Raw genomic sequence first — 113,848 nt, forward strand, 5'->3', positions numbered from 1 at the left:
GATACCTTCAGTCCCGCCGAATGCCGCAATTATCTCACCAACTCGGGGTACGGATCAATCTAATGTCATCCGACTCTAGCCGGACGATATGGTCCAGGATGGCGGGATGCAGCGGCCGCTCGAAGGCGCAGCCCGCTTCATGCGCCTGCGCCCATGTGACCCGGGCGCGTCGCCCCTCGAACCCTGGCAGCATGATCCAGATGTCGCTGCCCACCATGAGTTTCATGAAGCTTTGCAGGCGAAAGCCGCTGACCGACACATCGGTGATGCGGCTGGTGAACCAGCTTTCGCCGGGCCGCCGCACCTTGACCGCGATCTGCACGTGGCGACGTTCCGCGGCCCGCGCTTTCCGGTCATATTCGAGAAGTCGTTCCGCACCCATGGCCCGTCGATCACGTCGCTTGCGGCGGCATAATCGGCCATGGAGGTAAGCAAAAGGTTAAGCGCCGCGCGCGCCGCGCACAAACGGAAAGGGCCGCCTGATGAGGCGGCCCTTGTCTCTTGGCATGATCGTAACAGGTCCGGTCCACAATCCCGGCGAAGCGGGAAGTCTTGGCACCGGTGCGGCGCGGAACCGTCAGCGATCAGAAATTGCCATATTGTTCGTTGCCGACGAAACCCAGCTTGGTCACGCCCGCACGCTTGATTTCCGCCAGCACCTCGTCAACGACGACATAGCGGGTCTGCGCGTCCGGCTGGAACTGGAGTTCCGGCTCGACCGGCAGCCGCAACGACTGCTGGAGATACTGACGCAGGGTCAGCAGGTCGATCGGCGATCCGTTCCACGTGATGACGCCACCTGCGTCGATCGCCACCTTGTTCTTGACCGGGTCGACGACGCTGTCGGTCGGCGGCGCGTTCTGCGGCAGGTCGATCTTCACCGCATGGGTCTGGATCGGGATGGTGATGATGAACATGATGAGGAGAACGAGCATGACGTCGATCAGCGGCGTCGTGTTCATTTCCACCATCGGTTCGCCGTCATCGCGGCCGGCACTCATTGCCATGGGAGACTACTCCTAGATTAAAGCCGCTGGACGCCCTGGCCCGGCTCCGGCTCGGAGATGAACCCGACCTTGGGGAAACCGGCCCGCTGCATCGTGTAGATGGTACCGCCGATGCAACGATAGGGGACGTTGATGTCGCCGCGGATATGCACTTCGGGCAGATCCTCAGGCGTCATATTCTCGACCCCGCCCGCCTTCTTGACGTCCGCTTCCAGCTTGGCGACGGCGCGATCGAGCAGTTCGCTCGAACTGACCGGCGTCATGCCCCAGAAGACAGCACAGCTGCCGTCGCTGGCCGCTGTCACCGAAAGCGACACATTTTCAGGCTTCGTCGTGGTCGGCTCGAACGCCACCTTGGGAAGCTGAAGATCGACCGACTGAACGACGACCGGGACCGCGATGAGAAAGATGATGAGCAACACCAGCATGACGTCGACGAGCGGCGTCGTGTTGATGTCGGACATCGGCTTGTCGTCACCGCCGTCTGAGCCAACACTCATTGCCATTGATATTATCCTAACCTTGGTGTCGATGGCGCCCCGTCATGGGAAGCGCGGGGGCCATGGTCGGCGGGGAACCGGGCGGTCGCAGCCGCCGCCCGGTCCCCTTCGCCGGCGTCAAGAGACCGATCAGGCCTTGGTCGGCGCGGCGGCCGGCTTGGCGGCGGGCGCAGCCGGGGCCGGAGCCAGGGTCGGCTTCACGGCGCCGTCCGAGACCAGATAGGCCAGCAGGTCGACGGTGAAGCCGTTGAGCTGCTCGGCGATCGCCTTGTTCCGGCGCTGCAGGAAGTTGTAGGCGAGCACCGCGGGAACCGCGACGGCCAGACCCAGCGCGGTCATGATGAGCGCTTCACCGACCGGGCCGGCGACCGCGTCGATCGACGCCTGACCGGCGGCGCCGATCTTGATGAGCGCGCGGTAGATACCGATAACGGTACCGAACAGACCGATGAACGGCGAGGTCGAACCGACCGTCGCGAGGAACGCCAGACCGCCGCCGAGCGACGAGTTGATCGCGCCTTCCGAACGCGCGAGCGAGCCGTGCAGCCAGTCATGCGCTTCGACCGGATCCTTGAGCTTGCTATGCTCTTCCTGCGCCTTGATCCCGTCATCGACGATCTGCTTGTACGCCGAGTTCTTTTCGAGCTTGGCAGCGCCTTCCTTGAGCGAACCGGCGCGCCAGAAGGTCGCGCGGACCTTCTTGCCCTGATTGATCACCTTCTGCTGTTCGATCAGCTTGGTGAACAGGATGTAGAAAGTGCCGATCGACATGCCGACCAGGATGATGAAGACGGTCCAGGCAATGGTGCCGCCCTGCTCAAGGGCTTCCCAAAGGCCATAGGGGTTTTCCGGCTTGGGGGCCGCGGCTGCGAGATGAATCAACATGTTCAAGACTTCCCTCTCAATAAGATCGTGCGGGGGGAAGGCGGCGGGGAGCGCCTGCCTTCCCGTTAAGGACTATTCCGGAATCTGCCACCGGATGCGCGTCGAATAGCTCGATGCGATCTTGTTACCGCCTGCATCCTCGGCCGGATTGAACCGTGCGCGCCGGGTGACCAGCTTGCAGGCTGTCTCGTCGAGTTCCGACGATCCGCTTGAGGATGTCACCGAGCAGTTGGTGACACGGCCGTCAGCGCCGACTTCCAGGCGGAGGCCAGTCGTACCCTGTTTTTCCTCACGCAAGGCGCGCGGCGGATAATCCTCCGGCGTTGCCCAGGAGCCAGGATTGCCGCGCGGCGACAGAGGCTTCGCGACCGAAGGCGGCGGCGGGGGCGCGGGCGGCGGCGGGGGCGGCGCGGCGACCGGAACCGGGTTGAACACCGGGGGCGGTGTCCGCACGGTCTGGATCGGCGGAGCCGGGGCCGGCGTCTGGACGATCGGCGGCGGGGCGACAACCGGCGGCGGCTCGACCGGCTGGTCTGGCGGCGGCGGCGGCGGCTCCTCGTCCGGTGGTGGCGGTTCCTCCTTCACGTCGATCACGTTCAGCTGTTCCGCCGCCTTTTTGACATATTTCATGCCAAGACCGGTGACGAAGGCATAGCCGAGAACAGCGTGAATCAGGGCGACGATGACGATCGATATCGTGCGACTCGATCCTTGCGAGTGGTCAGCATAGGCCATTCGGCAACGACACTCCTTAACTCAACTTACCAATGGTTTATACAAATCAGCCAAAAACGACCCTAGCTGGCCGGACTAATCCCGGTCACCTGTGGCCCCTATCCGTCCATTTGCTACCGCGCAAACTCCTATCGCGGCGCATCGTGGCACGCAAACGCTTTATCGATATGCACACTTGCGTTTACCAATTGGCATCGGAAAGACTTGCCTGTGACATCATTGCCACGGGCTGAAACAATAGGACGAAGCAGAAAATGAAACCCTCCATATGCCGTTCGACCTTTGGCCCGCTATGCCTCATTTCAGCCGCATATTCCGCAGTTTTCCCGGCCTCGGCGCAGGTCGAAAAAATGGTAGCGTCATCATCCGCGGTGCCCCAGTCCTTGTCCTATGCGGACATGGTGGACCTTGCCGAGCCCGCGCCTCTGGTTGCCAATGTGCGGATTCGCAACATCATAATGCTCAAGCCCGAGCAGGCGCCCGACGTCGCGCCGGGGCATCGGCGGCTGTTTGTCGAGGCCGATGTGACGGGCCTGATTCGCGGCGAAGGGGGCATCAGCCCGTCCGTCACCTATCTTTATGACGCGCCGGTGGACCGGCGCGGCAAGCCGCCCAAGCTCAAGAAGGCGCAGATGATCCTGTTCGCGCGCGGCGGCGGGCGGCCGGGCGAAATCCAGCTTATCGCCCCCGACGCCCAAATCCCTGCCACGGCCGATAGCGTGGCGCGCGTGAAGGCGGTGATCTCCAGCCTCGTCGCGCGGGACGCCCCGCCTCGGATATTGGGCCTGGGCGATGCATTCCATGTTGCGGGCACGATCGCGGGCGAGGGCGAAACGCAGATCTTCCTGCGGACCGAAAATGGCGATCCGGTCTCGCTCTCCATCCTCCGCCGGCCAGGACAGCCGCCGCGCTGGGCGGTTGCGCTCGGCGAGATCGTGGACGAGGCCGCGCGCCCGCCCGAACCCGGCAGCCTGCTCTGGTATCGCCTCGCCTGCGCCCTGCCGCCGACCCTGCCGGCGGCGTCGGTGCGATCGCTCCCGGTGCTGGACGCCGAGGCGGCGCGGGCGGACTATGCGGTCGTCATCCAGGCGCTGGGCCCTTGCGGCCGTACCCGCAACGCCGGCTGACTCTGTTTTCCTTGGACAGGCCGGCGCCGCCCGCTATCAGCGCGTCGACGCAAACGAGCCGCCAGGGAAGTAAAGCCGCCATGTCAAATCTACACCGCCATGCCCCGCTGCGCGTCGCGCTCGTCGGTCTCGGGACGGTGGGCGGCGGCGTCATCCGGCTGCTGGAGACCAATGGCGACCTGATCGCCCGCCGTGCCGGCTGCCCGATCCAGGTGGTCGCCATCTCCGCGCGCGATCGCAACAAGGATCGCGGCGTCGACCTCACCCCTTATGAATGGGTGGACGACATGACGACGCTGGCGACGCGCGACGATGTCGATGTGGTGGTCGAATTGATCGGTGGCGCGGATGGCCCTGCCCTGACGCTAGCGCGCCAATGCCTCACCCTTGGCAAGCCCTTCGTCACGGCGAACAAGGCGATGCTGGCGCATCATGGCCTCGACCTCGCCCGCCTCGCCGAACAGGGCGGCATCGCGCTCAAATATGAAGCGGCTGTCGCGGGCGGCATCCCGGTCATCAAGGGGATGCGCGAGGGCGCGGCGGCGAACGAGATCGCCCGGGTCTACGGCATCCTCAACGGCACCTGCAATTACATCCTGACCACGATGGAGAAGGAAGGGCGCGACTTTGCCGAGGTGCTGAAGGAGGCGCAGGAACTGGGCTATGCCGAGGCCGATCCAAGCTTCGATATCGACGGGGTGGACGCCGCGCACAAGCTCAGCATTCTCGCCAGTCTCGCCTTCGGCACCGAACTGGATTTCGGCGCGGTCGCCACCACCGGCATCCGCCACGTCATCGCCGCCGACATTGCCGAAGCGGCCACATTGGGCTTTCGCATCCGCCTGGTCGGCATGGCGCAAAATGGGCCGGAAGGCTTGTTCCAGCGCGTCCATCCGATGCTGGTGCCATTCGACCACCCGCTCGCCCATGTCGACGGATCGCTGAACGCGGTCGTGGCCGAGGGGAACTTCGTCGGTCGCCTCTTCTTCCAGGGGCGGGGCGCGGGCGACGGTCCGACCGCGTCCGCCGTGGTCGCTGATCTGATCGACGTGGCGCGCGACGAATATGGCGACGCCTTCGCCATGCCGGTCGCCGCGCTGCTGCCCCAGCACAAGGCGGACGCCGGCGCGCGGATCGGCCGCGCCTATCTGCGTTTCAAGGTGCAGGACCGGCCCGGCGTGCTCGCCGAGATCGCGGCGGCGACCCGCGATGCCGGGGTCTCGATCGAATCGATGATCCAGCGCGGCGCGAGCCAGAGCGAGGGGGTGCTGGTGGCGATCGTGACCCATGCGGGGCAGGAGCGCTGTGTGCGCGACACGCTCGACCGGCTGGCCGGATCGGACAGCCTGCTCGATACGCCGATGGTGATGCACATATTGGACTGAGGCCAGGGCGGCCGGCTGGCCGCCAAAGCGGCCGAAAGTCGGGTCAGCGCCCCGCGCGATGATTGAGATCGTGACCCAGCGCCAATATGCCGACGCCGATCAGCGTATAGACGCTTTCCTGCCAGCCATGGTCCATGGTGAGCGCCCCCGCCATAACGCCCAGCCCCAGCGATCCGATCGCCGCCGGCATCATATAGCCATGGACGATCGCGCCATGGCCAAGCGCGATTGCGCCGAGCAGGATCGCGAGCACCAACCCGGCCTCATGAAAGATCGGGCTTTCGAAGACGCCGCCAGCCGAGGCCAGCAACCCCAGGATGACGGCGGTCGCAAAGCAGTGCGCGACGCACAGCCCCGAAAGCGCGATCGCGATCCGATCGATCCGGCCGGTCATCAGCGCATGGCGGAGCGTTAGCTTCATCGTGGGCGGTACATAGGCCAGGCCATCTAAAGTTACAACATATCATTGTGAATAAAAGCGGGTGGCCGGCGTCTCGGTTCAGGCAGCAAGGCGCAGGCAGTTTCGGCCGCTATGCTTGGCGCGGTACAGCGCCTTGTCCGCCGCTTCCAGCATCGCCGAGCGCGGCGACGCGCCATCGAGCGCGACCAGCCCGGCGCTGAAGGTCACGAGCACCGCTTCATCCTCCGCGACCGGCACGGGATCGGCCAAGCGGGCCCGCAACCGCTCGCACAATGCGCTCGACCGGTCGATGTCGATGTCGACCAGCAGGATGGCGAATTCCTCGCCGCCCAGCCGACCGATGCTATCGCCCGCGCGCAGGCCCGGCCGCAGCCGCTCGACAAAGGCGCTCAGCACCCGGTCGCCCGCGCCATGGCCGTAGCGGTCATTGACCGACTTGAAATGATCGAGGTCGATGAGCAGCAGGCAGGATCGCGCGCCAGCCCTCGCCCGATCAATCTCGCGGTCCAGTTTCTCCAGGAAAGCGCGGCGGCTGTCCGCGCCGGTCAGCGAATCGCGTGCGGCCGCCTGCTGGAGGATATCCTGCCGCGCCTTGTGCTTGGATATGTCGCGGACCGTGCTCACGACGCCGGACGGCCGGCCGCGCTCGTCCACGACGGCGCGGGTCACCATCTCGCACCAGATGGTGACGCTGGACGATAGATGCGGGCGGAACTCGACCCTGTGCGCGCTGCCCGGCCCCGCAAGTGCGCTGCGATGCGCCAGGATGACGGCGGCGCGGTCCTGCGGGTCGACCAGGTTGCTGGCCGCCTGGCCCACCAGCAGGTCGGGCGCGCAGCCGATCTGTTCATGCGCGGAAGGGGAGGCATAGAGGATCGTGCCGTCGATGCTGAGGTTGAGGACGACGTCGCCGCTATGCTCGGCGATCGCGCGAAAGCGGGTCTCGCTGTCGGCCAGCATCTCGAACAGCCGCCGCCGCATGGTGAGTTCGGCGGCGACCGGCATGCAAAGCAGGAAGCTCAGCGCCAGATAGAATTGAAAGAACTGCACCCGCTGACCCATATTCTCGCCGACCAGCATCAGCGGTCCTTGTCCCGACATCGTGGCGGTGCCGCCCACCATGGCAAGGATGATGACCGAGGCGGCGGTCCCTATCTGACCGACCCGGAATGCGATCAGCACCAGCGGCAGGAGCGGCGCGAACAGCAGCGGGTAGCGCGCCCAGTAAAAGACGTGGACAACGGCCAGCGTGAAGGCCAGCAGCAGCGCCGCCGCCTCGATCTTGGACGCGGTGGGATTTTCGCGCCACCAGCGACCCGCCTCGCCCTGGAGCATCATGATGAGAATCGGGGCGAAGACCAGCCCCCCCAGCACATGGCCGCTATACCATTGCAGGAAGGAGTGGCCAAAGGAGACCGGCGTCAGCAGGGCGGCCACGCTCGCGGCGAGCAGCCCGGCCACGACATTGGCGACGCCGCACAGCGCGACGATGAAGACCAGCAGCGGCCGGGTCGACCCGATTACCCGATGATCCGGCACGAAACGGCGGCACAGGATCGCGACGATCAGTGCCTCCAATATGTTGATCGCCGCCATCGGCACCGCTGCGAGCGGCCCCATGCCGAGCAGCGCCGTCGCGGCCGCGCTGGCCGGCGCGCAGGCGAGCAACGCGCGAGGCCAATGGCGCCGCCGCGAGGTCAGCAGTTCGGCCATCAGAAAGGCGTTCGCGCCCCAGATGAAGGCCAGGCCGCCTTCGAAGCGCGACACCATGAGCGCCGCGCAGGCGGCCACGAAATAGATGATGCCGGTCGCGATCGGCGACAGGGGAGAAGGATGGCGAAGAACGGGCCGCGGCATAGGCGGCGAGTATTAGACCGCCATCCTTAACAAACACTCACGACCGGTGGCGGCAGGGGCCGCGTAACCTGAAGCCCGGTCTGTCTGATGTCAGGCCTTTTCCAGTGTGCATTGCAGCGGGTGCTGGTTTTGCCGCGCGAAGTCCATGACCTGATTGACCTTCGTCTCGGCGACTTCATAGCTGAAGATGCCGCACACGCCCACGCCGCGCTGATGGACATGCAGCATCACCCGGGTCGCCTCCTCCATATCCATGCGGAAGAAGCTCTGGAGCACATGGACGACGAACTCCATCGGCGTGTAGTCGTCGTTCAGCATCAACACCTTGTAGAGCGAGGGCTTCTTGGTGCGGGCGCGGGTCCGCGTGGCGATGCCGACGCCCGGACCGCCGGGCCTGTCGCCCTGATCGTCCTGGTCCCGGCCCGCCATCAGTACGGGGCCTGCATAAAGTTGCGCTTCATCTGTCATGATGGTCGAGAATATGGCGATTCGGGCCGCCATGGCAAGGGGCCTGCCGCCGCCCGTTGCCGCCGATGCACCAAAGACAAAGGGCGCCCCTCCTGCCGGAGAGACGCCCTTCATGCCCTGTTACTGGCGTCAGGCGATCAAGCCGCCAGCGACTTCACCTTGTCGGTGACCAAGGTGACGCGCGCGGTGAGCGGCTGGGCCACGTCGCCCGCCAGCTTGACCATCGCTTCGCTATGCTTGGCCGCTTCCTTGGTGAAGTCGTCGAAGCTGGACGAGAGCATCTGGCTCTGGAGCTGGAAGAACTCGGTCGGGGTCTTGACGGTCGAGAAGCTCTTGAACGAGGCGGTCGCCTTCTCGAAGCTCTTGCGGGTGTAGTCGACCGCTTCCTGGCCGAGCACTTCGATGCCCTTGGCCGCGATCTTGCCGGCTTCGACCATCGCTTCGACATTGCCCTTGGCGATGTCGCTCATTTCCTCGATCGCCTTGGTCGACTTCTCGACATGCGCCTTGGTCTTCTCGTTGAAGTCGGCATAGGCGGTTTCGAACTTGGCCTTGGTGTCCTCGGCGAATTTCTTTCCGGTTTCGATCACGTCGTTCATCATCGTGGTTCCTTCTAATGCGGGCAGCGGCACTGCGTCTTCGATTGCCGTTTCCGGCAGGCTTTTACTGGCGCCGGGAAGCGGTGCTTCCAGTTCGGCTTCGGGTTCTGGGGCCGCATCGACCGCCGTGGTCGCTGCGATCACCGCCACCTGATCCGTCGGCGCAGGCGGCGGAGGCGGCGTTTCCTTGGGTTCTTCCGGCGCGGGCGGGGGTGCCTTGCGCGACGGATTGGTATCGATCGGCTTCACCGCCGCCTGGACCGCCTTGCGCGCGGGCTTGGCGGCGACTGGCGGAGCGATAGCGGTTTCCGCAGCCTTCAAAACTTCACTCGCCGACAGGGTCGCGGACGCCGCCTTGGGACGTCCGGGCCTTCTGCCGGGCTTCGGGGTATCGGCCATGACCATCCTCCGTTTGTTGCAGTGCACAATATAGAAAGGCGTAGGCTATTGCAAGGGATATTGTGCACTGCAACAAAAGTGCCATGGGCGGTTTGCCGCAGCCCGGGCGCAGCCTGTCGCAGCCTCGGAAAATCGAGGCTTTACCGGCTCTTGACGTAGCGACCCGGCGCGTCCTCGATCGCCTTGAGCCTGCCGCCGCCGGGCACCCGCGCGCCCTTAACCGGCACGGCGCGCGAATCGACGCTCTCGATCCAGGCGCGCCAGTCGGGCCACCAGCTGCCCTTGGTCTCCTTCGCCGCCGAGAGGAACGCCTCCAGCGTCGGTTGGGGCACATCGCAGGCCCAATATTGATATTTCATCGCCGCCGGCGGATTGACCACGCCGGCGATATGGCCCGATCCTGCGAGCAGAAATCGCGTCGGCCCGGCGAAATGCTCGGTCAGCTTCCACACGCTTTCCAGCGGCGCGATATGGTCCTCCCGGCCTGCCTGGACATAGGCCGGGGTCGTGATGCGGGTGAGATCGATGGGCGTGCCCGCGATAGTGATCGCGCCGGGCACCACCAGCAGATTGTCGCGATAGAGCTGGGTCAGATAATCGCGGTGCCAGCGCGCCGGCAGGTTGGTCGTGTCGCCATTCCAGTAGAGCAGGTCGAAGGGCGGATAATCCTGCCCGAGCAGGTAATTGTTGACCACATAGTTCCATATGAGGTCGCGCCCGCGCAGGAGGTTGAAGGTCGCGGCCATGTAGCGCCCGTCGAGGAAACCGCCCGCCGACAGCTGCTCCACCAGCTTCATCTGTTCATCGTCGACGAACAGCGTCAGGTCGCCCGCCTTGCTGAAATCGACCTGCGCGGTGAAGAAGGTGGCGCTCGCCACCTTGCCCGCCTCCCCGCGCGCGGCGAGCAACGCCAGCGTCGCGGCGAGCGTGGTGCCCGCCACGCAGTAGCCAATGGTATGGACGCTCTCCACCCCCAGCAGATCGCGCACCGTGTCGATCGCGTCGATCTGCCCGTCGATGATATAATCATCCCAGACCAAATCCTTCATCGACGCATCGGCCGACTTCCAGGACACGAGGAAGACGCTCAGGCCCTGATCCACCGCCCATTTGACGAAGCTCTTCTCGGGCGAGAGATCGAGGATGTAGAAGCGGTTGATCCACGGCGGGAAGATGAGGAGCGGCGTTTCCAGCACCGTATCGGTCGAGGGCGCATAATGGATCAGCTGGTAGAGCGGCGTTTCATGGATCACCTTGCCAGGCGTCGAGGCGATGTTACGGCCCAGCTCGAACGCGGTGCCGTCGGTATGGGTGAGCTGGCCCTTCTCCATGTCGGCCAGCATATGGTTGAGCCCCTTGACCAGATTCTCGCCACCGCTCTCGATCGTCTTCTGCACGACCTGGGGGTTGGTGAAGGCGAAATTGCTGGGCGCGATCGCGTCGAGCAGGCCGGTCGTCGCGAAGCGCAGCTTGGCCTTCTGCTTGGCATCCACCCCGTCGACCGCGTCAGCCATCTTCAGAAGATAGTCGGAGAGCAGGAGGTAGCTTTGGCGGATCAGGTCGTAGAAGGGATGTTCGGTCCAGGCGGGATCGGCGAAGCGCCGGTCCTTGCGCGCGGCGGGACTGTCCGCCGGGGCGGGCTCAGGCCGGTCGCGCAGCAGCCCGCCCGAATCGAGGAAGCGCTGCCACAGCGCCAGCCCTTCGTCGGCGAAGCTGCTCTGGATGCGGGCGACGATCTCGGGGTCGAATGGCGGCGCCTGGCCGGTGAGACCGGCGGCCTGCTCCAGCATCAACTGCTGAGCGCGGCCGATGACTTGCGTCCATTGCTGCATGTCGGTGAGGGTCGGCAGCCGCGGTTCCAGAATGTCGTTCTGTTCCATGGCCACTGTCCTCCTCCTGGCATCGGTGCGCGGACCGCTTTCTCTGGCGCGCCGTTCGACGGCCGGTTATAGCGCGAATGTGACGCCCAAACGGCGCGTGACGCACTATTCCCTACCGAGAGCTTTCAGGAAAGCCCCATAATGTCCGAAGAATTCTACCGCATGAAGCGCCTGCCGCCCTATGTCATCGCCGAAGTCAACGCGATGCGGGCCGCCGCGCGGGCCGCGGGCGAGGACATTATCGACCTTGGCATGGGCAATCCCGACCTGCCGCCCCCCGATCATGTCATCGCGAAGCTGATCGAGGTGGCGCAGAAGCCGAGCGCGCATGGCTATTCGCAGTCGCGCGGGATTCCGGGGCTGCGCAAGGCGCAGGCCAACTATTATGGCCGCCGCTTCGGCGTCGATATCGACCCGGAAACCGAAGTCGTCGTCACCATGGGATCGAAGGAAGGGCTGGCCAGCCTGGCGACCGCGATCACCGAGCCGGGCGACGTGGTGCTGGCCCCCAATCCCAGCTACCCCATCCACACCTTCGGCTTCATCATCGCCGGCGCGACGATCCGGTCGGTGCCCACGACGCCGGACGAGAATTATTTCCGCTCATTGGATCGCGCCATGGCCTTCACCGTGCCGCGCCCCTCGATCCTGGTGGTGAACTATCCCTCCAACCCGACGGCGGAGACAGTGGACCTCGCCTTCTACGAGCGGCTGGTCGCCTGGGCGAAGGAAAACAAGGTCTGGGTGCTCTCCGATCTGGCTTATTCCGAACTCTATTATGACGGCAACCCGACTCCCTCGATCCTCCAGGTGCCCGGCGCGAAGGACGTCGCGATCGAATTCACCTCGCTCAGCAAGACCTATTCCATGGCCGGCTGGCGCATGGGCTTCGCGGTAGGCAACCGCAAGCTGATCGCGGCGATGACGCGGGTGAAATCCTATCTCGACTATGGCGCGTTCACGCCGATCCAGGCGGCGGCCTGCGCCGCGCTCAACGGGCCGCAGGACATTGTCGAGAAGAACCGCCAGCTGTATCACAAGCGCCGGGACGTGCTGGTGGAGAGTTTCGGCCGCGCGGGGTGGGACATTCCCCCGGCGCGTGCATCGATGTTCTGCTGGGCACCCCTGCCGCCGGCATTGAAGGACATGGGGTCGCTGGAGTTTTCCAAGCAACTGCTCACCCACGCCAAGGTCGCGGTCGCGCCGGGCGTCGGCTATGGCGAGGATGGCGAGGGTTTCGTGCGCATCGCCATGGTCGAGAATGAGCAGCGGCTGCGGCAGGCGGCACGCAACATCAAGGCCTATCTCAAGTCGATGGGCGTCAACACGCCGTCCTCGAAGGGCGCGGCTTGATTTCTTCGTCTGCCCTTCTGTTGCCCGGCGAAGGCCGGGTAACAAGCACAAGACGCGGCGCGCCTGAGCCATGACCATGATCCCCGCCCTGCCCCAGGTCAGCCAGGTCGCGCAGACGATCCAGCTGGCGCTGGCCCCGGTGTTCCTGCTGGCGGGCATCGGCGCGTTCCTTAACGTCTGCGTCGGCCGACTGGCGCGGATCATCGATCGCGCGCGCACGGTCGAAGGGCTGGTGCTGTCCACGCGCGGCAAGGAGCATGACCGGATGGTCGCCGAAATACAGGTGCTCGACCGAAGGATGAGCGTGGTCAACGGGTCCATCTTCCTGTCGGTCGCGTCCGCTTGCGCGGTCTGCCTCGTCGTCATCCTGCTGTTCGCCGGCAATCTGTTCGGCGCGCATCTGGGCACGCCGATCGCGGTGCTGTTCAGCCTGTCGATGCTGTTGCAGGCGGGCGGCTTTGCGACCTTCATCCTCGAAATCCGCTTGGGGTCGAAGATCATCCATGTCCGCAACGAAGTCCTCTACCACAAGGTGGAGGAGGACGAGAGGGCCGGATGACGAAGTTCACCGTCAACGACCGCCCCGTCCAGTATCGCATGGACCCGGACACGCCCCTGCTTTGGGCGCTGCGCGACGCGTCGAACCTCACCGGCACCAAATATGGCTGCGGCACGGGCGATTGCGGCGCGTGCACCGTGGACATAGACGGCGAGGCGGTACGCTCCTGCCAGGTGACGATCGGCAAGACCGAAGGCCGGTTCGTCACCACGATCGAGGCGCTGTCGCCCGATCGCGGCCATCCGCTGCAACAGGCGTTCGCGGCGGACAATGTCTCGCAATGCGGATATTGCATCCCCGGCATCATCATGGCGGCGTCGGTATTGCTGCGCCGGACCAACGATCCGTCCGACGAGGATATCGACGGCGCGATCACCAACATCTGCCGCTGCGGCGTCTATCCGCGGCTGCGCGGCGCGATCAGGCGCGCGGGACGGATCATGCGCGGCGAGGAGCAAATCGCCGCCGCCCCGCCGCCAGGGATCACGCCGCAGGACGCCGCGCGCACCGTGCCGGCGCTCGGCCAGCCTAAGCCCTAGTCAGCCCGCGATCAACGGCGCGAGCGCCTGCGCCAGGGTCGCGCCCGAATAGGGCTTCTTGACCAGCGTGACATGCGCGAAGCGCGCCGGCAGCCCCAGCCCGTCGCCATAGCCGGTCGCGAAAATGAAAGGCACGCCGCGCTCGGCCAGCAGGTCGGCGACCGGCAGGCTGGTTTCGCTGCCAAGGTTGAAGTCCAGCACCGCCAGGTCGACCGGCCCCAGCGCGATCGCCTCGCGCGCGCGGCCGATGCTGGCGGCGGTCTGCACCTCCGCCCCCAGATCGCGCAGCGCATCCTCGCCGTCCATGGCGATGATCATATTATCCTCGACCAGCAGCACCTGCCGGTCCTTCAGCAGCCCCGGCGACGCCGCCGCGACGGGCTTGACGCGCTCGCCCTCGACCGGGTCGGGCAGCACCGCGACGACATGACGCGACGGGATGCAGAAATGCGCCTCGATCCCCGCGAGCCGATAGTTGATCTGGGCATCGCCCCCCAGGTCATAGGGGATGGACCGCTCGATCACCGTCGATCCGAACCCGCGCCGCGTCGGCGCGACGACCGCCGGGCCGCCACTTTCGGTCCAGTCGAGGAGCAGGCTGCCATCCTCATCCACCCGCCATGCGATCGTCACCGTCCCGCTATCCGACAGCGCGCCATATTTCGCGGCGTTGGTCAGCATCTCGTGGATCACCAGCGCCATGACCGTGAAGCAGCCGGGGGTCAGCAGCACATTGGGGCCGGACGCCCGCACCCGGTCGCGCTTCTCACCCAGATAGGCGCCTGCCTCGACCTCTATGAGGTCGTAGAGCCGCGCCGGCGCCCACCGGTCGGCGGTGATCTGGTCATGCGCGCGGGCCAGCGCCTGGACGCGGCTTTCGAGCGTGCCGACAAACTCCTCCACCGTTCGCGCGCTGTCGCGCGTTTGCGACAGCAGCCCGCGGATCAGCGACAAGATGTTGCGGACCCGGTGGTTGAGTTCGGCGATCAGCAATTCCTGCTTCTCGTGCGCCCGCTGCCGCTCCGCATCGACCGAGTCGGACAGGCGCAGCACCACTTCAAGCAAGGCGGTGCGCAGCGCTTCGGCAACGCGCAGCTCGGCGGCGGAGAAAGGCAAGGCTGTGCCCTGCACCATCTGCGACCAGGCGGCAAAGCTCTTGCGGGGGCTGAGGCGAGGGCCGTCCGGCCCCTCCTCCACATGCTTGTCCTGCTGCCCCGCCCAGCGGACCGCGCGCAGCTGCTCGGCCCGGAACAGCAGCACATAGTCGCGCGGCCGGCGCGACAGCGGGATCGCCAGCACGCCCGCCGCCCGATCGGCGTAGGCGGCGGCTTCGGGGAGGATGCCGCTCAGGCAATCGGTGGTATAGACCTGGCTCGCCGCAACCCGGTTCATCATGTTGACGATGGCGGCGAAGGCGGTCTCATCCGGCGTCAGACCAGACAGCGTCATCTGCCCGTCGATATAGACGCCCACGCCATCGGCCGGGATGGTGTCGAAGATGATGTCGCCCAGCCAGCCGGCGTTATGCAGCAACTCGCTGTCCTGCGCCACGGCGGCGAGCAGTCGGTCGGCGACCTGCCGCGCCTTCCCCTCATATTCGGCGGTCTCGGCCCGCTCGCGGCTTTCGAGCATCATCGAGAAGATCTGGCCGAACAGTTCGGCCGCGCTGCGCTGCGCGAAGGTCGGCAGGCGCGGGGCATAATGGTGGCAGGCGAACAGCCCCCAGAGCTTGCCCTGCACGATGATCGAGATGGAGAGCGATGCGCCCACGCCCATGTTGCGCAGATATTCGATATGGATCGGCGACACCGCGCGCGTCAAGCACAGCGACATGTCAAGCGCCACCCCGGCGGGATCGAGCTGCGGCACCACCGGCACCGGCGGCGCATCGACATCGGCGATCACCCGGAAGATGTTGCGAACGTAGAGCGCACGCGCCTGCTGCGGAATGTCGGAGGCAGGATAGTGCAGGCCGAAGAAGCTCTCCACGCCCGGTCGCAGCGCTTCGGCCACCACCTCGCCGTCGCCGCCCTGGGCGAAGCGATAGACCATCACCCGGTCGAACCCGGTGAGCGCGCGCACCTGCCGCGCGCCATCGCGCAGAAACGCCGCCATGCTGCCGGTTTGCGCCAGCCGCGAAACCATCGAGCGTACCGTGCTGCTCGCCTCCATCTCGTCATGGCTGGCGCGTTCGGCCTCGATCACCACCAGCGCGCCGGAAAAATGCACCGCCACGTCGAACAGCGGCCCGCCCGCGACCAATTGGAGCGAGAAGAGCCGCTCAACGGCATCGGGACCGCGCAGCAGGGTGATTCGGTTCCGCAGCGAATGCAGCGCGTCGCTGGTCATGATCGTGGCGATCGGCTTGCCGAGCAGCTCTTCGGGCGGCAGGCCGATGAAGTCGGCGCAGTTGGCCGACGCGCGCGACACCAGCCAGTCAGCGGTCAGCGCGATCAGGAAACCGAAGGGCTGGACCGTCCCCAGGACATGGATCGGCTCGCGATCGCAATTGGTGAGGTCCACGGCAAAGCCGGCGCCGTCATCCACTGCCTCAGCCATGGGCGGTTTCCAGCCCGGCCTCACCGGCCTCCGCAAACAGGGCGAAGGCCGCCCGCGCGCCGATCACGGCGTCGTCAAGCCAATGTTCGCCCCCTTCGGCCGCAGCTTCGTCCATGACCTGCTGGAACCGCGCCCATTCGCCCTTGCCATGGGCGGCGGACAGATAGGCTTTGGGCAGCCCCTCGGCCACCTGACGGGCGAGCATCGCGCCGCCCAGGCGCGATCCTTCCAGCGCATAGCGCAGCCCCCAGACGAACCCGGAAGCGCCGGACGCGGCAACCGGCAAGGCGGGAGGACAGGCGGAGCCGAGCGCCGCGAGATCCTGCTTCAGCAGCGGCAGGCGCGGCACAGCGGGCGTGGTCAGCGCCTCCAGCGCGCCGACGGCTCGGGCGTGCGCGGTCAGGAAGGCTTGATAGTCCGACAACGATTCGAGGCTATAGCGTCCAAAAACGGCATCCACCCGCTCATGGTCGTCCACTGTTGCCGCGCGCAAGGCCTGGCGAATCCGGCCAGCATCGGAATTTATTCTCACGCGACGGTCCTAGGGGCAGCGCAACGCCAGCGCTCTAATCTACATCAAGCTTATGAAGGTTGAAACTGGCCTGATCCGCTATTTGATCCTAATTTGGCGGAGACCATCGGGGAAAAAGCTTTCGGAAGGCTGACGGTCAGGTTCAGCCGAACGACATCGCCTGCATCGTAGAAAGCAGGCATAAGGGAGCGATCGGCTCCCGGCCGAAGGACGACGACGATGATCTTGAGGAAGATGATGCTTGCGGGGTTGATGGCCGCGACCGTGCTGGGCGGGGTCGCCCCGGCCTATGCCCAGAGCGATCCGGGTCAGAATGGCTGGCGCGGCGAGCGCATGCGGGGCGGAGAGCGCGCGCCGGGCGGTGAGCGAGGGGACCGCGGCGCACGCTGGCGCAATGACGCCGCCGCTCAGCCGGGCGCGCAGGCGCCGGCGCAGCGCTGGCAGCGAAGCCCCGACCGGCCAGCCGGTGGCATGGCCCCGCCCCGCCCCGATCCCAACTGGCGCGGCGATCCGGTGCTGCCGCAGAATCGCGCGGTAGAGGAACAGGTGCGCCAGCGCCAGGAACAGCGGCGCGACTGGCGTCAGGAACAGGGGCGCGGCTGGCGTCAGGACCGGCGCGATGATAGGCGTGATGAAAGGCGTGACTGGCGCGCCGATCGTCAGGACGACCGCCGCGAATGGCGCAACGAGCGCGCCGACGGACGCCGGGACTGGCGCGAGGATCACCGGGACGACCGGCAGGACTGGCGCAACAACGACCGCCGCTGGGACGACCGACGCGACTGGAACAACAATCGCCGCTGGGACGGGCGCGGCGCGGACGGGCGTAACTGGAATGACGGCCGGCGCTTCGACGATCGCACCCGCTGGAGCACGCAACGCCGCTGGGACAATCGCTGGCGGCAGGACCGGCGCTATGACTGGAACAGCTACCGCAGTTCCTATGGCGACCGCTACCGCATCGGCCGCTACTATGCTCCGCGCGGCTGGGACTATGGCTATCGGCGCTTTTCGACCGGGATTTTCCTGAACAGCCTGCTCTTCTCAAACAGCTACTGGATCAACGATCCCTATCAATATCGCCTGCCGCCCTCTTACGGCACGCTGCGCTGGGTCCGCTATTATGACGATGCGCTGCTGGTCGATATTCGCGACGGTTATGTGGTCGACGTGATCCACGATTTCTTCTGGTGAGCGGTGCGCGATAGCGCGTCGACCGCCATCCCCCTCCCTGAACTGGCCTTCAGGAGTGACTGGCCCCGAAGCGGCGACGCTTCGGGGTCTTTTCATGGATGGCGGCTTCGTGGCAGGACGGCGGCATGACCGATCTTCCCGATGATGGCGGCATCGCCTCTCCCGCTCGCGCCGCGATCGGCGATGCGGTGCGCGCGCGGCTGGACCGCAACCCGATGGTGAGCCGTATCGATGCGCCCCATCTCGACATTTACGGCCGTCAGAATTTCCTGGGCGCCGAGGAATGCGCCGGACTGCGCGCCCTGATCGACGCCAGCGCGAAACCCTCCTCGCTATTCTCGGGCAGCGCCAATGCCGACTATCGCACCAGCCATAGCGGCAATCTCAGCCCCTCCAACCCGCTCGTCGAGGCGGTGACGGCGCGCATATGCGCGCTCGCCGGCCTGCCGCCGGCCCATGGCGAAACCTTGCAGGGACAACGTTACACGGTGGGGCAGGAATATAAGGTCCATTGCGACTATTTCCCCGTCACCGCCGATTATTGGCAGGCGATGCGGCCCACCGGCGGGCAGCGCACCTGGACCGCGATGATCTATCTGTCCCCGGTCGAGGCGGGCGGCGAGACCCATTTCCCCCACTGCGAATTCATGGTGCCCCCGGTCGAGGGCATGATCCTCATCTGGAACAATCTGGACCGCGCCGGTGCGCCCAACCGCTTCAGCCTTCACGCCGCCCGCCCGGTCGAGCGCGGCGTCAAATATGTCGTCACCAAATGGTTTCGCGAACGGCCCTGGACTGCCTGACCGTGGCCCCGAGGCCGATACATTTTGCGACATAAATGACTGGAATCTGACTAGTGCATTCCCGATCGGTTCAGCGGGCCGGGCGCATAGAAGCTCTCGTGGCGATGCTCCGTACGGGGCATCGCCGCCCAAATCGGGAGATGAGACATGCGTAAATTCATCATTCTGGGCCTGTTGACCGCCACCCTCGCCCCCAGCGTCGCGTCGGCGCAATCCTATGGCGAAGTGCGCCGCAGCCAGCAGCATCTGCGCGAAGAGCAGCGCGAACTGCGCCAGGCGCAGCGCTATGGCGACCGCCGCGACATTCGCGAGGAGCGCCGCGACGTCGCCGACGCGCGCCGCGAAGTGCGCGAGGATTGGCGCGACTATCGCCGCACTCACCGCGACGTCTATCGCGGTGGCCGCTGGAACGCGCCCTTCCGCTACAGCCAGTGGAACACCGGCGCGCGGCTTCGCCCGGTCTATTATCAGCCGCGCTACTATGTCGCCGACCCTTACCGCTACCGCCTGCCCCGCCCGGGCTGGAACCAGCGCTGGGTGCGCCATTATAATGACGTGCTGCTGGTCGATACGCGCACCGGCCGCGTGATCACCGCCCATCGCGGCTTCTTCTGGTAAATGAAAAGCGGCTCTGGCGCTGCACCGCCGGAGCCGCTCATATGGGAAGTCGCCCCGCTTGGCCGCGCCGCCTGTTTCCAGGCGCACGCGGCCGATAGCGCGCGCGACGCACGCCACCAGTCCGAAAGGGGGGTGGACCGCTGCCATAACGCGGCCTCAGCCTTTTTGTTCCGCGCCGCCCCCCTCAGGCGGCGAGCGCCTGCGCGATCAACCGGCGGCTATTTTCGATCCCGTAAAGCGCGATGAAGCTGCCCATGCGCGGGCCTTGATCGGCGCCCAGCAACGTCTGGTAGAGCGCCTTGAACCAGTCGCGCAGTTCCGCGAAGCCGAACGCCTCGTCCTTGCCGATCGCATAGACGATATTCTGGATGTCCTCGGCCGACGCATCGGCCGGCAACCCCGCCAACTCATCGTCCAGCCGCCGGAGCGCCGCCGCCTCGTTCGCGTCCGGCGCGCGGCGCTGGAGCGTCGGCGCGACGAAATCGCGATGATAGGCGAGGGCATGGCCGATCAGCGCATCGAGTTCGGGATAGGTCGCCGCGCTCGCGCCCGGCACATAATTCTGGAGATAGCCCCAGACCTGGTCGCGGGTCGCATCACCCATCACGCCGACAAGGTTCAGCAGCAGGCCGAACGTCACGGGCAGTTCGCCCTGCGGCAGCTTTCCGTCATGGATATGGTGGACGGGATTGCCAAGCTGCTGTTCGACTGCCTGCCTGGGGTAATTGCCGCGAAACTGCCAATATTCGTCCACCGCGCGCGGGATGACGCCCATGTGGAGCTGCTTGGCCTTCTTGGGCTCGCGATAGGCGTAGAAGGCCAGGCTCTCCTGCGGGCCGTATGTCAGCCATTGTTCGAGGCTAAGGCCATTGCCCTTGGACTTGGAGATTTTCTCGCCCTTCTCGTCCAGGAACATCTCGTAATTGAAGCCTTCGGGCGGACGCCCCCCCAGCGCGCGGCATATCTTTGACGATTGCGTCACCGAATCGATCAGATCCTTGCCCGCCATTTCGTAATCGACCCCCAGCGCATACCAGCGCATCGCCCAGTCGACCTTCCATTGCAGCTTCGCGCCGCCCGACAGGATCGACTGCTCGATCGTCTCGCCCTCATCCTCGAAGCGGACGAAGCCGGCTTCGGCGTCGATCACCTCGACCGGCACCTGAAGCACGATGCCGCTCTTCGGGGAAATCGGCAGCACCGGCGAATAGGTCGCCTGCCGCTCCTTCCGCAGCGTCGGCAGCATGATGTCCATGATTGCCGAGTAGCGCCGCAACACCTGCTTGAGCGCCTCGTCGAACGCGCCGGACCGATATTGCTCGGTCGCCGACACGAACTCGTAATCGAACCCGAAACGGTCGAGAAACGCACGGAGCATCGCATTATTATGGTGCGCGAAACTCTCATGCGTGCCGAACGGATCGGGCACCTGCGTCAGCGGCTTGCCCAGATGCTCCGCCAGCATCGCCTGGTTGGGCACATTGTCGGGCACCTTGCGGAGGCCGTCCATATCGTCGCTGAACGCCACCAGCCGCGTCGGCACGTCCGACAGCGCGTGAAAGGCGTTGCGAACCATCGTCGTGCGCAGCACTTCGTTGAAGGTGCCGATATGCGGCAGGCCCGAGGGACCATAGCCGGTCTCGAACAATATATGCCCTTTTTCCGGCGCACCGTTCGGATAGCGCTTGAGCAGCTTGCGCGCCTCTTCATAGGGCCAGGCCTTGGACGCGAGAGCGGCGGTGCGGAGCGTGTCGGAAGCGGTCATGATGCCAAGCCCCCTAGCCCCGGAAGGACCGAAAGAAAACGGATTTCCGGCCATTCATAATGATGACAATCATTCGCAAGGTAAGAATAGATTAACCCTGTCCGCCGATAATGGCCGGACGAAGGGACTGACGATGCAGATCAAACGCAGCCGGGAGCGCATTACCGTCGACATCCCGATCGTGGTGACGACAGTGCTGGACAGCCTGGAGGGCGCGATCGTCGACCTTAGCGAAGGCGGCGCGCAGGTCGTCGGCTGCTCGTTGCCGCCCAAGTCGCAGTGCCAGATCGACCTCGACGGTCATGTCACCTTCGGCACGGTGCAATGGTCCGAGGAGGATCGCATGGGCATTCGTTTCCCCTATGAGCTCGTCGACGGCCCGCTGTTCGAAAAGCTGGAACTGGCCCGTGCCGCCAGGCGCGCGCCCGCCGCCTTCCATCCGCGCTTCGGGGTTGCGGCAGGCGCCGGAGGCTTTGGCCGCCGCATCGCCTGAAACTGGTTTCCCTTTTGTTCCCATTGCTCTAACCGGAGGGGGTGATCGACCCCGCCGACCTGCCCGCGCTTCACGCCAGCCATGGCGGTATCTGGCTGCGCGAGGGCGACCGCACCCATGGCCTTGCCAAGGGGCAGGCGATCGGACGCGCGGCGGAAACGCCGGTGCTGTTGCTGAACGCGCCGCTCACCGGCCAGCGCTTGGGCTATCCTGAACTCAACGGCCTCGACCTGCTCGAACTCTGGGCCTTCATCCACCCCGCGCGATTCTTGGTGCCGACGCCCAAGGGGCTGGCCGAAGCGCTCGGCCTTCCCGCGCCGACGCAGGAAGGCGATATTCCAGCGCTCCTGCAACAGGCGACGGCGGCTTTGCTCGCGCGGCTGGAGGCGGCAGACTGGACCGAGCGCGAGGGCGCATGGACCGCCGCGCAATCGCTCCACCGGCTGCGCTGGGCTTGGTCGCCCCTGGTCGCGCCGCGCATCTCCCGGCCCCGCGAGGCGGAACGCTGGCTCTTCACCAAATTGCCCGAATGGGAGGAGGCGCAGCCACGCCCCGCCCCGCGCACCATTTCCCTGACCGAACCACAAGTGCTCGCGCGCCTCGACGGCCTGACCGGCGCGGACGCAGAGCCGCGCCCCGGCCAGCGCGCCTATGCCGCCGCGGCATCCACCGCCTTCCACCCCCGCGCCTATCGCGACCAGCCCAACATGCTGCTCGCCGAGGCTGGCACCGGCATCGGCAAGACGCTGGGCTATCTCGCGCCTGCCTCGCTCTGGGCGGGGGAGGCGCAGGGCACCGTCTGGGTCTCCACCTATACGAAGGCGCTGCAACGCCAGCTCGACCGAGAGTCGCTCCGGCTGTTCCCCGATCCCACGCTGGCCGCGAAGCGCGTTGTGGTCCGCAAGGGACGGGAAAATTATCTCTGCCTGCTCAATCTGGAGGACGCGCTGCAAGGCGGCTTCACGGGCCGCGCCGCCATATTGGCGCAGCTGGTGGCGCGTTGGGCCGCCTTCACCAAGGATGGCGACATGGTGGGAGGCGACCTGCCCGGCTGGCTGCCGACTTTGTTCCGCCGCAACGGCTCGACGGCCCTGACCGACAGACGCGGCGAGTGCATCTATGCGGGGTGCCCGCATTATCGCAAATGCTTCATCGAACGGTCGGCGCGGGCGAGCGCGGACGCCGACATCGTGATCGCCAACCATGCCCTCGTCATGATCAACGCCGCGCGCGGGCGGGAGACCGGCCAGCGGCCGCAACGCATCATTTTCGACGAAGGCCATCACCTGTTCGACGCGGCCGATTCGACCTTCTCGGTCGCGCTGTCGGGGCAGGAAGCGATCGAGCTGCGGCGCTGGATCATGGGGCCGGAGGGCGGATCGCGCGGACGGCGGCGGGGGCTGGCCGCGCGCCTGTCCGACCTCGCCAGCTATGACGAGGAGGGCGGGCAGGCGATCCGCGCGGCCATCGACGCCGCGCAGGCGCTCCCCGCCGACGAATGGCTGAAGCGTGTGGTCGCGGGCGAACCCTTCGGCCCGCTCGAAGCCCTGCTCGCCGCCGTGCGCGGCACCGTCTATGCCCGCGCCGCCGACGCCGGCGAAGCCGATGCGGGCTACGGGCTGGAGACGGAACTCGCCGAACCCGATGGCGCGCTGGTCGAGGCGGCGCAGGAAGCGGCGCTGGCGCTGGACGCGCTGATCAAGCCCCTGGTCCGCCTCGCCCGCCGGCTCGAAGCGGTGATCGAGGATGCGCCAGACTGGCTCGACGGCGCGGCACGCGCGCGGATCGAGGGCGCGGTCGCCTCGCTCGGCTGGCGGCGCGACCTGATCGCGGCCTGGCTGGCGCTACTGGCGCGAATCGGCGGGCCGGCCGACGCCGATTTCGTCGACTGGATGACGGTCGATAGGGTCGAGGGCCGTGAATATGACATCGGCATCCACCGCCATTGGCTCGACCCCACGCGCCCGCTCGCCGAAACCGTGCTGAAACCCGCGCAGGGCGTGATCGTCACCTCCGCGACGCTCAAGGGCGGCGGCGAGTGGGACAATGCGGAGGCGCGCAGCGGCGCGGTTCACCTCCCCCACGGCGCGGAACGGTTCGAGGCGGCGAGTCCCTTCGACTATCCCGGCCGCGCCGAAGTGCTGATCGTCACCGACATCAAGCGGGGCGACATCGCCGCGCTGTCGGGCGCCTATGCGCGACTGATCGAGGCGGCGGGCGGCGGGACGCTCGGCCTCTTCACCGCGATCCGGCGGCTGCGCGCGGTCCATGCGCGCATCGCCGACCGGCTGGCGCGCGCCGGCCTGCCGCTCTACGCCCAGCATGTCGATCCGATGGATACGGGCACGCTGGTCGATATTTTCCGCGACGATCCGCGCGCTTCGCTGCTCGGCACCGATGCCTTGAGGGATGGCGTGGACGTGCCCGGCCATTCGCTGCGGCTGGTGGTCATGGAGGGCGTGCCCTGGTCCAAGCCGACCGTGCTGCATGCAGCCCGCCGACTGGCCGGTGGCGGCAACGCCTACGACGACCGCCTCATTCGCGCGCGCCTTGCCCAGGCATTCGGCCGCCTGATTCGCCGGGCGGAAGACAGGGGCCAATTCGTGATCCTCTCCGCCGCGATGCCGAGCCGCTTGCTGAGCGCCTTTCCGCCCGGCACGCCGGTTCGCCGCCTGACCCTGGACGAAGCGATCATCGCCGTCAGCGGCCAGGCGCAGCATCTCGCTCTTGGCGCGGCCCCCGCTTTGGGGCATCAGGGTCACGAATCCGGCCTGCCGTAACGGGAGAGACGAGTGAAGCGCCTGACCCTGTTGCGCCACGCCAAATCGGATTGGGACGATCCGGTGCCGCGCGACTTCGACCGACCGTTGAACCGGCGCGGCGAGAAGGCGGCCAGGCTGATGGGCGAATTCGCCGCCAAGCGGGGCATGCGCTTCGACCTGCTCGTCGCCTCGCCCGCCGTGCGGGTGGTGCAGACGCTGGAGACGTTTTTCGACGGCTATGGCAAGACGCTGGAGGCGCGGTGGGACCGGCGCATCTATCTCGCCTCCGCGCCGACCCTGTGCGACGTCGTGCGCGACCTGCCCGACAGCGCGGACAGCGTTCTGATGGCGGGACATAATCCGGGGTTCGAGGAGCTGATCCTGGAACTGGTGCCCGAGGATGCCGACAACAAGCTGCGCGAGGATGTGGAGGTCAAATTCCCGACCGCCAGCATCGCCGTGCTCGACCTTCCCATCGACCGCTGGGCCGACGCCCGCGCCAGCATTGCCACGCTGGCGAGCTTCACCCGCCCCCGCGACCTCGACCCCGCACTGGGGCCGGCCGCGCGTTAGGCTAAGGCGTCACTCCGGCTGCTGCGGACGCGGCGCAAGACGACTGCTTTCGAGCAGAGGCAATCCGCCCTCGGTGGGGACGTAGATGATGCTGGCGTCCTTGCCGTCGATCGCCTGTATTTGCAGATAGCGAAGATAGCCGTCGGGGCCGCCCAAACTGTCCTGGAGAATCCGGTTGGCCCGCGCCGCACCCTCGGCCCGAACCACTTCCGCGTCGGCGAGCATCTTGGCGCTCTCCAGCCGGGCCTTGGCCTCCAACACGGCGATCTGTCGCGAGGACTGCGCCTCGGCCAGCGCGGCGCGCCCGGCCTGCTCTTGGCTGTACACGCGGTAGCTGGGGCACCCCCATAGCGCGCCCGAAAGGGTCATCAGCGCCAGAACAAATATGCCGATGATCCCGCTGCCTGACATTCGCATGATTTGCCCCCCTTCTGCATGGTACTGAACTACCGAAACCCATCGGTCGCGCGGATCAGCGCGTCCAATATGCCCGGCTCATTATAGGCATGGCCCGCGCCCTCGATCATCTCGAACCGCGCCTGCGGCCAGGCGCGGTGCAGCGCCCAGGCGGTTTCCGCCGGGCAGGCCATGTCGTAGCGCCCCTGCACGATCACACCGGGAATGTCCGCCAGCCGCCCGGCGTCGCGCAACAACTGCCCTTCCTCCAGCCAGCCGCCATGGGTGAAATAGTGATTCTCGATCCGCGCGAAGGCGATCGCGAAATCGTCCGCGTCATGGGTGGCGGACAGCGCCGGGTCGGGTAGCAGCCGGATCGTCTCGCCCTCCCACACGCTCCACGCCCGCGCCGCCGCCAGCTGCGCCGCCCGGTCGTCGCCCGTCAGGATGCGGCGATAGGCGGCGACCAGGTCATGGCGATCTTCCGCCGGGATGGGCGCAATGAAACGCTCCCATTTGTCGGGATAGATGCGGCTCGCGCCCTCCTGATAATACCAGTCGATCTCGCGTCTGCGCACCGTGAAGATGCCGCGCAGCACCAGTTCGCTCACATGGCTTGCATGCGCCTGGGCGTAGGCCAGCGCCAGCGTCGAACCCCAGCTGCCGCCGAACACCAGCCATTTGTCCACCCCCGCCATATCGCGCAGCCGCTCGATATCGGCGACGAGGTGCCAGGTCGTGTTCGCCTCCAGCGATGCGTGGGGCGTCGACCGCCCGCACCCGCGCTGGTCGAACAGCAGCAGGTCGTAGCGCGTCGGATCGAACAGCCGGCGATGATCGGGCGAAATCCCTCCGCCAGGCCCGCCGTGCAGAAATACCGCCGGCTTCGCGCCGGGCGTTCCGACCCGCTCCCAATAGACATGGTGGCCGCCCCCGACATCCAGATGGCCGGTGGCATAGGGCAGGATCGGGGGATAGAGGGTCCGCATCGCAAGCCTTCCTATCCCGACTGGCGGCTTTCGACCAGTGGCCCGGCGCGCCGTGCGGCGTCCTGCTTGCGCCCGCGCGATCCATCCCCGGTTCAGCCGCCCCCGTTACAGTTTGCGACAAATTTGGCCGGTTCCTGCCGGATGTTTGCGACACATTCGCGCTACACGTCCAGGGACAAGTTTCCAATCCGTCCCATGGGGGTATTCGTGCGTCGATCCGCAGCCGTCCGTCTGTTGCCTTTTGTCCTGAGCGCTGCGCCCGGCGCGTTGATGGCGCAGGAGCCGCCGCGCGGCGCGGCCGCGCCGCAGGCGAGCGAGGAGGAGGGCGAGGAGATCATCGTCACCGGCCAGCCGCAGCGCGGCGCGGTGATGGGCGCGGTCGAGCCGGAGCAGCAACTCTCCGCCGCCGATGTCCGCGCGCTCGGCGTCACGTCGATCGCCGAACTGGTGACCGAATTGTCGCCGCAGACCAACGGCACGCCGATCATCCTGCTCAACGGCAAGCGCATATCGAGCTTCGCCGAAATCCGGGACATCCCCTCCGAAGCGGTGGCGCGGATCGACATCCTGCCCGAACAGGTCGCGCTCTCCTACGGCTACGCGCCGACGCAGAAGGTGATGAACGTCGTCCTGCGCCAGCGTTTTCGCGCGGAAACGGGCGAGGTAGAGCTGGGCACCACGACCCAAGGCGGGCGCGAGACCGGCGAGGTCGAAGCGGGGCTGCTGCGCATCCGGGGCGACAATCGCTTCACCCTGAACCTCCAATATGAGCGCGCCGCGAACCTGCTGGAAAGCGAGCGCGGCATCGTCAATGACGGCAGCGGGCGCGTCACGGCGGCGGCGCGCGGGCAGGAGATCGACCCGGCGCTCTCGGCACTCGCGGGCGGCCCGCTCACGCAGGTCGGCGTGCCTGTCATCGCCGCGACCCGCGCGCCGACCCTCGCCGACTTCGTGCCCGGCGCGGGCGGGACCGACAGAGTGGACCTCACCCCCTATCGCACGATCAGCCCCGCAACCCAGAATTTCTCGGCCAATGCGACCCTCGCCCGCGCGCTCGGCGGCGTATCGGCCAGCCTCAACGGCCGGCTGGAACTGAGCGACAGCGACAGCCTCCAGGGGCTGACCCGCGCGCAATATGATCTGCCGGCGGGCAATCCCTTCTCCCCGTTTGCCAATGATGTGTCGCTCAGCCGCTATCTGGCGCAGGGCGGCGCGCTGGCGCAGCAGGTGCGTGGCACGACCGCGCATGTCGGGCTGACCCTGAACGGCGGGATCGGTCGCAAGTGGCAATGGTCCTTCACCGGCAATGGCGACCTGTCGGTCACCCGCACCCGCACCGACCGGGGCGTCGCGAGCGATGCCGTCCAGGCGGCGATCGACGCGGGCGACCCCACGGTCAATCCGTTCGGCGCACTGCCCGACACGCTGCTGGCGACGCGGACGACCGACCGGGCGCGGGCGAAGAGTCAGGCGCTTCAGGGCGACCTGCTGCTCAGCGGCCCGCTCTTCACCCTGCCTGCGGGCGCTGTCATGACATCGGTTCGGGTCGGCGCGTCGGCCAACGGGTTCGACAGTTGGTCGATCCGTTCCGGGGTCGAGCGCGAAACCGATTACAGCCGCGAAATCGCGAGCGGTCAGGTCAGCCTCGACCTGCCGATCACCAGCCGGTCGAAGGGCGTGCTCGGCGGGCTCGGCGACATCGGCGTCAATCTGAACGCCGCCGCGCAGCATTATTCCGACTTCGGCACGCTCTCGACCCTCGGCTACGGCCTGCGGTGGCAGCCGGTGAAGGCGGTGCAAATCCTCGCCTCCGCCAATCAGGATCGCGCAGTGCCCACCGGCACCCAGATCACCGACCCGCTGATCGCCACGCCCAACATATCGGTGTTCGACTATGCGACCGGACAGACCGTGCTGGCGACGCAGCTGTCCGGCGGCAACACGGCGCTGCGCGAAAGCGTGCGCGACCAGTTTCGCCTGAGCGCCCGGGTCAAGCCCTTCGACAAGCCCGACCTGACGCTCACCGCCACCTATCTCAACAGCCGCACGCGCAAACCCATCGCCGCCTTCCCGACGCCCACGCCCGCACTGGAGGCGGCCTTCCCCCAGCGCTTCCTGCGCGACGCGGACGGCAACCTGCTTCAGATCGACGCGCGCCCGCTCAACTTCCTGCGCGCGCAGAGCGAGCAATTGCGCTGGGGCTTCGACCTGTCGATCCCGCTGAAATCGCACATCCAGAAGGTGATCGAAGCCTGGCGTGCGGGCGGCTCAAAGCCCGAAGAGCGCCCAAAGGAACTGGACGACATCCGCGCCGCTTTCGCCCGCAACCGCCCCGAAGGCCGCGAAGGCGGACCGCCGCCCGGCGACGGGCCGCCGCGCGATGGCGCGGGCGTGGGGCGGCGCGGCGGCGGCTATCGCGGACCGGGTGGCGGCTTTGGTGGCGGCGGGGGCGGACGCGGCGGCGGACGGCTGGTCGTCAGCCTCTATCACACCTGGCATTTCACCGAGAATATCCTGATCGCGCCGGGCCTCGCCCCGCTCGACCTGCTGGATGGCGACGCGACCGGATCTTCGGGTGGGCAGCCCCGGCATGAGGTTCAGGCCCGGCTCGGCTACACCAACAACGGCATCGGCGCGCGGCTTGGCGTCAATTGGGAAAGCGCCACGCATGTCGACGGCGCGCTCGGCGGCGCGTCGCGGCTGAATTTCGACAGCCTCGCCACCGCCAATCTGCGCCTGTTCGCCAATTTCGGTCAGATGCCCGTGCTGGTGAAGGACATGCCCTTCCTGCGCGGCGCGCGGCTGTCGATCGGCATCGACAATCTCTTCAACCAGCGGCGCGACGTGACGGATGCGACCGGCGCGACCCCGATCCGCTATCAGCCCGGCTATCTCGACCCGCAGGGACGCACCATCTCGATCAGCTTCCGCAAGCTCTTCTCCCCCAATTTCGGCGCACGCGGCCCGCGTGGTTAAATTCGTATTATCTACGTCTAAAGCTTCTCGTTCCCCTGCCGTTATGATGCTTCGGTATGGCCTGGGGAGTGAAAGCCATGAAGCCTGTCAGAATAGTGGTGGTCGATGATTCGCTGACCATCCGTGCGATGATCGAAACGCTGCTGGAGCGCGACCGCCGGGTCGAGGTGGTGGGCATCGCCCGCGACGGTGCGGAAGCGCTGGAGATGATCCGGCTGGAAAAGCCCGATGTGGTGACGCTGGACATCGCCATGCCCGGCAAGGACGGCATGGCGATCCTGGACGAGATCATGGAGATCGAGCCGTGCCCGGTCATCATGCTGTCGAGCCTGATGCGCGACGGCGCGCCGATCGTCGCCGAGGCGATGGACCGGGGCGCGGCCGCCTGTTTCAACAAGGCGATGATCGCGCGCGAAGCCGCCCGCTTCATCACATTGGTGCGCGAGGTCGGACGCGGGCTGATGCCGGCGCAGGACGGGGTGGCGATCGCCGCCTGACCGAGATTTCCGTGGGGGCGGGGGAAAGGGGAGGCAGGGGACGCCTCCCCCTTTTTTTGTCTGCCGGCACGCCCTTCCCTTTCGCCGCGCTTGCATTAGGCTGCCCGCGCCGGGGGACATGGCAAGGAGCGTGCAGCATATGAGCGAAGAGAGCGATGCCGGTGCCGGGCGGTTGCCCGATGACAGCAATTGGGTCCGCACCACCGGCCTTGAGCGCCGGCATGTGCTGGCGGGCGGCGCCTTCGCCGCCGGTTTCGCCGCCGCCTGCCGCCCGGTCGCAAGCAGCGCGGTGCAGACATCGGGCGATGGTCTGAAGGAAGAAACGGTCTCCTTCCCCGCGAGCGACGGCTTCGCTCTGCCCGCCTTCGTGGCGCGCCCGGCCAGCGGCAAGCCGGCGCCGGTGATCGTTGTCGTGCATGAGATTTTCGGCGTGCATGAATGGATTCGCGACATCTGCCGCCGCTTCGCCAAGGCGGGCTATTACGCCATCGCGCCCGATCTGTTCGCGCGGCACGGCGACGCCACCAAGATTGCCGACTTCAAACAGCTGATCGGCACCATCGTGTCGAAGGCGCCCGACGCGCAGGTCATGACCGACATCGATACGACCTACGCCTTTGCCGGCAGTCATGGCGGCGACGGCAAGCGGCGCGGCATCACCGGCTTCTGCTGGGGCGGACGGGTGGTCTGGCTCTATGCAGCCCACAGTGCGCAGCTCGATGCCGGCGTCGCTTATTATGGCCGGCTGGTGAGCGAAAAGACCGCGCTTCAGCCGCTGAGCGCGATCGAGGAGGTCGGCAAGCTCAAGGCCCCGGTGCTCGGCCAATATGGCGCGCTGGACAAGGGCATCCCGCTCGCCGACGTGGAGGCGATGCGCGCCGCGCTGGTCAAGGCGGGCAAGTCGCCGCCCGACAGCATTACCGTCCATGCCGGCGCGGACCATGGCTTCATGGCCGACTACCGCCCCAGCTATAACGAAGCCGCCGCCAAGGCCGCATGGGACGCGACGCTCGGCTGGTTCGGCACATATGTGAAGGGATGAAGGCTATTTGGCCTTCATCGCCTCCACCGCCGCGAGCGTGCTCTTCACATGCCCCGCATAGTTCATCTCGCTATGGACGAAGGCGATCCGCCCCGACGGCGCGATGACATAGGAAGTGCGGTCGGTCATCCCCGGCCGCATCTTGAGCGCCACGTCATAGCCGTTGACGATGCCCGGTCCGGCCGAGGCGACCGCGAACTTGCCCGCGCATTCCTTGGTCGAAAAGGCGACGAGATCGTCGACCGGATCGGCAGACATGCCGATGACGGTCGCGCCCGCCGCCTTGAACTTGTCGATATTCTCCGCGAACTCGCGCGCTTCGGCGGAGCAGCCCGGCGTGAACGCCTTGGGGAAGAAATACAGCACCACCGGCCCGCGCTTCAGCTGGTGAGACAGGGTGAGGGTAAAGGTCTTGCCCGCCTGCGCCCCGCGCGTCGTGAAGTCGGGCGCCTTCGCGCCGACCGCGAGCGCGGCCATGGCGCTGGCGGGCGTCATCAGCAGGGCGGCGGCGGACAGTTGGGAAAGGCGCTTCATCGAAAGGCTCCTCAGCTTGGACGGGCGGGCGGTTCCCATAATTCGATCGCATTGCCCTCCGGGTCATGGATGCGGGCGAAGCGACCGATGGCAGGGTCGTCCCATTCGGGCTTGGTGATGATCGCAACGCCCGCCGCGCGCAAGTCGGTCAGAAGGGAATCGAGATCGGACACCCGAAAATTGATCATGAACGCCTTGTCGGCATCGAAATAGTCGCTGTCCGCCTTGAACGGGGAAAAGACCATCGGTCCGCCCAGCGTCTGCCACACCCATTCATTGGCTGGCGCCGCAGGGTCCGCGACGCAGCCGCCACCGACCTGCAAATGCGTGCGATACCAGGCGGCAAGCGCCTCGGGATCGCGCGCGCGGAAAAACAGCCCACCCATTCCTAGCACCGGCATGGCATCGACTCCCTTAAGCATGGCGCAAAGCTTATCATGGCCGCGTTATCGAAGGAACCGCAGCGCAGTGGCCGGGTTGCCTGCTTCATGAGACGCCAGTCGATACTCCCGCCCCTGCTGCTGGTGGCAGCTTGTGATAACGGCAACCAGAGCGCCGGTGAGCCCGGCGTCGTCGCGAACATCGTGGACCAGGCGCTGCCCAACGCGCAGCAACCTGCGCCGCCTGCAAACGCCATCACCCCGGTGGAAACCCCGCCCGCGATTGACCCGCCGGCTGCCGCACCGTCCGGGCCGATCCCTGCGACCATGCAGGGCCGCTGGACCGGAACGGCGGACCGTTGCGGCGACCGCAGCGCCGATCTCGAGCTCACCATCGCGCCCGACCAACTGACGTTCCACGAGAGCGTCGGCGAGGTGCGGTCGGTCAAGGCAACCGAGGGCGGCCTGTCGGTCGAGGCCGCGTTCACCGGCGAGGGGCAGAGCTGGACCCGCACCCTCCTTCTCAAACCCTCGCCCGACGGGAGGATGCTGACCATCGTCAACGATGGCGCGGCGGTGACGCGCAAGCGCTGCTGAGCGCTCTGCGCTTCCCTGACACGCGCCGTCCCGCTACAGCCGCGCGATGATCGGCCGCCTGACCCTGAGCGATTTCCGCAACCATGCGGATGCGCTGATCGTGCCCGATCATGCCTTCATCCTGCTGACCGGCGACAATGGCGCGGGCAAAACCAATATATTGGAGGCGGTGTCGATGCTCGCGCCGGGGCGCGGCCTACGCGGCGCGCCGCTCTCCGCTATGGCGCGGCAGGAGGGGCCGGGCGGGTTCGGCATCGCCGCCGAAGTGGACGGGGTGATGCTGGGTACCGGCGTCGCGCCTGCGGCGCCCGAACGGCGGCAGGTGCGGATCGGCGGCGTCGCGTCCTCCGCCAATGCGCTCGCCGACCATCTCTCGATCGTCTGGCTCACCCCGGCGATGGACCGGCTGTTCCTCGACAGCCCCGGCGGGCGGCGGCGCTTTCTCGACCGGCTGACGCTGGCGCTGCATCCAGCCCATGCGGCGCACAGCGCCCGCTATGATGCCGCGATGCGCGCGCGCAACCGGCTGCTGACCGATCCGCGCCGCGCCGATCCCGCCTGGCTGACCGCGCTTGAAGCGCAGATGGCCGAACATGGCGGGGCGCTAATGGAAGCGCGCGCTGATCTGGTGGCTCGCCTCAACGCCGCGCTCAGCGGTCAGCCCGACGAACCCTTCGCCCGACCACTCGTCGCAATTGCGGGACAGGAGGATGGCTCGCTCCGATCCCTGCTGGCGCAGGACCGGCGGCGCGACGCGGCGGCGGGCCGGACGCTCAGCGGCCCGCACCGCCATGACCTGTCCGTCACGCACATCGCCAAGAACCAGCCCGCCGCGCTATGCTCGACAGGCGAGCAGAAGGCACTGCTGCTCTCGATGCTGCTCGCCCACGCCGCGCTGGTCGCGGCCGATCGCGGCCAACCCCCGGTGCTGCTGCTGGACGAAGTCGCCGCCCATCTCGACCCATCGCGACGGGCCGCTCTCTTCGGTCGATTGCGGCAAACCGGGGGTCAGGTGTGGATGACCGGCACGGAAAACAGTCTTTTCAACGATTTGGCTGACGCAACCCGGCTGACCGTAACAGCGGGCCATGTTTTTCGTTCCGCAGCATAACGCATCGGCAAAACGATTCGTCGCCCGGCGCTTTTCACGGGCGCCGGCGTCTGGCCTAAGACCGCCATCGGGGTTCCAGCCTACAAATAAGTCGGGGTCGCACGTCACATGGTTGCTGCTTTTCGCGCGTTTTTCGCGACGGTCCTTGTTGCGCTCTCGACATTGGCAATTTCTCCCGCATCGGCCGGCACGCTCCAGTGCGCGCCCTACGCCCGGCAGGTTTCCGGCATCGACATTCACGGCAACGCCAACACCTGGTGGGGCCAGGCCGAAGGCCGCTATGATCGCGGTCATGAACCCCGCGTCGGCGCCGTTCTCGCCTTCTCGTCCAGCCGTTCGATGCCGGTCGGCCATGTCGCGATGGTGAGCAAGGTCGTCAGCCAGCGCGAAGTGCTGCTGACCCACGCCAACTGGTCCTATCGTGGCGGCATCGAGCGCGACGTGCGCGCGGTCGACGTGTCGGCGAACAACGACTGGAGCGATGTGCGCGTCTGGTATGGCCCGATCAAGGATTTGGGCCTGCGCTCCAACCCCGCAAAGGGCTTCATTTACGCGACCGCGCCCAAGCCCGTCGCAGCCGCTCCGGTGCTGATCGCATCGGCCGACACGACCGGCGCTTCCGCCCTGCGCGCCGCTTTCTGAGCATTTAACCTTTCCCAAAGAATCCGGCGTCTAGGGTCGCTCTTGGTGGGGCGATTCTTGATGGTTCGGGATCGCATAGATGATTCGGAAGGCGATCTGGGCGGCGGCCATGCTGCTGTCCGGGATGGTGGCCGCGCCCGCGTTCGGCGCGGGCGTGCTGCAATGCGTGCCCTATGCCCGCATCGTGTCGGGCGTGGCGATACGCGGCGACGCGCTGACCTGGTGGGATCAGGCCGGCGACCAGTATAAGCGCGGGCACAAGCCGAAGAAGGGCGCGGTGCTGGCGTTCAAGCCCTATGGCCCGATGACGCTCGGCCATGTCGCGGTGGTGAGCCGCATCCTCGATGACCGCCGCGTGCTCATCCGCCACGCCAACTGGTCGGTTCCCGGCGCGATCGAGGAGGATGTGCTGGCAATCGACGTTTCTGAGGAGGGAGACTGGAGCCAGGTGCGCGTCTGGCATAGCCCCACGGGGCAAATGGGCGCGCGGACCAACCCGACCTGGGGCTTCATCTACCCCGCCAAGGCGAAACTCCACGATTTCACCCCGGACCCGGCCCTTGGCGCGAGCACCCGCTTCGCGAAGATCGACCGCGATGTCTGGGACGAAAAGGCGATGCCAGCGATGATGCGGACCACGCTCTCCACGCCGCGCGCGCCCGTCATGGCCTCGGCCCGCACGACCAGTGAACCCCGCGCCTCGCGCAAGCCACCCCGGCTGGAGGCCGATCCCTTCATCGTCGAATATGCCGACGCCGCGCCTGCGACCCGCAGCCTGAGCGCCATCATCGCCGACGTGAAGCGGGACGCGGTTCTGAATTAAGGCAGCGCGCCGGGCGGATTATTCGGCCTCTTCCGCCTTGTCCGCCTCGCCCTCGGCCGGAGTTTCATACCAAGCCTCGACCTCGCCGCTCAGCTTGATCGTCAGCGGGTTGCCGTGGCGGTCGCGGGTCTTGCCGGCGGCGACGCGGATCCAGCCTTCGGAAATGCAATATTCCTCGACATCCTTGCGCTCGCGACCCTTGAAGCGGATGCCGATGCCGCGCTGGAGCACATCCATGTCGAAATGCGGGCTCTTGGGATTGGTCGAAAGATGGTCGGGGGGCGTGTCGCTCATGATGATGTCCCTGAAAAAGCTGCGCCGCGCCTAGCCCCTGCCAGCCATCCGCGTCAACCGCCGCCCGCCGCGTCCACGTCGCAGAAAATGCGGCGGATGACGCCCTGATCCAGCCAGGCGGAAAAGCGCGCCTGCGCGTCGGCGAGCCCGGCGATCGGATAAGCGACGGGTCGTTCGTCCACCGCGCGCGACGCGGCGGTCAGGCGCAGCATGGCGTCGGGCGCGGTGGTCAGGATGCGGCCGCGCCGGTCGGTCGCCGCGCTGTTGACGCCGACGACATGGCCGTCCTCGGCAAAGGTCGGCCCGCCGCTGATGCCGGACAGCGTCCCCTCCCCCGCCGGCACCCGGTCGCGCTCGGCCCAGGCAAGGATCGGCTGGGTCAGCTCGGTGCGGCCGCGCCGGGCGCTCGCCTCGCCGATCAGCTCGGATCGCACCAGCGTCGGTTCGCCTGCCGGAAAGCCCATATGATAGCCCGGCGTGCCCGGCTGCGGCACGCGGCGGGACAGCGGCAGCGCGCTGGGACTGCGCAGGCTGTCGGTCACGATCGCGGCGTCCGCCTCACGGCTTTCGATCACTCGCGACACCGGCCGGGCGAAGCGCCCATCTTCCAGCCCGACGCGCGTGCAGCCATGGGTGACATGCTCGGCGGTCAGCCACGCGCCGTCGCTGTCGACGGCGAAGGCGGTGCCCATCGAATCGGCGCGCTCGCCCGGCTCGTCCTCGATCACGAACTGCTCGCCCCAATCGGGCATCGGCCGCCGGGGCGATCGGGGATCATATTGCTCGACCTGCAAGGGCGGCACGCTGTCCTGCCCGAACCAGGCAAGAAGCAATAAGCCGCCCAGCACGAACGGCAGGCAGCCGCAGCCGCGATTCGCCACGCCCTTTATCCCGCCACCGCCGCGGCGGTCAGGCAGGCGATGGCGGCTTTCACCATGGCGAGGAAGATGGCGGCGGATCGCTCGTTCGCTTCGATTCGGGCGGATAGCGATCCCAGCACCCAATCGACCAGGCGAAAGGCGATGAGTTGCAGGACCAGCGTGACGCTGCCCCAGATCACCACATCCCAGACATTGACCGATCCGGCGAGGCAGAAGCCGAGCGGCACCGCGAGCCCGATCGCTGCGCCGCCCAGCGATATCGCGGCGGCTTCGTTGCCGGCGCGGATCAGCGTGAACTCGTCGTGCGGCGTGATCCACAGATAGAGCGACAACGCCGCCAGCCAGACGATGGTGGCGGTGGCCAGATGCAGCAGCAGGATGGGGAGGCCCGAAAACAGGCTGTGGAGCACGGGCATGGGATCGGTCATGCCGCCACAATGCCGCAAGCCGCTCGACGGTTCAATCGAGCGGCCTCAATCGGCCGCCTCCGCCCGGCGGGTCGGGCGGAAGCGGGCCGCAGGTCAGCGGCAGACGCGGATACGAACGTTGCCGCGATAGGGATCGTAGGCGCGTTCGGTCCAGCAGCGCTGGCGGTAGCCATAATAGCCACGGTCATAGCCACGGTAGCCTCGATAATGGGCGCGATGGCCCCGCCAGTGGCGGCGCTCCCAGCGACGGCGGTCTTCCCAGCGTCGGCGGTTGTCCCATCCACGGTTGTCCCAGCGGTCGCCACGCCAGCCATATCCACTGCCGCCATAATATTGCGCCTGCGCCGGCACGCTCGCCGCGCCCAGGCCGGCAACGGCCAGCGCCAGGGCCGCCGCGCCTTTCCAGATCAGCTTCATCTCTTCTCTCCTCAGACCCTCGCGCCGGTGCGCGAGACAAGGGGGAGAATGTCGCAAGCCAACTGAACGATCCGGGAATGGCGCTGTCAGGCGCGGTTCAGCCGCTCACCGCCCACGCAGCGCCGCTTCGCCCTCCACCATATAATCGCGGGTGATGGGCAGCGCGCGGCGGTCGCGGGCATATTGCACCTGGTAATTCACCATGCCGCCATGCTCGAACACCGTCGCCGCGCCGGCGAGGTAGAAGGTCCAGAGGCGGAAGAAACGCTCGTCATACAGGGCGACGATGTCCGCCTTGTGCGCCAGCGTCCGCTTATACCATTCGCGGATGGTGAGGCCATAATGGATGCGCAGCACCTCGACATCGGTCACCATGAGCCGCGTCCCCTCGCTGCCCTGGATCATTTCCGAAAGCGCGGGGATATAGCCGCCGGGGAAGATATATTTCTGGGTGAAGGCGTCGGTGATGCCCGGCCCTTCCACCCGCCCGATCGTGTGAACCAGCATCACCCCGTCGGGCGTCAGCAGCTCGCGGCACTTGTTGAAAAAGGTGCGGAAATGGGCGGTGCCGACATGCTCGAACATGCCGACCGACACGATCCGGTCGAACGGCCCCGTCATGTCGCGATAGTCGATCAGCTCGAAGCGAACATGGTCGGCGACCCCTGCGTCGGCAGCGCGCTGGCGTGCCACCTTGAGCTGCTCTTCCGACAAGGTAATGCCCGTCACATCAACGCCGCAGGTGCGATGGAGATAGAGCGCCATCCCGCCCCAGCCGCAGCCGATGTCAAGCACCTTCATGCCTGGTTTCAGATGCAGCTTGGCGGCGATATGCGCCTTCTTGTCCTCCTGCGCCTGTTCCAGGCTGATCCCCGCGTCATTCGCCGCATCGGGGAAATAGGCGCAGCTATATTGGCGGTCGCGGTCGAGGAAGAGCGCGTAGAGCGCGCCCGACAGATCGTAATGATGCGCGACGTTCGCCTTCGATCGCGCCTTGTGGTTCAGCCGCCAGAATTTCTGCCGCGCGACCTTGATGCCCCGGCTGAGGCGACTCTTGGCGTCGATCGAGCGGCCGCTTTCCCATGGATTATTGGCGCGGATCATGGAAACGAACTCCATGATCCCCCCGCCCTCGATCGTCACACGACCGTCGATCCAGGCTTCGGCCATGCCCAGGCGCGGGTCGCGGATGATGTCGAAGGGCACCCGCCCGTCCAGCAGGCGCAGCGCCAGATCGGGGAAGCCCGGATCGGGCCGACCGACCGTGAATCGGCCGCCATTGGCATAATGCACGGTCAGCTGCCCGCGCGTGACCAAGCGCCGCAAAACACGTTCGAAAATCTTCATGGGCGGCTTCCTGTCACGTCGTTACGCGGGCGTCAAATACCCGCATACCAATCATAGCCCGCATGGTCTTCCCAATAGCCGCCCTTGCCCCGACCGATCGCGGCGAGGCTGTCCACCGCCTCGACCCGCATCAGATATTTGGCCTGCTTGTAGCCCAGCTGCCGCTCGACCCGCAGGCGCAGCGGCGCGCCATTGGCGACCGACAGCGGCGCGTCATTCAGCGCGAAGGCGAGGATGGTCTGCGGGTGGAAAGCGTCGATCAGATCGATACTCTCATAATAGGGCTCGCCGCCGCCCATATGGTCGGCGCAGTGAAAGACGATGTAGCGCGCGCCCGCCCGTAATCCCGCCGCATCCAGCAGCAACTTCAGGGGCACGCCGCGCCACTTGCCGATCGCGCTCCACCCCTCGACGCAATCATGCCGGGTTATCTGCTCGCGGTGGGGCAGGCTGCGGAGCTGCGCCAGCGACAGCGCCAGGGGCCGCGCGACCAGCCCGTCGATCCGCAGCCGCCAGTCGGCAAAGCCGGTCCGCCAGATCGCCTTATAGTCCGGCGTGTTGGGATTGGACGTGCCGTTGGCGCGGAAGATCGGCGAAATCTGGTCGGGGCGAAACTCATGCGCCAGCGCGTCGCGCGCCATCAGGCTGCGCTGCGCCCATTTGTGGAAATTCTCCGCCGAAAACAGTGCTTTCCGAACGCTCTCCTGCTGCGCCACACGATCGCAGCCCGCCAGCGTCGCGGCCGCCCCCAGCAGCAGCGCGCGGCGGCCGACAATCATGGCCGCGGCCCCGGCACGCGGTAGCGGCCTGTGATCATCGAGCGCACTTCATTGATCGGGCCCGCCAGCACCACCATCAGCAGGTGAACCGCCACGAAAGCGACCAGCGCGAACGCCGCGATGAAATGGATCGACCGCGCCGACTGCCGCCCGCCCAGCAGGTCGACCAGCCAGGGCCAGGCAGCGTTCATCCCCGGCGACATGGTGAGGCCGGTCAGGATCACCAGCGGCAGCGCGACGAAGATCACGCCGATATAGCTCGCCTTTTGCAGCACATTATAGCGCAGCGCCGCGTCGCCGGTGGGAAAGCGCAGCCGCGCATGATCCTTGATGTCCTGCCACACATGCCCCGGCGCAAGCTCGCCCCGGCGGAAGGCGAGGTCGCGGCCGACATGCCGGTTGGCAAGGCTCCAGACCATATAGGCGAGCAGCGCGAAGGCGAAGACGGGCGCCGCAGCCAGATGCCAGTGACGCGACATCGCCAGGCTGTAATGCGCCGGCAATGTGATCCAGCTGCCGAACCGCTCCAGCTCCAGCCAGGGCCGGTCGAAATTCGCGCCATATTGCCCCCAATAGAGGCGCGGATGCGCGTTGAAGATGCCAAGGCCGCTGGTGAACAGGATGTAGAGCAGCAGCGCGTTCAGCCAATGCCACAGCCGTGTCGAAAGGCGATGCCGCTCGACGATCCGGTCCCCGCTCTGCAACTGGCTGCCCATGGCGGCGATCCTACGCCTTTTTTCCAGGCGGTCCAGACGGAACAATGTCGTTGGCGGCGTCGTGGGTGTCGTTGATCGAACGGTCATGGAAATGTCATAACCGTCCGATCAATGGCGAACCCGCAAGGGAACAACCAGTCGAACACACTAACGAAGCCAACAGAATATAACATAAGTTTTGCACGTCGCTCAGACGTCAACAATAACAGGTCGCCTGTCATTCGGAACATGCTTCGACGCATCAGGATGGATAGGTTTTATCATGAATAATCTGACGATCTTAATGGCCTCTTCAGTCATATGCTTTCTGTCTTCTCCCGCATTCGCGCATCGCATCGCGCCTGCGATCGATGGAAACGGCAGCGACCGCGAGCCCAAGGCCGCGCTTCCATCGGAGCCGACGCCGGCCGAACCGACGCGCATTGGCTGAGCAAACCGCTTCGCCCGCTTGTTGCGCTGCTGTATCAGAATTGCAACACGGTCGGGCAAATGTGCTGCTTCAATAACTCTTGGCTCTTTGCAGGACGATAATCGAAACCTACATGCCCCCTCGCACGGCAGCGATGCAGGCCGTGACGATCTACCTCAATAGAGGAAGGTCGTAGCAGGAGCATATAGCCAGAGTCGTCTTTGCTATAGGGCATCATATCTTTGTGGCTTCCGGCTTCGCCGGATATGGGTCACAAACAATAAAATTGAGGACTTTATGAAGACTGTGATTTTCGCAGCGATTGCTGCTGCCGCCATTGCCACCCCCGCCTTCGCGCAGGATGACGCGACCTTCACTGGTCCGCGCGCCGAAGTGCTGGTCGGCTATGACAAGCTCGACACCAACGGCAGCGGCCTCGGCAACCCGGACGGCCTGCTCTACGGCATTGGCCTTGGCTATGACTTCCAGTCGGGCGGCGCGGTGTTCGGTATCGAGGGCGAAGTGTCGGATTCGACCGCCAACGTCGATGTCGGCGGCGTCGATGTCGATGCGGCCCGCGACCTCTATGTCGGCGCGCGCGCCGGCTTCCTGATCAGCCCGGTGGCGCTGGCCTATGTCAAGGCCGGCTACACCAACGCCCGCATCAAGACCGAAGGCTTCGGCGGCGACAATGGCGATGGCGTGCGCGTGGGCGCGGGCCTGGAATATAAGCTCGGCGGCCAGCTCTTCGTGAAGGGCGAATATCGCTATTCCAACTATGAAGCCGACGTCGAGCGTCACCAGATTGTCGGCGGCCTCGGCATCCGCTTCTGATCCCTCTCGATCAGGATCAAGGGAAAGGGCGGTCCGCGAACGGGCCGCCCTTTTTCATGCCGGCAGGGGTTTGATGTCCGGCTCCGTCCAATCTCGCCGCGCCGCCGGGCTCATCAGCCGCTCGCGTGACCAGTAGATAAACGGCCAGTCCTTGTCCCCCAGCGGCGAGGCAAGCAGAGCGGCGAAGGCGGCCGAGGGCGTCACCCCTTCGGGCTGCGCCGCCAGCACATGCCGCGCCATCCGCAGCGACGCCTGCGTGATCGTTTCATGATAGCCGCTCACGTCGCTGTTCACCCCGCCGACGCTTTCATTATAGCGGCGGATGAGCCCCGGCATGTCGCGCTCCGGCGCAATGTCCGGCCGGCGCAGGATCAGCCAGAGCGCCGTCGCGAAATGCGCGCCATGCGTCCACTGCTCCTTGGGCAAAGTGCAGGCGATGAACGCGTCCGCAAGGTCGCCCATCTCGGCATCGGTCATCGAATTCCCCCTCGTTCATCCTCCCCTGGAAGGGGAGGTGTCGCGCGCGAAGCGCGTGACGGAGGGGTGTCAGCCTATCGATAGGGCAACACCCCTCCGTCAATCCTTCGGATTGCCACCTCCCCTCCCAGGGGAGGATGAACCCGATCCGACACTCAGCCGAGCGCCGCCTGCTTCTCCTCGGCCAGCCGCCGCATCTCCGCCTTGCTCTTCTTCTCGCTGGCGGACTTCAATTGCCCGCACGCCGCCATGATGTCGCGCCCGCGCGGGGTGCGGACTGGCGCGCTGATCCCGCCCTCGAACACGATGTCGGAAAAGCGCCTGATCCGATCGGGGCTGGAACATTCATAATCGGTGCCCGGCCAGGGATTGAAGGGGATGAGGTTCACTTTCGCGGGCAGCTTATAGTGGCGCAGCAGTCGCACCAGTTCGCGCGCATCGGCGTCGCTGTCATTCTTGTCCTTGATCATCACATATTCAAAAGTGATGCGCCGTGCATTGTTCGCGCCCGGATAGGCGGCGCAGGCGGCGAGCAGTTCCTCAATCCCGAACTTCTTGTTCAACGGCACCAGCTCGTCGCGCACATCCTTGGTCACGCCATGGAGCGAGACGGCAAGATTGACGCCGATCTCCTCGCCCGCGCGCGCCATCATCGGGATGACGCCCGAGGTCGAAAGCGTGATCCGCCGCTTCGACAGGGCAAGGCCATCGCCGTCCATCACGACCTTCAGCGCATCGCGCACATGGTCGAAATTATAAAGCGGCTCGCCCATGCCCATCATCACGATGTTGGTCAGCATCCGCCCGTCGGAGGTGTAATGGGACGCATCGTCGCTCTCGTCGTCATTGGCGCTCGCCATATTGCCACGCGGCCATTCGCCCAGCGCGTCGCGCGCCAGCATCACCTGCCCCACGATCTCGCCCGGCGTCAGGTTGCGGACGAGGCGCATCGTGCCGGTGTGGCAGAAGCTGCAATTGAGCGTGCAACCGACCTGGCTGGAAACGCACAGCGTGCCCCGGTCCGCGTCGGGGATGAACACCATCTCATAATCCTGCCCGTCGTCGGATCGGAGCAGCCATTTGCGCGTGCCGTCGCTCGACACCTGCGCTTCGACCACCTGCGGGCGGCCGACGACGAACCGCTCCGCCATCCATCCGCGCATCGGCTTGGCAAGGTCGGTCATCGCCTCGAAATCGGTGACGCCGCGATGATAGAGCCAGTGGAACAGCTGCTTGGATCGCAGCTTCGCCGCCTTCGCGTCCAGCCCCGCCTCTTCCAGCACGGATTTGATCTGGGTCCGCGATAGGCCCATCATATCGACGCGCCCATCCTCGCGCGGCGTCACGGCGCGCGGCACGGGCACAGGGTCGATGGGGCCGGGAATCGGCATGAGCGGGCTGGCGGCTGTCTGCATGGCCGCGCACATAGTCGATTTTCCGGCATTTTTAAAGCCGTCTTGCTCTACCGCAGCCGCGCGCACCCCAGCGCCGCCGCGTCGATCGCAGTCGCCGCGCCGCGCAGCGCGTAGCTGTCGGCGAAGCCCCGGCCGTTCGCGCCAACGCTCGCCACGCTCATGCCGTTCGCTGCGCGCATCGCCGCGACGATCTGCGCATCCATGCGCGCGTCGGCGGCCCAGGCGTCCACCTGGCCCGCGACCAAGGTAAAGCGCCGCTCGCCCACCTTGAGCAGTACCGGCGCATCGGCCACCCGCGCGCGGCTCAGGCGGATGTGGAGCTGCCCCCGCACCCGCACGCGGGGCCAGGTGCCGACGGATGCGAAGCCGCGCGGGCTCTGCCCCCGTCGCACCATCGGCTGGGCGATGGCGTAGCAGCGCGGCCCCTTGGCCCCGCCCGGATCGCGAAACGCCCCCCAACTGTCGAACATGCCGAGGGAATCGCGCGCGGCGGCGGGCGCCGCACCCGACAGGATGACCAGCAAAACGGCGTGGAAACAGCGCATCGCCAAGGCAAAGCGGAAGCGAAACGCTTTTGCAACCCTCCCCGTCCAAAAGCCGAAGCCCCGCTTGCAGGGACCGCAACAGCGGTTATGAAGAAGCATCCATATTTGTCGGCGGGATTCGACCGAGCCCCGCAGCACATGCAGAAAAGAAACGGACAGACCAGGGATATGAAGGCCACCATCGAACGCGCAACGCTCCTCAAGAGCCTGAGCCACGTCCAGTCGGTGGTCGAGCGGCGGAACACCATTCCCATCCTGTCCAACGTACTGATCGAGGCGTCGGCCGACGGCGCGATCAAGCTGATGGCGACCGATCTCGACCTTCAGGTCGTCGAAAGCGTATCGGCGCAGGTGGAGCAGGCCGGCGCGACCACCATCTCCGCCCACACCCTCTTCGACATCGCCCGCAAGCTGCCCGAGGGGAGCCAGGTCTCGATCCACGCGGCCGAGGGCAAGATGCTGATCCAGGCGGGCCGCGCGCGCTTCAACCTTTCCACCCTGCCGCGCGACGACTTCCCGGTGATCGCGGAGGGCGACCTGCCCACCCGCTTCGAGTTGCCCGCCGAAACGCTGAAGCAGATCATCGACAAGACGCGCTTCGCCATTTCGACCGAGGAAACGCGCTATTATCTCAATGGCATCTATTTCCATGTGTCGGAGGAAGCCGAGCCGGTGCTCAAGGCCGCCGCGACCGACGGCCACCGCCTCGCCCGCGTCACCGTCCCCCGCCCCGATGGTGCGGAGGGGATGCCCGGCATCATCGTGCCGCGCAAATGCATCGGCGAACTGCGCAAGCTGCTGGACGAGGTCGACGGATCGGTCGAAATCAGCCTGTCGGCCAGCAAGATCCGCTTTGGCCTCGGCAGCGCGATCCTCACCAGCAAGCTGATCGATGGCACCTTCCCCGATTACAGCCGCGTCATCCCGACCGCGAACGACAAGCTGCTCAAGATCGACCCGCGCAGCTTCGAGGATGGCGTCGACCGCGTCGCCACCATCGCCACCGAGAAGACCCGCGCGGTCAAGATGAGCCTCGACAAGGACCGCATCACTTTGTCGGTCACCAGCCCCGAAAACGGCACGGCGGCGGAGGAAGTGCCCGGCGCGTTCCAGGGCGAAGGTTTCGACATCGGCTTCAACGCCCGCTATCTGCTCGATATATTGGGGCAGATCGACAGCGACACGGTCGAACTCCATCTCGCCGATGCCGCCGCGCCGACGCTGATCCGCGAGAAGGACGACAGTCCCGCCCTCTACGTGCTCATGCCGATGCGCGTCTGATATTTGGGCTCTTCTTCGCGGCCGTTTCGGAGCGGCAGTAAGATGTTGGCAAGGACTGTGCGCTAGTTATCACGCATGTCATTGCGCGCCAGTCTTTCCGATGTTCAGCCCCGCTCCATGACCCTGATGGTCGCGCTCGGCCTGGCGGAAAGCGGGACCGAAGTGTCGGCTTCCTGGATTTCGGGCGCATTTCTCCATATCGCCCGGCTCTGGCCTCTGATCCTGATCGCCAAGCTCAGCATGATCCTGCTGCTCGGCCTGTCGTTGACGGGCGGTGGCAGGGACGCTGGCGGGATGCTGGCCGCGATGGTCGTGCTCGACCTGGCGCTCACCTTCCTGCCGCGCCAGCCGCTGTTTCAGCGGCGCATGCCCCATATCCAGAACTGGCTGATGCTGCCGATGGTGTTCCTCTCGGCGCTGTTCTTCAGCCTTTGGCTCGGCACCCAGCCGCGCGCGGCCACCGACTCGCTGTTCCTCGCCGCCGTACCCGAACTCGCGGTGGCCCTGCTGGCGGTCAGCATCTTCGGCGACCGCCGCCTGCTCGGCGTCAGCTATTTCCTTGGCGCGCTCATGGTGTCGGTGGCGGAAAAGACGGGGCTGGCGCAGGTCGGGATGATGACCAGTTGCGTGCTCGTGATGCTGCTTGCGACGCTGCGGCAGGCGACCGCCGACCGCGACCAGGCGATCGCCCGCCACCAGCAGGATCTGCGCGCGCAGCGGTCCGACCGGCTGCTCCAGGAACATGAGCGCACCGGGCGCGGCTGGTTCTGGGAGACCGACCGGCAAGGCTGCCTCACCTATATTTCCGATACGCTGGCCCAGTCGCTGAACCTGAAGGCCGACGCGCTGATCGGCCGGCTCATCACCGACATCGTCAAGCCCGGCGACAGGAAACAGGGCGATGGCGAGCGCACGCTCGGCTTCCATCTGTCCGCCCGCACCGGCTTTTCGGACATCGCCGTCTGCGCCGCCATGGCGAAGGAAGAACGCTGGTGGTCGATCTCGGGCCAACCGGTATTCAACGAATATGGGCAGTTCCACGGTTTCCGCGGATCGGGCACTGACCTTACCGAAATGCGGCGCAGCCAGGCGGAGGTGACCCGCCTCGCCCAGTTCGATTCGCTGACCGGCCTCGCCAATCGCATCCAGATGCTGCGGTCGCTGGAGCAGGCGGTGGCCGATCGTCACGGCAAGCCCGGCGAATGCACGCTGATGATGCTCGACCTCGACCGGTTCAAGAGCGTCAACGACACGCTCGGCCATCCCGCCGGCGACGCGCTGCTCCGTCAGGTCAGCCAGCGCTTGCAGCGCGTGGTCGGCGAACGCGGCCTCGTCGGGCGGCAGGGCGGCGACGAATTCAAGATTTTGCTGCCCGGCCGGCAGGATCAGACGATGCTCGCCCATCTGGCGCAGGCGATCATCAGCGCCGTGTCGCAGCCCTACACGATCGAGGGGACGGCGGTTGTCATCGGCGTGTCGATCGGCATTTCCGCCTGTCCGCAGGATGGCGTCACGGCCGACGCGCTGATCCGCAACGCCGACCTGGCGCTCTACGCCGCCAAGGGTGACGGGCGCGGCGTCCATCGCTTTTACTCGTCGGAAATGCACGCCGATGCGGAGGATCGCCGCCAGTTGGAGGAGGATCTGCGCCGCGCGCTCGCGGCCGACGGGCTGCACCTCGTCTATCAGCCGGTGGTGTCGTCCAAGACCGAGACGGTGACGGGCTACGAGGCGCTGCTGCGCTGGAAGCATCCGACGCGCGGGCCGATCTCTCCTGCGCTGTTCATCCCGATCGCCGAGGATACCGGGCTGATCGCCCAGATCGGTGACTGGGTAATGCGGACCGCCTGCATGGACGCGGCGAAATGGCCTGCGGAAGTGCGCGTGGCCGTCAACGTGTCGCCGACGCAGTTCGCCAATCCAGGCTTCCCCTCCACCGTCATGAGCGCGCTGGCCACCGCACAGCTCGCGCCCGAACGGCTGGAGCTGGAGATTACCGAAAGCGTCTTCCTGAACGACGATGACGGCACCGATTCGATGTTCGCGCGGCTGAAGGCGATCGGGGTGCGGCTGGCTCTCGACGATTTCGGCACCGGCTATTCCTCGCTCGGCTATCTCAAGAAAGCGCCGTTCGACAAGATCAAGATCGACCAGAGCTTCGTGCGCGGCGCCTCGATCAAGGGCAGTCGCAACAGCGCCATCATCAAGGCGATCGTCAGCCTGGCCGAGGCGCTGGGCATGGACACGACCGCCGAGGGCGCGGAAACGCAGGACGAGCTGGCCCTGATCCGGCAATTGGGGTGCAGCCATATCCAGGGCTATATTTACGGCCGGCCGATGCCGTTCGAGGATGTGATGGTCCGCCACCGCACGATCGGCACCACCGCGTCGGCCAATGGCTTCAAGTCGAGCCGGCCGGAGCGCAAGACGATGCTGCGGACCGTCGCCATTCATCATGACGGCCATGTCTATGCCGGGCGCATCCGCAACATCTCCCCCACCGGCGCGCTGGTCGAAGGGCTTTGGAATGTGCCGCCCGGCACCTTGTTCGCGATCGAGATCGCGGAAAACCAGCTGGTCAACGCAACCTCGCGCTGGTCGAAGGACGACCGGATGGGCGTGGAATTCGCCAGCGCGGTGGACATGGTCGCCCTCCGCAACCCGCCCAAATCCATGGCGTCCTGACGCTCAGCCGTCCAAAAGGAAATCGCCCCCGGCAACCGATGGCAGGCCGGCGGGATCGCGCGCATAGACATAGATCCATGCCGGCACCGGACCACCGGCGGCCTCTACCACTAGCATCTCGCGCCGATATTCGTGCGGGGCAGGGAAATCGGGCGTGACCTCCTCATAGGCGTCGAGCCAGGCAAGCGTGGCTTCTGCATCGACCAGCCGGAGGAGGTCGCCCACGACCCGCCCTGCTCGGCCCGGCACGAATCCCGGATAATCGGCAATCCGGTAAAGGCTGCCGCTGACCCTCGCCGGCCCTAGATATGCCGCCCTCGCCGCCAGCTGTATCGCCATCGGATTCATGCAACCGCGCCTCAACGTGCCATAGACGAACAGCAGATCACAAGGCATGGCCGATTCCCCAATCCGCGGCAAAAATCACCAATATGCGGAAATATTGCGGAACGACATCAAAGCCCTTCATGCCCAAACCCCTGCATTTCCGCGACTTCCGAAACTTGGCACGCTCTCTGCAAATTGATGGTCAACCAGGCTGGGTCATCCGGCCGACATCATCAGGGAGTAGCCGCCATGTCCATCGTGAAGATCCATTATGCCGCTTTCGCCTTTCTGGGCGCGATCATTTCCGCCGGTCTGTTCGTCACCGCCGCCGTCCCGGCCGGCACGATCGCCTGAGCCAAAACCCTTTCCACCCGATAGAAAGTCCATCGTCATGAACAACAGCTTCACCCTCGACCGTCGCGCCGGCAAGATCATGGGCGTATGCGCCGGCCTGTCCAACCGCACCGGCATGGATGTCACACTGATCCGCGTCGCTCTGGTGCTGCTGACGCTCTGCGCGCTGGGGCCGATCGGCGTCGTCGCTTATCTGCTCGCCGGCTGGCTGGCCGAGGGCTGATCGCGCTTCAAGTCAGCGCGTGGTAATCATCAAATCGACTATAAATGAAAAGGCCGCTCCGGTTCATACCGGGAGCGGCCTTTCCTTATCCCCGGTTGTCGGGGTCAAGATCGCGGGCAATCCCCGATCAGGCATAGATCACCGAATAGAAGGTCAGCATCTGCACGCCGACCGCAACGGCCAGCACAGCGCCCTGAAAAGCCTGACGCATAGTCAACTCCATCATTAGTGCAACTGCCCCGCATCTGCGGGGTGACGCGCCCTTACGCCCGTCATGCCTACGCAACAATCGCAAAGCGCGGCATGTCGATTGCAGCAAATGCAACAGAGCTGTTACTGCAAAGCCACAATCATCGCCCGCGCGGCCGCCGGATTGCGGTCCTTGGCGCCGCTGATGAAGAAGGTGAAGACGTCGCCCTTTTCTGCCTGCGCCTTTGCCCGGTCGGCCCATTGCGCGATCGCCTCGACGGGGTAGCCGGCAGGCTCCTCCGCCTGCGCGCGCATCAGCCGGCTGTAGGAAAAGCCGACATCATGGCCGTGGATGGCCGGATATTCCTCATGATCGGCCAGCACCACCGCCGCCCCCGCCGCCTGCGCCTGCGCCAGGAAGGCGGGATCGTCGAAGCTCTCGTGCCGCACCTCGATCGCGTGACGCAGAGGCACGCCGTCGACGCTGGCAGGCAGCAGCTTCAGGAATGCGCCGAAATCGTCGGGATCGAACCGCTTGGTCGGCATGAACTGCCACAGGATCGGTCCCAATCGGTCGCCCAGTTCGGCGATCCCCTGATTCACGAACTTTGCGACGGACTCGCCCGCTTCGGCCAGCACTTTCCGGTTGGTGCAAAAGCGCGACGCCTTGACCGCGAACTGGAATCCGTCGGGCACTTGCGCCGCCCAACCCGCGAAGGTCGCCGGCTTCTGGCTGCTATAATAGGTGGCGTTGATCTCGGTCGCGGTCAGATGCTGGCCGACATAGGCCAGCTCGTCCTTCTGTCGCAGCCCCGCTGGATAGAAGACGCCGCGCCAGGGCTCATAGACCCAACCGCCGATGCCCACCCTGATCCGTCCCGCCATGCGTCTCTCCTTCCGGTCTATCCTGATCGGCGCGGGCGATCAGAGCCAGCGGAAAAAGCGGTTGGTCTATGTTGCGAATGATTATTAATTGCATGCGAAAGGAGTTACCCATGTCGCTCGACCTGATCAAGACCGCCACCTATCTCGTCATCCACCTGACCGTCGGCTTCACTGTCGCCTATGTGCTGACCGGATCGGTCGCCCTGGCCGGTGGCATCGCCCTCATCGACCCGGTGATCAACGCTATCGCCTTTTATTTCCACGAAAAAGCCTGGAAGAAGGTGCAGGCGCGGCCACCGCGCGAAGGCGGGCGCGCCTGGCTGAACGGGCAGGCGAACTTCGCCTGACAGCTGTCCAACTCGCTGTACAAATCATCGCTCATTTCCGAACGCGGATCAGCCACGGCTTGACTCCGCGAGAGGGGGTCGGCGTCCCGTCCAACCGCCGCGCCCGCAGGATCAGGACGGGCTTGACGATCATCTGCCCCCGCATCGGTCCCGACCCGCAGCAGGTCTGCGCCGCCAATATCCGGCGCACCACATCCATCCCAGAGACGACATGACCGAAGGCGGCATAGCCGATATAGTCGCCCCGCGCGTCCATATTGGGGGTCGCGCCGATGGTGATGAAGAAATTGCCCATCGCCGAATTGGGCCGGTTCGGCCGCGCCATCGACAGGGTCGCGTCGAGGTGCATTATGCCCGTCCGGCTCGTCGGCTCATGCGGGATCGGCGGCAACGACCGGCGCGCATCGGTATCGATCCCGCCCTGAATCAGGCCAAAGCGTGGATCGCTCTTGCGCCGCGCTGCACGGTAGAAGGTGACGCCGTCGAACCGCCCGTCATCGACATAGGTCAGGAAATTGGCCGACGTCCGCGGCGCGCGCTTGCGATCGACCGCGACGGTGATCGTGCCGAGCGAGGTCTCGATCGCGACTCTCGTATAGCCCGGCGTCGGCCGGTTGGCGGGAACAGCGGCGACCGGCGCGGCCAAAAGCGCAAGGAACAGCAGAAGCAGAAACCGCATCACGCCTGCTCCTAAAGCCCTCGCAGCCTCCCGGCAACCGCCGCGATATCCAGGAATATGGCGGCCCCTACGGGAATCGAACCCGTACTTCAGCCGTGAAAGAGCTGACATCCAAGATCGTGAAGTTACATCCTAGTTCGCGATAATGCCCGCCTTACTGCGGTTTCTTGCTACATCCGATCGAATTTGCTTTCGGATGTCCACTGGCACGGCAGCGATCCAGAAGTCGATCCGGACTATGCGCTGCATGAAATATGGCGCCGCCGCCCTGAATTTGACCGCAACTCCACCTATCGTCATTGCCTATTGGCTGGTTGTGGAAGGATTTCCGGCCAGCAGCATGGGATAAAGTCATAATACGCCCCGGGCCCCTTGGGATGAAATAAAAACCTATGTTAATAATCCATATCGATTTTCGGAATGGAGCACTCTCGGACGTTGGTGAGGATTTTTTAGGGATTTATCCGCCCTGTGGGCGACAGAACCAATATGTTTTTTTGTTCTAAAATAATACTTGTCATATTTATCTGATCCCGCCGACAAGCTGTGCATCCGCCATCGATAGGTTCAAATACTAATCCCCTAGATCCAGGTCACTGATCCAAGGATCATTTGTAGTTTCCAAAGCCCCATTTATAAGTCGCGTTCGAATCACGCGGTAAGGGTGGTACGGGCAGGAAGATTTCTGCCGCGTCGCCACTTGTTGGGGGCAGAAATGACATTCAGCTTGGCGACGTTCGGGTTCCAGTTCGACGAAGACGGCAACGTATTTCTTGAGAACGTTACCCCACCTCCCCTCCCTGGTGCCGCGCTCTACGATCCCAATTTCGTCGGCCCCAAACCGACCGTTTATCAGGCGACCTTCCAGTCGCAGCCCGAATTCGACCCCAATAATTTCATCCTGATCGCTGGCGATTTCCTGAGCTGGCGCGCCGTCAATGGCGTCGAGACGATGACCATCAACGGCAACGGACTTTATTACGCCAACTATATATTGGCGCACGGGAATAATCCGCTGACGTTGACGATCACCATGGCCAACGCCAATGGCGCGGTGAACAGCGGCGGCTTCCTGCTGGGTGGGGGCAACGACACGGTCTACGCCTATGGCTTCCAGGGGGTCATCGATGCGGGGGCGGGTAACGACCGATTCTACGGCGGCATTTATGATGACAGCTTCCTGGGCCGGGACGGCAATGATTATGCCGATGGTGGAGCGGGAACCAACAATCTGGATGGCGGCGCGGGTGACGACACGCTGATCGGCGGAAGCGGCAGCGACGTCCTGACAGGCGGCGACGGCAACGACACGCTGACCGGAAACGGCGGCGTCAACGGGCTCGACGGCGGCGGCGGCGACGATATCATCACTGGCGGTGACGATGACAATTTCGCTTCGGGCGGCGATGGCGCCGACAGGATCACGACCGGCGCGGGCAACGACATCCTTTTTGGCGGCGATGGCGACGATCACATCTATTCCGGGAACGGTAACGACACGATCGTCGGCGGCGATGGCGACGATTACGTCGACTCCGGGATCGGCAACGACACGATTGTCGGCGGCTTTGGCGCGGATACGATCCTGGCAGGCGCCGGCGACGACAATGTCCGCGCTGGTCGCCACGACGACAATGTGCAGGGCGGAGACGGCAACGACGTCCTCTATGGTGATCTCGATCCGGATTATTACGACTATTTCCCCTCGGGTGACGACACCCTTGATGGTGGCGCGGGCGATGATCAGCTTTTCGGTGAAGGCGGCAACGATACGCTGACAGGCGGGGCGGGCGACGACTACATCGACGGCAGCGACGGCGATGACAAGATTACGGCAGGTCTAGGCACGGACATCGTCTTTGGTGGGTACGGCCACGACATCATTGATGCTGGCGACGGCGACGATACGGTTCGCGCGGGCGGCGACGGTGACTGGGTCCAGGGGGGCGAGGGCAACGATCTCCTGATCGGCGACACCGAGGACGGCGGATATCGCACCCCTGGCGACGACACACTGGATGGCGGGGCGGGCGACGACCGACTTTTTGGTGACGGCGGTGACGACACGCTGACGGGCGGGACTGGCGCCGACATGGCGCGCGGCGGAGAGGGCGCGGACGAGATCGACGGCGGCGATGGCGACGACATTATCCACGGCGATGTGAGCGGTGATTTCTATACCGACAATTTCGTCCTTGTCGGAGGCAGCGACACGCTGACGGGCGGTGCCGGAAACGACCAGCTCTTCGGCGACCGCGGCGACGACATCATCGATGCCGGCGACGACGACGATCTGGTGCGGGGCGGGGACGGCAGCGACGATGTCAAGGGCGGCGACGGCAACGACATTCTGATCGGGGATACCAGCGGCGATTGGTATCATGATTATTTCGACATCAAGCCGGGCAACGACATACTCGATGGCGGCGCGGGTAACGACCAGATCAGCGGAGAGGGCGGCGACGACACGCTGATCGGCGGAGCCGGCGACGATGTCCTGGACGGCGGCATTGGCGACGATGTCATGAATGGCGGGTCCGGCGACGACCTTTATTACGTCGATTCGTCTGGCGACGTCGTGAGCGAGGCTGACCTGCCGGGCTCGGACGATCATGGCGGCGGATATGACAGGGTCGCGGCCAGCGCCAGCTTCATCCTTGGCGTCGGCATTGAGGAACTCACGCTGACCGGCGGCGATCTGAACGGCACCGGCAACGAGCTGGACAATGTCATTACGGGAACGGCGGGCAATAACGTCCTGGACGGCAAGGGTGGCAACGACCGGCTGGTCGGCGGCGCGGGGAACGACCAATATTATGTCGATAGCAGCGGCGATGTCCTTGTCGAGGATCAAGGGGGCGGGATCGACACCGTTCACGCCGCCGTGGCGAACTATGCCCTGAGCGCGAATTTTGAGAATTTGACCCTCCTTGCCGGTGGCTTGAACGCAACCGGCAATGATGCCGCCAATGTCATCACGGGCAATGAAGCCGACAATGTGATTTATGGAATGGGCGGGAACGACCTGATCGTCAGCGGCGGCGGGCAGGACATGATCGACGGCGGAGACGGCTTCGACATCGTGACGTTCGTTTCCGACGTCACGAATTATACGATCACCCAGGATGCGGGCAAGACGTTCGTTTCGGACGCCGACGGGGTGACGACACTGATGAACGTCGAGCGGCTGGTGTTCAACGGCGTGGCATTGGGCAACGCGGCGCCCGTCGCCAGCGGCAGGACGTACCAGCTCCCCATCAAGCCGGTCGGGTCGAGCTTCACCCTGACCCAGAACCAATTGCTGAAGGGCTATACCGACGCCGAAGGCGATCGGATGACCGCGCGCAATGTCACCATCGATCATGGCCAGGTCACCTCAAATTCCGACGGCACGTTCACGGTCACCTATGACCCCGACTATTCCGGGGCCGTCTCCATCTCCTACGACATCGTCGACGAATTCGCCGGCCAGACGCGGGCGGGTTTCGTCAGTGCGATCGCGCCGATCGATGCGGCGCAAATAACCGGCCCAACCTACCGGCTCCTGGCTGCGGCGGCGGGCAGCACGCAGCATCTGACCCAGGCCGAACTGCTGGAAGGATATTCCGACCCGAACGGCGGTCGCCTGACCGCGCGCAACCTGACCATCGACCATGGCAGCGTGGTCGCGAACGCGGATGGTTCGTTCACCGTCACCTATGAAAATGGCTATGTCGGCGCGCTCGTCCTGCGGTATGACATCGCGTCATCCGCCGGCGTGGTGACGCCGAGCCTCATTTCGGCCAAGGCTTATTCGCCAGCGGGTGCCTCGACATACTACACAGCGGCCGAGGCAAGCGCAGGGGCCGAAAGCGCCAACGGCGGCGTCGATACCATCTATGCGATGGATTTCGTCGTCCTCCCCGATTTCATCGAAAATTTGATCCTCCTTCCAAACAGCCGAAGTACCTATGCCCAAGGCAACGCGTTGGATAATTTTATCCAAGGGAACAAGGCCGACAACTTTCTTATAAGCTCGATGGGAAGCGATGTCTTCGTGGGGGGCGCTGGTAATGATTTTGTGGATGCCTCGTTCGTAACGCTGACTACCCCCATGCAAATCGCCTATGACGGCAATGATATTTTCTACGGCGGTGATGGAAATGATTATTTCATTTTCCCGACGCCCTCGGACAATATCTTCTATGGCGGACGCGGATACGACACGGTCCAATATGCCCAGTATCTCGGCGTTCGGGCGTTTCGACCGGATGAAATTGAGATAACGACCGAGGGCCGGATCACCACCGTCGTTACGCCGGAGGGGATCGACACCTATTATGACATCGAACAGATCACCTACTACCGAGCCACGCCGGATGGTGTCGTCCGCTATAATCACATCATAGCGCCTCCGACCTACCTCAACCCCTATCTGCCGTCGGACGCGCAGCTTGCGCCGGTACGCGGCGTGCGGGGCGGCCCGTCGGTCGTCGTGACGCAGGATGCGCTGATCACGGGCTTCGTCGATCCCAATGGCGCGCATATGTACGTGCTTGGGGTCAAGGATCAGTTCGGCAATTCCTATGGCACCGATCAGAACGACAATTTCATAATCCCCGGCCAGGATTTCCGCAACAATGACGGGAGTTGGGCGGACACAGTCCTGCACCTCACCTACACCATCTACGACGATGTCGGCGGCAGTGTGGAGGCGACGCGCGATATCATCTTCGGGTCGGGTCATGAGGGCGACGACCGCTGGATGGTGAACGCCGCCAACAACGCGGTCGTTGAACTGGCCGGCGAAGGCTATGACACCGTCGTCTCGTCGATCGACTACATCCTTGGCCCCAACGTCGAGAAGCTGGCGCTGATCGGCCCGGCGCGCTCGGGAACCGGCAACGATCTCGACAATGCCATCATCGGCAATCTGCGGGACAATCTGTTGTTCGGGCTGGGAGGCGACGATCGGCTGGACGGGCGCGACGGCGCGGACGTGATGACCGGCGGCGGCGGCGACGACAGCTATTTCGTGGACAATGCAGACGATCAGGTCGTCGAAACGGGCAACGGCGGGTCCGATCGCGTCTATGCCAGCGTCGATTACACCGCGCCCGACCATGTCGAGATGCTGATTCTCACAGGCGGAGCGATCACGGCCATCGGCAATGCGGCGGACGACAAGCTGATCGGCAATGGCCTCGCCAATTTCCTTTACGGCAACGGTGGCGACGACCGGCTCGACGGCCGAGCGGGCGCGGACACCATGACGGGCGGGGCGGGCGACGATGTCTATATCGTCGAAGATACCTACGATATTGTCATCGAACTGTCCGGTGAAGGCGACGATCTGGTTTCCGCCCGCGTCGATTTCGCGCTGCCCGATAATGTCGAACGCCTCACCCTCTCCGGCGACGCCGTCAGCGGCACCGGGAATGGGATGAACAACGTCCTGACCGGCAATGCACAGGACAATCTGCTGTTCGGCATGGCGGGCAACGACGTGCTGCGCGGAGGCGCCGGCCGCGACGTGCTGGAGGGCGGGCTTGGCCGCGACACCCTGACCGGCGGCGAGGGCGCCGACCAGTTCGTGCTAAGTGCGCCGGCCGGCACAACGAACGCCGACCGCATCAGGGATTTCGTCACTGGCGAGGATCAGATCATCCTCAGGAAATCGGCCTTCGCCGCGTTCGCGGACCATGCCACATCCGCGATCGACGCGCCGGAACTGGTCTTTGGCAATGTGGCCCTGACGCCAGACCAGCACCTCATCTACGCCGTGACCTCAGGCAATCTCTACTATGACGCCGATGGGTCGGGCAAGATCGCGGTGGCATTGATCGCAAATCTTGGTGCCGGAACGATCCTGGCGCCGACCGACATATTTGTGGGCTGAGGTTTTGGGCCGGTTGGATTCGGGCGACCGGCCCCCGATATTTGCGGCGAGGATTTTGCCCACCGCGCCATCGTACCCGTGCCGGGCTGCGTGGTGGCGGTTTCCGCCGACAGTTCGACTGGCATTCGGCCGCGTCGGTCATATTCCCTAGCGGCGTAGCTGCGGGTTGCACGGGGCAGTTCGCGACACCGGCGCCGAGGGTCTGAAAAGAATGGCAATGGTCCCGTCGTCGATACGGCTCCTCCGTGCGCCTGCGGGTCCATGTTCATTGTCGATGTTCCGCCCGCTGCAAGGGCAACGCTTCCGCGTGCGCAAATAATTTTTGAGGCAACTGTGGTGCTTGCCATGCGGCGCCGTCGCTTGGATGAAACAAAGTGAGCGTGGCGATGAGTGAAGCTGTCCTGGCCTTCGTGGCGGATCGATATGCGGCGCAGCATGGGGCCAGGCCCTGCATGGATTATGGGCATTGGCACGTCGTCCATGCCCCAGCGGCGCAGCCACTGGCGGCGCTGGCGATCCGTCGCGCGGCGGACGAAACGCTATTTCTGGAAACCTATCTCGACGTTCCGATAGAGGCGGCGGTCTCCCAAGCCTTTGGCAACCCTGTGGCGCGCAGCGCGATCGTGGAAATCGGATGCCTGGCTGCGACGCCGACCCCGGCGATGCTCAAACTGTGGGGCAAGGCGGCCCTCAGCCTGTCGGAAGGGCACAGCGTCGCCGTTGCCACGCTCACCTTGCCGTTGCGAAAGATGTTCAGGCGCGTCGGATTGCCATTTGTCGAACTGGCCAAGGCCGACCCCGCTCTTCTGCGCGGGGCGGCGTGTGACGACTGGGGCCGCTATTACGACGCCGAGCCGCTGGTCTGCGCCGGCAACATCGCAGCGGGTTCGGCCGCCCTGCAAGCCTTTGCACCTGGATATCGCGGATGAGCGGGCTTCTCCAGGCGATCTATGCCAGAGCCGATCGAGCGGGTGACCGCGTGGCGCTGGATGACGGATCACGCCAGCTCGCCTATCGGGAACTGCAAAGTGCCGTCGAGACGCTGGCAGGGTATATTCGCGACCGAATTGCCGGATCTGGGCCGGTCGCCATAGAGCTCGACAATGGCATCGACTGGGTGCTCGCCGATCTGGCGCTGCTGTCGCTTGGCCGGCCGAGCATCCCGATGCCCGCCTTCTTCACGCCGGAACAGCGGTCAAGGGTGCTCGCTGACGCGGGGGCGGCCGGGTCGATTACGGGCAGGGGCATAGTGCTGTTCAACCACCCGGCCGCGGCCATTCCGGCAGGGACCGTCAAGATCAGCTACACGTCAGGTTCGACCGGCGACCCGAAGGGCATCTGCCTGGATGACCGCCTGATGCTGGACACTGCGCGGGCGATCATCGCACGCCTCGGCGAGGGACTGGCCGATGTGCATTTTCCCATCCTGCCGCTGGCCGTGTTGCTGGAGAATGTCGCCGGACTGTATGCGACCCTCCTCGCCGGCGGGCGCTATCTCGTTAGACCGGCGGCTGCGATCGGACTCGCCAATCCCTTCGCGGTCGATGACGCGCGGCTGGTGGCGGCGATCGACGCCAGCCGTGCGACCAGCCTGATCCTCGTGCCCGAATATCTGGCGCGCATCGTCGATAGGCTCGAGCGTACCGGAGCCCGGCTCGACAAGATTCGTCTTGTCGCCGTTGGCGGATCGCGGGTGCCCCTGTCGCTGATCGAGCGCGCCGATCGTGTCGGACTCCCCGTGGTGCAAGGCTATGGGCTGACCGAGTGCGGCTCGGTGGTTTCGCTGGAGTCGCTGGGTGAACGTGACCGTGGCAGCGTCGGCCATCCGCTGGATCATGCCACCGTCACGCTGGCGCCCGACGGCGAGATCGTCATTGACGGGCATTTCCATCTAGGGACGATCGGCAATCCTCGCGTGGACGGTCCAATCCTGACCGGAGACATCGGCATGGTAGACGCACAGGGCCGCCTCTCGATCATCGGGCGCAAATCGAGCCTCATCATCACCAGCTTCGGGCGCAACGTGGCGCCCGAATGGGTCGAGGAGCAACTGGTGGCCCAGCCGGAGATCGCGCAGGCGATGGTCCATGGCGATGGCGAGAGCGCATTACGCGCGCTGATCGTGCCGTCGTCGCGCGATGCCGACATCGCGGCGGGCGTGGCGGCCGCCAATGCCCGTCTCCCGGCCTATGCCCGGATAGGTCGGTGGCAGCCCAGCCATCCCTTCACCCCGGCCGATGCCACGCTGACCCCCAACGGCCGGTTGCGCCGGGCGGCGATCCTCGACCGGCTGGCGGCTCGTCCCTTCTTCGATCGGCTGTGTGCCGAAACCGCGCCGGCTCGCGCACGGCTGCTGTCGGTGCCTCAGCTTCAGGCGGGCCTTGCCGGCCGTATCAGCCGGACCACCTATCTCGCCTATCTCGCACAGGCCTATCACCATGTCCGCCATACCGTGCCGCTGATGCGGCTGGCGCGATCGGGCCTTCTGGCAAAGCCCATGCTGGTCGACGCGCTCGACGAATATATCGCGGAGGAGGAAGGCCATGAACAATGGATCCTCAATGACATCCGCGCGGCGGGAGGCGATCCCGACGCGGTCGTGCGGGACGGCCCGTCGGCCGCGACCGCGCGGATGGTCGACCATGCCTATGCCACGCTGCGGGACGGCAATCCGGCAGCCTTCTTCGGCATGGTGTTCGTATTGGAAGGAACCAGCATCGCGCTGGCGAGCGACGGCGCTGACGCGGTGCGTGAGAGCCTTGGCCTGCCGCGCACGGCATTCACCTATCTGACCTCGCACGGCGCGCTCGACCAGGATCATATGCGTTTCTTCGAGGCGCTCATGAACCGCCTGACCGATGCAGGAGACCAGGACGCCATCGTCGCGATGGCGAACGATATGTTCGAACTGTTCGGCGGCCTGTTCGCCGGCATCCCGATGGAGGATGATCGTGCAGCGGCTTGACGGCAAACGGATCGCCGTGACCGGCGCGGCAGGCGGGTTGGGAATCCCCCTGACATTGTTGCTCCGGGAACGAGGCGCTCATGTCCTGGGGATCGACCGGGTCTGCTGTGCGGGGTGTGACGAGAGTATCGTCACGGACTTATCCGAAGACGCGGCGCTTGCTTCGCTCGCTGGAAGGCTGGGGAGCGATACCCCTGACATTCTCGTGAACCTCGCCGGGGTCATGCGCTTTGGCCTGCATGAGGATCAGCCGAGCGACGCGCTCGCGCTCTGCTATCGTGTGAACCTCTATGTCCCGGCGGTCCTGGCCCAGGCGGTCGCCGCGCCGATGCGGGCGCGTGGCCATGGGCAGATCGTCAATATCGGTTCGGTGCTGGGCGCGATTCCCTATCCCTGGTTCGCGGCGTATTCGAGCAGCAAGGCCGGGCTGGCGGCATTGAGCCAGAGCCTCCGGCGCGAGCTGGCGGGCAGCGGCGTCGCCGTCACCCATGTCAGCCCGCGCGCCGCCAAGACCCCGCTCAACAACAGCCAGGTCAATCGCTTCCTCGACATCGCCAACATGAAGGCCGACGAGCCGGAAAAGGTCGCCGCGCGGATCGTGGAGGCGATCGCGCAGCGGCGCGAGACCGTCACCATAGGCCGGATGGAGCGGCTTTACGCGATGATCAACGCGATCGCGCCGCGCCTCATCGACGCTGGTATCGCGCCGCAAATCCGCCGCGCGCGGGCCGAATTCTGCTGACCATGCACAGGAGAGAGAAGATCATGAAACCATATGTCGTGCTGGCCGCCATGGTCGCCATGGCACTTCCCGCCGCCGCACAGGCCGGGATGTCCGATGACGTGAAGTCGATCAATGACAACTGGGCTCGCATTTCCTACCAGATGAACGGATCGAGCCATCAAACGGTCGCGCTGGACAAGCTCGCGCGCCTCGCCGACATCACCGTCGCCCGCTATCCCGGGCAGGCCGATCCGCTCATGTGGCAGGGGATCGTGGTCAGCGAGCAGGCCAATCGCGCCAACATTTTCCACAAGCTGAGCCTCGCCACGCGCGCGCGCGATATCCTCGCCCGCGCTTATGCCATCGATCCGCAGGCCGGCAATGGCGGGGCGGCGATGAGCCTTGGCGTCCTCTATTACAAGGTGCCGGGTTCGCCGATCGGTTTCGGCGACAACGACCGTGCGCGGAAACTGCTCCAGCAGGCCCTGGCGCTCGATCCCAACGGCCTCGACGCCAATTATTTCTGGGGCGACTATCTTTATAATCAGGGCGACAAGGCCGGCGCAAAGGTCGCCCTCGCGAAGGCCCTGCGCGCGCCACATGATCCGGCAAGACCGGTTTGGGATGCCGGTCGGCGTGGCGAAGTGCAGGCCTTGCTGCGCAAAATCGGATGATGGGTTTCGCCGCCACGCTCGCGCGCCAGCTTGCCGCGCCTAGCGGGATCGCGGGCGCGCTGTGCGGCGCGGCGATGGATCTGGCCAACCGCGCGCCGCTGCGGATGGCCGTCGATCTTCTGGCTCCCCTTGATGGCGAGATGTTGCTCGACGCCGGATGCGGCACCGGCGCCGCGAGCGAAGCGATACGGCGGCGGGCGGATTGCCGGATCATGGCCGTCGACCGGTCGGCGACGATGGTCCGACGCGCGCGCTCGCGACTGGCAAGTGGGTGCAAGAGCGGGACGGTGTCGGTGCATCGGGCCACGCTGGAGGCGCTGCCGTGTGCACCCGGCAGCATCGACGCCGCGCTCGCCCTCAACATTCTCTATTTCTGCGGCCAGGACGGCGCGATGATCCGGGCGATCCGCGAGGCGCTAAGGCCGGATGGACGTCTCGTCGCTTATGTCACAGACAGGGAAAGCATGCAGCGATGGTCGTTCACGCGCGAGGGCTTGCACCGGCTCTACGACGGCCGGGCGCTGAAAGCGGCTTTGGCCCATGGCGGCTTCGATCCCGCGCGCATCGCCATCGATGAGAAAGCCGTCGCTCCCGGCGTCACCGGCCTGTTCGCGCTCGCTTATGCAGGTTGACCGGCTGCCGGTTCAGTAATGCAAATCGATCATGATCGACTTGTTCTGGTCATCCATGGCGACCTTGGAAGCCTTGAAGCCGGGCGGTCCCATCACCTTCGGGTTGTTGGACAGCCCCCATCCTTCGGTCGGGAACATGCCGAACCGAAGGTCCAGCTTATCGTTGCCGTTGGCATCATGATAGACCATCACCGCATAGTCGCCGGGCGGGAGAGCCTGGAACCGGACCGACGCCGTTGCCGAATTCGCCGGCGCCTTGAGCACCCGGAAGGCACGATCCTCGTGACGAAATCCGGTGGGGCCGCGATAGAGTACGACATGGATCGAACCCGATCCGGGCGTGATATGCTCGGCCGTGACGTCCAACTCGCCAGCCAAGGCCGGTGCCGCGAGCAGCCAGAGGCTGGCCGCTGCCGCTGGCACGAGGCCGCTCGACCCAATGGCGCCGAAACGAAACATAGCCGCATCTCCCAGCTGTCCGACGGCTTGCCGCCGATCGAAAGTCAGGACGCCGCCGACAAAGGCCGACCACAGCTCGAAGGATGACGGGATATGTAAATTTTGAACAGGCTGAGGCGCCTCGCAACGGCGGCGTCAGGTCACATCAGGCTCACCCCCCAATCCCGCCAAGGAGATTGCACATGTATCACCCGTCCATCTTTCTGATGTCGTCCCTTGCTCTGTCCGCAGCGGCGCCAGCCGCGATCGCCACAACCTATCCGCTGAAGGGGGCGGCTGAGGGCGTCGGCGGACAAGTGACGCTGACGGACGCGCCCAAAGGCGTGATCGTCCGGGTCGAAGCCCATGGACTGAAACCGGGGTGGCACGCCGTCCATTTCCACGAAAAGGCCGATTGCTCGGACGCGATGTTCAAGTCGGCCGGCAGTCATGTTCACATGATGGCGCCCGCCGTCCATGGCCTACTGAACCCGGCCGGCAACGACTTTGGCGATCTTCCCAATCTTTTCGCAGCATCCGATGGGACAGGCACGGCCGAATTCTTCTCGCCCTTCGTGGCGTTGCAGGCCGGAACGGCGCGGGCGAACCTGCTGGACACCGACGGATCGGCTCTTGTCATTCACGCCAACGCCGACGACTACGTGACCCAACCGATCGGCGGAGCAGGAGAGCGCGTCGCGTGCGCGGAAATCCGATAGCGCCGCGCATGGAACGACGGAGACGGACGCAGGCATTTTCCGCGCGACTTCCTGTCTGATGGCGGGCAATATGGCGATGCGCTTCGGCGCAGCGAACGGGAAGTCCGGAATGGAGACCAGGAGGTCCGCTGTCGAAGACGATAATAACCCTGCCGGCGGGTTGGCGGCCATGCTCACGGCGAATCGACCCCAGCTCGTCCGCTTTTTCACCAGCCGCACAGGCAGCTTGGCTGAGGCAGAGGATGTCGTGCAGGAAATCTGGCTGCATGTCTCCCACGCCGATACTGGGCCGGTCGTCAGCCCGCTGGCCTATCTGCATCGGGTCGGCATGAATATCGTGCTTGACCGCGTGCGCGAGCGTCAGCGCCGGACCAGGCGCGAGCAGGGCTGGTCCGATTTGGCGATCGAACGACGCGGCGGCGAGGCGACCGACGACAGCCCTTCGCCGCATGACATCGCCGATGGTCGGCAGCGGGCCCGGCGGCTTGCGACGGCCATAGAGGCGCTGCCGCCCGGGGCTGGCCGAGTGTTTCGGCGTCACAAGCTCGACGGTCTCAGCCATAGCGAAGTTGCGGCGGAACTGGGAATCAGCCGAAGCGCGGTCGAAAAGCACATCGCGGTGGCGCTGCGTCATTTGCGAGCGGCGCTCGAATGATGATGACAATGAAGAGCAACTGGGGTGGCGCGCGGCTGGCGGCGTCTCTTTGCCGGAACCCCGACAGGAATTTTGGAGGTCGGCATGACCCAGTCTGAGCAATATCAGGAACCGATCGACGTGGAAGCGGCCGAATGGCACGCACGCCTCGACTCGCCCGATATGGATTGGGACGCCTTTGGAGCCTGGCTTGATGCCGATCCCGCCCATCGCCTCGCCTATGATTCCGTGGCGTTGATCGATGCCGAGATCGACGCACATCGCGACATGATAAGCGCCAGCCTTCCCGCCAATGACATGGACGAAGACCAGCCCTCCATCGGTCCGCGACGGCGCTGGTGGATCGGCGGCGGCATCGTGGCGGCGGCCGCGGTCGCCATTTTGTTTGCGCCAAGGATGGCGACGGTCGCCACCGAGCCGATGGTCGCCTACAGCACTGGTCCCGCCCAGACCCGGATGATCGACCTCAAGGACGGCAGCCACATCCTGCTTGACCGCAACTCGCGCCTGGCCCTGGCCGATGGCGTGTCCCCTAGAGTCGAAATGCAGGGCGGGGCGGCCTATTTCGACGTGCGCCACGACCCGTCGCGGGCTTTCCTGGTCCACGCGGGAGGGTATGAGGTCCGCGACATCGGGACGAAGTTCGATATCGTGATGACGTCCCATCAGCTTGGCGTCGCTGTCAGCGAAGGCAAGCTGATGGTGGCGCCGAAGGATGGCGCGGGCACACCGGTTAAGGCCGGCCAACGCATCGACGTGGCGCCCCGGACTGGCGAAGCGAAGGTCAGCCGCATTGACGCCGTCAGCGTCGGCGCGTGGCGCAATGGACAGCTCGTTTATCAGGCGACGCCGCTATCGCTGGTAGCAAACGATCTCACCCGCTATGTGGGGCGCCCGGTTATGGTCGATCCCGCGATTGGCGATTTGCGGGTGTCGGGGGTGCTTGCGATCAGTGATGGTGCCGGACTTGTTCAACAGATCGAGGCTCTTCTTCCGGTCAGGGCCGTGGATGCAGGCGCTTCGGTTCGTCTGGTCGGGAGCGGCGCTCGCTAGCCTGTTTCACTGTGCCGCCCATGCGGAGCCGCGAACCATCGATATCCCGGCCGGTTCGCTTCAATCGGCGCTCGCCGATCTGTCTCGCCAGACCGGCATCTCGGTCGGAATGGCCGGTACGATCCCCGCGCATCCCACGCCGCGTGTTCACGGCCGGATGGAGCCAGCGGCGGCGCTCGCGCGCTTGCTCAAGGGATCGGGATTGCGTGCGGTCCGCGCCGGCCCAACCTTATGGCGGCTGGACCGGCAGACGATCCCTGTGCCGCCCCCCGCCAGTCCGCGTGTAGCCACCGCGTTTGCAGATATCATAGTCACCGGCCGCAAGCGCGACGAGCGCTTGAGCGAGGTGCCAATAGCGATCAGCGTGATCCGGCCCGGCATGACGGGCCGGATGATCGCCCCGCGCGGCGTCCATGATCTGCTCGCCTCGGCCGAAGGGGCATTCACCACCAACCTGGGTCCAGGCCGCGATCGTATCTTCCTGCGCGGGGTGGCCGACAGCGCGTTCAACGGTTCGACCCAATCCACGGTCAACCTTTATCTCGACGACGCGCGGGTCAGCTACGCGACCCCTGATCCGGATCTGCGTCTCGTGGACATCGACCGGATCGAGTTGCTGCGCGGGCCGCAGGGCCCCCTCTATGGATCAGGCGCACTTGGCGGCATCGTGCGGATCATACCCAACAAGCCCGATGTGCAGCATTGGTCGGGCATGGCCGCGATCGAGGCCAGCCAAGTGGCGCATGGCCGCCCCGGCGGTGCGGTCGAAGGGGTGATCAATGCGCCCCTCATTCCCGACCGACTGGCCGTCCGACTTGCCGCCTACGGCGATCAGGGCGGCGGCTGGATTGACGATCCTGCGCGTGGCAAGTCGAATGTGAACCGTAGCCGGCGCTCCGGCGCGCGCGCGATGCTGGGGTGGAGGATCGATGACGCCTGGCGGGCGGATTTTGGTCTGACCACCCAATGGCTCAACGTCCGCGACAGCCAATATGCCTTTCGCGGGCTGGCAAGAAACACCGCGCGCGCCGAACCGCATGACAATGACTTTCTGGCCGCGACGGCGGCGGTGCGCGGCAAGCTGGGAACGCTCGATCTCGCCTCTTCCACCGCCTATGTGACCCATGAATTCAGCAGCATCTACGATGCGACCTCTCGCGCCCGCGCTCTTGGCCTGCCTGCGCCTTTGGGCTTCGAGGAATTGCGTCTCCTTCGACTTGCGACGCAGGAGATACGGTTGAGCGATACGCTGGCTGCTCGCCCCTGGGTCGCGGGACTGACCGTCCTCCAAGCTGAAAACACGCTGCGCGATAGCTTCTTGCCGCCGGATTCGTCGCAAATTCGGCTGCTGTCTCAGCATGATGACAGCCTTGAGGCGGCGCTGTTCGGCGAAATGACCCAGCCTTTGGGGCGGAACTGGTCGGTGGCGGTGGGCGCGCGGGCTTATGTCGCGCGGGTCGACAATGATCAGGAGGGCCAGACCAAACGACACTCGCGCAGCCAAGGGGTCTCGCCCAGCCTGACCCTGTCCTGGCACCAAGCCGACCACGGGACGGTCTGGCTCCGATACGCGAGCGCGGTGCGGCCGGGCGGCATCAATACGGATGGTGAACCCAGTGCCCGGTCTTTCCGATCAGACGAACTCAAGAGCCTCGAACTGGGCTGGCGATTGGCGCTGGCCGATGGCCACATCCAGCTCGATGGCAGCCTGTTCGGGCTTCGCTGGGAAAATGTTCAGAGCGACACGCTGGGTCTGGACAGCCTTGTAAGGACCATCAACGCCGGACGGGCACGCAATGTCGGTATCGAACTTTCGTCCATAGTTCGCGTCGATCCGTTCCGGCTGGAGGGCAATCTCACGGTCCAGCACGGCAGGCTCTATCGCCCGTCGGCGGCGGCCAATGCGCTTGGCGACGACAATCGCCTTCCGGTGCTCCCGGATTTTGCCGGCGGGCTCAAATTCTCCTACACGCGGTCCGTCGGCAACGCGGCCTTCGGCGGGTTCGTTTCGGCCCGCTACACCGGCTCCGCTCGCCTCAGCTTCGATCCGTCGCTCGACCGTCCGATGGGGAATTTCTGGGTCGCCGACATTGGCGCAGAACTGTCGCGGGGCGATTGGAAAGCAGGGTTGACGCTCACCAACTTTCTCGACCAGCGTGAAGACAGTTTCGGCTTTGGCAACCCCTTCACGGTGCGCCTGATCGATCAGCGTACGCCGATGCAGCCCAGAACGATGACCCTGCGACTACAAAAAAACTTCTGATCGCAACTGGGGTGCTCCCTCGCCGGTGCCGTCCTGCACCGGGGTTGGGGGAGAGAGCGATGGGTAAGGTTATTGCAGGTGCAGCGCTGGCCGGGGCGCTGATCATGGCTTCGCCTTGTAAGGCGCGATCGCTGCATCGGTGGGACCAGGCGAGCACGGTTGCCGCCGGGGCGGTCGCCGCGCTCGCGCTCGGTGTCCCGCTGACAAAGTCCGACGTTGCCGGTATCGAACAGGCCGGGCTCAGCATGGCGGTAGGCACTGCGAGCGCGTTCGCGCTCAAATCCCTGGTCGACGAGCGCCGCCCTGACGGGACGGATCACCACAGCTTCCCATCGGGGCATACCAGTTTCTCGTTCGCCGCCGCCGCATCGCTGGAGAACCGCTATGGCTGGAAGGTCGGGTTGCCCGCTTTCGCGCTGGCGAGCTTTGTCGGCGTGGCGCGGGTCGAGGCGAAACGGCATCACTGGTATGACGTCGCTGCGGGGGCAGCCATCGGATCGGCATCAGGCTTCCTGCTCACACACCGGGCTGGGCGCACCGTTGATCTGTCTGCCTGGGGAGGGGCGGGAGGTGGCGGACTGGCCCTGCGTGCGATTTTTTAGGCTAATGCCAGCAACACCATCAATTGGGCGAATACAGGCTTTGGGATGTTTTTCGCGCCGCCTCTTTAGGCAATCCTACGTGCTCGCTGACGTCCGACCACGTACATTTCACGGATAGGGGATGAATACAGCCAAGCATATTCTAAATGCTTGGAAAATATGGTGACCCCTACGGGAATCGAACCCGTGTTTCAGCCGTGAAAGGGCCGCGTCCTAACCGCTAGACGAAGGGGCCACTGCGCGCGCCGCCGATGGGGCAGCGTGCTGAAGCGAGGGCGCAATTACGGGGAGACGGGCACAGGGTCAAGCCCTTGGCGTCAAGAAAATCGCGCCCCGGCTCAGTCGGCCCAGGCGGCGTCCTCCAGGTGCAGTTCGGCGGCCGGGCGGCTGCCCCAATCGTCGATCTTCGCCTTGCCCGCGACCCACAGGCGCCGGTCGCGCGGCGCGCCCAATATCGCCTGCCCCAGGTCGGTTTCCGCCTGGCGGAAGGCGATGGTCTTGATCGACCGGCCATCCTCCCCGCTCATGATCGCGCGCAGATGGCCGTTGCCCACCACATCGGCCTTCACCACCCGCATCGGCCCGGCGGCGATCAGCGGAGCGGGCCAGCCGGCGCCATAGGGGCCGCCCTGCTCGATCGCGGCGACGAAATCGGGATTGACCCCCGCGGGCGCAAGCACCGCGTCGATCAGCAGAGCGCGGTCGTCGCGCGCCTTCGCCACCGAAACGGACAGGCGATCGTCGAGGTAATCGGCGAGCGCGTCGATCCGGTCCGCCGCGACCGTCAGCCCCGCCGCCATGGCGTGTCCGCCGCCCGCAACCAGCAGCCCGCTGTCCTTGGCCGCCAACACCGCCGCGCCCAGATCCACGCCGGAGACCGAACGGCCCGAACCCTTGCCCACCCCCGCATCATCCAGCGCGATGACGATCGCGGGCCGGCCCGCCTTGTCCTTGATGCGCCCGGCGACGATGCCGATGACGCCGGGGTGCCAGCCCGGCCCGGCGATGACCGCGACGGCGCGATTGCCCTGCGCCGCCAGCAGCGCCTCGGCCTGTTCCTGCACCGTCGCCTCGATCGCTCGACGCTCCTCATTATAGTGATCCAGTTGCGCCGCGATTCGCGCCGCCTCCACCGGGTCGTCGGTCGTCAAAAGGCGCACGCCCAGATCCGCCTGCCCGACGCGCCCGCCCGCATTGATGCGCGGCCCGAGCGCGAAGCCCAGATCGTGGCAGAGCGGCGCGCGGGTGAGGCGCGCGGCGTCGATCAGCGCGGCGAGGCCGATATTGCGGCGCTTGGCCATCACCTTGAGCCCCTGCGCCACGAAGGCGCGGTTGAGGCCCTTCAATTGCGCCACGTCGGCCACGGTGCCGAGCGCGACGATATCGAGCAATTCCATCAGCCCCGGCTCTGCCCGATGCGCGAACCAGCCCCGCGCGCGCAGCGTCCGCACCAGCGCCGCGCCGAGCAGGAAGGCGACGCCGACCGCCGCCAGATGGCCGTGGCAGGCAGCGTCTGGATGCTCGTCCAGCCGGTTTGGGTTCACCAGCGCGAAGGCGTCCGGCAACTGGGTGGCGCATTTATGATGATCGACCACGACCACATCGACGCCCGTCGCCCGCGCCATGCTGAGCGCGTCGAACGCCTGCGCGCCGCAATCGACGGTCACGATCAGGGTCGCGCCCTCCCCCGCCAGCCGCACCAGCGCCTCGCCCGATGGGCCATAGCCTTCCATCAGCCGGTCGGGGATATAGGGCTTTGCGTGCAGGCCCAGGTCGCGCAGCAGCCGGATCAGCAGCGCCGCGCTGGTCGCACCATCGACGTCATAATCGCCAAAGATGCGGACATCCTCTTGCGCCTGCACCGCGTCGGCCAGCCGTTCGGCGGCGGCGTCCATGTCGCGGAACAGGCTGGGGTCGGGCATGAAGGCGCGGATGGTGGGGTTGCGGTGGGCCTCCACCGTCTCGCGCGCGCAGCCGCGGGCCAGCAGCAGCTGCGTCACCAGATCGTCGGGCAGATAGGCGGGATTGCGCCCGTCCGCGCCGCCGCCGCGCCAGCGCCACGGCTGTCCGCTGATCGACCGGGAAATGTTGAGCGCGAAGGTCATTGCCCCGCTGTAGCGCCCGACGAGTCGCGTGGGAAGCGCGGCAAATCATGTCGCAGGTGGAACCCTCGCAACGCGTTGGGCGTATTGCTTCTTTGCCGGGCCATAACATATGCGCGGCGCGAAAGGGGCTGCGCGGCGCGATGACGGAACCACAGGCATATCATGTCCGGTGCATGGTGGGCCTGTTGCTGTTGAGTGCATCGCCGCTGCCGCTGCTCGCCCAGACCGCCACCCCGCCCGCACTCGAACCCGGCGCCGAAGAACCGATCCTGCCCGACGACCAGTTTGAGGCGCGGCTGCCCAAGGTGGAGAGCGCCGATCCCAATGCGCCGCTGCCCTCGATCGACAGCTGGATCGACCAGCAGATGCCGCAGCAACCGGCCGCGCCGAACGCGCTGCCGCCAGCGATCGAGCCTGCGGAGGAGCGGGAGCTTGCTCAGCCGCTGCCGCCGCTTAACAGCGTGACGGTGCCCGCCAATGTCGCGGCAAACGACGATCCCGATGCTAAGCCGCCCGAAGTGCGCTACGCCACGACGATCGACGGATTCGGGAAGACGGGGCTGGAGGACGAGTTCCGCGGCGAATCCGCGCTGATCGACGGCAAGGGCCGGGCCGACACGGCAGCGATGGTGCAGCAGCGCGCCGACGAGGACGAGAAGCTGGCGGTGCGCCTGCTTTATTCCGAAGGCTATTATGACGCGACCGCGCTCGCCAGCCTCGATCAGAGCGGTAACGGACAGCTGACGGCGGTCATCTCGGTGACGCCGGGCAAGCGTTACAAGATCGGCACCATCGTCATCACCGCCGACGCGACAGTGCCGCCGACTTTGATCCGCGACAGCCTGCCGCTCAAGACGGGCGACTATATCGTGGCCGCCACGGTCGAGAGCGCCGAGGCCAATGTCGGCGTGCGGCTGCCCGAAAATGGCTACCCGTTCGCGAAGGTCGGGCAGCGCGACATCTTGCTCGATCCCGCCACGGTGACGGGCGACTACACACTGCCGGTCGAGGTCGGTCCGCGCGGCACGTTTCGCAAGATCACCACGAGCGGCGAGAAACAGGCGTTCGGCGCGGACCATATGGAAGTCATCCGGCGCTACAAGCCCGGTGAACTCTATGACAGTCGCAAGGTCGACGATCTCCGCAAGGCGCTGGTCGCGACTGGCCTCTTCTCCAGCGTCGCGGTCGATCCGGTGCGGACCAACGAACCGGGACCGGACGGGACGGAATATGTGGATCTGCATGTCGAGCAGGAAGCCGGGCCGGCGCGCACGCTCGCGGCCGAAGGCGGCTATGGCACTGGCCAGGGCTTCCGCGCGGAGGGCACATGGACCCACCGCAACCTGTTCCCGCCCGAAGGCGCGCTGATCCTGGGCGCGATCGCGGGCACGCAGGAACAGGGCGCGTCGGCGACTTTCCGACGCTCCAACGCGGGCAAGCGCGACAAGACATTCCAGACCGGAATCACGCTCAATCACCAGAATTACGACGCCTATGAGGCGTTCACCGCCGGCGTGAACATCGGCTGGTCGCGCCAGTCCACGCCGATCTTCCAGAAGCGCTGGACCTACAGCTATGGTGCCGAGATATTGGGCACCAACGAGCAGGTGGTGGTGGACCCCGCGACCGGGGACAAGACGCGGCGGACCTATTTCATCGCCGGGCTGCCGGTGCAGATCGGCTATGACCGCTCCAATGACCTGCTGAACCCCACCAAGGGCTTCCGCGCCAATCTGCGCGCCGAACCGGAAGGATCGCTTCAGGGTAAATTCTCCCCCTATCTGCGCGCCACCTTCGACCTTTCGGGCTATTATCCGGTGATGGACAGCCTAGTGATTGCCGGCCGGGTGCGCCTGGGGACGATCAGCGGGGTCGATCTGGACGATGTCGCGCCGTCCCGCCGCATCTATGCGGGCGGCGGTGGATCGGTGCGCGGTTTCGGCTATCAGGAACTGGGGCCGAAGGATGTGAACAACGATCCCATAGGCGGCCGATCGGTCAACGAGTTCGCGGTCGAGGGGCGCTATCGCTTCGGCAATTATGGCGTGGTCGCATTCGTGGACGGCGGCCAAGTCTATGACAGCCAAATCCCCCGGTTCAGCGACATGCGCTATGGCGTTGGCGTCGGCGGGCGCTTCTACACCAATTTCGGGCCGTTCCGCGCGGACATCGCCATGCCGATCAACCGGCAACCGGGCGAATCCAAATTCGCCATCTATATCGGCATCGGGCAGGCTTTCTGATGGCGCAGAACGATACCCCTCCCCCCGCCGACGTCGTGGTCATCCGCGAAGGCCGCCCGCTGTGGCAGAAGATCGCGATCGGCATCGTCGGCCTGATCGTCGCTTTGCTCCTGCTGGTCGCCGGACTGCTGTTCGGGCTCAATACGCAGCCAGGCAAGCGCTTCCTGATCGGCCAGATCGCCGCGCTCCAACTGGAGTCCGGCATGAAGATCGAGGTGGGACGGATCGACGGGTCGATCTATGGCGATATGGTGATCCATGACCTCGTCCTGCGCGATCCCAAGGGCGTGTTCGCGGTCTCGCCGCAGGTCCATGTCGTGTGGAAGCCGTTCCGCTACATCAACAATCACCTGTCTGTCAGCCTGCTTGAAAGCCCGTTGATCGTGCTGGCGCGCAGCCCGCAGTTCAATGTGACGCAGAGCGATCCCAATGCGCCGATCCTGCCCGACCTCGATATCGACGTCGACCGGATGAAGATCGCCCGCTTCGTGCTGGCGCGGCCTGTGATCGGGCAGAAGCGCGAGATCGCGATCGACGGCGTCACCCATATCGCCGACGGTCGCGCGCAGCTTTCCGCCAGCGCCATCGTCGATAGCGGCGACAGGTTGGAGGCGAAGCTGGACGCCGTGCCTGCCCAGAACCGCCTCGCCATGAGCGGCACGCTGACCGCGCCCAGAGGCGGCGTGATCGCCGCCATGTCGGGCCTGACCGATGGCGTCACCGCGACGCTGGACGGCCGGGGCACCTGGCAGGCGTGGGATGGACGGCTGATCGCGCGCTCGCCCAAGGGTGAACTGGCGAACCTGGCGCTGGCGGCGCGCGATGGCAATTTCGCGGTCAAGGGGCCGGTGCGACCGGGTCTGGTCCTGGCCGGCACGGTCGACCGGCTGACTGGGCCGCAACTCGACGTCGATCTGCTCGCTGGCCTCAACGAACGGCGGGTGAACCTGAAAGGGACGTTGCGATCTCCCGCTCTTTCCGCGGACGCGCAGGGGTTGGTGGATCTGGGCACGAGCCGGTTCAGCGCGCTCCGCATCAACGCCGCCCTGCTGACTCCCGGCGCGATCATGGAGAAGGTGAAGGGGCGCGACGTGCGCGCCTCGGTCATCCTCGACGGGCCGATGGCGACGCCCTTCATCGACTATGACCTCACCGCCAAATATCTGGCGTTCGACGCGACGGGCATCGAAAATCTGAAGGCCAGCGGCCGGGCGGTGATCGACAGCGACCGCATCCGCATTCCGGTGAACGCGACCGCGACCCGTGTCACCGGCCTCAACGCGGCGGCGGGCGGCCTGCTCAATAATCTGCGGGTGAAGGGCGACTTCGCTTACGCCAGCGGGAAACTGATCAGCGACAATCTCAAGATCGACAGCGACCGGGTGGACGCGACCGCCATCGTGCTCGCCGACCTCGACAACGCTCTGTATCGCGGGGCGCTGAAAGGACGTGTCAACGACTACAAGATCGACGGCGTCGGCATCGTCAACCTGAACACCGATGTCGAGCTGGTGCCTGGGCCGCGCGGCGGGTTCGGCCTCGCCGGCCGCTTCGGGGTCCGCACCGCGCGGTGGGAGAATGCCTCGGTCCGCGACTTCCTGGGTGGCAACGCAGTGGCGAGCGGCCGCATAGGCATGACGCCGGAGGGCAAGTTCACCCTTGCGGGCCTGAAGGGCGCCGCCCCCAATTTCACCATCCATTCGGGATCGGGCAGCTACGACACCAACGGGCAGATTGCCTTCGACGCGACCGCATCCTCGCGGCAATATGGCCCGCTGGCGCTGACGGTGCGGGGTACTATGGAGCGCCCGCAAGCCGTGCTGCGCGCGGCACGGCCCAATGTCGGCGTGCAGCTCAACGATGTCGTCGCGAAGCTCAACGGCGAAGCGGGCGGCTACCGGCTCGAAGCGACGGGCGGGTCGCCTTACGGCCCCTTCTTCGCCAATGTCCTGATCAGCACGGCGCAGGGACCGCTGACGATCGACGTGACCCGCGCGCGCTTTGCCGGCGTCGATATGAACGGCCGTATCCAGCAGAGCCCCGCCGGCCCCTTCACCGGGCAGCTGGCGATGAACGGCTCCGGCATCACCGGGCAGGTGCGGCTGGCGGCCGTGGGCAAGGCGCAGGGCGTCGACCTCAACGCCACCGCAAGCAACGCGAAGCTGCCGGGCGAGGCCGACGTCGTCATCGGCCGGGCGATCGTCACCGCCTCGATGGTGCTGACCGACCAGCCGCAGATCCGCGCCGACGCGCAGATCGCCAACGCCGCCTATGGCGACTATGTCGTGCGCAAGGCGCGCGGCCGGATCGACTATCAGGGCGGACGCGGACGGGCGCAGCTGGTCGCCGACGGATCGAGCGGCGTGCCCTTCTCGATCGCCGCCAACGCCGCCTTGCGCCCGAACCTCTACGCCGTCGCGTTGCAAGGCAAGGCGGCCGACATCGATTTCCGCCTGGGTCGCCCCGCCATCATACGCGTCGAGCAGGGCGGATACCGCCTGGAGCCTGCAACGCTGGTGCTGCCGCAGGGCAAGGTCGATCTGGCGGGCCGCTTCGGCGGGACGACGGCGCTCCAGGCGCGGTTCAAGGATTTCGACCTCGGCATCCTCAACATCGCCGCGCCGGGGCTGGGCATCACCGGGCGCGCGACCGGCACGCTGGACTATGCGCAAGCGGGCAGCGCCTTTCCCACCGCGACCACCCGCCTTGCCATCAACGATTTCCGCCGCTCCAGCCTGACCGCCGTGTCCGATCCGGTGTCGATGAGCGTCGAGGGCAAGCTGTCGTCGGCTGGCGGCGACATGCGCGGCCTCATCCGGCGCGGTGGCACTACGCTCGGCCGCTTCGTGGCGACGCTCGTGCCGCCCGGCGCGGGCGCAAGCTGGGCCGAACAGTTGCAGAATGCGCCGCTAGGCGGCGGCATCCGCTATGCCGGACCGGCCGACGTCCTCTTCTCCTTCGCCGGGCTCGCCGACCAGCAGCTGACGGGCGGCCTGGCGGTTGCGGCAGACTTCGGCGGGCGGCTCGCCGATCCACGCCTCAACGGCGTGGTGCGCGCCAATGCGCTTACTTACGAGAATGAGACGTTCGGCACGCGGGTGACCCAGATGCGGCTGGATGGACGTTTCACCAACGACCGGCTGGACATTCGCGACTTTTCCGGTCGCGCAGGCGACGGCACGGTGCAGGCGTCGGGCACCGTCGGGCTGGCGGCGGATAGCGGCTTCCCCATGGACATCGCCGTCAAGCTCGACCGCGCGCGCCTCGCCCGCAGCGAGGCGATCACGAGCGTCATCAGCGGCACGATGAACATCACCAACAGCGCGCAGGCCGGCGGCCTCATCCGGGGCGATCTGTCGCTGCCCGAAACCCGCTACCGCGTCGCCTGGCAGGGCGGCACGGAAATCCGCCAGCTCACCGGCGTGCGGCGGAAGGGCGACAATAGCGATCCGCTGGCGGCGCGCACCGCCCAGCGGCAGGCGGCTGCGCGTCCAGCCGACTGGAAGCTCGACATCCGGATAAGGGCCGACAACGAGATTTACGTGACCGGCATGGGTCTCGATTCCGAGTGGAAGACCAACATGCGCGTCACCGGCACCACCGCCGCGCCGCGCGTGACCGGCCGGATCGAGGTGATACGCGGCCGCTACAGCTTCTCAGGCCACCAGTTCGACCTGGAACAGGGCATCATCAACTTCAACGGACCGATGATGAACCCGACGCTCCAGATCAAGGCGGAGACCCGGATCGACACGGTGACCGCCGGCATCCAGGTGACCGGGAGCGCGCAGCAGCCCGACATCGCCTTCATCTCCACGCCCACCTTGCCGCAGGACGAGATATTGGCGCGCATCCTGTTTGGCGACAATGTCGCGAATCTTTCGGCGGTGCAGGCGGTGCAGCTCGCCGCCGCGCTCAACGGGCTGCGCGGTGGCAGCGGTGGCCTCAACCCCATGGGCAAGCTGCAAGGTGCGTCGGGTATCGACCGGATCGGCATCGTGGGCGGCGACGAGAAGACCGGGCGCGGCACGTCGCTCGCGGTGGGGCAGCATATCTCCAACAATATCTATGTGGAGGTCATCACCGACTCCAAGGGCTTCACCGCCACCCAGCTGGAGATCGCCCTTTCGAAGGCGCTCAGCCTGCTGTCGCGCACCGGCACCAACGCCGGATCGTCGGCGAACCTGCGCTATTCGAAGGACTATTGAGCGGCGCGGGTCAGGCCCGCGTCACATTGATCGCCTGCGCGTTCATCGTCGCGCCGCCGAAGATCGTCATGAAGGCGATGTCGGTGGCGTCGCGGCCGACGGCGATTCGGACCATCGTTTCGACAGGGGCAAGGCCGGTCGCGTCGACGATGTGCCACGCGCCATCGAGCCACACCTCCACCACTGCATGGAAGTCCGGCGGGTCGAGATCGAGTGCATAGACCGACACCAGCCGCGCAGGGATATCGCGCGACCGGATCAGCGCGGCGGTCAAATGCGCATAGTCGCGGCACACGCCCTGCTGGGCGACGAACGTGTCGGCGGCCGTGGTGACGTTCGTCGAGCTGCCCGGCGCATAGACGAGATTGGCGTGAACCCACTCGACCAGCGCCTTCACCAGCGCGCCACCGTCCAGATCGGGGAAGTGGCCACAGACGAAACTGACGAAACGGTCGGCTTCACAATAGCGGCTGGGCCAGATGAAGGGCAGCACCTCCTCCGGCAGGCTCGGCAGCGGGCTGCGCGGCAGCGCCGCGATGTCAACGGGCGCGCGGTCGACCTCCACCCTCGCGCGATAGGTGCTGACCATTCGCCCCGTGCCGGTGCGGGTCCAGGTGCGGCGGCCGACGCCGCTGCCGCCGCGCTTGTTGGTGAGCGGACCGGCATTGTCGATGATATGCGACTGGGCAATAACCTGCTGGTCGGGCAGCGAGGCCGCCTCCACCGCCAGCAGCACATCGGTGGGCTCGGCAAAATCATAGTCGAGGATCGCTTCGATCGCGACGCGCATAAGGCAGGGATTCCGATTGTCAGAGGGGCAGGCCGATTCGGCCGTTGCGCGCAGCATCGGAGGGATGCAGGAGCGGCGCAAGGGGCGGCTTCGCACGCTACCGATCTTTGGGAAGAGCGACCTGCTGCCCGGTCAGGAAACCTCCCGATGATATCGTCTCCCAGGCTGGGCGACCTTCCCCGAAGACCGCCCTTCACCGCTTGCTTACCATTTTCCGCTAAGCCGCCAGCCATGCACAAGGCCGATCCCTGTCCCCCCTCCGCCGTCAGCCATGGCGTCGGCATCGCCGGGCTGGCGGGGTTGGCGGTGTGGACACTGGTCGCCCGCCATTTCGGGATGAGCGGCCCCAATGCGGGGCTGGCGGCGGTGGCGGCCTGCGGACTGCCGATGGTGCTCTGGTCGCTGGTGGTGGACAAGGTGCATCGCCGCGCGTCGACCGGCATCGACTGGCACGCGCCCAAGCGCTCCCTGCGCGCGGCGCTCGACATCAGCCTCGTCAAGATCGCCGGGCTGTGGGCGACCTGGCTCGCCATCGCCATCTTCTATTGCATCGCCCGCTGGTACTGGAGCGGCAATTACCGCTTTTCGATGGACCTGTTCATCGCGGCAGCGCCCTGGTTGCTGGCGGCGTCCATCCCCTATATCGTCTGGATCGACCGGCGGCTGGCCGAGCCGCGCGACGCTTCCTATCATTTCGGCCAGTGGGTGATCGGCGGCGCGGCGGGCGCGCCCGCCATGGAACAGGTATGGCATCATGCCCGCGCCTGGGCGGTGAAAGGCTTCTTCCTCGCCTTCATGGTCTCGATCGTGCCGGGCAATTTCGCCAGCGTGGTGGAGTGGCGGTGGAGCGACGCGATCGCCAATCCGGTGGCGCTGGCGGGCTTCCTTGTGGCGATCATGTTCATGGTCGATGTCTGCATCGCAACGGTCGGCTATATGCTGACCTTCAAGCCGCTCGATTCGCACATTCGCACCGCCAACCCTTTCCTGAGCGGTTGGGTCGCGGCGCTGATCTGCTACCCGCCCTTCGTGCTGATGGGCGGCGGCGGACCGCTCGACTATCATGCCGGCGGCGCGGAATGGGATGTGTGGACGCAAGGGTCGACCACGCTCCAATGGATATTGGGCGGCTGGCTGGTGCTGCTGACCGGCATCTACGCCTGGGCGACGGTGGCGTTCGGCATCCGCTTTTCCAACCTCACCCATCGCGGCATATTGACCCACGGCCCCTATCGCTGGAGCCGGCACCCGGCCTATCTGTCGAAGAATCTCTTCTGGTGGTTCTCTTCGCTGCCGTTCCTGACGGTCAGCGGGTCCATGACCGACATGGTGCGCAATTGCGCGATGCTGGGCCTCACCAACGCGGTCTATTATTGGCGCGCGAAAACCGAGGAGCAGCATCTGTCCGCCGATCTCGCCTATCGCACCTATAGCGACTGGATGGAGCGCAATGCGCCAGTGCCCCGCTTCTTCCGCTGGGCTACGGGCAGGCGACCGGCCGCGCCCCTGGCGCAGCCGGCGGAGTAGCTAGAAACTCTCCTCCGCATAGATGCGGCTGAGGTCGCCGGCCCATTCCCCATGATAGCGGTTTAGCAGCCGTTCGGCGTTGGTCTTGCCGGTAGCCGCGACCTCTTCGAGGAAGCCGAGATAGCCCGTCTCATTGTCGCCCGCGCCATTGAGGCGGGCGCGGGCGGCCAGCCCCGACCGGGCGATCGCCACGACTTCGCGCGCGATGTCGCGCAGCTTGGCGTTACCGCCGATCGGCGCGTCGAGGCCGAGTTTCGGCACCGAGTCGCGCAGGATTTGCCGCTCCTCCATGGTCCAGTCCTTGACCACATCCCAGGCGGCGTCGAGCGCTTGGCTGTCGTAGAGCAGGCCGACCCACAGCGCCGGCAGCGCGCAGATGCGGTTCCACGGCCCGCCATCCGCGCCGCGCATTTCGAGGAAGCTCTTCATCCGCACTTCGGGGAAGGCGGTGGACAGATGATCCTCCCAGTCCTTTTCGGTCGGCTTTTCGCCTGGCAGCACCGAAAGACGGCCGTCGAGGAAATCGCGGAAGCTGAGGCCCGCAGCATCGATATAGCGGCCGTCGCGGTACACGAAATACATCGGCACATCGAGCGCATAGTCGGCATAGCGTTCGTAGCCGAAACCGTCCTCGAACACGAAGGGCAGCATGCCGGTGCGGTGCGGATCGGTGTCCGACCAGATATGGCTGCGGTAGGACAGGAAGCCGTTGGGCTTGCCGTCGGTGAAAGGGGAGTTGGCGAACAGCGCGGTTGCGAGCGGCTGAAGCGCGAGGGAGACGCGGAACTTCTGCGCCATGTCCGCCTCGCTGCCATAATCGAGGTTGGTCTGGATGGTGCAGGTGCGCAGCATCATGTCGAGCCCCATCGACCCCACGCGCGGCATGTGCCGCAGCATGATCTCGTACCGGCCCTTGGGCATGATGGGCAGGTCTTCGCGGCTTTTGTCGGGCCACATGCCAAGGCCAAGGAAGCCCAGGCCCAGCATGTCGCCGACATATTTGACCTGTTCCAGGTGGTGCCCGGTTTCCGCGCAGGTCTGGTGGAGATTTTCGAGCGGCGCGCCGCTGAGTTCGAGCTGGCCGGCCGGCTCCAGGCTGATCGTGCCGTCGGCGCCGGACAAGGCGATGATATTCTCGCCCTCGAACACCGGCTGCCAGCCATAGCGGGTCAGACCGATCAGCAATGTGTGGATGCCGCCCTTCTCCTCATAGGACGGGGCGTGATGATCGGAGCGAGCATAGACAAACTTTTCATGTTCGGTGCCAATGCGCCAGCGGTCCTTGGGCTTTTCTCCCTTGGCGAAGGCCGCGATCAGCTGGTCGCGGCTTTCGATGACGGGATCATTGCCCCCTGAGTCGGTTCTGGTGCTCATGCCCCGCCCTTAGTCCTTCCCCCAGTCGCGTCAAACAGGACACGCGGCGCACAGATAGGCTGCGCCCCGGACGAACGCAATAACATGGCGAATTGCAACTAACTCCAGTCTCCGTTGATCGCCATCCAGGCTGAGGTGGCGGCGATGGCTGCGGTTTCGGCCCGCAGGATACGCGGCCCCAGAGAGACGGGGACTGCTTGCCCCACGGCGCGAATCGCGTCCCGCTCGGCCGGGTCGAAGCCGCCCTCCGGCCCCACGAGGAAGGCGGCCGGGCCGGAATGGGCGCGCAGCGCCTGCTCCAGCGGCGCGCCGCCGGTCTCGTCGGCGAAAAAGAGGTGGCGGCCGGCAGGCCAGTCCCGCAGCAGCGAATCGAGCTTCACCATCTCGGCAAGTTCGGGGAGCGCAGTGCGGCCGCATTGCTCCGCCGCCTCGACCAGATGGGCGTGGAGCCGGTCGAAATTGAGCTTGTCCACCACCGCGCGGCGGGTGAGCACGGGTAGCAGCCGCGCGACGCCCAGCTCGCATGCCTTTTCGGCGATCAGGTCGATGCGGCCCTTTTTGATCGGGGCGCAGCAGAGCCAGAAATCGGGCACGACCTCCGGCGGCTTCGTCTGAGACACGCACTCCAGCACGAGATCGCGCTTGCGGATGTCGCGCGCGCGCGCCGCCCATTCACCCGACCGGCCGTCGAAGAGCAGGACGATGTCGTCGGGCTTCACCCGCATGACGCTGATGAGATAATGGGCCGGGTTGCCGTCCACGGGCACGACCCCCCCCTCCCCCAACTGCGTTTCGACATGCAGGCGCGGCGCGCTTTGCGGCGGCCAGGCGGGCGTTGCGGTCATCTGGGCCATAAACTCCGTTTCGGCCGAACCCTTTGACAGGCTCAGGACAGGCTTGTTGCAGCCCGGTTCTTCTCTAAAGAGCAGGACTGCCCTTCGACAAGCGCGGGGCGAACGGAGCATGATTTGAACAGCATCGTCCCCGACAGCCAGGCCAGCGGGCTGCTGGCGCGGTTGCCGGAAACGCCGCGCATCCTGATGCAACTCGCCCGGCTGGACCGGCCCATTGGCTGGTGGCTGCTGTTCTGGCCCGGCGCTTGGGCGGTGGCGCTGGCCGGTGGCGGTTTCGCGCGCTGGCCGCTGATCGCCTGGCTGCTGCTGGGCAGCATCGCCATGCGCGGGGCGGGCTGCGTGTTCAACGACATCGTCGACCGCGACATCGACCGGAAAGTTGCGCGCACCGCCGTCCGCCCGCTCGCCAGCGGCGCGATCGGCGTCAAGGCGGCCTGGGCGTGGCTGCTGGCGCTGTGCCTGGTCGGCCTTGTGGTGCTGCTGCAATTGCGTCCCTATGCCCAGATCGTCTCGCTCGGCAGCCTGGTGCTGGTTGCCGCCTATCCCTTCATGAAGCGGATCACCGGCTGGCCGCAGCTCTGGCTCGGTCTCGTTTTTTCCTGGGCGGCGCTGGTGGGATGGAGCGAGGTCTGGGGCGCGCTCACCGCGCCGGGATTGACGCTTTACGCCGGCTGCATCTTCTGGGTGGTGGGCTATGACACCATCTACGCGTTGCAGGACCGGGAAGATGATGCGCTGATCGGAATCGGCTCCAGCGCCCTGTCGATGGGACGGCATGTGTGCGTCGGGGTGGCGATCTGTTACGCGCTGGCGCTCATGCTGTGGTCAGCAACTATCTGGCAGGTCCGGCCGCAGGGGCTGGCGCTGATCGCGCTCCTGCCGATGGCGGCGCATCTGGGCTGGCAGGTCTTGACTTTGAAGGAGGACGGCATCGATCCGCTCGTGAAATTCCGGTCCAATCGCTTTGCGGGCCTGCTCATGTTCCTGGCCTGCCTGACGGTGGGGAGCACTGCATGACCCCGCCGAACCCTGGCGACGATTGCTGGCGCATCGAGCGGGCGGCGAAGGCCAGCGTCATCATCGACGCCGACGCCTATTTCCGCCATGCCCGCGCCGCGATGATGAAGGCCAAGCACCGCATCATGCTGATCGGCTGGGACTTCGACGCCGCCATCAGCCTGATCCGCGAGGACGAGGCGCAGGACGGCGCGCCGGTGGCGATCGGCGAATTCATCACCTGGCTGGTCGAGCGGACGCCGGATCTGGAAATCTTCCTGCTGCGCTGGGATGTCGGCGCCATGAAGTCCATGGTGCGGCCCACCAACCTCTTCACCACGCTCAAGTGGATGGCGCATCCGCGCGTGACGGTAAAGCTGGACAGCCATCATCCGCCTGCCGCCTCGCACCACCAGAAGATCGTGGTGATCGACGACTGTTTCGCCTTTTGCGGCGGGATCGACATGACCGGCGACCGCTGGGACACGCGCCACCACCGCGACGAGGATCCTGGACGCCATCATCCCGACGGGTCGCCCTATGGCCCCTGGCATGACGCGACGACAGCGTTGATGGGCCCGGTCGCGGCGGCGCTGGGCGAACATGCGCGGATGCGCTGGACGGCCGCCGGGGGCGATCCGCTGGAGCCGGTGCCAGGCGTGCTCGACTGCTGGCCCGACGCGCTGCCGGTGATGTTCGAGAATGTCGATGTCGCCATTGCCCGCACCGCGCCGAAGATGGATGATCAGGCCGAAACGACCGAGATCGAGGCACTGTATCTCAAGCAGATCGCGGCGGCGCGGCGGCACATCTATGCCGAAAGCCAGTATTTCGCCTCCCGCCGGATCGCGGAGGCGATCGCGGCGCGGCTGGCGGAGCCGGACGGGCCGGAGATCGTCATCGTCAATCCCGAACAGGCGGACGGCTGGCTGGAGCAACAGGCGATGGACACGGCGCGCGCGCGCCTGTTCGAGGCACTGAAGGCGCGCGATTCCCATGGCCGCTTCCGCATCTATCACCCCTTCACCCAGCGGGGCGCGCCGATCTATGTCCACGCCAAGATATTGATTGTGGACGACCGGCTGATCCGCGTCGGCTCGTCCAACATGAACAACCGATCGATGCGGCTCGATACCGAATGCGATGTCTGCATCGACACCGCGCTGCCGGCCAATGACGGGTGGCAGGCGACGATCCAGCGTGTCCGCGAAGACCTGATCGCCGAACATCTGGATTTGCCGCGCGAGCGGGTGAGCGCGGTGATCGCCGAGCGCGGGCTGGTCGCGGGAATCGAGGAATTGCGCCAGAAGCCCGGCAAGACGCTTCGCCCCTATGTAACCCCCGACCTCAACGAGGTGCAGCAGTGGCTGGCCGACAATGAGGTGCTCGACCCTGAAGGTCCGGACGAAATGTTCGAGCCGGTGAGCGAACGCGGACTGTTTCGGCGGATGAAGGGCTGGTTGGCGCGGGGCTAGACCAAGTGAACAGCGAGTGAGACAGGTGTTTGGCGTTTTCCCGGGGCGGAACGCGCGCTATTCCGCGGCTTGCGACAGCATCGCACGGTCCGCCATCACCGCCTCGGCGATCCGGCGCGAGCGCGCATGGTCGACGTCGATCGCCACCGCCCCGTCGCTCAGGATCACCGGGCTGATCGTCATGCGGAAGCGTCGGGAAAACCGGGCGAACGTGTCCGCCAGAGTACCGATGCCGTAGCGGAAACGAATGAGGTTCAGGAGGCCGAACGCACCGACGATCCGCAGCGGGTGCTTCACGAACTGGCCGCCGGTGCGGAAGGTCTCGGCAGCCTTAAGCGCGGCGCGATTCCGCAGCCAGTAGCCGTTGCAATTGGAATAGCTGTCGTCGGCGAAGCGGTAGAATTTGCGCTGCCCCTCGGGGTGCGCGGCCAGTACGGAGTCGCGCCGGGCGAAGGCGACGGCGGCATCCGCCTGGGCTGCGGCGCAGCCGGCCAGCATCTCGTCGATCGCGGTCGGGCTGAGCAGCACATTGTCGGCGGTGGTGATGAACAGGGGGAACGCCGCGCCTGCGGCCCCGGCGACGACCGAATCGACTAAATTGGGCTGCGCCGCGATCCCCGTCACCCGGCCGTTGGCGACGAGGCCGCGCAGGGCGGGGAGCCGCGCCAGGATCGCGGGATCCTCGATCACCACCCGGATTGCCCCGATGCGGGCGGAGCCGGCCAGCGCCTCGATCACGTGGAGCAGCATCGGCCGCCCGGCGACCGGGACCAGGCATTTATGGCTGACGCCGGCTTCCTGCGCGAGCGGATCGGTCGTGCCGTCGCGCCGGCCGGCGAGCACGATGGCGGTGGTGCGCGCGGACATCAGGCGGCCTCTCGCGCCGGAAGGGCGGTGAGCAGGCCGTGGCGCGCCAGGCTGTGGCCGACGATGGTTTCGACCAGCGCGGCATGATCGACGCCGATGGAAGCGGCCGAACGGGAGATAGTCTTTTTCGACCAGAGATTGCAGGACAGGTTCACTTCCATGAACAATATCTGCCCGCTCGCGGGATCGTAGCGAAATTCGAAGCGGCCATAGTCGAACGGCCAGAGTTCGGGCAACAGCCGCCGGGTCATCGCCTCCAGCCGGGCGCGCAGGTCCATGTCCTCGACCAGCACCAGCGGATCGTCGCCCGCATCGACCAGCCCGCGCTTCTCCGCATAGCTGCGCTCGCGGTGCGGATCGGCGGGGACATACATCATCGGTGGCAAGACCCAGGGGTCGCCCGCGCTGCCGCCCACGACCGGCACGGCGATATCGACCAGCGGCGCCCATTGTTCGACCAGCACGTCATGGCCGAGCGCGAACAGGCTTTCGGCATGGTCGCGCGCCTGCGCCCAGCTATCGACCATCTTGAGGCCCCAGGAGGCGGAGGAGGCGTTGGGCTTGACCACCAGCCGCTCCGCTTCGAACGCCGGGGCGTCGAACAGGCCGCCGCGCCGGAAGAGCTGCGCCGGCATGGTCGCGACGCCGCGCGCGCGGGCGACGAGCTTGCTCAGATATTTGTCGTCGGAAAGGCCCCGCACGATCGGCGACGCGCCGAGGAAGGGCACGGACCGCCAGCTCAGCAGCAGGGGTGCCAGCATCTCGCTGTTCTGGAAGCCGCCGCGATTGAGCAGGGTGACGACGAAATCGACATCGGGCCGATCGAACAGCGCCTCATAGCTGTTGGCGACCTGCACATGAAGGCCGATCGCCTCCAGCGTGGCGCGCAGTTCATGATGATAGACGGCGTGATTGCCATCCTGCGCATCCGGACTGCCGTCGGCGCACGCATGTTTGGCGAGGAAAAGCAGCCGCAGCCGCGCCTTGTCGGTGGCAGGGATGCGGATCAGGCGGGGATGGGTCGCGGTCATTGACCTAGAATAGCCAGACAGCATGACGCCGCGCTTACGGTTGCATTGCAGCAAAATAACCGTGGCGGGGCGGCGCGGTGACGCTTTTGCTGCGCTTTTCTTACGGGTCGCCGGGGAAGAAGAGGCTGAGGGTTCGATGAGAAGTGGTGATGCGGGCGTGAAGAGCGGTATGCGCACCTGTGAGGAGCATGATTACCGAACGGAGGAAGGTTGATCCGTCGAGCAAAAAGGAGGTGAGGCGTGATTTCAAGATTTTATCCAAGTTTTTCTGGGGCATTTCTCGGTTTGGTAATCATGCAGGGTTGCGCCCAGCCAGCTAAGATAAACGCAGGGAGGTCTAGTGAGATAGTAGTTGAGAAGAAGGGAATATTCTTTTCGGGCGAGTATAGCGTGTTTAAGTCATCTGATGGCGACGTCTTCGTCCTTCGTACCCGGGACGAAAAACAAAGCGTGCTGTTTAGTCGACTAGCACCGATGGCGATCGATGCAGAAGACGTATGTCTGTATTTAACGATCCGTGGTAAAATAGGCGGAGAATTAGACTATAATGGCAGAAAAATCTTCGACGTAGGCAAAGTGAAGAAGGCCAGAAAGATTGAGTGTCATTGGGAAATGCTATAATGCCAAACTCTCGTGATAATGGCTCTTAATAAGCAGCGCCGATGACGCCCTGAAGCCTACCTCTTCAAGTTCAAGGCGCGTGACTCGTTTGATGGTTTGGGAGTGGGGTCGATCCGGTTAGCGCTGTTCTTCCACGAGACGCCCCACCCCGACCCCTCCCCTGAAGGGGAGGGGCTATAGGTCATCATCAGCGCTGCTTGGTATAAGATCGTTTCAATATCTATTGCAGCGCGAGCGGCTCCGCCTCCGCCTCCAGTTCCGTGCCCATGACGCGGGCGAGGGTCGGGGCGATCGCGCGCATGTCGATCTGGCCCAAATCCTTGGCTTTGGCGACGCCCTTGCCCATCACGAGGAAGGTGGCCTGAAGGTTGGCGGGGCCAGGGAAATAGCCGTGCATGCCCTTGACCGGGCTGTGGGCAAGGAGCGGCGCGGCAGCCCCCCGGAAGATGTCAGTGACGAAGCCGGGCATCAGATTGACCATGAAAGTCGCGCGCGGATTGCCGCCCAGCAGCGCCACGTCGCGGGTGGTCGCGACCTTGGCGATGCCGTTGGCGGGGTTGGCGGCAAGCTTGTCGAGCAGCGCCTTGACCTTCGCTTTCGTTGCCTCGTCGCCCGGCCGCGCGAGCATGATCGCCGCCGATCCGCCGGCAATCCAGGGCATGGCGGTCCAGGATGCGACCTTGCCGTCCTTGTCCAGCGTGATGAACCCGTCGTCGATGAAGGGGCGGAACAGGTTGATCGCGGTGTGCGTCGCCTCGAACCCATGGTCGCTGACCAAAGCGATCACGGCGTCGGGATGCGCCTTGCGCTCGGCGGCGACGAGATCGCCGACGATCGCATCGATCTTTTCCAAGACCGCCTTCGCTTCAGGCGAATCCGGTCCCTTCGCATGCTGCTCATGGTCGAGCGCGGTCAGATAGACGGTCAGGAATTGCGGCTTGTGCGCGTCGATGAGGGCAGCGGCATAGCGGCCGCGCTTCTGGTCGCCGGGCAGGCTTTCGTCGATGCCCATGGCATAGGGTTCGCCCACCGCCGTTTCCAATTCGTCGCGCAGGCCCGGTGTCGAAAGCGCGTCGAGCAGCTTGGCGTCGTCGGGATGGCCGGTGCGCCAGATTTGCGGCAGGTTCCAGGTCACGCCCTTCGCCGCGACGCTGACCGGCCAGTGGATGTTGCCGGTGGAAAGGCCCGCCTTGGCTGCCGCTTCCCACAGCGTCGGCACCTGGATGTCCTGCGCATACCAGTACCAGCCACCCTGGTTGATGTTGGTGGGGTCGAACGTCGTGTTGGCGTAGATGCCGTGGGTCGCCGGCGCCGTGCCGGTCATCAGCGTCACATGGCTGGGATAGGTCAGCGTCGGCAGCACGCCGGTGACGCCGCTGGCATGCGCGCCTTCGGTCAGGAAGCGGCGGAGGTTGGGGATGGCAAGGCCGCGCTTGCCCGCCTCCGTCACGTCGCCGGGGCGCAGGCCGTCGATCGAGATCAGAAGCACTGGCTCCGCCAGCGCCGCGTTTGGCGCGACGGCGGCGAGGAGGAGAGCGGCGAGCAAGCAGGATTTGCGATTCATGTCTTGGCCTCTTGGCGATAGAATCACCCCTCGCCTTCATGGGAGGGGATGGGCGTGGGGGCTATCCAGATAACGCGGCGCTGAAGGCTTGCCCCCACCCCAAACCCCTCCCCTAAAGGGGAGGGGCTTTTTTTTGTGGATCAGAACCCCGTCTTGAGCGTCGCGAAGAATTGCTGCGGCGCGCCGACCAGCAGGGTCTGCGCGTCGCCGCTATTGCCAAAGCCGCCCGACCCGATGGTGCTGACATAGCGCTTGTCGAACAGGTTGGTGGCGTTCAATTGCACCTCGATCCGGTCGGTGAAGCGATAGCCGATGGTCGCGTCCACCAGCACGCGGCCGGGAACCGACACGTCGTTGGTGTAGCTATAGAAGCGGCGCGACATATAGTTGACGCCGACCCGCGCGATGCGCTTGCCATCGTCGAAGTTGAGTTCGCCGCGCGCCATGTGCTTGGGGCTGTCGACCACGGTCTTGCCCTTGATCGCCGCGACCAGCGCGCCGTTCGAGCTGTTGAACACATCATCGCGATAGGTGGCGTCGGTATAGCTGTAGGAGCCGAACAGGCTGAGCCCCGAGCCGAGGGTCACGGTGCCCGCCGCCTCGATGCCGATCGAGCGGACGCCGCCGACATTCTGGAGCGCCGAGGCCAGGCCCTGGATCGGGCTGCCGACCTGCACCGACAGCAGGCGATTGCGGAAGTTCACCAGATAGGCGCCGATCACGCCGCTGAACGCCGGGCTGTTGTAGCGCAGACCCAGTTCATAGGTGTCCGACTCCTCGGGCTTGAGATCATCCTTGATCGCGTCGAAGCCGGTCTGGCTGGTGCCGAACGGTCCCGTCGTGGTCGCAGAAGCGAAGGCGCGGGTCGACTGGCTGAAGCCGCCGTAGATTTCGGCCTCCGGGCTCAGCTCCACGGCGAAGCCGGCGGTCGGCTGGAACCAGTCGGTGGCATCGATCTTGCCCTGCGGGAAGCTGGCCTGGACCACCGCCTGCGCCTCGTTGGTGACCTTGAAGCCCTTCCATCCGAGGTTGATCGTCACCATGCCCAGGTCGATCTTGTCCTGCACATGATATTGGAAGGTGTCGGTGGTGAAATCGAATTCCCACTGGGTCGCGAACGGGTTCTTCGGATAGTCGCGGAAGGAAAGGCCCGGCTGGGTGCGGCTGGCGAAGGCGTAGAAGCGGCGGGCCTGGTTGAACTTGTTATTCTCATACCATGCGCCCACGTTCAGCGTCTGCACGCCGATGGTGAAATCCACGCTGCCGAACGCGCCATAGCGCTCCATCCCATATTCGGTGGTGCGAACCGACAGGGGAACGCCGTTCGGGCTGGGAACATAGGGCGTGCCCCACAGGCCCATGCCCTCATTCTTGTGGTAATAGCCCTTGAACCGGAAGGTGGCGGCGTCGCCGATCGGGGTGGTCACGCCCACCGCGCCCAGCCAGTCCTTACGCAGGCCCGCGGCGTCATAATAAGCGTCGTCGGCGCTGGTGACATTGCCGGGATAGACCTGGCCCGTGGCGACGGCCGCGCCGCTATAGTCGTAGAGGCCGTCCGGGACCGGCGCGCCGCCGGCGTTGGCGACACGGTCCACGTCGTTCAGTCGATCGGCATAATCGATCGCGCGGGCATAATCGGGATAGCTGTTGTCCCAGTCCCAGCCGAGGCGACGGATCATGCCCATCGACATGTCCTGATAATCCTGCTCCCGCCGGTCGGAATAGCTGAGCCAGCCGTCGATGCTGGCCTCTCCGACCGGGATCACGACCTTGGCATTGCCCATGTGCTGATCCTCCGTGCCGGTGCCCTTATATTTGTCGGTAGAGCCATAGCCGTAGGACAGATAGCCGCGGATGCCGTCGCGGGTGCCGAGCGCCAGACGACCGAAGGCACGCCATGTTTCATTGCTGCCATAGGTCAGGTTGCCCTGCGCGCCCAATGCGCCGCCGCTCAGATAATCGGCCGGGTCGGCCGAGAAGGTCTCGACCGTGCCGCCGAGGTTGCCGGTCGACTGGGTGCCAAGCGAGCCCGCGCCCTGGGCGACGCGGACGCTGCCGATATTCTCGCTGCTGACCGCGCGGGTGATGTGCAGGCCGTTATGATTGCCATAGCTCATGTCGCCGAGCGGGATGCCATCGAAGGTGAAGCCTAGCTGGTTCTGGTTGAAGCTGCGGATGGTGACGCGCTGCGACCATTCATAATTGCCGAACGGGTCGGCCGACTGGAAGTTGACGGACGGCAGCTTCTCGATCGCCTTCAGCGGATTGGTGCCGGGCGTCAGGACCGTGATCTCCTGCGCCTTCAATTCCTGCACCTGGCGGGTTTCGCCCCGGCCGAACACGACGATTTCGGCGTCGGCCGCGACATCGGCGTCTGCCGGCATGGGGGCCGGCGCGGGTGCCGGCGCGGCGTCCTGCGCGAAGACGGGCGTGGCGAACATGGCGGTCGACGCCATCAGCAGCGCGGTGGTGATACGCATAATCTTTAAATCCCCCTCTTGGACCTTCGGGCCGGGGGCGCCCTATCCACGCTATGTTGCACTGCAATGTGCGGGCGTTGACAGGACGACGTCATTTCCGTGACGGGATTGTCATATGGCGGGCGGGGATGTGGGGCCGGCGTGCGGTGGAACCGGCCTGAACACAATGGCTTGTCATGCGTTGACGGTGGCAGAGACAGAAAAAGGATGCCGCCATGACGATTTCCGTGACCTTCCCCGACGGCAATATCCGCGACGTGCCGAGCGCGCTGCGCCCCATATTGGGCGAGGATGGTCGCACTATCTTCCGCAACGAACCGCTCGATTGCAGCGATCGCTGGCGCTTCGTGGCAGAGGATGCCGGCTGGACGGCACGTCCCCGGATCAGCAGCGTGATGCTGGTGCGGTCTGCCGAGGTCGACGAATGGTGGCGCAGCGTCCCGGTGATGGCCGGTCACCCGGCGGAATTGCTCGCGGCCTGACGCGTCAGCCGGGATCGCCGCGCTCGGCCAGGTCCATGAAGGTGCGCGCGGCATCCCGATCCGCAGGGTCCTCGAACACGCGGTCGAGATCGGGGGCATGCCCCAGCAGGAACAGCAGCGACCAGAGGGCGAAGCGGCGACCCCGGTCGGTTTCCAGCCCCAGGTCGACGCGCATCCGGTCGACCCCGTCGGCCAGCGCATCGGGGGTCAGGGCGTCGAGGTCGGCGCTGCCGAAATAGCGCCGCAGTTGATCGTCAAAATCCATTGGGCGACCTTATACCAAGCGGCTCTCATGGGCACCCCTGTCGTGCGGTCCCCCGGCAAAGGAAGGCTCCTCCGCCGGGTAACATGCTGCGCATCCTTCACCCCAGCGCCTTATCGCTCCACCCCCTTCGCCTTGCCCCATGCGCGCGCGGCGGTGTAGCCGAGATAGCCGGTGCCGAAGAGCGCGTAGAGCGGTTCGGGCAGCGCGTTGAAATAGGCGCGCATCGCCGCAATGATCGCCGCCGCCGTCGTTGGCGCGACCCCGGCGATCAGCCCCATCGGCACCGACCAGAGCAGCAGCGCGTACATGACGTAGAGGAAGGCCGGCCGCGCGCGCCGGGTCCACGGGTCGGCGGCGGTGTCGGCGGCGGTCATGCCATGCCCTCCGAACCGATCCGGTTCGCAAGCCAGCCATAGAGGAAGGCTTCGTTGGCCGGTCGCCCCTCCGCGATCGAGACATAATGTTCGCCCTGAAGCGCGTGCAGCGCCTTCACCAGCACCTTGCCTCCCGCCGATCCGCGCAGCGCCTGAAAGGCGCGCAGGGCCGCCAGCGTGCGCGCGCCGACGACACGATCGACCTTAAGGTCGGGATAATCCTTCTGGTTGCGGTTGAGCGCGTTCAGCGCTCGCTGAAGAAATCCCGTCGCGGTCGCCGGACCCATGTTAAACGCCGCGTCGAACAGGGTGGCCGCGACGATCCAGTTGATTTCCGCCACGAAATGATAGCCCGGCTTCTCCCAGTAGAGCCGGCGGTATATCTGCGCCGCGAATGCGCGTGGCAGCGCGCGCATGTCGCCGCGATACCCATTCGCCCGCGCAACCGCGTGGGTGATCCCCATATTGGTCGCCCCGCCGCGATCGGCCGGATGATTGCTATACCCGCCTTCGCGCGCGATGACGCCGTCGATGAGCCTGCCTATGTCCATGGTCGCCTCCGTATGTCGAATGAGGCGAATCAGTTATCCCATTTGGTTTGTTGTAGGACAGAGGCTTATTCGTCTGCTATCGGTGATGCACAGCGATGGGTTGACCGCCCTGGTGATATGTAGTTCCTTCCTATGATGCGGAATAATTCAGATCACATTCCTTGTACGGCCCGCTCTGCATTAGCTCAATCGTTGCTGCCGACGTGCGGGAGAATATGCAATTCAGATATTGGCAGTTCCGTTGAAATTCTTCGTGCTGTGCGCGAGCTATGAGAATGCGACAACCAATTGTAGGCGAAAACCATCATTGGTGGCCTGAAAGCTTATCAAAATCGTGGTGCCGAGCGGATAGGCGGATCATGTCAATCCGATCTAACGATTATCGAAAGCCTTATGCACCTAAATCGATCGGTCGGATCAGCGATGGTCACAACCTCCTGAGAGGTGGTGATTGGGACGAGACATTTGAGCCATTGTTTGATCGGGCCGACAACGATTTTCCTAAAGTCGTAAAATGGCTTAGCGGGCTTTTTCGGAGGCCACCCGATGGCGAAAGTCGCGCCCATGCACCTCTAGCACCCGACTCGCTAATCAGCAGGTTGTCCAATTGTTTAGCATCACTAATTGCCCGCAACCCTACAACCCGCGAGAGCGTTCGCCAGAGCGCGCGAGATTTCCGAAGTCTGGTCGGGCTAGGGTCAGGAGACGTCTCGGACAACTTGGTCGCGGCAGTTATCAAAGATTTGTATCTCGATTATGCGAAGCGTATTCACCGATCGGGCAAGTTTGCCTTCCTCTACGCGCCGGAAGGCAAGGAATTTATCTTCGGCGATGGTTTCCTTCATTCCTTCCTTCCCGTTAGGGGCGGGCCGTTGGAAGCGCACTGCCTTATTCCATTGAGTCCATTCGTCACAGTGCTGTGGTTCTACCCAGCACGTGCCCTTATAAAGCCCCTGGCTGTAACTATCCAATTAACAGATGAAGAGACGTTATTCTGCAACCAAACGATCCAAGTTTACTCCAAAGATTTTATATATTTTCGATCTGTTGAGCCCGAAATTTGCGAAGGATTTGCAGCGGGCGAACGCATACCTTATGACTTAACTGGGCGTCCTCATGCACATCCGATTTTAGACAGTTTGATGGAGGAGGTTCGCAGATTTCGCTAGCCAAGTAGGCGCTGCCGAACGTCCCCTCCCGCGCTATCGCTTGGGAGTTTTTCCGGTGGCCGTCCCCCGGACGGCCACTTGGCCGGAAAAACTTGGTCGGGACGAGAGGATTCGAACCTCCGACCCCCACACCCCCAGTGTGATGCGCTACCAGGCTGCGCTACGTCCCGACCGGAGGGCGCCCTTTAGAAGCAGGCGGGGCAGGATGCAAGGGGCAACTCGCGCCGGTGCCGCGACCCGCCCCGATCCCTAATCATATTGCCTCTGCCCCCCTGTCTGTGTTAGCCGCGCGGGCTTGATCGGCGGGGCCGCAAGGCCGCCAGCCCACCACGAAAAACCCTGCCACGAGAAAATAAGGCGAAAGTCCCACTCATGTTCATTACTCCAGCCTTTGCCCAGACCGCGGGCGGGCAAGCCTCCGGCGCCGGTATCCTGGTGCAGATGGCCCCGCTGGTCCTGATCTTCGTGGTCTTCTATTTCCTGCTGATCCGCCCGCAGCAGAAGAAGATGAAGGATCACAAGGCCAAGATCGACGCGGTGAAGAAGGGCGACCAGGTCGTCACCGGCGGCGGCTTGGTGGGCAAGGTCGCGCGGGTGGACGACATCTATGTCGACGTGGAACTCGCGCCGGGGATGAAGGTCAAGGCGGTCAAATCGACGCTGACCGACGTCATTGATCCCCTGTCCGCCAAGCCCGCGAACGACTGAGCGCGCACCCGATGCTGAACTTCTCGCGCTGGGCGGTCGCCGCGATCATCCTGCCGCTCCTGATCGGCGTGCTGTGCGCCGTGCCGAGCTTCCTGCCCGACAGCGCCGTGGCGCATCTGCCCGGCTTCATGCGGACGCGCGTGAACCTCGGCCTCGATCTCGCCGGCGGCAGCCATCTCCTGCTCGAAGCCTCGACCCAGGATGTCGCCAGGCAGCGCCTGACCAATATGGAGGAGCAGGTCCGCACCGAACTGCGCCGGGGCGAGCCCAAGATCGCGATCGGCGACATTTCCGCGCGCGACGGGAAGCTGAGCTTCATGGTCCGCAACCCGTCCCAGGTGGACGCCGCCGTCGAGCGCATCCGGCCGCTGACGCAGGGGGCGGGCCTCACCGGCCAGCGCGACTTCAATGTCGAGGTGGTGAACAGCTCCACCGTCGTCATCACGCCGACCAGCGCGGGCATCGACAATGCGGTCAAGAGCGCGATGGAAGTCGCGACCGAGGTGATCCGCAAGCGCATTGACGAAATGGGCACGCGCGAGCCGACCATCCAGCAGCAGGGCGACAACCGCATCGTGGTGCAGGTGCCGGGGTTGCAAGACCCCAAGGCGCTGAAGGACTTGCTGGGCCAGACCGCCAAGCTCGAATTCAAGCTGGTCGACACCACCGCCAACCCCGCCGAAGTGGCGCAGGGCCGCGCGCCGGTGGGCAGCGAAGTGCTGCCCTATGCCGACAACCCGTCGGGCGTGCCGGCGATCGCGGTCAGGCGGCAGGTGATGGTGTCGGGCGAGGATCTGACCGACGCGACGCAGGGCTATGACCAGAACAACCAGGCGATCGTCAACATCCGCTTCAACGGATCGGGCGGCCGCAAGTTCGGGCAGGTGACGTCGCAAAATGTCAACAAGCCCTTCGCCATCATCCTCGACGGCCGGGTGCTGTCCGCGCCTAACATCAATGAACCGATCCTGGGCGGCAGCGCGCAGATCAGCGGCAACTTCACCGTGGAAAGCGCCAACCAGCTCGCCATCGCGCTGCGGTCGGGCAAGCTGCCCGTCGCGCTGACGGTGGTGGAGGAGCGGACGGTGGGACCGGGCCTCGGCGCGGACTCGATCCGTGCGGGCCTCATCGCGTCGATCATCGCGGTGGTGGCGGTCGCGGCCTTCATGCTGGTGAGCTATGGTCGCTTCGGTGTCTATGCCAATATCGCGGTCGCCATCAACGTGCTCGTGATCCTGGGCGTGATGGGCATTTTGGGCGCGACGCTGACGCTGCCGGGCATCGCCGGCTTCGTGCTGACGATCGGCACGGCGGTGGACGCCAACGTGCTGATCTACGAACGCATCCGCGAGGAAAGGCGGCGCGGCCGCAATGTCGTCGCGTCGATCGAGCATGGCTATAAGGAAGCGAGCCGCACCATCTTCGAAGCGAACGTGACCCACGCCATTGCCGGCGGCATCATGCTCGCGCTCGGCTCCGGCCCGGTCAAGGGCTTCGCCATCGTGCTGCTGATCGGCATCGCGACCAGCGTGTTCACCGCCGTCACCTTCACCCGCGTGCTGGCGGCCCACTGGGTCCGCACCAAGCGCCCGACCGAAATCAATATCTGACGGGGCGGAAGAGAAAATCCATGAAACTGCTCAAGCTCGTCCCGGACAACACGAATATCGGCTTCGTCGCCATGCGGAAATGGGCGTTCGCGCTCACTGCGCTGCTGACGGTGCTGGCGGTCGGCGCGACCCTGCACAAGGGGCTCAACATGGGCGTCGACTTCGTCGGCGGCCTGATGATCGAGGCGAAATTCCCGCAAAATGTCGAGACCGACAAGGTGCGGTCCACCATCGCGTCGCTGAACGTGGGCGAAAGCTCGCTCCAGCAGTTCGGCGATCCCAAGACGGTGCAGATCCGCCTGCCCCTGCCCGAGCAGGGTGGCGCGGGCGCGGCCAATGCGGTGGTCGAAAAGACCCGGAAGGCGATGGAAGCGCAATTCCCCGGCGTCACCTTCTCCCGCTACGACACGGTGTCGGGCAAGGTGTCGGGTGAACTGATTCAGACTGGCGTACTGGCGGTGATCCTGGCCGTGCTCGGTATCGCGATCTTCTCCTGGTTCCGCTACGAATGGCAGTTCGGTGTCTCCACCTTCGTCGCGATCATGCACGACGTGCTGATGACGCTCGGTTTCTTTGCGGTGACTCAGCTGGAGTTCGACCTCAACATCGTCGCCGCCGTGCTGACGATCGTGGGCTATTCGATCAACGACAAGATGGTGATCGACGACCGCATCCGCGAAAATATGCGGAAATATCGTAAAATGGACATGAAGGCGCTCATCGACCTGTCCGTCAACGAAACGCTGCCGCGCACGGTGATGACCTCGCTGACGATCCTGCTGGCGCTGGGGTCGCTGCTGCTGTTCGGCGGCCATGTGCTGCGCGGCTTCACCGCCGCGATGATGCTGGGCGTGGTGGTCGGCACCTATTCGTCCATCTACGTCTCCTCCTCGCTGCTGATCTCGCTGGGGCTGACCCCGGCGGCGTCGGAAAAGAAGGCCGCGAAGAAGAGCGACTATGCCGGCAATGCCGAGCGGATCGCGCCGCGCGACGACGGGGCGCGGCCCTGAGCGACGCCGGGATTCATCTCCGCCGCGACGATAGTGGGCAGGGACCGATCGTCACCGGCTTTCAGGGGCGCGGCTTTCGTGTGCGCGACGATGTATTCCCGGGCGGCCTGTTGCTGAGCCCGGTCCGCGCGCTCGCCTGGGATCGTGCGCCGGCGGTGGAGGCGCTGACCGTCGCGGCGCTGGGCGATCTGCTGGCGCTCGATCCCGTGCCTGAATTTCTGCTGCTCGGCACCGGCGCCGGGCTGCGCCAGCCGCCGCGCCCCTTCGTGCGCGAGTTGGAATTGCGCGGCATTGGCGTAGAGGCGATGGACAGCCGCGCGGCGGCCCGCGCCTGGGGCGTGCTGCGCGCCGAGGAGCGGTGGATCGTGGCGGCGTTGCTGCCGCTCTGAGCGCCTGAAGCCAGCCGCCTTGCGCGGGCGATATTATCTGCTTAAGACTATGCCCAAGTTCCGGTCCCGCCACGGGATTGGCGATGAGCAGAAGCGAGTTTCGGCCTTGGTGCAGCATAGCCGCCCATCGCCGCAGAGTTCCGGCCCGGCCGGCCGTTCAGCGGGCAAGCGCGCCCGATCCGGCCCGGGCGATGGGAGCAAGGCTGCGGCCCTTCCTCCCCCGTCGGTGCAGCGGGGTTTTTCACCGCATGGTGCGCGCGATCATCGGTTTGACCGCAAATCCTATGCCGCCATCGATCTTGGCACCAACAACTGCCGCCTCCTGATCGCCAAACCGTCGGCGGACGGGTTTATCGTCGTGGATGCCTTTTCCCGCATCGTGCGGCTGGGCGAGGGGCTGGCATCGAGTGGCCGGATCAGCGACGCGGCGATCGATCGCGCGATCGCCGCGCTGTCGGTGTGTGCCGACAAGCTGAAGCGCCGCCATGTGACGCTGGCGCGATCGGTCGCGACCGAGGCCTGCCGCCGCGCGTCCAACGGCGCGGAGTTCATCCAGCGCGTCTATCGCGAGACCGGCATCGCGCTCGACATCATCAGCGCGCAGGAGGAAGCGCGGCTCGCCGTGCTGGGCTGCCACGCCCTGCTGGAGCCGGGCGACGGCCCGGCGCTGATCTTCGACATTGGCGGCGGATCGACCGAACTGGTGCTGGTGGACGCGCATGGCGATGGGGCGCCGACGATCGTCGACTGGGTGAGCGCGCCCTGGGGCGTGGTGTCGCTGACCGAAAGCGAGGCGTTCGATACCGGCGACGCGGGCGAACGGCTGGCCGCCTATGGCCGGATGCGTGCGCGGGTCGCCGACGCTTTCCTGCCGCTCGCCCGCCGCCTGCCGCGCGAGGCGGAAGATATCCGCTTGCTCGGCACGTCGGGCACGGTGACGACGCTCGCCAGCCTGCACCTTGGCCTGCCCCGTTACGACCGGCAGGCGATCGATGGCCTTATCGTGCCGTCCGAATCGATGCGCGCCATTTCCGGGCGGCTGTCGAGCATGTCGCTGGCCGAACGACAGACTCTGCCCTGCATCGGCACCGAGCGCGCCGACTTGGTAGTGGCGGGCTGCGCCATCCTAGAATCCATCCTCGACATCTGGCCGGCGCAGCGGCTGGGCGTCGCCGACCGGGGCATCCGCGAAGGCATATTGCGCGGCCTGATGGACCGCGGCGGGAGGATGATGTGAGGGGGTCGGGCGTCGGCAAGGTGCGGGTCAAGACCGCCAAGGGCCGCACCGCGCAGTCGGTGCGCTGGCTCGAACGCCACCTCAACGACCCTTATGTCCGCAAAGCGAAGGCGGAAGGCTGGCGCAGTCGCGCCGCCTTCAAGCTGATCGAACTGGACGAAAAATTTCACTTCGTGAAGGGATCGAAGGCGGTCGTCGATCTGGGCGTCGCGCCGGGCGGCTGGGCACAGGTGGTGCGGAAGATGGCACCGAAAGCCGCCGTGGTCGGCATCGACCTGCTGGCGGTCGATCCCATCCCCGGCGTCACCCTGTTCCAGATGGACTTCATGGATGATGCCGCACCGGGCCTGCTGCGCGATGCGCTGGGGCAGGCGCCGGACCTCGTCATTTCCGACATGGCGGCCAATACGGTCGGACACGCGGCCACCGATCATTTGCGCACCATGGGCCTCGTCGAAGCGGCGGCCTGGTTCGCGGTCGAAAATCTGCGCAAGGGCGGCACCTTCGTCGCCAAGGTATTCGCAGGCGGCACCGACGGCGACCTGCTGGTGCTGCTCAAGAAGAATTTCACGACGATCAAGCACGCCAAGCCGCCCGCCAGCCGCAAGGGCAGCGTCGAATGGTATGTCGTCGCGCAGGGTTTCAAAGGCAGGGCGGACGAAACGGCCTGAGCGGCCACAAGGGGGATCATTGGTCGCTACGGTTTCGACGGTCGCCTATCTCGGGCTGGAGGCGCGCGGGGTCGAGGTGCAGTGCCAGCTCGTTCCGGGCCTGCCCAATTTCATCCTCGTCGGCCTGCCCGATAAGGCTGTGGCCGAAAGCCGCGAGCGGGTGCGCAACGCAATCGCCGCGATCGGGCTTTCGCTGCCGCCTAAGCGCATCACCGTGAACCTCTCGCCCGCCGACCTGCCCAAGGAAGGATCGCATTTCGACCTGCCGATCGCGCTCGCGCTGCTCGGCGCGATGGGGGTGATCGATGCCGAGACGCTGTCGGGATATATCGTCGTGGGCGAACTGGGGCTGGATGGCCGCACCGCGCCCTCGCCCGGCGTGCTACTGGCGGCGCTTCATGCCGGGGGCCAAGATATGGGGCTGGTCTGCCCGGTCGCGCAGGGAAGCGAAGCGGCCTGGGCAGGACAGGTGGAGGTCGTCGCCGCGCCGGACCTTCTGAGCCTGCTCAACCATTTCAAGGGGACCGCCGCCCTGTCGCCGCCGCAGCCGGGCGTGGTCGAGACGCCGGGGCGGACGGCCGACCTCAAACAGGTGAAAGGGCAGGAAGTCGCCAAGCGCGCGCTGGAGATCGCGGCGGCGGGCGGGCATAATCTGCTGATGGTGGGGCCTCCGGGCGCGGGCAAATCGCTGATGGCGAGTTGCATGCCCGGCATATTGCCCGAGATGACGCCCGCGGAGGCGCTCGAAAGCTCGATGGTGGCGAGCGTCGCGGGGATGCTGGAGGGCGGGCGGATCAGTCGCGCCCGCCCCTTCCGCGCGCCCCATCACAGCGCGTCGATGGCGGCGCTGGTCGGCGGTGGCCTGAAAGCCCGGCCGGGCGAGGTCAGCATGGCGCATCTGGGCGTACTGTTCCTCGACGAACTGCCCGAATTTCAGCGCACTGTGCTCGATTCGCTGCGACAGCCGCTGGAAACGGGCGAGGTGACGGTGGCGCGGGCGAACGCGCATGTGACCTTTCCCGCGCGGGTACAGCTGGTGGCGGCGATGAACCCGTGCCGCTGCGGCCATCTGGGCGACCCGGCGCTCGCCTGCTCGCGCGCGCCGCGCTGCGCCGCCGATTATCAGGCGAAGGTCTCCGGCCCGCTGCTCGACCGCATCGACCTGCATGTCGAGGTGCAGGCGGTGACCGCTGCCGATCTGGTCCTGCCCCCGCCCGCCGAAGGATCGGTCGAGGTCGCCGCGCGGGTGGCGGCGGCGCGGCGGGTGCAGACAGCGCGCTACGCCGGCACGGCCACGCGCACCAATGCGGAGGTGGATGGCGAGGCGCTGGAGGCGGTGGCCGCGCCGGACGAGGCCGGGCGGCTGCTCCTGGCGCAAGCGGCCGCCGCGATGAAGCTCTCCGCGCGCGGCTATACCCGGGTGTTGCGGGTGGCGCGGACGATCGCCGACCTTGCCGGCGCGGAGCAGGTGGGGCGAGTGCACGTGGCGGAGGCTTTGAGCTACCGGCGGCGCGCGCCAGTGAGTTGAGGCGTCATGTGGGCGCGGATCAAGGATTGGGCGGAGCGGTTGAAACGCGACATCGTCGCGCTGTGGATCGCGGCCCGATGCCCCGACACGCCATGGATCGCGCGGATCATCGCGCTGCTGGTCGCAGGCTATGCGCTCAGTCCGATCGACCTCGTCCCTGACTTCATCCCTGTGGCGGGGCTGATCGACGATCTGCTGATCGTGCCGCTCGGGATTGCGCTGGTTGTCGCCTGCATCCCGCCGGCGCTGATGGCGCGCTATCGCGAAGAGGCGGCGGGGATGTTGGAACGCCCCGTCAGCCGAACAGGTGCGATGGCGATCCTGTCGCTGTGGGCCGTCGGTCTGGTGCTGCTATGCCTGGGGGCGGTCAGGGCAGCGGCCGGACGCTGAGCAGCGTGTAGAGGCCGATCATCATGCCGCCGCCCGCGAAGCCGATAAGGAAACGGCGGATGTCGGGCCAAAAATCCAGCTGTTCCATCGCGCGTCCTTTCTTCCGCCCAGGGTCGCAAGCCGATTAGGCGCGGGGGCAGGACACTTCCAGTGACAAATATGGTTAGGGACGCGACGCCCTTCCGTTCGGGCTGACCGAGAGCAGATGCGGGCTTTGTGGCGCTTGCAACCGTTCGAGGCAATGCATTTGGAGCGGATGGCCTGGCTGAGAAACACGGGTGGACCGGCGCAGCCAGTCCGGGCGCTGGTGCGGGGTCACCGCCGCCGCACCAGCAGCGGCAGTCTGGGCGGATCGAGCGCCGTGCGCCATGCTTACGGATAGGGTAAGCCTAAAGCAGCCGCTGCTGCCGTCAGATCATCAGAATTTGAAGATCGTGCCCAGATAGACGGCCTGGCTGTCCTGGCGCTCGTCGGTCATGGGGGCGAGGCGGCCGGCAACGCTGTTATTGTAGCGGACGCCCGCGGTGACGTTCAGGTTGCGCGTCAGCGAATAGGAGCTGGCGAGATCCAGCGAATAATCCTTGTCCGCGGACGGGTTCTTCACGCTGGCGGCAGGCTCGCGGCGGGTTTCGAGCAGCACCTTGGTGCTGAAACGGTCCTTCTTGCCATCATCCAGCGAGAAATTCTTGGCATCGACCATGGTTTCGACCGCGACCGGATCGAGCGCCTTGCGGCCAACCGATTCGGGCAGGGCGAATTTACGCCAGTTGTGCCCGCCATTCAGGCTGAAGGCGACCGGAGTGATGTCGACCGGGGCGAGGGTGCGGTTGACCGTCACGCCATCGTCGGCGGCGCGGACCATGACGGTAACCGAGCGGCGACCGCTGAGCGACCCGCTGGTCGGCGTGAAGCGGAAGCCCTGCCCGCTCGCCTTGGCCGCGATCTTCGCATAAGCGAGAGCGAGCTTGGGATCGCGGATCGTGGGCGTGAAGGAGGAGATGCTGCCGAGCGCGTCGAGCGACACCAGAGGGCCGCCATGCGCCCGCGCCAGATCGCTGGCTGCGCCGAACGCGGGGGACAGCATGAAGCCGGTCACGGCTGCCGCCGCGCCTGCCACTGCCAAATATCCCCTGGTCACACGCATGTCTCGACTCATTCCCCGTTCTTATATCTTTCAAAACGCACTACACCCATAAAGCCGCCACTGGCTAGGGCCACAACGCCTTTTTGTCGGAGCTGTTGCATCGAACACACAGGCTGCGTGCATCATGGCGAGCCGACTCGTCGAGGGCAGGCGCAGCGCCCCCTTGCCCCGCGCCGCGCGGTCACTATAGAAGCGGGCAGTTTTTCGTCTTTTCAAGCTAGGACATGCCTGATGGTCCGCCGCCTTCCCGCCTCTGCAACCGCCGGCCTGCTGCTGGCCGCGCTCCTGCCGCTCGCCGCCTGCGGGGGCGGGTCGAAGGACCGGCCGAAGGCGGACCTCGCCGCGTCGAAGGTGACGACGATCGGGGTGAACGCCTATCTGTGGCGCGCCAGCCTCGACACCTTGTCCTTCATGCCGATGGTGCAAACCGATTCGAACGGCGGCGTGATCGTGACCGACTGGTATGCCAATCCCAACACGCCGGGCGAGCGGATGAAGGTCACCGTGTCGATCCTGGACCAGGATCTGCGCGCCGACGCGCTGCGCGTCGCGGCGAGCCGGCAGGTGAACCAGAACGGCCAGTGGGTCGATGCACCGGTCGCGGCCGCGACGGTCCAGAAGCTGGAAGAGATCATCCTCACCAAGGCCCGCGACCTGCGCCGCATGGCGATCGCGGGCTGAGCAAGCCCCTCTGGGCGGGCGATTGCCGCCTGCTGACTTAAACCATCGGGGCTGGGCTGAACACAAGGCCCAGCCCGATTGCATTTACAAGGATTGGACATGCAAAGGCGCTTCAACCCGCTTGAGGCCGACGCCCGCTGGCAGGCGACCTGGGACGAGCGGCAGAGCTTCAGGGCCGACGACGCGTCGCCCAAGCCGCGCTCCTATGTGCTGGAAATGTTCCCCTATCCCTCGGGGCGCATCCATATCGGCCATGTCCGCAATTACTCGATGGGCGACGTGCTAGCGCGATTCCGCCGGATGACCGGGCATGAGGTGCTGCACCCAATGGGGTGGGACGCCTTCGGCATGCCGGCGGAAAATGCAGCGATGGAAAAGAAGGTGCATCCGGGCACTTGGACCCGATCCAACATCGCTAACATGCGCGCGCAGCTCAAGAAGCTGGGCTTCGCGATCGACTGGTCCAGAGAACTCGCCACCTGCGAGCCGGACTATTATGGCCATGAGCAGGCTCTGTTCCTTGACATGCTGGCGGCGGGCCTCGTCTATCGCAAGGAGAGCGCGGTCAACTGGGATCCGGTCGACATGACCGTGCTGGCGAACGAGCAGGTGATCGACGGGCGAGGCTGGCGATCGGGTGCGCTGGTCGAGAAGCGCAAGCTCAGCCAATGGTTCCTCAAGATCACCGCCTTCGCCGACGATCTGCTGGAAGGGCTGAAGACGCTGGATCAGTGGCCCGACAAGGTGCGGACCATGCAGGAGAACTGGATCGGCAGGTCCGTCGGCCTGCAATTCCGGTTCGACTTCGCGCCCTTCCCGGAGCGCGAGGCGCTCGAAGGGTTGGACGCGGGCGCGGGGATCGCGGTCTATTCGACCCGGCCCGACACCATCTTTGGCGCCAGCTTCGTCGCGATCGCGGCGGACCATCCGGTCGCGCAGGCGGTGGCGGCGAACGATGCCGACGCCGCCGCCTTCATCGAAAAGTGCAAGGAAGGCGGCACCACCGCGGCCGAGCTGGAGACGGCGGAAAAGCTGGGTTTCGACACCGGCCTGTCGGTCACGCACCCGTTCGATCCCGATTGGCAACTGCCGGTCTTCATCGCCAATTTCGTGCTGATGGACTATGGCACGGGCGCGGTGATGGGGGTGCCCGCGCACGACCAGCGCGACCTCGACTTCGCGCGCAAATATATGCTGCCCGTCGAGCGCGTCGTCGCGGCGGAGGGCGAGGCGGGCAAGCCGATCCACGACGAAGCCTATACCGGGCCGGGGCGCCTCGTAAACTCGCGCTTTCTGGACGGGATGAGCGTCGAGGAGGCCAAGGCCGCCGTCATCGCGCGCGCGCAGAGCGAAGGCTGGGGCGAGGGCAAGACCGTGTTCCGCCTGCGCGACTGGGGCGTGTCGCGCCAGCGTTACTGGGGCACGCCGATCCCGGTCATCCACTGCGAGGGTTGTGGCGTGGTGCCGGTGCCCAAGGCGCAGCTGCCGGTGGTGCTGCCCGAAGATGTCAGCTTCGACATTCCGGGCAATCCGCTCGATCGCCACCCGACGTGGAAGCATGTCGACTGCCCGCAGTGCGGCAAGCCGGCGGTGCGCGAGACCGATACGCTCGACACCTTCGCCGATTCGAGCTGGTATTTCATCCGCTTCGCCAGCCAGCCATCGGACAAGCCATTCGACCGCGCGACCGTCGAGCAATGGCTGCCGGTCGGCCAATATATCGGCGGCGTGGAACATGCGATCCTGCACCTGCTCTACGCCCGCTTCTGGACCCGCGCGCTCCAGCATATGGGGCAGCTAGGTTTTGCCGAGCCGTTCACCGGCTTGTTCACCCAGGGCATGGTGACGCACGAGACGTACAAGGCGGGCGACGGCAGCTGGCTCTCGCCCGGTGAAGTGAAGAAGTCGGGCGACGACTACACCCACATCGAAAGCGGCGCGCCGGTGACGGTCGGCCGCGTCGAGAAAATGTCCAAGTCCAAGAAGAATGTCGTCGATCCCGACGACATCATCGCCCAATATGGCGCGGACGCGGTGCGCTGGTTCATGCTGTCCGACAGCCCGCCCGAGCGTGACCTGCCGTGGACCGAGGCAGGGATTGAGGGCAGCTGGCGCTTCGTCAACCGCGTGTGGCGGCTGTTCGGCGAGGCCGATGCGCGCGCGGAAGGGCAGGACAAGGCGCTGGACCGCAAGCTGCATCAGACCATTGATGGCGTTGCGAAGGACATCGAAGCGCTGGGCTTCAACAAGGCCGTCGCCAAGATCTACGAGCTGGTGAACGCGATCGAGAAGGCGAAGCCCTCCGCGTCGCGCACCGCCACGATCCGCGCGTTGGCGCTGCTGGTCGCGCCGATGACGCCGCATCTGGCCGAGGAAGGCTGGGCCGAGATGGGTGGCGAAGGGTTGATCGCCGACGCGGCATGGCCGGCGGTCGATCCGGCGCTGCTGGTCGAGGATGAGGTCACCATCGCCTGCCAGGTGATGGGCAAGCTGCGCGACACCATCACCGTGGCGAAAGGGACGTCGAAGGAGGAGTTGGAACGGCTCGCCATCGCCGCGCCCAATGTCGCGCGAATCCTTGATGGGGCGTCGCCGAAGAAGGTGATCGTGGTGCCCGATCGGCTGGTCAATCTGGTGATCTGAACCGTCTGCCGTGCTCCTGCGAAAAGCAGGAGCCCAGGGTCGATCGGGCGGCCCTCCATCCTGGGCTCCGGCTTTCGCCGGAGCACGGTTTAAATCGGCGTGGACAATGCTAAGGAGGGTCCATGAAGCGCGCCCTCCCCCTCATCGCTCTCGCCACCCTCACCGCCTGCGGGCTGCGGCCGGTCTATGGCGGGGGAAGCCATGGCGCGGTGGCAAGCGCGCTGGGCAGCGTCGAGGTCGCGCCGATCGAGGGCAAGGCGGGATGGCTGGTCCGCAATGCGCTTAATGACCGGCTGGCGGCGATGGGGGCGGGCGATGCGCCCCGCTATAGGCTGGTGGTGAAGCTGGACGACGATATCGCCGGCTTCGGCCTGCGGTCCGACGCCGCCATCACCCGCGAGCGGCGGACGCTGCGCGCCCGCTACCAGCTGGTCGATGCCGCGACCGGCGCGCAGATATTGGACGACACCGCCGGGTCGGACGCGGGCATCGACGTCACCTCCAGCGAATATGCGACGATCGCGGCCGAGGATACAGCGCTCGAACGGTTGTCCCAGCGGGTCGCCGACCAGATCGTCACCCGCCTCGCCCTTCATTCGCGCAAGGCGGCCAATCCTTGAAGGCCAATCGCGGCCAGATGGAAAGGGCGCTCGACGCGCCGCCTGCCGACGTCCGCTTCTTCCTGCTCTACGGGCCCGACGAGGCCGGCAGCAGCGCGCTCGCCCGGAGGCTGGAGCGGGCGATGGGGCCGCAGGCGGAGCGGATCGACCTCGACAATGCGACGCTGAAGGACGATCCCGCCCGGCTGGCGGACGAGGCGGCGTCCTTCTCCATGTTCGGCGACAGGCGCTGGGTTCGGGTGAGCGGGATGGGCGACGAGTCCGCCCCTGCCCTCGCCGCTTTGTTAGAGGCGGAGGCGGCGGGCAATCCGGTGATCGCAGTCGCAGGCGCGCTCAAGCCCACGTCCAAGCTGCTGAAGCTGGCGCTGGACCACAAGGGCGCGCTGGCGCTCATATCCTATCAGCCCGACGCGCGGGAGGCGGAGCAGATCGCCATCGGCATCGCCCGCGAAGGGGGCTTGCGCCTTCCCACCGAACTGGCGCGGCGGATCGTTGATCTCGCCAATGGCGACCGGGCGTTGATGGCGGGCGAGGTGGAGAAGCTGATCCTCTATCTCGACGCCGCGCCCGAACGCCCGCGCGAGGCGAGCGCCGAGGCGCTGGATGCGCTGGCCGCCGACAATCCCGATACCGAGACAGGACCGCTGGTGAACGCCGTGCTGGGCGGCGACCTCAAGTCCATGCACAAGGAATTGCTGCGCCTTTCCGAAACCGGCGCGGCGATGGCCTCGGTCATCCGCCCGCTGCTCAACCGCGCGATGCTGATCGCCACGATCCGCGCCGAAGCAGGTGACGGCGGCCGGGCGGAGGCAGCCGTGGAGGCCGCGGGCAAGGCGGTGTTCTGGAAGGAGAAGGGCGCGGTGACGCGGCAGGTGCGTCAGTGGGATTCGCCCGGCATCGCCCGCGTCGTCCAGCGACTGCTCGACGCCGAGCGCGCGACCCGGTCCGGCCGGGGCACAGGCGACCTGATGGTGCGGCAGGAGTTGCTGACCATTGCCCGGCAGGCGGCGCGGGAGCGGGCTTGATCGCGCGTGCCGCCACGACCATATTGCGGCCATGGACAAGCTCAATCTTTCGCAAGCCGAATGGCGCGACCGCCTTTCGCCCGAACAATATCATGTGCTGCGCGAAGCGGGCACCGAGCGCGCCTTCACCGGCAAATATAATGCCAACAAGGCCGATGGCGTCTATTATTGCGCCGGCTGCGGCGCGGAGCTGTTCGACGCGGAAGAGAAATATGACAGCGGGTCGGGCTGGCCCAGCTTCACCGCGCCGGTCGATATCGACGCGGTCGAGGAGATACGCGACGCCAGCCATGGCATGATCCGCACCGAAGTGCGCTGCGCCAAGTGCGAGGGGCATCTGGGCCATGTCTTTCCGGACGGGCCGGGGGTCAATGGCCTGCGCTACTGCATGAACAGCGCCAGCCTGGACTTCAAACCGCGCGGCGAAGCCGAATAACGGCGGTTCATCCTGCGTAAAGCGCCGATCGTCATGAAGACGCCTGCCGCCAGCATTTGCACTGGCGAGTGCGGGGATTAGGCCCTATTCGGGGCGGCACAGATGGCAGGATCAGGCAAGAGCAGGGCGGCGCGCACGGGCGTCAAGAAATGGCTGGTGCGCGGGGTCAAGATCGGCCTGGCGGCGGCGGTCGCTGGCCTCTTGGCCATAGTGATCGCGGTGGTGATCGCGATGCAGTCGCTGCCAAGCTATGACAGCCTGAAATCCTCGCCCAACGGCCAGATGATCCGCGTCCATGCCGCCGATGGCAGCGTGATCGTGTCGTTGGGGCCGAGCTTCGGCCAATGGCTGCACTATGAGCAGATCCCGCAGGTCATGGTCGACGCCATGATCTCGACCGAGGACAAGCGTTTTTACCTTCACCCCGGTGTCGATCCGGTCGGCCTGGCGCGCGCCGCCTGGGTCGCGGTGGAGCGGCGCGGGTCGGGCCGGCGCTGGCAGGGCGCGTCGACCATCACCCAGCAAGTGACGCGCAATATCTTCCTCAACAACAGCTACAGTTTCGGCCGCAAGGTGCGCGAGATGGTGCTGGCGCTCGCCATGGAGCGCAAATTCTCCAAGCGGCAGATATTGGAACTGTATCTCAACAAGGTCTATTTCGGCGGCGGCGCTTATGGCATCGATGCCGCCAGCCGCAAATTCTTCGGCCATCCCGCGACCCGCCTCAGCCTACCTGAAGCGGCGATCATCGCGGGGCTGGTGAAAGCCCCGTCCAGCTATAGCCCCACCGCCGACGCCGACGCGGCGATCGGGCGCGCGGGCGTCGTGCTGGACCTGATGGAAGAGAATGAGACGATCTCCGCGTCGGAACGCGCCGGTGCCGACCTTGCCAACGTCAAAATGGCCCCCGAGCCGCCGCAAAACAGCGTCCGCTACTTCACCGACTGGGCGTTGCCGCAGCTCGACGTGCTGATCGACGAGCCGAACGAGCCGCTGGAGGTCTATACCACGATCGACCTGGGCATGCAGAATGCCGCGACCGCCGCGATCAAGGCCAATGTGCCCGCCGGCACGCAGGGCGCGCTGGTCAGCCTGGATCGCGACGGCGCCGTGCGGGCGATGGTCGGCGGCCTCGATTATGTGACCTCCAACTATAATCGCGCCACGACCGCGACGCGCCAGCCGGGATCGGCCTGGAAGATCTTCGTCTATATGGCGGCGCTGGAGGCGGGCTATACCCCCGACACCAGCGTGACCGACGAGCCGGTGACGATCAACGGGTGGAGCCCGCGCAACAGCAACGGGCGCTTTTCGGGCACGATCGACGTCCGCACCGCCTTCGCCTATTCGATCAACACGGTGGCGGCGAAGCTGGGCGTAGAGGTTGGGTTCCCGACCGTGGCGGACATGGCGCGGCGGTTCGGGGTGACGACGCCGATCAACACCCACCCCTCGATGGTGCTGGGCACATCGGACGTGCGCCTGATCGACATGACCCGCGCCTTCGCCTCGATCGCGCGCAAGGGGATCGCGGTAACGCCCTATGGCATTACCAAGGTGACGACGGCCGACGGTCGGCTGCTTTATAACCATGAGGACGATACCAGCCGCGTGCTGGTCGCGCCATGGGTGGCGGCGGGCATGACCGATCTCATGCAGACGGCGGTCAGCACCGGCACCGGCCGCGCGGCGCAGATCGGGCGCCCGGTCGCCGGCAAGACCGGCACCACCAGCAGCAACAAGGATGGCTGGTTCCTGGGCTTTTCCAGCGGGATCACGACCGGCGTGTGGATGGGCCGGGACGATGCGCGCGCGGTGGGCGTGCTCCAGGGCGGTCGCGCCCCGGCCCGCGCCTTTGCCGCTTACATGAAGGTGGCGACGGCAAAGCGTCCGGTCGAGCAGTTCGAGACCGAAGTGACCTTGCCCGAATGGCAACTGGAGCCGGACGAAGAAGCCTATTATGGCGCGCCGGACAATGGCGCGGACCCCGGCATGATGGTGGACGAGAACGGCCTGCCGATTGAGCGCCGCCGGCCCGAGGAGGCAGGATCGGAGGACGACCCGCAGATGGAGGTCGATCCCGAGGATCGGCCGCAACCGCCCAAGCTGGACCAGCAGTGGATCGACAATGTGCTAGGGCGCCAGCGGCAACAGCCTCCACCCAGGTCTGCGCCAAACCCCTGACGGTTGCGCGACACTCGCCGCATGTCGGGCGTTCTGGAAGGCAGTCCTTACCCCGAAGTCGGGAAGCCGGGCGCCCTACTTCGCCTCGACCACCCGCATCGCCGCCCCGCCTCCCGGCGCAAGCCACAGGTCATACCGGTCGCCCTTGCTGACGGTGCGTGTCTCATAGGCGATCTTGTGCCGCGCCTCGGTCAGATAGGTCGCGCCGTCGCCATCCTTGTAGATCGTCGCGGTATAGCTCTTCCCCGGCTCCAGGAAATCGAAGCTGAGCGGCACCGTCCGCGCCGTCGCGTCATTGACCCCGCCGACATACCAGTTCGCGCTGTTGCGATCCTTTCGCGCGAATATCGCATAGTCGCCGACTTCGCCCGCGATCAGATGGCTTTCGCTCCAGTCCGCCGGCACCTTGGCGATGAAGTCCAGTTCCCTGGGATATTTCGCCAGCGTCTCGACAAAGTCGGCCGCCATCTGGATCGGCGAATAGATGGCGAGGTACAGCCCCAGCTGCTTCGCCAGGGTCGAGGCGAGCGGCGCATGTTCCGCCCCCTCCAGGCTCAGCACGCCGGGCGTGAAGTCCATCGGCCCCGACAGCATCCGCGTATAGACCAGGGTCGGCTCATGGTCCGGCCCGTTGGCGAAGGCGCCCCAGGCGTTATACTCCATACCCCGCGCCCCTTCGCGCGCGACCCAGTTGGGGTAGGTGCGGCGCAGGCCCGTATCCTTGACCGGCTCATGGGCGTTGACCGCGACATGATATTTGGCGGCGGTCTCGACGACCTTCAGATGATGCTGCACCTGCCGCTGCCCGTCATGCCATTCCATCCGGGTCGTCCCCGGCGCGTCAGCGGGCGCGATGATCCCGCCCATGTCCGCGACATAGCCGGTCTTGACGACATCCACGCCGAGCCCGCCATAGAGCTTCATCGCGTCATCGAGTTGCGCCTCGTAATTGGCGATGTTGCCGCCGGTCTCATGATGGCCGATCAGGTGGACGCCCTTCTTCTTCGCATAGGCGGCCAGCCCCGGCAGATCGAAATCGGGCGTCGACTGCGTGAAGCTGAACGCATCGCCATGTCCGAACCATTCGCCGTTCCAGCCCTTGTCCCACCCTTCCACCAGCACGCCCCGGAACCCGTGCCTGGCCGCGAAATCGATATATTGCTTCGTCCGCCGGGTCGTCGCGCCATGCTTGGGCCCCTCGGCCCAGCTCCAGTCGCCCCGGATCATCCCCCACCAGATGCCGATATATTTGGCGGGCTTGAACCAGCTGACATCGCCCAGCTTGTTGGGTTCGTTGAGGTTCAGCTCCAGGTCGTTCTCCACCAGCCCCGCCGCGCTGTCGGCGATGCGGATCGCGCGCCATGGCGTGTTGAACGGCAGGTCGCGGGTCACCCGCGCGCCCTGCGACGAAGGCGACAGCGTCGTGCGGAAGGTCTGGCCCGACGCCCGCTTCAGCCAATAGGCCGAATAGTCGACCAGCGCGGCTTCGTGGAAGCTCAGATGCGTGCCGTCCTCCAGCCGCATCGTGATCGGCGTATGTGCGGTCGACACGGCGTCGATCGGCGTTGCCTGATAGACCTGCTCGTACCGGTTCCATTCGCCGCCGGGAATCCACCAGGCTGTGCCCTTGGGCGCGATGTCGAACTCGGTCGACTCGTCCGCGATCTTCATCGTTTTGATGCCGGGCTGCTCGGGCAGCTCGTAGCGGAAGCCGACGCCATCATCGAATAGCCGGAACCGCACGTTCATCAGCCGCGCGCCCTGCACGTCCGACTGTTTGAAGCGCACCAGCAGCTCATTGTGATTGTCCGTCACATAGCGCCGCTCGCCCCAGGGCTGCTCCCATGTCTGCTTGTCCGACCGCTTCTCCGATCCCGTCATCGAGAAGCCGCGGACCATGTTGAGCCCGTCGGTCAGGATGAAGCCCAGCTTCGACGGCGCGATCAGCAGCTTGCCCTTGCGCGAGAGCGACCAGGTTGGCCGGCTGTCATTGTCGGTCGAAACGGTCAGCACGATGCTGCCATCGGGCGAAGCCGCCGTGACCGAGGGCCGCGCTTCCTGCGCCAGAACCGGCGTCACCAGCAGGAAAGGGACCGCCAGAGCGGCCTTGAACATCGTCGTCATCGTCATTCCTCGATCATCAGCGCGCCATAGGCGGGCAGGGCGCCGGGCGCGGCACCATTCACCGCAGCGAGCACATGGTTGGTGGCGGCGATCTCGGCCGGCCAGTCCGCCGCCTGTGCCGACAGATTGAACAGGCAGAGCAGCGACTGGCCCTCGACATGCCGGCGGAACAGCAGCCGCTGATCGTCGGCGATCAGCACGTCCAGCGCGCCATGCCTGAGCGGCGGATTATCCTTTCGCAGCGCCAGCATCGCGCGGGTGTGATGCAGCAGCGAGCCTGTATCCGCTTCCTGCGAGTCCACCGCCCGTGCGCGGTTCTCTTCGCCCACCGGCAACCATGGCTCCACGCTGGAAAAGCCCGCCTGCGGCGCATCCGCTTCCCAGGGCAGCGGGGTGCGCGCCCCGTCGCGCGACAGGGTCAGCGGCCAGTTGGCGATGGCTTCGGGATCTTGCAGCTTGTCGAAGGGGATATCGACCTGGGTGATCCCCAGTTCCTCGCCCTGATAGAGGATGGCGTTGCCGCGCAGCGCAATGAGCAGCATCGCCTTCATCCGCCCGAACGCTGCCCGGTCCTGCGGCGCGCACCAGCGCGACAGCGCACGCGGCGCGTCATGATTCTCGAACGCCCAGCTCGGCCATCCCATGCCCGGCTCATCGGGCCAGCGCTCCACCGTGTCCTTGACCAGCGCCGGGGTGAGCGCGTCGGCGTAGAGGAAGTTGAAGCCATAGGCGCTGTTGAGATGCGTGTCGCCCGCCGTATAGGCCTTCATCTCCGCTTCCGCGAGGGCGCCCCCCACCTCCGCCACCGTGAAGATCGCGCCATATTCGTCGCACAAGCGGCGGATGCGCGCGACGAAATCGGTGACGCCTTCATGGCTCTGACTGTATTTCTTGATCTGGAAATCGAACGGCCGGGTCCGCAGCTTGCCATCGGCCGGCGCGGGCGGATTGTCGCGCAGCAGCGGGTCGTGCATCGAATGGTTGAGCGCGTCGAGCCGGAAGCCGTCCACCCCCCGATCGAGCCAGAAACGCATCGCGCCGAGCAGCGCGTCCTGAACAGCCGAATTATGCACATTGAGCTGCGGCTGACTGCTCAAGAACTGGTGCATATAATATTGCCCGCGCCGCGCGTCCCAGGTCCAGGCCGGGCCGCCGAACACGGATTGCCAGTTATTGGGCGGCGTGCCGTCCGGCTTGGGATCGGCCCAGACATACCAGTCCGCCTTGTCACCGCCCCGCCCCGCCCGGCTTTTTGCGAACCAGTCGTGCAGGTCGGATGTATGGGCATAGACTTGGTCGATCGTGACCTTGAGGCCCAGATCATGCGCCCGCGCAACCAGCGCCTCGAAATCGCCAAGCGTGCCGAAGATCGGATCGACGTCGCAATAATCGGCGATGTCATAGCCGAAATCGCGCATGGGGGAGGTGAAGAAGGGCGAAATCCAGATCGCGTCGACGCCCAGCTTCGCGACATGCTCCAGCCGCTGGGTGATGCCGGCAAGGTCGCCGATCCCATCGCCATTGCTGTCGCAGAAACTGCGCGGATAAATCTGGTAGATGACCGCGCCCTTCCACCAGGGCAGGTCGGCGTGAACGGAAAGCGTCATGGTCTGGGATCAGTCCTTGGCGGCGCAGACGGCATAGCCGAACGCCGGGAGGGTAAGGGCGATGCTGCCGGGCGCAACCGGCGCTTCTGGGCAGGGGCCGGCGAGGGCGGTGAACCCGCCGCTCGCCGGATCGACCGCAATATGGCCCGACAGCGGAGCGGCCGATGTGTTGAAGGCGACCACGACCTCGCGGCCCGTGTCGGGATCGATCCGCGACACGGCGAACAGGCCCGGTTTTTCCGAACTCGCCCGCAGGACAGTCGCGCCGCGCGACAAGGCAGGCGTTTCGCGCCGGATCTTGGAAAGCTTGGCGATCTCGCGATAAAGCGGATGGCCAGCCTCGAAATTGTCGCGCGCCGTCGTCGCCGCCGTCCCGATCAGCGTGTCATCATTGTACTCCGCGACTTTCGACGCGAACATGTCCTGCCGGGCCTGCTGGTCATTGCCCTTGCCGGCAAAGCCCTGTTCGTCGCCATAATAGAGCGTCGGCACGCCGCGTAGCGTCAGCAGCATCGCGTGGCCCAGCATGTCCCGCGCCAGCGCCTCGGCATCGCTCATCGCGGGGTTCTGCTGCCGCAGGAACCAGCCGAAGCGCCCCGCGTCATGATTGCCAAGGAAGGTCGGCAGTTGCAGCGCCGCCGCCTTGCCGCCTTCGTAAAGGGCGTCATCCTCGACCATCCGCGCCAGCATCTCGGTGCCCGTCTTGCCGCTCGCCGCGTCCACCGCCGCGCGCATGAAGGCGAAGTCCAGCACGGCCGGGAACGCCGCGCTCCGCGTCCAGCTCGCCAGCAGCGCCGGGTCATAGTCGCCGGTCGCCACTTCGCCGAAGACATGGAAATTGGGAATGCCCTTTGCCGCCGCATGGGCGCGGATCGCGGGGATGAAGGCGCGCCAGAATTCCGCGTTCACATGCCGCGCGGTATCGATCCGGTATCCATCGATGCCGAAGCGGTCGATCCAGCCCTTGTAGATATCGATGAAGCCAGCCACCACGCGCGGGTCTTCGGTCGCCAGATCGTCGAGCCCGACAAAGTCGCCATATTGCGAACTCTCGCCCTTCCAGTCGGTATCGCCGCGATTGTGATAATAGATCGGATCGTTGAGCCAGGCGGGCACCTTCACCCGCGCCTCGCCCTTGGGCACGACGGGCGTATAGGCAAAGGCCGGATCGGTCAGTTTCGCCCAGTTGGCGGCGCTGGCATTATGATCGCCGGCAAAGCCCGCATTGATCGCCCCGCCTTTCACCCCGCCCTTGCGCGACCAGGGATACTCGGCCTTGCTGCGATAGGGTGCGGCGCTGGTCGGGCTTTCCGCATATTGGATCACATCGGCGGTATGGTTGGCGATGATGTCCATATAGACTTTCATGCCCCGCGCATGGGCGGCGTCGACCAGCGCCTTGAAGTCGGCATCGGTGCCGAAATGCGGATCGACGCGCGTGAAATCGGTCACCCAATAGCCATGATAGCCCGAACTTTCCTGGCCCTTCCCACCCTGCACCGGCTTGTTCTTGAAAATGGGCGCCAGCCAGATGGCGGTCGCGCCCAGCTCCTGAATATAATCGAGCTTCGCCGTCAGCCCCTTCAGGTCGCCGCCGTGATAGAAGCCGCGCGACGCGGGATCATAGCCCGTCGCCAGCCGATCGCCCTTGAGGCCGCCCCGGTCATTCGTGGGAGCGCCATTGGCGAAGCGGTCGGGCAGCACGAAATAGACGATTTCCTGTTCGGGCGTCCTCGCCCGCAGGTCGCCG

103 protein-coding genes and 2 tRNA genes (1 of these 105 cut by a window edge) are annotated in these 113,848 nt (G+C 65.7%); 56 read left to right on the top strand and 49 right to left on the bottom strand.

The annotated features are described in order from the left end of the window. Nucleotides 1-34: 34 nt before the first annotated feature. From ACETPF_RS15505 to ACETPF_RS15525, 5 genes are all read right to left on the bottom strand, one after another. A complete protein-coding gene (locus ACETPF_RS15505; RefSeq protein ID WP_373935455.1) occupies nt 35-382 on the bottom strand; it encodes a PilZ domain-containing protein in 348 nt (115 codons plus the stop codon). 202 nt (nt 383-584) lie between these two features. Continuing rightward, nucleotides 585-1,007, bottom strand: coding sequence for an ExbD/TolR family protein (locus ACETPF_RS15510; RefSeq protein ID WP_328281476.1), 423 nt, complete (start codon nt 1,005-1,007; stop codon nt 585-587). Nucleotides 1,008-1,024: 17 nt separating this feature from the next. Beyond that, a complete protein-coding gene (locus tag ACETPF_RS15515) occupies nt 1,025-1,513 on the bottom strand; it encodes an ExbD/TolR family protein (RefSeq protein WP_373935456.1) in 489 nt (162 codons plus the stop codon). A gap of 123 nt (nt 1,514-1,636) precedes the next feature. Continuing rightward, nucleotides 1,637-2,392: a MotA/TolQ/ExbB proton channel family protein gene (locus tag ACETPF_RS15520; protein WP_373935457.1), complete on the bottom strand. Its 756-nt coding sequence runs from the start codon at nt 2,390-2,392 to the stop codon at nt 1,637-1,639. Between the two features lie 72 nt (nt 2,393-2,464). Then, the gene (locus ACETPF_RS15525; protein WP_373935458.1) at nt 2,465-3,127 is read right to left on the bottom strand and encodes an energy transducer TonB; all 663 of its coding nucleotides are present in this window, start codon (nt 3,125-3,127) and stop codon (nt 2,465-2,467) included. 254 nt (nt 3,128-3,381) lie between these two features. Between ACETPF_RS15525 and ACETPF_RS15530 the strand changes: the two genes are divergently transcribed. Both ACETPF_RS15530 and ACETPF_RS15535 read left to right on the top strand, forming a co-directional pair. Continuing rightward, the gene (locus tag ACETPF_RS15530; RefSeq protein ID WP_373935459.1) at nt 3,382-4,254 is read left to right on the top strand and encodes a hypothetical protein; all 873 of its coding nucleotides are present in this window, start codon (nt 3,382-3,384) and stop codon (nt 4,252-4,254) included. A gap of 80 nt (nt 4,255-4,334) precedes the next feature. Then, nucleotides 4,335-5,639, top strand: a complete 1,305-nt coding sequence (locus tag ACETPF_RS15535; RefSeq protein WP_373935460.1) for a homoserine dehydrogenase — start codon at nt 4,335-4,337, stop codon at nt 5,637-5,639. Nucleotides 5,640-5,682: 43 nt separating this feature from the next. On the opposite strand, the gene ACETPF_RS15540 is transcribed toward ACETPF_RS15535, so the two are convergent. The 5 genes from ACETPF_RS15540 to ACETPF_RS15560 form a co-directional block, all read right to left on the bottom strand. After that, nucleotides 5,683-6,060 carry a MerC domain-containing protein gene (locus tag ACETPF_RS15540; protein WP_373935461.1) on the bottom strand — a complete coding sequence of 126 codons (378 nt, stop codon included), beginning with the start codon at nt 6,058-6,060 and terminating at the stop codon, nt 5,683-5,685. 78 nt (nt 6,061-6,138) lie between these two features. Next, nucleotides 6,139-7,917 (bottom strand): sensor domain-containing diguanylate cyclase, encoded by a 1,779-nt coding sequence (locus tag ACETPF_RS15545; RefSeq protein ID WP_373935462.1) that lies wholly within the window; start codon nt 7,915-7,917, stop codon nt 6,139-6,141. A 90-nt stretch (nt 7,918-8,007) separates the two neighbouring features. Further along, entirely contained in the window at nt 8,008-8,385 is a 378-nt protein-coding gene (clpS, locus tag ACETPF_RS15550; protein WP_373935463.1) for an ATP-dependent Clp protease adapter ClpS, read from the bottom strand. Between the two features lie 137 nt (nt 8,386-8,522). Beyond that, a complete protein-coding gene (locus ACETPF_RS15555; protein WP_373935464.1) occupies nt 8,523-9,383 on the bottom strand; it encodes a phasin family protein in 861 nt (286 codons plus the stop codon). Between the two features lie 140 nt (nt 9,384-9,523). Next, nucleotides 9,524-11,263 (bottom strand): PHA/PHB synthase family protein, encoded by a 1,740-nt coding sequence (locus tag ACETPF_RS15560; RefSeq protein WP_373935597.1) that lies wholly within the window; start codon nt 11,261-11,263, stop codon nt 9,524-9,526. A gap of 141 nt (nt 11,264-11,404) precedes the next feature. Between ACETPF_RS15560 and ACETPF_RS15565 the strand changes: the two genes are divergently transcribed. The 3 genes from ACETPF_RS15565 (at nt 11,405) to ACETPF_RS15575 (ending at nt 13,714) form a co-directional block, all read left to right on the top strand. Next, nucleotides 11,405-12,616, top strand: a complete 1,212-nt coding sequence (locus ACETPF_RS15565) for an LL-diaminopimelate aminotransferase (protein WP_373935465.1) — start codon at nt 11,405-11,407, stop codon at nt 12,614-12,616. A 76-nt stretch (nt 12,617-12,692) separates the two neighbouring features. Next, the gene (locus ACETPF_RS15570) at nt 12,693-13,175 is read left to right on the top strand and encodes a DUF2721 domain-containing protein (protein ID WP_373935598.1); all 483 of its coding nucleotides are present in this window, start codon (nt 12,693-12,695) and stop codon (nt 13,173-13,175) included. Continuing rightward, the gene (locus ACETPF_RS15575) at nt 13,172-13,714 is read left to right on the top strand and encodes a (2Fe-2S)-binding protein (protein WP_373935466.1); all 543 of its coding nucleotides are present in this window, start codon (nt 13,172-13,174) and stop codon (nt 13,712-13,714) included. Before ACETPF_RS15570 ends, ACETPF_RS15575 begins: the two co-directional genes overlap by 4 nt. Here ACETPF_RS15575 and ACETPF_RS15580 read toward each other — a convergent pair whose 3' ends face one another. Next, the gene (locus ACETPF_RS15580; protein ID WP_373935467.1) at nt 13,715-16,273 is read right to left on the bottom strand and encodes an HWE histidine kinase domain-containing protein; all 2,559 of its coding nucleotides are present in this window, start codon (nt 16,271-16,273) and stop codon (nt 13,715-13,717) included. It abuts the gene before it with no gap. Continuing rightward, nucleotides 16,266-16,751, bottom strand: coding sequence for a biliverdin-producing heme oxygenase (locus tag ACETPF_RS15585; RefSeq protein ID WP_373935468.1), 486 nt, complete (start codon nt 16,749-16,751; stop codon nt 16,266-16,268). Before ACETPF_RS15585 ends, ACETPF_RS15580 begins: the two co-directional genes overlap by 8 nt. A 273-nt stretch (nt 16,752-17,024) precedes the next feature. Between ACETPF_RS15585 and ACETPF_RS15590 the strand changes: the two genes are divergently transcribed. The 3 genes from ACETPF_RS15590 to ACETPF_RS15600 all read left to right on the top strand — a co-directional run bounded on the left by ACETPF_RS15590 (nt 17,025) and on the right by ACETPF_RS15600 (nt 19,420). Further along, entirely contained in the window at nt 17,025-17,999 is a 975-nt protein-coding gene (locus tag ACETPF_RS15590; protein WP_373935469.1) for an RcnB family protein, read from the top strand. 125 nt (nt 18,000-18,124) lie between these two features. Beyond that, nucleotides 18,125-18,802, top strand: a complete 678-nt coding sequence (locus ACETPF_RS15595) for a prolyl hydroxylase family protein (RefSeq protein ID WP_373935470.1) — start codon at nt 18,125-18,127, stop codon at nt 18,800-18,802. A 147-nt stretch (nt 18,803-18,949) separates the two neighbouring features. Beyond that, entirely contained in the window at nt 18,950-19,420 is a 471-nt protein-coding gene (locus tag ACETPF_RS15600) for an RcnB family protein (RefSeq protein ID WP_373935471.1), read from the top strand. A 184-nt stretch (nt 19,421-19,604) separates the two neighbouring features. Here the strand turns inward: ACETPF_RS15600 and ACETPF_RS15605 are convergent, their stop codons facing one another. Beyond that, the gene (locus ACETPF_RS15605) at nt 19,605-21,185 is read right to left on the bottom strand and encodes a lysine--tRNA ligase (protein WP_373935472.1); all 1,581 of its coding nucleotides are present in this window, start codon (nt 21,183-21,185) and stop codon (nt 19,605-19,607) included. A gap of 133 nt (nt 21,186-21,318) precedes the next feature. Here ACETPF_RS15605 and ACETPF_RS15610 point away from each other — a divergent pair, with 133 nt between their 5' ends. From ACETPF_RS15610 to ACETPF_RS15620, 3 genes are read left to right on the top strand one after another with little or no spacing between them, the layout of a single operon-like run. Next, a complete protein-coding gene (locus tag ACETPF_RS15610; RefSeq protein ID WP_373935473.1) occupies nt 21,319-21,678 on the top strand; it encodes a PilZ domain-containing protein in 360 nt (119 codons plus the stop codon). Between the two features lie 41 nt (nt 21,679-21,719). Further along, nucleotides 21,720-24,458, top strand: coding sequence for an ATP-dependent DNA helicase (locus ACETPF_RS15615; protein ID WP_373935474.1), 2,739 nt, complete (start codon nt 21,720-21,722; stop codon nt 24,456-24,458). A gap of 12 nt (nt 24,459-24,470) precedes the next feature. Continuing rightward, nucleotides 24,471-25,013 (top strand): SixA phosphatase family protein, encoded by a 543-nt coding sequence (locus ACETPF_RS15620; RefSeq protein WP_373935475.1) that lies wholly within the window; start codon nt 24,471-24,473, stop codon nt 25,011-25,013. 9 nt (nt 25,014-25,022) lie between these two features. Here ACETPF_RS15620 and ACETPF_RS15625 read toward each other — a convergent pair whose 3' ends face one another. Both ACETPF_RS15625 and pip read right to left on the bottom strand, forming a co-directional pair. After that, on the bottom strand, nt 25,023-25,430 hold the full coding sequence (locus tag ACETPF_RS15625; protein ID WP_373935476.1) for an SPFH domain-containing protein: 408 nt from the start codon (nt 25,428-25,430) through the stop codon (nt 25,023-25,025). 29 nt (nt 25,431-25,459) lie between these two features. Continuing rightward, entirely contained in the window at nt 25,460-26,398 is a 939-nt protein-coding gene (gene pip / locus ACETPF_RS15630; protein WP_373935477.1) for a prolyl aminopeptidase, read from the bottom strand. A gap of 195 nt (nt 26,399-26,593) precedes the next feature. Between pip and ACETPF_RS15635 the strand changes: the two genes are divergently transcribed. The 3 genes from ACETPF_RS15635 to ACETPF_RS15645 all read left to right on the top strand — a co-directional run bounded on the left by ACETPF_RS15635 (nt 26,594) and on the right by ACETPF_RS15645 (nt 30,913). After that, nucleotides 26,594-29,374, top strand: a complete 2,781-nt coding sequence (locus ACETPF_RS15635; RefSeq protein WP_373935478.1) for a TonB-dependent receptor — start codon at nt 26,594-26,596, stop codon at nt 29,372-29,374. Nucleotides 29,375-29,451: 77 nt separating this feature from the next. Further along, on the top strand, nt 29,452-29,871 hold the full coding sequence (locus ACETPF_RS15640) for a response regulator (protein WP_373935479.1): 420 nt from the start codon (nt 29,452-29,454) through the stop codon (nt 29,869-29,871). A 139-nt stretch (nt 29,872-30,010) separates the two neighbouring features. Beyond that, a complete protein-coding gene (locus tag ACETPF_RS15645) occupies nt 30,011-30,913 on the top strand; it encodes a dienelactone hydrolase family protein (protein WP_373935480.1) in 903 nt (300 codons plus the stop codon). 3 nt (nt 30,914-30,916) lie between these two features. On the opposite strand, the gene ACETPF_RS15650 is transcribed toward ACETPF_RS15645, so the two are convergent. Continuing rightward, nucleotides 30,917-31,447, bottom strand: a complete 531-nt coding sequence (locus ACETPF_RS15650) for a peroxiredoxin (protein WP_373935481.1) — start codon at nt 31,445-31,447, stop codon at nt 30,917-30,919. Nucleotides 31,448-31,458: 11 nt separating this feature from the next. Then, entirely contained in the window at nt 31,459-31,848 is a 390-nt protein-coding gene (locus ACETPF_RS15655; protein ID WP_373935599.1) for a VOC family protein, read from the bottom strand. Between the two features lie 123 nt (nt 31,849-31,971). Here ACETPF_RS15655 and ACETPF_RS15660 point away from each other — a divergent pair, with 123 nt between their 5' ends. From ACETPF_RS15660 to ACETPF_RS15675, 4 genes are all read left to right on the top strand, one after another. Further along, nucleotides 31,972-32,424 (top strand): hypothetical protein, encoded by a 453-nt coding sequence (locus ACETPF_RS15660; RefSeq protein WP_373935482.1) that lies wholly within the window; start codon nt 31,972-31,974, stop codon nt 32,422-32,424. Nucleotides 32,425-32,470: 46 nt separating this feature from the next. Continuing rightward, on the top strand, nt 32,471-33,535 hold the full coding sequence (gene recF / locus ACETPF_RS15665) for a DNA replication/repair protein RecF (protein ID WP_373935483.1): 1,065 nt from the start codon (nt 32,471-32,473) through the stop codon (nt 33,533-33,535). Nucleotides 33,536-33,643: 108 nt separating this feature from the next. Next, nucleotides 33,644-34,177 (top strand): CHAP domain-containing protein, encoded by a 534-nt coding sequence (locus tag ACETPF_RS15670; RefSeq protein WP_373935484.1) that lies wholly within the window; start codon nt 33,644-33,646, stop codon nt 34,175-34,177. 79 nt (nt 34,178-34,256) lie between these two features. Next, the gene (locus tag ACETPF_RS15675) at nt 34,257-35,000 is read left to right on the top strand and encodes a CHAP domain-containing protein (protein ID WP_373935485.1); all 744 of its coding nucleotides are present in this window, start codon (nt 34,257-34,259) and stop codon (nt 34,998-35,000) included. A gap of 18 nt (nt 35,001-35,018) precedes the next feature. Here the strand turns inward: ACETPF_RS15675 and ACETPF_RS15680 are convergent, their stop codons facing one another. From ACETPF_RS15680 to ACETPF_RS15715, 8 genes are all read right to left on the bottom strand, one after another. Continuing rightward, the gene (locus tag ACETPF_RS15680; protein ID WP_373935486.1) at nt 35,019-35,294 is read right to left on the bottom strand and encodes a DUF3297 family protein; all 276 of its coding nucleotides are present in this window, start codon (nt 35,292-35,294) and stop codon (nt 35,019-35,021) included. 53 nt (nt 35,295-35,347) lie between these two features. After that, a complete protein-coding gene (locus ACETPF_RS15685) occupies nt 35,348-36,175 on the bottom strand; it encodes a S1 family peptidase (RefSeq protein ID WP_373935487.1) in 828 nt (275 codons plus the stop codon). A gap of 5 nt (nt 36,176-36,180) precedes the next feature. Next, nucleotides 36,181-36,603, bottom strand: a complete 423-nt coding sequence (locus ACETPF_RS15690; RefSeq protein ID WP_373935488.1) for a DUF350 domain-containing protein — start codon at nt 36,601-36,603, stop codon at nt 36,181-36,183. 93 nt (nt 36,604-36,696) lie between these two features. Continuing rightward, nucleotides 36,697-37,020, bottom strand: coding sequence for a hypothetical protein (locus ACETPF_RS15695; protein ID WP_373935489.1), 324 nt, complete (start codon nt 37,018-37,020; stop codon nt 36,697-36,699). A gap of 105 nt (nt 37,021-37,125) precedes the next feature. Further along, complete coding sequence (locus ACETPF_RS15700; protein ID WP_373935490.1) at nt 37,126-38,367, bottom strand: class I SAM-dependent methyltransferase; 1,242 nt, start codon at nt 38,365-38,367, stop codon at nt 37,126-37,128. 32 nt (nt 38,368-38,399) lie between these two features. Then, on the bottom strand, nt 38,400-39,146 hold the full coding sequence (locus ACETPF_RS15705) for a molybdopterin-binding protein (protein WP_373935491.1): 747 nt from the start codon (nt 39,144-39,146) through the stop codon (nt 38,400-38,402). Further along, nucleotides 39,143-39,862 (bottom strand): cytochrome b/b6 domain-containing protein, encoded by a 720-nt coding sequence (locus tag ACETPF_RS15710; protein WP_373935600.1) that lies wholly within the window; start codon nt 39,860-39,862, stop codon nt 39,143-39,145. The genes ACETPF_RS15705 and ACETPF_RS15710 overlap by 4 nt, the downstream gene beginning before the upstream one ends. 189 nt (nt 39,863-40,051) lie before the next feature. Then, a complete protein-coding gene (locus ACETPF_RS15715; protein WP_373935492.1) occupies nt 40,052-40,351 on the bottom strand; it encodes a hypothetical protein in 300 nt (99 codons plus the stop codon). Nucleotides 40,352-40,568: 217 nt separating this feature from the next. Here ACETPF_RS15715 and ACETPF_RS15720 point away from each other — a divergent pair, with 217 nt between their 5' ends. Beyond that, the gene (locus ACETPF_RS15720) at nt 40,569-41,105 is read left to right on the top strand and encodes an outer membrane protein (RefSeq protein WP_373935493.1); all 537 of its coding nucleotides are present in this window, start codon (nt 40,569-40,571) and stop codon (nt 41,103-41,105) included. Nucleotides 41,106-41,159: 54 nt separating this feature from the next. Here ACETPF_RS15720 and ACETPF_RS15725 read toward each other — a convergent pair whose 3' ends face one another. The 3 genes from ACETPF_RS15725 to ACETPF_RS15735 form a co-directional block, all read right to left on the bottom strand. Next, a complete protein-coding gene (locus tag ACETPF_RS15725) occupies nt 41,160-41,582 on the bottom strand; it encodes a hypothetical protein (protein ID WP_373935494.1) in 423 nt (140 codons plus the stop codon). Between the two features lie 155 nt (nt 41,583-41,737). Then, nucleotides 41,738-42,997, bottom strand: a complete 1,260-nt coding sequence (rlmN, locus tag ACETPF_RS15730; RefSeq protein ID WP_373935495.1) for a dual-specificity RNA methyltransferase RlmN — start codon at nt 42,995-42,997, stop codon at nt 41,738-41,740. Between the two features lie 47 nt (nt 42,998-43,044). Beyond that, on the bottom strand, nt 43,045-43,542 hold the full coding sequence (locus ACETPF_RS15735; RefSeq protein WP_373935496.1) for a hypothetical protein: 498 nt from the start codon (nt 43,540-43,542) through the stop codon (nt 43,045-43,047). A 168-nt stretch (nt 43,543-43,710) separates the two neighbouring features. On the opposite strand from ACETPF_RS15735, the gene dnaN reads away from it, so the two are divergent. Then, nucleotides 43,711-44,823 carry a DNA polymerase III subunit beta gene (gene dnaN / locus ACETPF_RS15740; protein WP_373935497.1) on the top strand — a complete coding sequence of 371 codons (1,113 nt, stop codon included), beginning with the start codon at nt 43,711-43,713 and terminating at the stop codon, nt 44,821-44,823. A 117-nt stretch (nt 44,824-44,940) separates the two neighbouring features. Next, nucleotides 44,941-47,508: an EAL domain-containing protein gene (locus tag ACETPF_RS15745; RefSeq protein WP_373935498.1), complete on the top strand. Its 2,568-nt coding sequence runs from the start codon at nt 44,941-44,943 to the stop codon at nt 47,506-47,508. A 3-nt stretch (nt 47,509-47,511) separates the two neighbouring features. On the opposite strand, the gene ACETPF_RS15750 is transcribed toward ACETPF_RS15745, so the two are convergent. Next, nucleotides 47,512-47,904: a gamma-glutamylcyclotransferase family protein gene (locus tag ACETPF_RS15750; RefSeq protein ID WP_373935499.1), complete on the bottom strand. Its 393-nt coding sequence runs from the start codon at nt 47,902-47,904 to the stop codon at nt 47,512-47,514. A 322-nt stretch (nt 47,905-48,226) separates the two neighbouring features. On the opposite strand from ACETPF_RS15750, the gene ACETPF_RS15755 reads away from it, so the two are divergent. Further along, complete coding sequence (locus tag ACETPF_RS15755) at nt 48,227-48,412, top strand: PspC domain-containing protein (protein WP_373935500.1); 186 nt, start codon at nt 48,227-48,229, stop codon at nt 48,410-48,412. A 333-nt stretch (nt 48,413-48,745) separates the two neighbouring features. Here ACETPF_RS15755 and ACETPF_RS15760 read toward each other — a convergent pair whose 3' ends face one another. After that, nucleotides 48,746-49,486: a DUF72 domain-containing protein gene (locus tag ACETPF_RS15760; RefSeq protein WP_373935501.1), complete on the bottom strand. Its 741-nt coding sequence runs from the start codon at nt 49,484-49,486 to the stop codon at nt 48,746-48,748. 110 nt (nt 49,487-49,596) lie between these two features. Here ACETPF_RS15760 and ACETPF_RS15765 point away from each other — a divergent pair, with 110 nt between their 5' ends. Further along, entirely contained in the window at nt 49,597-49,833 is a 237-nt protein-coding gene (locus ACETPF_RS15765) for a DUF2061 domain-containing protein (RefSeq protein WP_373935502.1), read from the top strand. Nucleotides 49,834-49,864: 31 nt separating this feature from the next. Here the strand turns inward: ACETPF_RS15765 and ACETPF_RS15770 are convergent, their stop codons facing one another. Further along, nucleotides 49,865-50,512, bottom strand: a complete 648-nt coding sequence (locus ACETPF_RS15770) for a peptidylprolyl isomerase (protein ID WP_373935503.1) — start codon at nt 50,510-50,512, stop codon at nt 49,865-49,867. Nucleotides 50,513-51,227: 715 nt separating this feature from the next. On the opposite strand from ACETPF_RS15770, the gene ACETPF_RS15775 reads away from it, so the two are divergent. From ACETPF_RS15775 to ACETPF_RS15800, 6 genes are all read left to right on the top strand, one after another. After that, entirely contained in the window at nt 51,228-56,390 is a 5,163-nt protein-coding gene (locus tag ACETPF_RS15775; protein WP_373935504.1) for a cadherin-like domain-containing protein, read from the top strand. A 386-nt stretch (nt 56,391-56,776) separates the two neighbouring features. After that, nucleotides 56,777-57,319 carry a thermostable hemolysin gene (locus ACETPF_RS15780; RefSeq protein ID WP_373935505.1) on the top strand — a complete coding sequence of 181 codons (543 nt, stop codon included), beginning with the start codon at nt 56,777-56,779 and terminating at the stop codon, nt 57,317-57,319. Further along, nucleotides 57,316-59,355 (top strand): AMP-binding protein, encoded by a 2,040-nt coding sequence (locus tag ACETPF_RS15785; RefSeq protein ID WP_373935506.1) that lies wholly within the window; start codon nt 57,316-57,318, stop codon nt 59,353-59,355. Before ACETPF_RS15780 ends, ACETPF_RS15785 begins: the two co-directional genes overlap by 4 nt. Beyond that, nucleotides 59,336-60,097, top strand: a complete 762-nt coding sequence (locus tag ACETPF_RS15790; RefSeq protein ID WP_373935507.1) for an SDR family NAD(P)-dependent oxidoreductase — start codon at nt 59,336-59,338, stop codon at nt 60,095-60,097. The genes ACETPF_RS15785 and ACETPF_RS15790 overlap by 20 nt, the downstream gene beginning before the upstream one ends. Nucleotides 60,098-60,120: 23 nt before the next feature. After that, nucleotides 60,121-60,753: a tetratricopeptide repeat protein gene (locus ACETPF_RS15795; RefSeq protein WP_373935508.1), complete on the top strand. Its 633-nt coding sequence runs from the start codon at nt 60,121-60,123 to the stop codon at nt 60,751-60,753. Continuing rightward, a complete protein-coding gene (locus ACETPF_RS15800) occupies nt 60,753-61,385 on the top strand; it encodes a class I SAM-dependent methyltransferase (protein ID WP_373935509.1) in 633 nt (210 codons plus the stop codon). Before ACETPF_RS15795 ends, ACETPF_RS15800 begins: the two co-directional genes overlap by 1 nt. A 12-nt stretch (nt 61,386-61,397) precedes the next feature. Here the strand turns inward: ACETPF_RS15800 and ACETPF_RS15805 are convergent, their stop codons facing one another. Further along, on the bottom strand, nt 61,398-61,844 hold the full coding sequence (locus tag ACETPF_RS15805; protein ID WP_373935510.1) for a DUF2141 domain-containing protein: 447 nt from the start codon (nt 61,842-61,844) through the stop codon (nt 61,398-61,400). A 182-nt stretch (nt 61,845-62,026) separates the two neighbouring features. Here ACETPF_RS15805 and ACETPF_RS15810 point away from each other — a divergent pair, with 182 nt between their 5' ends. The 5 genes from ACETPF_RS15810 to ACETPF_RS15830 all read left to right on the top strand — a co-directional run bounded on the left by ACETPF_RS15810 (nt 62,027) and on the right by ACETPF_RS15830 (nt 67,115). Then, a complete protein-coding gene (locus ACETPF_RS15810; RefSeq protein WP_373935511.1) occupies nt 62,027-62,542 on the top strand; it encodes a superoxide dismutase family protein in 516 nt (171 codons plus the stop codon). 70 nt (nt 62,543-62,612) lie between these two features. Further along, nucleotides 62,613-63,197, top strand: coding sequence for an RNA polymerase sigma factor (locus tag ACETPF_RS15815; protein ID WP_373935512.1), 585 nt, complete (start codon nt 62,613-62,615; stop codon nt 63,195-63,197). Nucleotides 63,198-63,281: 84 nt separating this feature from the next. Then, nucleotides 63,282-64,250 carry a FecR family protein gene (locus ACETPF_RS15820; protein WP_373935513.1) on the top strand — a complete coding sequence of 323 codons (969 nt, stop codon included), beginning with the start codon at nt 63,282-63,284 and terminating at the stop codon, nt 64,248-64,250. Next, complete coding sequence (locus ACETPF_RS15825; protein ID WP_373935514.1) at nt 64,207-66,513, top strand: TonB-dependent receptor; 2,307 nt, start codon at nt 64,207-64,209, stop codon at nt 66,511-66,513. The genes ACETPF_RS15820 and ACETPF_RS15825 overlap by 44 nt, the downstream gene beginning before the upstream one ends. A 59-nt stretch (nt 66,514-66,572) precedes the next feature. Beyond that, the gene (locus ACETPF_RS15830; RefSeq protein WP_373935515.1) at nt 66,573-67,115 is read left to right on the top strand and encodes a phosphatase PAP2 family protein; all 543 of its coding nucleotides are present in this window, start codon (nt 66,573-66,575) and stop codon (nt 67,113-67,115) included. Between the two features lie 160 nt (nt 67,116-67,275). On the opposite strand, the gene ACETPF_RS15835 is transcribed toward ACETPF_RS15830, so the two are convergent. Then, nucleotides 67,276-67,350 (bottom strand) — tRNA-Glu (locus ACETPF_RS15835). Nucleotides 67,351-67,453: 103 nt separating this feature from the next. Beyond that, nucleotides 67,454-69,220 (bottom strand): single-stranded-DNA-specific exonuclease RecJ, encoded by a 1,767-nt coding sequence (gene recJ / locus ACETPF_RS15840; protein WP_373935516.1) that lies wholly within the window; start codon nt 69,218-69,220, stop codon nt 67,454-67,456. Nucleotides 69,221-69,360: 140 nt separating this feature from the next. On the opposite strand from recJ, the gene ACETPF_RS15845 reads away from it, so the two are divergent. Continuing rightward, nucleotides 69,361-71,463, top strand: coding sequence for an autotransporter assembly complex protein TamA (locus ACETPF_RS15845; protein WP_373935517.1), 2,103 nt, complete (start codon nt 69,361-69,363; stop codon nt 71,461-71,463). Further along, nucleotides 71,463-75,671: a translocation/assembly module TamB domain-containing protein gene (locus tag ACETPF_RS15850; RefSeq protein ID WP_373935518.1), complete on the top strand. Its 4,209-nt coding sequence runs from the start codon at nt 71,463-71,465 to the stop codon at nt 75,669-75,671. The genes ACETPF_RS15845 and ACETPF_RS15850 overlap by 1 nt, the downstream gene beginning before the upstream one ends. Before the next feature lie 10 nt (nt 75,672-75,681). Here ACETPF_RS15850 and ACETPF_RS15855 read toward each other — a convergent pair whose 3' ends face one another. After that, nucleotides 75,682-76,461 carry a transglutaminase-like domain-containing protein gene (locus ACETPF_RS15855; RefSeq protein ID WP_373935519.1) on the bottom strand — a complete coding sequence of 260 codons (780 nt, stop codon included), beginning with the start codon at nt 76,459-76,461 and terminating at the stop codon, nt 75,682-75,684. Between the two features lie 231 nt (nt 76,462-76,692). Here ACETPF_RS15855 and ACETPF_RS15860 point away from each other — a divergent pair, with 231 nt between their 5' ends. Further along, entirely contained in the window at nt 76,693-77,988 is a 1,296-nt protein-coding gene (locus ACETPF_RS15860) for a methyltransferase family protein (protein ID WP_373935520.1), read from the top strand. Here the strand turns inward: ACETPF_RS15860 and ACETPF_RS15865 are convergent, their stop codons facing one another. Beyond that, nucleotides 77,989-79,362, bottom strand: coding sequence for a glutamate--cysteine ligase (locus ACETPF_RS15865; RefSeq protein ID WP_373935521.1), 1,374 nt, complete (start codon nt 79,360-79,362; stop codon nt 77,989-77,991). It abuts the gene before it with no gap. 98 nt (nt 79,363-79,460) lie between these two features. Next, entirely contained in the window at nt 79,461-80,207 is a 747-nt protein-coding gene (locus tag ACETPF_RS15870) for a 16S rRNA (uracil(1498)-N(3))-methyltransferase (protein WP_373935522.1), read from the bottom strand. Nucleotides 80,208-80,330: 123 nt separating this feature from the next. Between ACETPF_RS15870 and ubiA the strand changes: the two genes are divergently transcribed. Together ubiA and ACETPF_RS15880 are read left to right on the top strand one after the other, a co-directional pair. Continuing rightward, complete coding sequence (gene ubiA, locus ACETPF_RS15875) at nt 80,331-81,233, top strand: 4-hydroxybenzoate octaprenyltransferase (protein WP_373935523.1); 903 nt, start codon at nt 80,331-80,333, stop codon at nt 81,231-81,233. After that, entirely contained in the window at nt 81,230-82,687 is a 1,458-nt protein-coding gene (locus tag ACETPF_RS15880; protein ID WP_373935524.1) for a phospholipase D-like domain-containing protein, read from the top strand. The genes ubiA and ACETPF_RS15880 overlap by 4 nt, the downstream gene beginning before the upstream one ends. A gap of 57 nt (nt 82,688-82,744) precedes the next feature. Here ACETPF_RS15880 and ACETPF_RS15885 read toward each other — a convergent pair whose 3' ends face one another. Together ACETPF_RS15885 and ACETPF_RS15890 are read right to left on the bottom strand one after the other, a co-directional pair. After that, on the bottom strand, nt 82,745-83,554 hold the full coding sequence (locus ACETPF_RS15885; protein WP_373935525.1) for an NTP transferase domain-containing protein: 810 nt from the start codon (nt 83,552-83,554) through the stop codon (nt 82,745-82,747). Then, nucleotides 83,554-84,585: a D-alanine--D-alanine ligase family protein gene (locus ACETPF_RS15890; RefSeq protein ID WP_373935526.1), complete on the bottom strand. Its 1,032-nt coding sequence runs from the start codon at nt 84,583-84,585 to the stop codon at nt 83,554-83,556. Before ACETPF_RS15890 ends, ACETPF_RS15885 begins: the two co-directional genes overlap by 1 nt. 240 nt (nt 84,586-84,825) lie before the next feature. Here ACETPF_RS15890 and ACETPF_RS15895 point away from each other — a divergent pair, with 240 nt between their 5' ends. Beyond that, nucleotides 84,826-85,206 carry a hypothetical protein gene (locus ACETPF_RS15895; protein ID WP_373935527.1) on the top strand — a complete coding sequence of 127 codons (381 nt, stop codon included), beginning with the start codon at nt 84,826-84,828 and terminating at the stop codon, nt 85,204-85,206. Between the two features lie 220 nt (nt 85,207-85,426). On the opposite strand, the gene ACETPF_RS15900 is transcribed toward ACETPF_RS15895, so the two are convergent. Both ACETPF_RS15900 and ACETPF_RS15905 read right to left on the bottom strand, forming a co-directional pair. Then, a complete protein-coding gene (locus ACETPF_RS15900; protein WP_373935528.1) occupies nt 85,427-86,770 on the bottom strand; it encodes an alkaline phosphatase family protein in 1,344 nt (447 codons plus the stop codon). Nucleotides 86,771-86,910: 140 nt separating this feature from the next. Beyond that, nucleotides 86,911-89,250: a TonB-dependent receptor gene (locus tag ACETPF_RS15905; RefSeq protein WP_373935529.1), complete on the bottom strand. Its 2,340-nt coding sequence runs from the start codon at nt 89,248-89,250 to the stop codon at nt 86,911-86,913. A 215-nt stretch (nt 89,251-89,465) separates the two neighbouring features. Here ACETPF_RS15905 and ACETPF_RS15910 point away from each other — a divergent pair, with 215 nt between their 5' ends. Continuing rightward, complete coding sequence (locus ACETPF_RS15910) at nt 89,466-89,732, top strand: hypothetical protein (protein ID WP_373935530.1); 267 nt, start codon at nt 89,466-89,468, stop codon at nt 89,730-89,732. A gap of 4 nt (nt 89,733-89,736) precedes the next feature. Here ACETPF_RS15910 and ACETPF_RS15915 read toward each other — a convergent pair whose 3' ends face one another. The 3 genes from ACETPF_RS15915 to ACETPF_RS15925 all read right to left on the bottom strand — a co-directional run bounded on the left by ACETPF_RS15915 (nt 89,737) and on the right by ACETPF_RS15925 (nt 90,922). Continuing rightward, nucleotides 89,737-89,997, bottom strand: coding sequence for a hypothetical protein (locus ACETPF_RS15915; protein WP_373935531.1), 261 nt, complete (start codon nt 89,995-89,997; stop codon nt 89,737-89,739). A 110-nt stretch (nt 89,998-90,107) separates the two neighbouring features. Beyond that, nucleotides 90,108-90,371, bottom strand: coding sequence for a 3TM-type holin (locus ACETPF_RS15920; protein ID WP_373935532.1), 264 nt, complete (start codon nt 90,369-90,371; stop codon nt 90,108-90,110). Further along, a complete protein-coding gene (locus tag ACETPF_RS15925; protein WP_373935533.1) occupies nt 90,368-90,922 on the bottom strand; it encodes a glycoside hydrolase family 108 protein in 555 nt (184 codons plus the stop codon). The genes ACETPF_RS15920 and ACETPF_RS15925 overlap by 4 nt, the downstream gene beginning before the upstream one ends. A 719-nt stretch (nt 90,923-91,641) precedes the next feature. Between ACETPF_RS15925 and ACETPF_RS15930 the strand changes: the two genes are divergently transcribed. Further along, nucleotides 91,642-92,091, top strand: coding sequence for a hypothetical protein (locus tag ACETPF_RS15930; protein WP_373935534.1), 450 nt, complete (start codon nt 91,642-91,644; stop codon nt 92,089-92,091). Between the two features lie 93 nt (nt 92,092-92,184). Here ACETPF_RS15930 and ACETPF_RS15935 read toward each other — a convergent pair. Further along, nucleotides 92,185-92,261 (bottom strand) — tRNA-Pro (locus tag ACETPF_RS15935). Between the two features lie 202 nt (nt 92,262-92,463). On the opposite strand from ACETPF_RS15935, the gene yajC reads away from it, so the two are divergent. The 8 genes from yajC (at nt 92,464) to ACETPF_RS15975 (ending at nt 99,634) form a co-directional block, all read left to right on the top strand. Next, nucleotides 92,464-92,799, top strand: a complete 336-nt coding sequence (gene yajC / locus ACETPF_RS15940) for a preprotein translocase subunit YajC (RefSeq protein WP_373935535.1) — start codon at nt 92,464-92,466, stop codon at nt 92,797-92,799. An 11-nt stretch (nt 92,800-92,810) separates the two neighbouring features. Then, nucleotides 92,811-94,409 carry a protein translocase subunit SecD gene (gene secD, locus ACETPF_RS15945; protein ID WP_373935536.1) on the top strand — a complete coding sequence of 533 codons (1,599 nt, stop codon included), beginning with the start codon at nt 92,811-92,813 and terminating at the stop codon, nt 94,407-94,409. A gap of 20 nt (nt 94,410-94,429) precedes the next feature. Beyond that, nucleotides 94,430-95,419: a protein translocase subunit SecF gene (gene secF, locus ACETPF_RS15950; protein ID WP_373935537.1), complete on the top strand. Its 990-nt coding sequence runs from the start codon at nt 94,430-94,432 to the stop codon at nt 95,417-95,419. An 80-nt stretch (nt 95,420-95,499) separates the two neighbouring features. After that, a complete protein-coding gene (locus tag ACETPF_RS15955; protein WP_373935538.1) occupies nt 95,500-95,808 on the top strand; it encodes an Mth938-like domain-containing protein in 309 nt (102 codons plus the stop codon). 106 nt (nt 95,809-95,914) lie between these two features. After that, on the top strand, nt 95,915-97,045 hold the full coding sequence (locus tag ACETPF_RS15960; protein WP_373935539.1) for a Ppx/GppA phosphatase family protein: 1,131 nt from the start codon (nt 95,915-95,917) through the stop codon (nt 97,043-97,045). Next, nucleotides 97,042-97,716, top strand: coding sequence for an RlmE family RNA methyltransferase (locus tag ACETPF_RS15965; RefSeq protein WP_373935540.1), 675 nt, complete (start codon nt 97,042-97,044; stop codon nt 97,714-97,716). Before ACETPF_RS15960 ends, ACETPF_RS15965 begins: the two co-directional genes overlap by 4 nt. Nucleotides 97,717-97,735: 19 nt before the next feature. Then, nucleotides 97,736-99,244, top strand: coding sequence for a YifB family Mg chelatase-like AAA ATPase (locus tag ACETPF_RS15970; protein ID WP_373935541.1), 1,509 nt, complete (start codon nt 97,736-97,738; stop codon nt 99,242-99,244). A gap of 6 nt (nt 99,245-99,250) precedes the next feature. Next, entirely contained in the window at nt 99,251-99,634 is a 384-nt protein-coding gene (locus tag ACETPF_RS15975) for a YkvA family protein (protein WP_373935542.1), read from the top strand. Nucleotides 99,635-100,052: 418 nt separating this feature from the next. Here ACETPF_RS15975 and ACETPF_RS15980 read toward each other — a convergent pair whose 3' ends face one another. Continuing rightward, entirely contained in the window at nt 100,053-100,778 is a 726-nt protein-coding gene (locus ACETPF_RS15980) for a hypothetical protein (RefSeq protein WP_373935543.1), read from the bottom strand. Between the two features lie 231 nt (nt 100,779-101,009). Between ACETPF_RS15980 and ACETPF_RS15985 the strand changes: the two genes are divergently transcribed. From ACETPF_RS15985 to ACETPF_RS16010, 6 genes are all read left to right on the top strand, one after another. Further along, nucleotides 101,010-101,459, top strand: a complete 450-nt coding sequence (locus ACETPF_RS15985) for a DUF3576 domain-containing protein (RefSeq protein ID WP_373935544.1) — start codon at nt 101,010-101,012, stop codon at nt 101,457-101,459. Nucleotides 101,460-101,558: 99 nt separating this feature from the next. Next, nucleotides 101,559-104,102 carry a leucine--tRNA ligase gene (gene leuS / locus ACETPF_RS15990; RefSeq protein WP_373935545.1) on the top strand — a complete coding sequence of 848 codons (2,544 nt, stop codon included), beginning with the start codon at nt 101,559-101,561 and terminating at the stop codon, nt 104,100-104,102. A 122-nt stretch (nt 104,103-104,224) separates the two neighbouring features. After that, a complete protein-coding gene (lptE, locus tag ACETPF_RS15995; RefSeq protein ID WP_373935546.1) occupies nt 104,225-104,722 on the top strand; it encodes an LPS assembly lipoprotein LptE in 498 nt (165 codons plus the stop codon). After that, the gene (gene holA, locus ACETPF_RS16000) at nt 104,719-105,747 is read left to right on the top strand and encodes a DNA polymerase III subunit delta (protein ID WP_373935547.1); all 1,029 of its coding nucleotides are present in this window, start codon (nt 104,719-104,721) and stop codon (nt 105,745-105,747) included. The genes lptE and holA overlap by 4 nt, the downstream gene beginning before the upstream one ends. Before the next feature lie 31 nt (nt 105,748-105,778). Next, nucleotides 105,779-106,183, top strand: coding sequence for a peptide-methionine (R)-S-oxide reductase MsrB (gene msrB / locus ACETPF_RS16005; RefSeq protein WP_373935548.1), 405 nt, complete (start codon nt 105,779-105,781; stop codon nt 106,181-106,183). A 102-nt stretch (nt 106,184-106,285) separates the two neighbouring features. Beyond that, nucleotides 106,286-108,367, top strand: a complete 2,082-nt coding sequence (locus tag ACETPF_RS16010; RefSeq protein ID WP_373935549.1) for a transglycosylase domain-containing protein — start codon at nt 106,286-106,288, stop codon at nt 108,365-108,367. A gap of 75 nt (nt 108,368-108,442) precedes the next feature. On the opposite strand, the gene ACETPF_RS16015 is transcribed toward ACETPF_RS16010, so the two are convergent. The 3 genes in view from ACETPF_RS16015 to ACETPF_RS16025 are tightly spaced (at most 9 nt apart) and all read right to left on the bottom strand, a layout consistent with a single transcriptional unit that may run on beyond the window. After that, nucleotides 108,443-110,491 carry a glycoside hydrolase family 97 protein gene (locus ACETPF_RS16015; protein ID WP_373935550.1) on the bottom strand — a complete coding sequence of 683 codons (2,049 nt, stop codon included), beginning with the start codon at nt 110,489-110,491 and terminating at the stop codon, nt 108,443-108,445. 2 nt (nt 110,492-110,493) lie between these two features. Continuing rightward, nucleotides 110,494-112,098 (bottom strand): alpha-amylase family glycosyl hydrolase, encoded by a 1,605-nt coding sequence (locus tag ACETPF_RS16020; protein ID WP_373935551.1) that lies wholly within the window; start codon nt 112,096-112,098, stop codon nt 110,494-110,496. Nucleotides 112,099-112,107: 9 nt separating this feature from the next. After that, on the bottom strand, nt 112,108-113,848 hold the 3' portion of the coding sequence (locus ACETPF_RS16025) for an alpha-amylase family glycosyl hydrolase (protein WP_373935552.1). Its footprint extends 71 nt past the window's final position; only the last 1,741 of its 1,812 coding nucleotides appear in the window; the start codon falls outside the window, past its right edge; its stop codon occupies nt 112,108-112,110.

The sequence above is a fragment of the Sphingobium agrisoli genome (assembly GCF_041877245.1).
Classification (GTDB): domain Bacteria; phylum Pseudomonadota; class Alphaproteobacteria; order Sphingomonadales; family Sphingomonadaceae; genus Sphingobium.

Bases quoted from the DNA above. Each gene is read 5' to 3' on its own strand.
- ACETPF_RS15870 (WP_373935522.1), bottom strand. From the start codon at position 80,207: ATGACCGCAACGCCCGCCTGGCCGCCGCAAAGCGCGCCGCGCCTGCAT.
- ACETPF_RS15595 (WP_373935470.1), top strand. From the start codon at position 18,125: ATGACCGATCTTCCCGATGATGGCGGCATCGCCTCTCCCGCTCGCGCC.
- ACETPF_RS15980 (WP_373935543.1), bottom strand. From the start codon at position 100,778: ATGCGTGTGACCAGGGGATATTTGGCAGTGGCAGGCGCGGCGGCAGCC.
- ACETPF_RS15675 (WP_373935485.1), top strand. From the start codon at position 34,257: ATGATTCGGAAGGCGATCTGGGCGGCGGCCATGCTGCTGTCCGGGATG.
- ACETPF_RS15600 (WP_373935471.1), top strand. From the start codon at position 18,950: ATGCGTAAATTCATCATTCTGGGCCTGTTGACCGCCACCCTCGCCCCC.
- ACETPF_RS15565 (WP_373935465.1), top strand. From the start codon at position 11,405: ATGTCCGAAGAATTCTACCGCATGAAGCGCCTGCCGCCCTATGTCATC.
- ACETPF_RS15885 (WP_373935525.1), bottom strand. From the start codon at position 83,554: ATGTCCGCGCGCACCACCGCCATCGTGCTCGCCGGCCGGCGCGACGGC.
- ACETPF_RS16020 (WP_373935551.1), bottom strand. From the start codon at position 112,098: ATGACGCTTTCCGTTCACGCCGACCTGCCCTGGTGGAAGGGCGCGGTC.
- ACETPF_RS15925 (WP_373935533.1), bottom strand. From the start codon at position 90,922: ATGGACATAGGCAGGCTCATCGACGGCGTCATCGCGCGCGAAGGCGGG.
- ACETPF_RS15985 (WP_373935544.1), top strand. From the start codon at position 101,010: ATGGTCCGCCGCCTTCCCGCCTCTGCAACCGCCGGCCTGCTGCTGGCC.
- ACETPF_RS15880 (WP_373935524.1), top strand. From the start codon at position 81,230: ATGACCCCGCCGAACCCTGGCGACGATTGCTGGCGCATCGAGCGGGCG.
- ACETPF_RS15865 (WP_373935521.1), bottom strand. From the start codon at position 79,362: ATGAGCACCAGAACCGACTCAGGGGGCAATGATCCCGTCATCGAAAGC.
- ACETPF_RS15845 (WP_373935517.1), top strand. From the start codon at position 69,361: ATGACGGAACCACAGGCATATCATGTCCGGTGCATGGTGGGCCTGTTG.
- ACETPF_RS15900 (WP_373935528.1), bottom strand. From the start codon at position 86,770: ATGAATCGCAAATCCTGCTTGCTCGCCGCTCTCCTCCTCGCCGCCGTC.
- secF (WP_373935537.1), top strand. From the start codon at position 94,430: ATGAAACTGCTCAAGCTCGTCCCGGACAACACGAATATCGGCTTCGTC.
- ACETPF_RS15920 (WP_373935532.1), bottom strand. From the start codon at position 90,371: ATGACCGCCGCCGACACCGCCGCCGACCCGTGGACCCGGCGCGCGCGG.
- ACETPF_RS15700 (WP_373935490.1), bottom strand. From the start codon at position 38,367: ATGAAGATTTTCGAACGTGTTTTGCGGCGCTTGGTCACGCGCGGGCAG.
- ACETPF_RS15750 (WP_373935499.1), bottom strand. From the start codon at position 47,904: ATGCCTTGTGATCTGCTGTTCGTCTATGGCACGTTGAGGCGCGGTTGC.
- ACETPF_RS15780 (WP_373935505.1), top strand. From the start codon at position 56,777: ATGAGTGAAGCTGTCCTGGCCTTCGTGGCGGATCGATATGCGGCGCAG.
- ACETPF_RS15540 (WP_373935461.1), bottom strand. From the start codon at position 6,060: ATGAAGCTAACGCTCCGCCATGCGCTGATGACCGGCCGGATCGATCGG.
- msrB (WP_373935548.1), top strand. From the start codon at position 105,779: ATGGACAAGCTCAATCTTTCGCAAGCCGAATGGCGCGACCGCCTTTCG.
- ACETPF_RS15520 (WP_373935457.1), bottom strand. From the start codon at position 2,392: ATGTTGATTCATCTCGCAGCCGCGGCCCCCAAGCCGGAAAACCCCTAT.
- ACETPF_RS15525 (WP_373935458.1), bottom strand. From the start codon at position 3,127: ATGGCCTATGCTGACCACTCGCAAGGATCGAGTCGCACGATATCGATC.
- ACETPF_RS16015 (WP_373935550.1), bottom strand. From the start codon at position 110,491: ATGACGACGATGTTCAAGGCCGCTCTGGCGGTCCCTTTCCTGCTGGTG.
- ACETPF_RS15785 (WP_373935506.1), top strand. From the start codon at position 57,316: ATGAGCGGGCTTCTCCAGGCGATCTATGCCAGAGCCGATCGAGCGGGT.
- ACETPF_RS15545 (WP_373935462.1), bottom strand. From the start codon at position 7,917: ATGCCGCGGCCCGTTCTTCGCCATCCTTCTCCCCTGTCGCCGATCGCG.
- ACETPF_RS15830 (WP_373935515.1), top strand. From the start codon at position 66,573: ATGGGTAAGGTTATTGCAGGTGCAGCGCTGGCCGGGGCGCTGATCATG.
- ACETPF_RS15770 (WP_373935503.1), bottom strand. From the start codon at position 50,512: ATGCGGTTTCTGCTTCTGCTGTTCCTTGCGCTTTTGGCCGCGCCGGTC.
- ACETPF_RS15515 (WP_373935456.1), bottom strand. From the start codon at position 1,513: ATGGCAATGAGTGTTGGCTCAGACGGCGGTGACGACAAGCCGATGTCC.
- ACETPF_RS15510 (WP_328281476.1), bottom strand. From the start codon at position 1,007: ATGGCAATGAGTGCCGGCCGCGATGACGGCGAACCGATGGTGGAAATG.
- recF (WP_373935483.1), top strand. From the start codon at position 32,471: ATGATCGGCCGCCTGACCCTGAGCGATTTCCGCAACCATGCGGATGCG.
- ACETPF_RS15605 (WP_373935472.1), bottom strand. From the start codon at position 21,185: ATGACCGCTTCCGACACGCTCCGCACCGCCGCTCTCGCGTCCAAGGCC.
- ACETPF_RS15860 (WP_373935520.1), top strand. From the start codon at position 76,693: ATGCACAAGGCCGATCCCTGTCCCCCCTCCGCCGTCAGCCATGGCGTC.
- ACETPF_RS15825 (WP_373935514.1), top strand. From the start codon at position 64,207: ATGCAGGCGCTTCGGTTCGTCTGGTCGGGAGCGGCGCTCGCTAGCCTG.
- ACETPF_RS15745 (WP_373935498.1), top strand. From the start codon at position 44,941: ATGACCCTGATGGTCGCGCTCGGCCTGGCGGAAAGCGGGACCGAAGTG.
- ACETPF_RS15815 (WP_373935512.1), top strand. From the start codon at position 62,613: ATGGCGATGCGCTTCGGCGCAGCGAACGGGAAGTCCGGAATGGAGACC.
- dnaN (WP_373935497.1), top strand. From the start codon at position 43,711: ATGAAGGCCACCATCGAACGCGCAACGCTCCTCAAGAGCCTGAGCCAC.
- secD (WP_373935536.1), top strand. From the start codon at position 92,811: ATGCTGAACTTCTCGCGCTGGGCGGTCGCCGCGATCATCCTGCCGCTC.
- ACETPF_RS15795 (WP_373935508.1), top strand. From the start codon at position 60,121: ATGAAACCATATGTCGTGCTGGCCGCCATGGTCGCCATGGCACTTCCC.
- ACETPF_RS15820 (WP_373935513.1), top strand. From the start codon at position 63,282: ATGACCCAGTCTGAGCAATATCAGGAACCGATCGACGTGGAAGCGGCC.
- ACETPF_RS15580 (WP_373935467.1), bottom strand. From the start codon at position 16,273: ATGGCTGAGGCAGTGGATGACGGCGCCGGCTTTGCCGTGGACCTCACC.
- ACETPF_RS15725 (WP_373935494.1), bottom strand. From the start codon at position 41,582: ATGACCGATGCCGAGATGGGCGACCTTGCGGACGCGTTCATCGCCTGC.
- ACETPF_RS15560 (WP_373935597.1), bottom strand. From the start codon at position 11,263: ATGGAACAGAACGACATTCTGGAACCGCGGCTGCCGACCCTCACCGAC.
- ACETPF_RS15650 (WP_373935481.1), bottom strand. From the start codon at position 31,447: ATGAAGCGCCTTTCCCAACTGTCCGCCGCCGCCCTGCTGATGACGCCC.
- ACETPF_RS15695 (WP_373935489.1), bottom strand. From the start codon at position 37,020: ATGAAGCTGATCTGGAAAGGCGCGGCGGCCCTGGCGCTGGCCGTTGCC.
- clpS (WP_373935463.1), bottom strand. From the start codon at position 8,385: ATGACAGATGAAGCGCAACTTTATGCAGGCCCCGTACTGATGGCGGGC.
- ACETPF_RS15645 (WP_373935480.1), top strand. From the start codon at position 30,011: ATGAGCGAAGAGAGCGATGCCGGTGCCGGGCGGTTGCCCGATGACAGC.
- ACETPF_RS15530 (WP_373935459.1), top strand. From the start codon at position 3,382: ATGAAACCCTCCATATGCCGTTCGACCTTTGGCCCGCTATGCCTCATT.
- pip (WP_373935477.1), bottom strand. From the start codon at position 26,398: ATGCGGACCCTCTATCCCCCGATCCTGCCCTATGCCACCGGCCATCTG.
- ACETPF_RS15805 (WP_373935510.1), bottom strand. From the start codon at position 61,844: ATGTTTCGTTTCGGCGCCATTGGGTCGAGCGGCCTCGTGCCAGCGGCA.
- ACETPF_RS15710 (WP_373935600.1), bottom strand. From the start codon at position 39,862: ATGGGCAGCCAGTTGCAGAGCGGGGACCGGATCGTCGAGCGGCATCGC.
- ACETPF_RS15790 (WP_373935507.1), top strand. From the start codon at position 59,336: ATGATCGTGCAGCGGCTTGACGGCAAACGGATCGCCGTGACCGGCGCG.
- ACETPF_RS15850 (WP_373935518.1), top strand. From the start codon at position 71,463: ATGGCGCAGAACGATACCCCTCCCCCCGCCGACGTCGTGGTCATCCGC.
- ACETPF_RS15610 (WP_373935473.1), top strand. From the start codon at position 21,319: ATGCAGATCAAACGCAGCCGGGAGCGCATTACCGTCGACATCCCGATC.
- ACETPF_RS15720 (WP_373935493.1), top strand. From the start codon at position 40,569: ATGAAGACTGTGATTTTCGCAGCGATTGCTGCTGCCGCCATTGCCACC.
- ACETPF_RS15590 (WP_373935469.1), top strand. From the start codon at position 17,025: ATGATCTTGAGGAAGATGATGCTTGCGGGGTTGATGGCCGCGACCGTG.
- rlmN (WP_373935495.1), bottom strand. From the start codon at position 42,997: ATGCAGACAGCCGCCAGCCCGCTCATGCCGATTCCCGGCCCCATCGAC.
- ACETPF_RS15910 (WP_373935530.1), top strand. From the start codon at position 89,466: ATGACGATTTCCGTGACCTTCCCCGACGGCAATATCCGCGACGTGCCG.
- ACETPF_RS15705 (WP_373935491.1), bottom strand. From the start codon at position 39,146: ATGATTGTCGGCCGCCGCGCGCTGCTGCTGGGGGCGGCCGCGACGCTG.
- ACETPF_RS15690 (WP_373935488.1), bottom strand. From the start codon at position 36,603: ATGACCGATCCCATGCCCGTGCTCCACAGCCTGTTTTCGGGCCTCCCC.
- ACETPF_RS15635 (WP_373935478.1), top strand. From the start codon at position 26,594: ATGGGGGTATTCGTGCGTCGATCCGCAGCCGTCCGTCTGTTGCCTTTT.
- ACETPF_RS15570 (WP_373935598.1), top strand. From the start codon at position 12,693: ATGATCCCCGCCCTGCCCCAGGTCAGCCAGGTCGCGCAGACGATCCAG.
- ACETPF_RS15800 (WP_373935509.1), top strand. From the start codon at position 60,753: ATGGGTTTCGCCGCCACGCTCGCGCGCCAGCTTGCCGCGCCTAGCGGG.
- ACETPF_RS16010 (WP_373935549.1), top strand. From the start codon at position 106,286: ATGGCAGGATCAGGCAAGAGCAGGGCGGCGCGCACGGGCGTCAAGAAA.
- ACETPF_RS15625 (WP_373935476.1), bottom strand. From the start codon at position 25,430: ATGCGAATGTCAGGCAGCGGGATCATCGGCATATTTGTTCTGGCGCTG.
- ACETPF_RS15535 (WP_373935460.1), top strand. From the start codon at position 4,335: ATGTCAAATCTACACCGCCATGCCCCGCTGCGCGTCGCGCTCGTCGGT.
- ACETPF_RS15640 (WP_373935479.1), top strand. From the start codon at position 29,452: ATGAAGCCTGTCAGAATAGTGGTGGTCGATGATTCGCTGACCATCCGT.
- ACETPF_RS15810 (WP_373935511.1), top strand. From the start codon at position 62,027: ATGTATCACCCGTCCATCTTTCTGATGTCGTCCCTTGCTCTGTCCGCA.
- ACETPF_RS15890 (WP_373935526.1), bottom strand. From the start codon at position 84,585: ATGACCGCGACCCATCCCCGCCTGATCCGCATCCCTGCCACCGACAAG.
- ACETPF_RS15555 (WP_373935464.1), bottom strand. From the start codon at position 9,383: ATGGCCGATACCCCGAAGCCCGGCAGAAGGCCCGGACGTCCCAAGGCG.
- leuS (WP_373935545.1), top strand. From the start codon at position 101,559: ATGCAAAGGCGCTTCAACCCGCTTGAGGCCGACGCCCGCTGGCAGGCG.
- ACETPF_RS15760 (WP_373935501.1), bottom strand. From the start codon at position 49,486: ATGGCGGGACGGATCAGGGTGGGCATCGGCGGTTGGGTCTATGAGCCC.
- ACETPF_RS15505 (WP_373935455.1), bottom strand. From the start codon at position 382: ATGGGTGCGGAACGACTTCTCGAATATGACCGGAAAGCGCGGGCCGCG.
- ACETPF_RS15575 (WP_373935466.1), top strand. From the start codon at position 13,172: ATGACGAAGTTCACCGTCAACGACCGCCCCGTCCAGTATCGCATGGAC.
- ACETPF_RS15765 (WP_373935502.1), top strand. From the start codon at position 49,597: ATGTCGCTCGACCTGATCAAGACCGCCACCTATCTCGTCATCCACCTG.
- ACETPF_RS15915 (WP_373935531.1), bottom strand. From the start codon at position 89,997: ATGGATTTTGACGATCAACTGCGGCGCTATTTCGGCAGCGCCGACCTC.
- yajC (WP_373935535.1), top strand. From the start codon at position 92,464: ATGTTCATTACTCCAGCCTTTGCCCAGACCGCGGGCGGGCAAGCCTCC.
- lptE (WP_373935546.1), top strand. From the start codon at position 104,225: ATGAAGCGCGCCCTCCCCCTCATCGCTCTCGCCACCCTCACCGCCTGC.
- recJ (WP_373935516.1), bottom strand. From the start codon at position 69,220: ATGACCTTCGCGCTCAACATTTCCCGGTCGATCAGCGGACAGCCGTGG.
- ACETPF_RS15905 (WP_373935529.1), bottom strand. From the start codon at position 89,250: ATGCGTATCACCACCGCGCTGCTGATGGCGTCGACCGCCATGTTCGCC.
- ACETPF_RS15755 (WP_373935500.1), top strand. From the start codon at position 48,227: ATGAACAACAGCTTCACCCTCGACCGTCGCGCCGGCAAGATCATGGGC.
- ACETPF_RS15735 (WP_373935496.1), bottom strand. From the start codon at position 43,542: ATGCGCTGTTTCCACGCCGTTTTGCTGGTCATCCTGTCGGGTGCGGCG.
- ACETPF_RS15655 (WP_373935599.1), bottom strand. From the start codon at position 31,848: ATGCCGGTGCTAGGAATGGGTGGGCTGTTTTTCCGCGCGCGCGATCCC.
- ACETPF_RS15855 (WP_373935519.1), bottom strand. From the start codon at position 76,461: ATGCGCGTCGCGATCGAAGCGATCCTCGACTATGATTTTGCCGAGCCC.
- ACETPF_RS15775 (WP_373935504.1), top strand. From the start codon at position 51,228: ATGACATTCAGCTTGGCGACGTTCGGGTTCCAGTTCGACGAAGACGGC.
- ACETPF_RS15975 (WP_373935542.1), top strand. From the start codon at position 99,251: ATGTGGGCGCGGATCAAGGATTGGGCGGAGCGGTTGAAACGCGACATC.
- ACETPF_RS15680 (WP_373935486.1), bottom strand. From the start codon at position 35,294: ATGAGCGACACGCCCCCCGACCATCTTTCGACCAATCCCAAGAGCCCG.
- ACETPF_RS15670 (WP_373935484.1), top strand. From the start codon at position 33,644: ATGGTTGCTGCTTTTCGCGCGTTTTTCGCGACGGTCCTTGTTGCGCTC.